This is a genomic window from Streptomyces sp. NBC_00690 (assembly GCF_036226685.1).
GTDB lineage: Bacteria > Actinomycetota > Actinomycetes > Streptomycetales > Streptomycetaceae > Streptomyces.
In genome coordinates this window covers 519,044-634,386 of the sequence record NZ_CP109009.1, presented here as the reverse complement: position 1 = coordinate 634,386, position 115,343 = coordinate 519,044, and the positions used below count along the sequence as shown (strand labels likewise).

Here is a 115,343-nt window from a genome sequence, read left to right as displayed (position 1 = left end):
CGGACCAGGCTGCGCCTGCTGTTCAAGGACAACGACGGCCCCCGCATCCACACCGCCCGGCTGCGCGCCGCTCTCGGCCAGGACGGCCCCGACTTCGACGACCCGCGCATCCACACCGACAGCGACACGCCGATACTCGACCTGTTCACCACCATCACCGTCCACCTCTGTGCGGGGGCCTACGCCTTCGGCCTCGCACGACACGGACACGCACCGCTCGACCGGCTGCTCACCCTCGTACGCGACCGACTCGGCGAAGCAGCGGATCGGCTCGGCACCCGTCCGGGACAACCCGGCGCCCTGCTGCGCACCCACGTCCTCGATGCGGCGCAACTGCCCATCAAGGCCATGGTCACGGCGGGCACCCTGCTCGCCAAGGAAAGATCAGGGGCAACGGACATCAACAAGCACTACGGCACCGGCCCCAACTATCTGGCGCCAAGGAGTGTGCGGCCATGACGAGTACCACACCCGATCGACCCCCGACACCGGCCGGCCCGCCCGACGGCATGCCCACCGCTGACGAGGCCGTGGCCCACACCCTCCTCAACTGCCTCCTCCGGGAGGTGTCAGGACCGGAGCACCAGACCGCCGTCATCGACGGCCACCTGCTCGTGCGGCTGCCCCGGCGCGGGGTGCTGCTCCGGGTGGCCCTGCGCCGCACTTCGCTCCTCGGCGCACACCGCTTCACCGGGCCGGTCCAGGCCCAGTCGGGAGAGGACTGGTCCGTCCTGGACTGGCAACAACTGGCGGAACACACCCACGCCGAACTCTCCCTGCGCACCGGCGCACGCAACGACGAGTTCCTCGGTCAGGTCGCAGCCAGCCACCGGGCGGTCGACGCCGCGCTGACCAGACATGTTCCCCCGCCGCCCACCGCCGATGACGACCCGCTCACCCGATATCTCGCCTCCGAACAGTCCCTCTTGCTCGGCCACCGCTTCCACCCCACCCCGAAGGCCCACGGAGGCGACCAACGGGCCTGGGCCAGCTACGCCCCCGAGGCGGGCGCACGCTTCCCCTTGCGCATGCTCGCCGTCCGCACCCCCTTCATCGCAGAGGAGCGAGCAGAGCCGGGCGCCGCCGACCTCCTAGACCGTCTCCACCCCGTTCCCGAGGGCTACCGCCTGCTGCCGACGCATCCCTGGCAGTACGAACACCTGCGCAATCGACCCGAGGTGCGCGCCGCACTCGACCGCGGCGACATCCTCGACCTGGGTCCCGGCACACGGGCGTTCACCCCCACCGCGTCCGTACGGACCCTCTACGACGGCCACGCCTTCCTCAAATTCAGCCTCAACGTCCGCATCACCAACTGCGTACGGAAGAACTCCCACTACGAACTCTCCGGTGCCGTCGCCCTCACCAGGCTCCTCGCCCCCGCTTTCGACGACCTGGCGGCCCGCTTCCCCCGCGCCGGGATGCTGCGGGAACCCGCGTACCGCAGCATCGCGTTGCCCGGGCCCGACGGCCGACCCGACCTCGCCCTGCTGGAAGGCTTCGGCGTGATCGTGCGCGAGGGGCTCGGATCACGGCTCCTGCCGGGCACCACCCCGCTCCTCGCCGCCGCGGTCGCCGATGAGTACCGCTCAGGTCCGGCCCAGATCTCCCGCCTGGCCGGCAGCGGTCCCATGGCAGCCCTGGACTGGTGGCGGGAGTACCTGGCACTCCTCGTCCCGCCCGTACTGGCCGCCTACTTCGACCACGGACTCGTCCTCGAACCCCACCTCCAGAACGTCATCGTGTGCGTGGACGCCGACGGCAGGCCGGCGCAGGTCCTCTTCCGCGACCTGGAAGGCACCAAGCTCCTCCCCGAACACCACGGCGCTGCCCTCGCCGCGCTGCCCCGCGCGGTCGCCGAGCCGTTGACCTACGACGCCCGCCGCGGCTGGGACCGGGTGGTCTACTGCCTGCTGGTCAACCACATTGCGGAAGTCCTCGCCGCGCTCGCGGACCTTCATCCGCAGACCGAGGCGGCCCTGTGGGCCCAGGTCCGGCAGACCATCGTCCACTACGCCGACGAGCACGGCTGCCCACCGCGACTGAGGGCCCTCCTCGCCGGTGTCCCCCTGCCGGCCAAGGCCAATCTGCTGGCCCGGTGGGAGCGTTCGGCGGACCGGGAGGCCGGCTACGTACGACTGCCGTCCCCCTTGGCGGAGGAGGTCCTCTTCGAGGCGATCCGCGCCAACGCCGATTGGAGTACGCGATGACCACCCCACCCTCCGTACGGACCCGGGTGCGTGCCCTGCCCGCCGATGCCCTGCCCGCATATGTCTACGACCTCGGCGCGCTGCGCGAGCACGCCCGGACCGTACGGTCCGCGCTCCCTTCCGGCGTGGAGATCTACTACGCGGCCAAGGCCAATCCGGAAGCCCCGATCCTGACCGAACTCGCCCGCTGGACCGACGGCTTCGAGGTCTCGTCGGGCGGAGAGCTCGCCCATGTGCGCGACTGCGTGCCCGGGGTTCCCCTAGCCTTCGGCGGACCGGGCAAGACGCCGGCCGAGATCAGTTCGGCCCTGCGACTGGGTACCGAGCGGTTCCATGTGGAGAGCGTCCACGACCTGCGGATGCTGGCCGATCTCGCCCCGCGTATCGTTCCCGGCCAGCGCATCGCCGTTCTGCTCCGGTTCAACCTCTCTGTCGCCCAACACGTATTGGCGAACAGCGCCTTGGCGATGGGAGGGCGCCCCACCCCCTTCGGGATCGACCCGGCGGAGGCGGACGCAGTGGTCCGTACCGTGGTCGAGCAGCACCCGCAGTTGGAACTGCGCGGAGTGCACGCACACCTGGCCAGTGGACTGACGGCTCCCGAACAGTTGGCCGTTGCCGAGGCGGTGGTGGACTGGTCCGCCCGGCTCATGGCCCGGCACGATCTCGTGCTGCACGAGGTCAACGTCGGCGGGGGCATGACTGTCGACTACGCCCGACCACAGGACCGCTTCGACTGGCACGCCTACGGTCGGGGCCTCGCCTCGCTGATCGAGCGTCACCCGGGCCTGGCCGTAAGGATCGAGCCTGGACGGGCCCTGACTGCCTACTGCGGCTGGTACGCCACGGAGGTGCTCGATGTGAAGCACAGTCACGGCGAGGAGTTCGCAGTCCTGCGCGGGGGCACCCACCATTTGCGCACCCCCGCCACCAAGGGACACGACCAGCCCTGTGAGGTGCTGGCCGTCGACGACTGGTCGCATCCCTGGCCGCGGTCGGCCGTCGGTCAGGGGCCCGTCACCCTGGTGGGCCAGTTGTGCACGCCCAAGGACGTCCTCGCGCGGAACGTGGCGGCACCCGGTCTGCGCACCGGGGACCGAGTCGTCTTCGCCATGGCGGGCGCGTACGCCTGGAACATCTCCCACCATGAGTTCCTGATGCACCCTCGCCCGGGGTTCCTCTTCCTTCCCGCCGAGGAAGAGCCCACGGCCCCCGGGGCCGAGCGGGCCTCCGAACAGTCGACGACACGACGGACTGCCATCCGCTAGCGGCCGTTGTCGTAGCCGTGGTTGCGGCGACCAGGAGAGAGGCGGAGGCGGAAACCCGGGCGCGAGCCCAGATCCGGCACGACCCGAACCAGGGGACCCGGCCTGTAGCAGGCAGGGGTCCCCGGCCCGCCACGAAACCCCTCGGTCACTCAGGCCACGGGGAGTCCAGGATGGTGGCGACGAAATCGTCGCGTTTGAAGCCCGGCTCGTAGTGCGCGAGGACATCCGCCTTCACATTTCCGAACGTGGTCTCCGGTTTTGGTCGGATTCCTTCGGTGAAGGCCCCCAGGATCCTTCGTTTGAAGTCCGGGCGAGGATGGAGAGCGACGATAGCTGCACGCTCCGTATCGGCGATCTCGTGATATCCGATACCGAGCACATCGTATTCAACACCCGCAGTGACGAGAGCGACCTCCGGTTCCATGAACTCGGGAATGCCCGGTGTGGTGTGCAGGGCGATGGCGGTCCACACCCGTCGGATGCTGTCCTCGGGCACCTGGTGACTTTGGAGGAATCTGCGGGCCTCATCCGCGCCGTCCACCTCGAAGCGTCTGCCGCTGGCGTGGAATCGCTCGCCCAGGCCGAGATCGTGGAACATGGCCCCGATGTAGAGGAGTTCCGGGTCGAAGGAGAGGCCGCGGTTGCGGCCTTGGAGTCCGCCGAAGAAGTAGACGCGACGCGAATGGTGGTAGATCAGGGAGTCGGTGGTGTCGCGGACCAACTCGGTCGCCTCTCGGGCGAGGCCGGTGTCCGGGACCGGCACGGTCGGGTGGAGGTCTGCCGGCACGGAGGTCACTTCCTTTCCGCGTACGGTCGGTGGCGAGCCGGGGCGTACGGGTCGCTGGGATCGGGGGGAGTACCGGCCTTGCGGCCGGGTACCCGCATCCCAGCTTCCGGGTCCGGGGGCCGGTTTGCGCGGACGACTCACTGATCGACAGCGACTTATCACGCTGTGTTCACCAAAGCGTGGGATGACTGTCGTGATATTCGGGTTGACCGTGTTCCAGGGGGCCCATGAGCAAATGGTGACGGACATCACTCTCTGTTCGGGTGCACGGAATAGCCACTTCGAACGTCTCTATAAGTGCCAGGAATACGTCAACGACCCGCAAGTGTGGGTGTGTTCGCCATATGCATATACGGCTGCTCGGATCGGGGACGTCCGACTGGTAGCCAGGATAGGCAATATGACGGAATGTGATGAGTCAACTACATCGACTCCACGTATTGCTCTCATGAGGCCACGCAGTGGCCACGGAACAGTCCCGTGTGGGCCAGGGAGAAACCATGAAACCGTTCGCGTGGAACTACGCACGTCCGGCAGAACTGGCGCCTGTCATCGACCAGTACTCGTATGACTCCACCCTTCAGCTGAACGTCCTCCCGGACGGTCGCCCCGCCATCATGGACAGGGCGCTGCTGGCGGCGGTCGGCACCACCACGTCCACAGCCGGCTCCGCCACCCACTTCGACGACTGAACCGCGCTGCACGATGACGGTGTTGATCCTGACCTGCGAGCAGGACGTGACGGCGGACATGGTGGTGGCGCAACTCCACAAGCGAGGCGTCCCTCTGGTCCGGTTCGATCCCGTCGACCTGCCGGGTGAAGCCACGCTTTCCGCGGAGTTCGTACGGGGGGAGTTCCGCGGCTATCTGTCGATGGGTGGACGCGTGGTGAGCATGGACGGGCTGCGGTCGATCTGGGTCCGTCGACCCGGTGAACCCGCAGCCCATGCGCCCGACCCGTCGGCTTGGCTGACGGCCGAGAGCGGGCAGGCGCTCTACGGGATGCTGGAGTGCACCCAGGCCCGTTGGATGAACGATCCGTCGGCCGCGGCCAAGGCGCGCCTCAAGCCCTGGCAATTGCGGCTGGCGCATCGCAGTGGGTTCCCCGTGCCCGCCACCGTCATCACCACGTACCCCCGGGTCGCCCGACAGTTCGCCGACCAGTACCGGCACGTCGTGGTGAAGGCGGTGTCGGGGAAGCCACCCAACGATCCGCCCATGGCGCTGCCCACCAGCCTCGTGCCCCAGGACGCGGACTTCTCCGATGTCGCCGCCGCCCCCACCCTGTTCCAGCGGTACATCGCCAAGACCGCCGACATCCGGCTCACCAGCGTCGGTGCCGAGTCCTTCGCCGCGCGGAAGGTCGCCGAGCCGGGGCAGGTGGACGGGCGGTACGGCGACACCGAGCACACCTGGCGACCGATCGAGGTGCCGGGCCGGGTGGCGCGGGCGGTGGCCCGGTACAAGGAACTCGCCGGGCTCGCCTACGGTGCGTTCGACTTCGCCGAGGACTCGGAGGGGACCTGGTGGTTCCTGGAGTGCAACCAGGGTGGCCAGTTCGGCTTCATCGAACTGGAGACCGAGCAACCCGTGGCGGATGCGGTCGCCGCCTGGTTGGGCGCTCCGGGCGAGGAAATCTCCGCGTGATGGTCGGATGCCGTCTCACGGCGTGGTCCAGCCTCCGGTGAGCGCTCCCGCGCCGTCGACGGTCAACGCGGGGGCGCTCAGGGTCGATCCCGCGATGTCCGCGGCCCTGGAGCCCCCGGTGCGACGACGACGATCCGCCAAGTCTCCGTCGGACCGCAGCTTCGCCTACGCGAGCCCCTCACATTCTGCAAAGATTCTTCACTTCGAGTGATCGTGGCTTACTCTGAGCGCCTCGCCGGGCCCGAATGTGGGGGGTGCCCGGCCTGAGTTCACAGGGATGCTCATGCTTCAGACCCGTACCATCGCCGTTGCCGCCGCCGCGGCGTGTCTCGGCGGGCTCGTCCTGCTGCCCTCGACCGCGCAGGCGGCCACGGGATCGGTTCATCTGTACAAGGTCTACTACGACAGCCCGGGTTCCGACACCCGGACCAACTCCAGCCTGAACGGTGAGTGGGTGCAGATCCGCAACACCACCAAGTACGCCGTCAATCTGAAGGGGTGGACGCTCACCGACGCCGCGAACCACAAGTACGTCTTCGGTAGCTACACCCTGGGCAAGGGTAAGACGGTCACGGTCCGGACCGGCAAGGGCACCAACAGCACCACCACCCGCTTCCAGGGGCGTGCGGCCTACGTCTGGAACAACGACAAGGACACGGCCACGCTGAAGAAGGCGTCCGGCGCCAAGGTCGACACCTGCTCGTACAACTCCACCCGGGTCGACTACAAGAACTGCTGACCGCCCGGTCATGGGAAGGGTGCCCGTCCGCTCGATCGGACGGGCACCCGGCCCCGGTTCATCGTTCAGCAGCAACCCGATCCCGGTTCCGCCTCCCGGCGTCGGGCGCGCATCCGTTGGAACTCCCGCCGAGTCGGCGCCGGTACCAGCGGATGCTTCTTGCGGTGGCGGGCGCAGTGCCGCTCGTAGGCCGTCTCCCCGGTCAACTCCTGGAGATACCAGTGCACCCCGCCCAGTGTGCGTTGGGCGGTGTGGAACACGGAGCGCAGCCGGCCCCTCACTCCCGTCCTCCGACCATTTCCACGGCGGGGGCGTCGAGCCGGGATGCGACATAGGGCGTCTCGGTCGTCGGCGGCGGTGTGGGAGAGCGCAGGGTGCGTACGCACACCAGCGTCGCGTTGACGATGACTGTCGTCACCAGCACCACGAAGAGGACGATCAGTACGCCGTCGACGGTGGAGTTGGTCACGATGGTGTGCATGTCGTCCATGCCCTTGGCCGGTGGCAGCACGGTTCCCGCGTCGATCGCATCCGCGTACCGGTCCCGCTGGGCGAAGAACCCGACCCGGGGATCGTCCGAGAAGACCTTCTGCCAACTCGCCGTGAACGTGACCGCCACCGTGAAGGCGAGTGGCACACCCGTCACCCAGGCCCAGCGGAACCGCCCCGACTTGATCAGTACCGTGGTCGCCACGGTCAGGGCTACGGCGGCCAGGAGTTGGTTCGCGATGCCGAACAGCGGGAAGAGCTGGTTGATGCCGCCCAGCGGGTCGGTGGCTCCTGCGTAGAGGAAGTACCCCCAGCCGGCCACGACCACCGCACTCGCGAGCCAGATGCCGGGCTTCCAGTGGACCCGGCCCAGGGGCTTCCAGACGTTGCCCAGCATGTCCTGGAGCATGAACCGGCCGACACGGGTACCGGCGTCGACGGTCGTCAGGATGAACAGGGCCTCGAACATGATGGCGAAGTGGTACCAGAACGCCTTCATGCCCTCACCCCCGATGACATCGGAGAAGATCTGCGACATACCGACCGCGAGGGTGGGTGCCCCGCCGGTCCTCGCGACCAGGGTGCTCTCCTCCACCGCCTTTGCCGCCGCGGCCAGTTCCTCGGGCGAGATGGTGAAGCCCAGATTGGCCACGGCCTGGGAAGCCGACTCGACCGTGGTGCCCAGCACACCCGCCGGGGCGTTCATCGCGTAGTAGAGACCCGGGTCGAGCACCGCCGCGGCGATCAGCGCCATCACGGCCACGAACGACTCCATCAGCATGGCGCCGTAGCCGATCATGCGGACCTGGGACTCCTTCTCGATCAGCTTCGGCGTGGTCCCGGAGGAGACCAGCGAATGGAAGCCGGAGAGGGCACCGCAGGCGATGGTGATGAACAAGAAGGGGAATAGGGAACCCGCGAAGACCGGACCGTCACCCGCCGAGGCGAACGTGCTCACCGGCTCGGCCTTCAGGACCGGAGCAGCGACCACCACACCGACCGCCAGCAGCGCGATCGTCCCGATCTTCATAAAGGTGGAGAGGTAGTCACGCGGCGCCAAGAGCATCCACACCGGAAGGACCGATGCGACGAAGCCGTAGCCGACCAGGCAGAACACCAAAGTGGTCGGGGACAGAGTAAAGGTGTCGGCAAGCGAGGAGTTCTGGATCCAGCCGCCCGCCACGATCGCCAACAGGAGCAGGACGACGCCGATGAGACTGGTCTCCAACACCCGCCCCGGCCGCATGACATGCAGATAGAACCCCATGAACAGGGCGATCGGGATGGTCATGGCCACCGAGAAGGTGCCCCAGGGCGAGTGGGCCAGGGCGTTCACCACGACCAGCGCGAGCACCGCCAGCAGAATGATCATGATGATGAACACGGCGATCAACGCGGCGGCGCCACCCACCTTGCCGATCTCGTCCCGAGCCATCTGGCCGAGGCTCTTGCCGTCGCGCCGCATCGACAGGAACAGCACGACCATGTCCTGCACGGCACCGGCGAAGATCACCCCGAACACGATCCAGATAGTGCCGGGCAGATAGCCCATCTGGATCGCGAGGACCGGACCGACCAGCGGCCCGGCGCCGGCGATGGCGGCGAAGTGGTGCCCCAGCAGCACCCGTCGATCGGTGGGCTGGTAGTCCACTCCGTCTTCCAGCCGCTCAGCCGGCGTCGCCCGGGTGTCATCGGGCCGCAGCACTCGCGTCACGATGAACCGCGAGTAGAAGCGGTAGGCGATGGCGTACGAGCCCAGGGCGGCGCCGACCAGCCAGACGGCCGAGATCTCCTCGCCGCGCGACAGGGCGAGCACGCCCCAGCACAGGGCTCCGACGACGGCGACGGTCGCCCAGATGAGGATCGACTTCGGATTCGCCCGGGACAGGGGCGTGGTTGACCGGGACACAGTGCTCCTTACGGTGGGGGTGGCACATCAGCACGAAGAACCGGGTGGGCCGCGCCGGGGGAAGGGGACGGCGCGGCGCCGGACGGCGGCGTCAGATCATGGATCCGAACGCCGCCGCGTCAGGAGGTGCGCGATGAGCAGCACCAGGGTGCAACCCGGTACCCAGGCGAGCTGGTACCAGTAGAAGAACGGGACTCCGGCCAGGCGAGGCCGGTCCTGTGCGTACCAGGGCACCCACAGGAGGGCGATGACAGGGACGATGAGGCACACGCCTGCCACCGTGCGGCGGACCCTGCCCGGGCCGTCGCGCCGTGGTGGGTGGATGCTTTCCGTCAAGGGTTCCTCCGTCGTTGTCGGCTGTCCGTCCCTGTTTTCCGCCGGTCTGTGGAAGAGTTGCCGGTCCGAGCGGTTTGGTTGACACGGAGTACACACGAACTTGACCGTGGACTTGCTCTCCCTCGGACCGGACGTGCTTCCCGAGCGGCCGGACGACAGCCCAGGCGCATCGCGCGCAGCGAACAGCACGGACGGTGAACGATGACCGAAGGTGCCGTGGCCGCGGCGTTCCTCGCCGTCATCGGCGCGGTGTCGCTGCTGGCGGCGTGGGCCCGACGCTTCCACGTCCGCGACACGCTGCCCTCGCTGGAGGGCTGGGCGCTCGCCGACCGGAGCCTGGGCACCGGATGGACCTGGCTCCTCCTGGGCGGGACCGTCTTCACCGCCTACACCTTCACCGCGGTTCCCGGTCTTGCCTACGGAAACGGCGCGCCCGCCTTCTTCGCTGTCCCCTACACGGTCATCGTCTGCCCGCTCGCCTTCGTCCTGCTTCCCCGGCTCTGGTCCGTCGCCCGGGAGCACGGATACATCACCGTGGCCGACTTCGTCCACGGTCGGTACGGCTCCCGACTGCTGGCCCTCGTCGTCGCCCTCACCGGCATCCTCGCCACCATGCCCTACCTAGCCCTACAACTCCTCGGCATCCGTGCCGTCCTGAACGCCGGTGGCATGGACACCTCGGACGCCTTCGCGGTCGATCTGGCGATGGTCGTCCTCTTCGCCGGACTCGCGGTCGCCACCTATCGGTACGGGCTGCGTGCCCCGACGGTCATCTCCGCCTTCAAGGGCGTTGCCGTCTTCGCCTCCGTACTGGCGATGGTATGGCTGGTGCTCGACGGACTCGGCGGGCCGGGCGCGGTGTTCAGCAGGGCCGCCGACCGGCTCGCCGAGCAGGGCTCGCCCGGAGCCTCCCTGCTCCTCGCCCCGGACCAGCAACCCGCGTTCGCCACCCTCGCACTCGGATCGGCGCTCGCCCTGCTGATGTACCCCCATGTGCTCACCGCGGGGTTCGCCGCAGCAGGGCCCACCACCTTGCGGCGGGTCTGTGTGGCGCTCCCCGCCTGGACCGCGGTCCTCGCCCTCTTCGGGCTCCTGGGCGTCGCCGCCATCGCGGCCGGGGTGCGCACCCCGGCGGGCAATGCGGAATCAGCCGTGCCGATGCTGGTCGGCGGGATGATGCCGGCCCCGTTGGCGGGTCTGGTCTTCGGGGCCATCACGGTGGGAGCCCTCGTTCCGGCCGCGGTGATGTCCGTGGCCGCCGCGACCTCGTTCGTCCGCAATGTGTACGTCGAGTACGTCCACCCGACGGCGACCCCCAAGCGCCAGGTCCGGATAGCCCAGGCGGTCTCGCTCACCGCCAAGGTGGGCGCGATCGCCTTCGTCTTCGGCCTGCGCGATCAGGCAGCCATCAACCTGCAACTCCTCGGAGGCGTATGGATCCTCCAGATCTTCCCGGCCGTGGCCATCGGCCTGTACACGCGCTGGCTCCATGACCGCGCACTGCTCGTGGGCTGGGCGCTGGGCATGGGCTTCGGTACCGTCATGGTCGTACGGGAGGGATTCTCGCCCGTCATACCGCTCGGCCCGAGCGGCCACACCGTCGAAATCTATGCCGGGCTCGCGGCCCTGATCCTCAATCTGGTCGTCGCCGCAGCGGGAACCGCCCTGCTGCGGTGGAGGGGCGTTCCTCAGGGGCCGGATGCCACTTCACTGTCCACAGGGCCATCAGTTCGGCCCCGGCCCGAGACGGGAACGACTTCCCCATGAGACGGACCTTGCGAGCCTCCCGCACGCTCCTGCCACCAGAACCCGCGGTGGCGGTGGATCCGGAGGCTGCTGCGCCCGTGGCCGATCCGATGTCCGCGCCCGACTCGGCCGGGAAGCCCGCACACGACGAACGGGGCGAGCGCGTCCCGGGCCTGTTGCCCGGACAACCGCAGCCCCGGAGCGGGGAGACGGTCGACGCCGCCGATCGAAACCGGGATCCGGGTCCACCAGGTCAGCAGCCGGCCATGGCACCCTCCTCCGCCCGGCTTCCCCGAGCGCTCCCGCGCCACGGCACGGGCGAGCCGGAGCGGGAAGCCGCGCTCGCCCGCCTCTTCGAGTTGCACTACACCTCGATGCTCCGACTCGCGGCGCTCCTCGGCGCGGACGATCCGGAGAACATCGTCGCCGAGGCGTACTACGAGATCTATCGGAAGTGGCGCAAGCTGCGCGATGCCGACCGCGCGGAGTCCTATCTGCGGTCCGTCGTCTGCAATCTGACGCGCATGCGGATACGTCACCTCCAGATCGTTCGCAAGCACGCCGAGACCCCGTTGGCCGAACCGGTGGCCTCGGCCGAGTACACGGCCCTGCTCCACGATGATCAGCAGGCGTTGATCGTGGCCTTGCAGAAGCTGCCGCCGCGGCAGCGGGAGGCACTCGTCCTGCGCCACTGGATGGGGCTCAAGGAGGGCGAGATCGCCAAGGCCATGGGGATCTCAGCGGGTTCGGTCAAGACGCACACTGCGCGCGGCATCGCCGCACTGACTCAGGTGATGGAGAACCGTCGATGAGCGGCCAGGACACCGAGCCGATGAACATCCCCGGCACCGAGAGGCAACTGCGGGAGGCGATGGAGGCCCTCGCGGGACAGGTCCATCCCGCCCCCGACGCATACCGTACGGCGCGGGGCGAGTGGCAGCGCCGCGAGCGTCGCCGACGTCTGGTCCTGACGCTCCTGGTGACCGTGGTCTTCACCCTGGCCACCCTCGCCGGGCTGTGGGTACTCAATTCGGCGCCGCCGGGTTCTCCCGGAATCTTCCACGACGACCGCCCACCGGGTCCGACTTCGCCGGCGACTGTTCCGTTCGCACCGGCCCTGCCGGGTACCACGGGAGGGCCCTGAGGACCCGGTTCCGTACGCCCGATAGCTGCCCGATACGGGTCGGGTCGACCCGGCACGGCCACCGCTCGCCCGTACGGCGCCTCATGCCGAAGGGTCGACTCCCTTGCGCTCCATCGTGGTGCTCTCCAACGCGCTGTGGAGAAAATCGATCGTGAGTCGTGCTCGGCGGGCGATCCACTCGGGCGTCGCGGGGGTCGGGGTGCCGTAGCGACGGGCCCTGATGTCGGCGATGACCTCGGCGGGTGCGTCCCACTCGTCGACGAGTAGATCGATGGCCTCGGCCTTGGTGATCAGTCGTCCGGACTTCAGGGTCTCCGACGCCCGGGCCAGGGCCAACATCCCGAAGTCGACCCAGCCGTCCTGCCGCCACAGTTGAGGCTTGGCCAATGCCTCCCGCCAGGGCCCCTGTATCTCCTCGACGAGGAACGCGGCCAAGGCGTCCTGAGTGATGGGTGGGAGCAATCGGGTCGGTGACGGTCCGTGCAGAACCACCCCGAAGAGATGGAGTTCCCTTCGGGTCACCGGTGTCACCGTTCGGTGGAACAACTCCTGATGGGCCCAGGTCAGATGCTCGATGTGCACATCGGTCAACTCGGTCCGGGGGAGATAGCCGCAGTGCAGCTTCGCCGCGAGCGGGACCTCCTCGACAAGTCTGCGGTGGAGGAGGTCGAGACCGTGTGATTGCTTCGCGGTGCACCGCCCTTCGAGAACGGCGATCAGATCGATGTCGCTGCGGCCCGGCTGGTAGTCGCCCCCGCCGAGGGAGCCGTGGGCCCAGATCGCAACCGGCGACAGGAGGTCGACCACCTCGCGCAGGAATCGGTCGAGCAGGAGTGCGGTGCTCGGGTCGTGGTCTGCCACTGCGGGGAACCTCTCGGTCGGGATGTGCACGGACGCGTCGCAGCCCCACGCTGTACCGAGGGCGGCTGATGTCGTGCCGGCCGGTTCCGTTGCTACCACGGGGTGATCACTACGGTCGAGACACCTCGACCGATTGTCTGTACGGGCTCGACGAGAGAGCGGGCGATCTTCGTGGGTCGGACGCATTCCTGGGCGCTTCAGCGCAGGGGCGCGGCGCTTTCACCCGTGGGTTCCTCGCCGTGGCCCGTGTCGAATCGGGCCAAGGATCGAGACCCTCCATCGTCCTCTCCGTGAAGGAACCGAAGCCGACGCGGAGTTGTGGAATCCAGTGAAACGTGGGTCAGCGGTCGGTTGAGTCCTCGTGCCCCGAGGCTTCTTCGTGACTCATTTCGACATTCACAAGAAAGGCCCGTGGGCAGTTGGGGCGCAGAACCGGTAATAGCTTGGGTGCGCTCCGCCGATTCCCTAGGCTGGGCGGTGTGAAAGGCCAGTTGGGAGAGCTGGAAGACGCGGTGATGACCCGCGTGTGGCGCTGGAACCGCCCCGTTACGGTTCGGGAGGTCCTGGAAGATCTTCAACGGGACCGGTCCATCGCCTACACGACCGTCATGACCGTGATGGACAAGGTGCATCAGAAGGGCTGGCTCCGTAGGGAGCTCGAAGGGCGGGCATTTCGCTACAGCCCGGTCTCGACCAGGGCTGACTACGCAGCCACCCTGATGAGGGAGGCATGGGCGAGGAGCGACAGCCCTCAGGCGGCGGTGGTTTCCTTCGTCGCGATGATGTCGCCCCAGCAGCGGGAAGCTTTTGACAGTGCCCTGCGCACCATCGAAGTGCGGGAGGGTACTCCTGGCGAGAAATAGATGCTGCCCTCTGGGAGGGGGCTTAGATCAAGAGACTGAAACTGTTCGGTCTCGTGGGTTTGCTACCCCTCGGTGTGAGGCTAATGGCTGCCGTGGTTGGCCGCAGTGTGGTGGTTGAGGACAGTGTTGGAGTTTCTTCCCTCGTGAGGGGCTTTCTCTCTGAGGAGCCTTGATGTCGATGGATGAAATCTCGTCTGTTTGACCTTGTGGACAGATTGTCGGGCGCTGGGGAAACGGCGATGAAATGGAGTCTGTTGAGCAGTGTTTTGCATGGAGATTCAGCCAGCACCATATCGATGACGCATATGCCAGAGTATGGAGTCTCCCTTCGGTGTTGCGTCAGATGGTGCCTTCCGTGCCTCTCTCGCCGACGCGCACGACCAGTTTTCCTGCCCTTCGGCCTTGCTCCAGGTCCTGGTGGGCCGTTCTGATGTCATCGAACTCGTACACGTGCACCGGGCCGAGGGAAAGCTCTCCGGACCCGATCCGGTCCAGGCTGCGCTGGAGGACATCGGCGGGCAGGTCGCCCGCCTCGCCCGCATAGGCGGTCAGACGCACGCCGCGCGGCAGATAGTCGATCGGATAGAAGTCCTTCACCGTCCATTTGTTCGAGAGCATGCCGGTGAAGCAGACCGTGCCGTGGACGCGCGTGGCGGCCAAGGTGTCCGGCAGCGTGGGAGTGCCGACGAGCTCCAGCGCGGCATCGACCCCCTGAGGCACCAACGCCCTCACGTGCTCCGCCAGGGCCCCATCGTCGACGAGCGGGTGGTCCACGCCGTGCTCGCTCAGCGCTGTGGTGCGTGCCGGATTGCGTGTGGTGGCGAGCACGGTCGCGCCGATGTCCTTGGCGAGCGCGATCGCCGCCAGCCCCAGGGCGGACGTTCCACCGCGGATCAGCAACGTTTGCCCCCGCTGGAGATCGAGCCCCGTCGTGAGCGAGCCGTAGGCGGTCTGGAGCGTCTCGGGAACCGCCCCGATCACCTCCCAGGGCAGCGCCGAGCGGAAGGGGATGATCTGCGAGCGCGGAACCACGGTGTACTCGGCGTACCCCCCGTCGTAGCTCCTCCCCATCCCGCCCATCATGGTGACGACCTGCTGACCGGCCGCCCACACCCCGTCCGGGTCGTGGTCCACGACTCCCACGGCTTCGATGCCCAGCACTCGGGGGAAGGTGACTCCCTGTGCCAGGCCGAGTCGGGTGTGTAGTTCCGATCGGTTGAGTCCGAAGGCCCGCACCGCGATGCGCACCCAGCCCGGTGGTGGATCGGGCAGCGGCAGCACCCGCAGATGCAACCGGTCCGCAGGCCCGGGCTCGTCGAGGACGACGGCCCGCATGGTCTGTTCCATCACACACTCCCCAGAGGTCACGGCTGGTCACCATCGTCACCTGGTGTGCGCCGATTGCGGGGACCGCACCGTCTCGACACGCCACCGATGGCCGTAGCGGCCATCGGCGCGCGGGCATCACCCGGGGATCGGGAACGGGCGAAACGCTCGCCCACCCCGTGGAAGACCCGTTCCCACGCCCCAGGCACCGGCCCGCTGTGTGCCTTGGGGTGCCCCGAGTCGAACAGAAGGCCCGATCGTTCGAAGAGCCGCAGTCCCTCCGGGGAGGTTGTCTCGATTCCTTCGAGCGCATGTGCTTGACCACTGCGGGGAACCCATCCGTGTCGATCATCCAGCCGGACGGCTTCCTCCGGATCCCTGGGCGCTTTGGCTCGAATTGATCGCTTCCGCGGCCATCGGACGGCCTGTCCGGCATCGCAAGATCTCTTCCGTCGACCCACCGGGTTCGCCGATGGTGACCTGTGCTCCACCCCGGGGCGCACGTCCTCCCGCCCTCCGCCGCCAGCGCATCCACTACTGCTGTGGCCTGCGGCGATGCGCGGACAGTGCGCCATGTGCTCCCATCCGCCACTCCTATGGGGCAGCTGGGGCTCGCCGTCTTCACCCCATCCGTCCCCTCGCACTCACCCGCCCGACGCCCGCTGAGAGGTCGTCTTGCCGACGTACGGTCACCGGACGCATCCTGGAGTGGGGCGACGGTCAGGGGACAGCATGGCCGAAGACAGAACCGGGACAACCGGCACCGACGACAAACGTCAGGACACACGACATCGAGCACATGCCGGCTCCATGACGGAAGCGGACTTTGCGGGCGTGCGAGCCACCGAATACGGCTACCTCGATGAAACGAGCCATGTCTACCTCGACTACACGGGCTCCGGGCTGCCCGCCCGCCGCCAACTGCGCATCCAAGCGGACCGACTCACCCAAGGCGTGTACGGCAACCCGCACTCCGACAGTCCCGCATCCGCCAGCACCACCGCACTCGTCGAGGAGGCGAGACACAGGGTGCTCGACTTCGTCGACGCCGACCCCTCCCAATACACCGCCATCTTCACGGCCAACGCGACCGCAGCCTGTCGACTCGTCGGCGAGGGCTATCCCTTCCACCCCCGCCACGCACGACTCCTCCTCACCCTCGACAACCACAACTCGGTCAACGGACTGAGGGAGTTCGCCCGAACACGCGGCGCCCCCACCACCTACGTCCCCCTCACCGGACCGGAGCTACGCGTCCCGGACGCGGCCATCAGCCGCGCCCTGCGTCCCCGCCGCGGCGGGCGCGGACTGTTCGCCTTTCCCGCCCAGAGCAACTTCAGCGGCGTGCAGCACCCGCTGGAGTGGATACCGTACGCACAGCAACACGGCTGGCACGTGCTGCTCGATGCCGCCGCCTTCGCCCCCACCAACCGGCTGCGGCTCAGTCGCTGGCCCGCCGACTTCACCGTACTGAGCTGGTACAAGGTCTTCGGCTACCCCACCGGGGTGGGCTGCCTCATCGCAAGGAAGTCCGCGCTCGGCCTGCTGCGCCGCCCCTGGTTCTCGGGCGGCACGATCCAGGTGGTGAGCGCCCAGGGACAGTGGCACCGCCTCGCCGAAGGAGAAGCCGCCTTCGAGGACGGCAGCGTCGACTTCCATGCGATACCCGAGATCAGCACCGGCATCGACTGGGTGGAGTCCATCGGCATCGAAGCCGTCCACGACCACGTCGCCCAGCTCACCGCACGCCTCCTGTCGGGGCTGCTCGCGCTGCGCCACGGCGACGGCAGCCCTCTGGTTCGGCTCTACGGGCCGCGCACAGTCCATCGCCGGGGCGGCACCCTGGCCCTCAACGTGCTCGACGCCGACGGCACGGTCGTCGACGAGCGCATCGTCGCCCGGGACAGTGCCCGCGCCGGGATCTCCCTGCGCACCGGCTGCTTCTGCAATCCGGGGGCTGGAGAAGCCGCCTTCGACATCGGTTTCAAAGCACTTCAACGCACCGGCCGGCACCGTGACAACACCACGATCGACGAGTACCTCACCCGTCTGGGGCTGCCATCGGGCGGAGCGATCCGGGTGTCCCTGGGACTGCCGTCGCAGCCGTCTGACGTCGATGCGCTGCTTCGCTTCCTCCTGCACACCTACCGGGACAGCGTGCCCTCCCCGGAGGGCCTCGCACCCCGGCTGACCTGCTGACGGCGGCTCACGATGGGCCGGTGGACGGTGGGGCACCGACGGTTCAGCAACCAACCCGCCACCCAGATGAAGAGGACCGAGAACCCGATCAGGATGAGCCACCTGGTCCACGGCTCATGAGCGAAGCTGTCGCCGTACGAAGCGAGCAGCGGGCGGCCCAGGGGTGAACCCCCCCGAGCCCACAGCCCTTCAAGATCAGCGCCGGAACCCAGCGCCTCGAACGCCCAGCGGTTGGTCATCGCCACACTGATCCACTGACCGGCCGTCGCCATGAGCGGAACCGGTACGAAAGCACCAGAGAACAGCACCTGGGGGAAGCACAACAGCGGGAGCATGAGGGCGGCCTGGGCCGGGTCCGCGACCGAAGCGGAGGTCAGCAGGCCCAGGGCGAGCCCAGCGGCCGACGCCAGGGCGCTGGTCAGGAAGAGCGAACCGTACACATCCATGCCGGCGTCCGGCAGTCGGTCCCCGACCCGGAGGACGAGGAGCAGAAGGGCGTCCGCAAGGGCCAGCACCGGCAACAACAGGGTGACCTTGGACGCCAGATAGGGGCCGAGGCGCAAGGTGGTCAGCCGCTCGCGGCGGACCACGCCCAACTCCCCGCAGATCTGCAGCAGACCGTAGGCGAGACCGAAGAAGAAGGCGCCGAACGCGATCCAGAACAGGACCATCGCCGTCGACGACGGACTCGGTCGGTCGGGATCGAAGACCCCTGGGCGGAACAGCAGCGCGAACATGGCCACGATCATCAGAGGCGAACCCACCATGATTGCCGCGGACAGTCGGTCCCGCACCAGGAGTTCTCCCCCGCGTCGGGTCAACAACCACCACTGCCCGACCGCGCCCGGTCCCGAAGACGGTGACCGCACGAGGGACTCCTCGATCACCGGCGACGGTAGCGCCTCGGGCGGTGGTGGAGTCCCTTGTGTGACGGGTCGGGTGTGCTCGCTGCGGCTGGGATCGCGCTCGCCGTCGGCGGAGCCGGGAGCCGTATCCATGGTTGCGGCGGGCACGGCCCTGACCGATTCCATCGATTCCGCGGCTCCCACCGCCCCGACCGATGTTTGCGGCGCTTGCCGTGCGGTGCCGTCGGCGGCAGAAGTACCGACTGCACCGGAGGGTTCGGCGACCGCCGCGTACACCGCGGTGAAGTCATGTGCGTCGAAGCGCCGCAGCACCTCGTCCGGCGTACCGGACCCGGCGAACTCGCCGTCCGGGGTCAGGAAGACCACCTGGTGGCAGCGGGCGAGGTCGGCGGGGGAGTGGGTGGTCAGCACCACGGTGACCCCGGAGGACGCCAGTGCGGCCAGCGTGTCCATCAACCGTTCCCCGGTCGCCGGGTCGAGGCCGGAGGTCGGTTCGTCCAGGAAGAGGACGCGCGGCCGGGTCAGCAGTTCGACCGCGATGCCTGCGCGCTTCCGTTCCCCTCCGCTGAGCGTTCCCACGCTCTGCTCGGCGCGTTCGGCGAGCCCCAACTCCCGCAACACGCCCTCGACGCTGTCGGCGGCGGCACCACGCAACCGCGCCGCGTACTCCAGGCTGCGCCGTAGGCCCAAGCCGCGGTGCACGATGTCCTCCTGCGGCACAAAACCGGAGGGCACCGCGGCCTGCGCGGGTGTTCGGCCGTCGTGGTGGACCGTACCGGTCGAGGGGAGGCGTAATCCGGCGAGCAGTTCCAGCAGGAGTGATTTGCCTGCGCCACTGCCGCCCGCGATCGCCGTGAGTTGTCCCGGCGTGATGTCGAGACTCACTCCGTGGAGTGCCTCTCTACCGCCCCGCACCCGCAGCCCTGCGTCGGCCATGTGGATGTGCGTTCCGCCCGGTGTTCGTCCGGTCCGTGCCATCAGTCATCTCCAGCCACCCGGTGCGCCGCCACCCCAGGACGCGGGACGGCGCCGTACGACGTCACAGCACTGCCCAGACGGCGTACCGGGCACACCTGGTGCTCCGTTCCCCACTGCCGGTCAGCGCGGTTCGTCATCACGGCGGTGCCGATGGTTCTGGACGGCTGCTCGTCGGCAACTCTCCTCCTCTTGACGGCCGGTGGGCCGCGCTCCCCGCTTGCCCAGGTGCGGCAGCGCTACCGCCACGAACTGCACAGACATGTCGTGGAGATGCCTCATCCTTCGATCCGGTCCGACCCGAAAGAGTGGTTGCGACAGCCACCCGAAACCACGGGCAGTCACTCGCAGGGGGACGTTCGGCCCATTTCCCTGCGGTGATCGACGAGGTGGTGCGCCGGCCCCTGACTCTCACGGGGCAGGCACAGATGCCGAGTTCGGGCCTCGGACGACTCGACTACGGCACAGGTCAGATGCGTGATCCCCAAACCCTCACGAAAATTGGTCCGGACCAATTATGGTGTGCGTGCCCCGGGAACACTCCCGCTCCCGCGGCCCCAGGAGGTTTCGGTGCTCGCTCGTCGTTCCCTGCTGCTGGGGGCCGGAGGCGCGGCCGTTGCGGCTGCCCTGCCCGGCACCGCCCACGCCGCCCCACCCCTGACCGGAAGCCCACTGCCGCTGCCCCGACCCTCGGGCGGACTAGCCGTGGCCACCCGTTCCTTCCCCTTGGTCGACCAGACCCGCACCGACCCGCTGGCCCCCCGCCCCGGTCCTCGCGAGTTGATGGTTCAGCTCTGGTTCCCCAACGCCCCCACCGGAGCCCCCGAAACCGCGTACCTCGACCCGAGGGCCGCCCAGCTGTTGGAGACCGGTTGGGGCGCACCGGCCGGAGCGTTGGCCCGCGTTCGCACCGGAGCGAGCGCCGGGCGCCGGGCACCACGCCTGCCCACCTTGATCCTCCTCAGCCACGGACGCGGTTCCGTCCGCGCCCTGACCACGTCCCTCGCCGTCGAACTCGCCTCGCACGGGCACCTGGTGGCGGCGGTCGACCACACCCACGACGCCGCAGTCGTCGCCTTCCCCGACGGGCGTCTGATCCTCGGCGGGCTCCCCGCCAACCCGGACGACTGGGACGCCCAGGACCGCCTGGAGATCGCCGTGCGAGCCGCGGACCTCCGCTTCGTCGCGGACCGTCTGACCGAACGCCATGTGCTGCCGCCCCGCATCGGACTGCTGGGACACTCCATGGGCGGGCCCGCGGCTGCGGAGGCGATGCGCCAGGACCGACGATTCATCGCCGGCCTCAACCTCGACGGCGGGCTGTTCGGCACCACGGTCCCCGATGTGGGACTGGACCGGCCCTATCTGCTCCTCAGTTCCGCCCCGGACCATGAGAGCTGGGGACGGTGGCGGGCCGCGCACCACGGCTGGGGACGCCATCTCCACCTGGCCGACGGCGGACATCTGACCGCAACCGATCTGCCCTCCTACGCCGAGGCGATCGGCCTGCGCACGGTGTGGCCCGCGGCGGACTGGCAGGGTGCGTTCGGTACCCTCCCGCCCGTCCGGGCTTCCGAGATCACCCGCGCGTACGCGGTCGCGTTCTTCGGCCGCTTCCTCGCCCGTCGTCCTGCTCCGCTCTTGAGCGCGCCTTCACGACGGTTCCCCGAGATCGAGTTTCGGTGGAGCCGCGGCAACTGACCTGACGGAACACTCGGCGCCGGGGCGGGCTCACACCGCCCCGGCCGCAGCAGGCGAGCCCGTACCGCATGGGCCGGGCACGGGAGGACGAGCCGCAGTTCAGATGGGTACTCCGGCGGGCTGCTAGGGTGAATTTCGTACCGCACCTCATGGCGGCCTCCCCAATCCATTCCACGGAGGCTCTGTCATGCCCGCTTCGTTGCACGTGCGTACCTTTCATCGCGAAGATCGCGATCAGCTCACCACCTTGGTCAATGTGCACGCCGCCGCCGTCATCCCGGGCGCCGTCGCCTCGGTGAACACCGTCCTCAGCAGCTTGGAACGCTGCCCCGATGAGATCGTCACCGACCCCTGGGTCACCGAGCGCACCACCCTCGTGGTGGAGGGCGCCGGACGGATCGTGGCCGCCGCCCATCTGCTGCGCTACGGCAGCGATCCGGATGTCGGCGAGGATTACCGGGACACCGGCCACCTCGGCTGGTTCCTGCACCACATCGATGCCGGCGAGCAGTCCATGGCCGAGCAGGCCGCCGATCTCCTGATGGCTGCCTGCCTCGCCCGCTTCAACCGTTGGGGCGTGAGGTCACGGCACGCGGATGGCCTGCTTCCCGTTCCGGGCGTCTACGGTGTGCCGGACCAGTGGCCCCACGTGCGCGCCGCACTGGAGCGGGCGGGCTTCGTGCACAGCGGCCAGACCGAGGTCCTCCTTCTCGCACGGGTCGCTGACCTGCCCGCGCCGGGGCCTGCGCCCCTGGCCGGGCTGACCGTCCGCCGGACACTCGGTGCCTGGGGAACGCGGCTCGGCGCGGTTCTGGACGCCCAGGAGATCGCGTTCATCGAGTTGGACACCACGCTGGACCGCCCGGAACGACACGCCCGCTCCATGGGTATGGCAGATGTCTCCGATCTCGGATTGCCCGATGATCCGCATCCTGATCTTCTGCCCTGGCTCCTGGCCCAGGCAGGCCAGTGGCTGACCCTGTGCGGCGCTGATCGTCTCCTCGCCTATGCCACGCCGGACGAGGAGGGCGAGATCGAGGAGCTGTTGCGGTACGGCTTCGGCGAGCTCACCCGCACCGCACGGGGCTGGGACCACCGACCCGTCTAGGACGTTGCATGCCCGGCCCCTCCCCGAACCGGTGCGAATCGCTGCCGGGGTAGGGGAGGGGCCGGGGCTCACTGCACGTCGGATGCGCTCGCGGACGGCTGTCCCACCGCCCATGCGGGCGGTGGGACAGCGGCTTGCTCAAGGGTTGTGGAACTTCACCTCGGGGTTGGCGTCGGTGGGGCCCTTCAGGAGTGGTTGGGGCCGACCCCGTAGGTGCTGGTCGAAGAAGGCCGCCACATAGGTGCGGGTGAGCTTGACGGTGCGTTTGGCGGGCAGGGCCGTCTGGGGCAGACCAAAGTGTTCAGAGATGAGGGGACTGTCCGAGAACGACATATGGTCCGACCCGGCGAAGGTGAGCCAGCGCTTCCAGCCGTCCAGCTTGGGCCACATCTCCGTCCAGCTACGGTCCCCGCCGTCGGGATCGTGCATCCCGTCGTCCGCGCCGACCATCATGAAGGGCCGACCTCGGAGCCCTTCCGGTGGGAGCGGCTCCCAGAACGCCCCGTCCATGTTGATGCCGGCGTCCACCCTGCTGTCGGCGACCATGGCGGTGGCGGCGCTCGCACCTCCGATGGAATGGCCGACCATGCCGATGTGGTCGCTGTCGATGATCTCGGCGTTGCGCCACACGGGAGCCGGGCCGACCAGCGCGTCGAGGAGGTACGACACGTCCTTGGCCCGGGTCGAGGTGACCACGCTGCCCGACGTACCTCCCTCCAGTGCCGTGCACGCGACACAGGTCAGCATCCGGTTGCCCGGGACGGCGATGCCGTAGGACTCGTACGCGTGGTCGACGGAGGCCGCGACGTAGCCGCGGCTGGCGAGGTCTTCCGCCAGCGCTGTCTGGGTGTACCGGGAGACGGTGAATCCGGGGGAGAGGACCACCAGGGGGAACTGCCCCGGCGCGGGGCGTGCACCGACCCGGCTGTGGGTCCGCATGCCGCTGAGCTTCTCCGGTGGCACGAGTCCGCCGAGTTGGCTGCCCTCCACCAGCAGCCTCGCTTCCTCCGCGGTGGCGTAGCGGGCGTGGCGGCCGTCGCCCGCGCGGGCGGCGGGGTAGTGGAGGGTGACCATCAACTCGCGGCCCTCGGCGCTGGGCACCCAAGGGTCCGGGCGGGACTGGTCCACGAGGTGGAAGGTGGTGCTGGCGACCGCGTACTTCCCGGTCGGGCGGGGAAGTCGCGGGAAGTCCGCGACGGACGCCGGGGCGCTGCGGGCGACGGTGTCCTGGGTGCCCGTCGCGGCGTTCGCGCTGCCGGCGATGGTGAGGGGTGCGGCGAGTGACAGGGCGAGGGTGACGGCCGTGGCCGTCCGGGTGAGTTTGACCATGCCAACGACGCTAGATCGTTCGGGGGTTGAAGGCATCAGACTCTGGTAGCTATTGAGCATTCTCGATCTCCACCCGGGGTCGTGCGCTGGTGAGGTGAGTGTGCGGAATTCCCGGGTCGTCCAGGATGGTGTGCATCCGGTGTGGTTCGGGCGCTTCGATCGGTTGTCGGACGTCCGCACCGGACGTCGTGCGATGACCGTCGGGGCGTTGCGGTGCGCGGGTATGACGAAGGCCCCCGGTGGCGACAAGGTCAGGGATTGCGCCGCCGGGGGCCTTCGGGTTCTACGGGGTCAGGAGCTGGTCACCCGGTCAGCAGGGACCGAGATCCGTCCAGACTCCCCATTCGCCGGTGGTTCCGGGCTCATCGCCCTTCGTCCACCACTTCGACTTCCAGTTCTTCGACTTGTGCGACACGGTCGTGCTGCCCGGGTACTCGGTGCCTGCGCTCCACGGAGGCGCGGTGCAGGTGCCGCCGGTTCCAGCGGTGGTGCCCGTCGTACCCGCGGTGGTCCCGGTCGTGGTGCCACTGGTGGTACCGCTGGTCGTGCCCGTGGTGGTACCGCTCGTCGTGCCTGCAGTGGTACCGCTCGTGGTCTCACCGGTGGTGCCGCTGGTGGTTCCACTGGTCGTGCCGGACGTCGTACCACCGGTGGTGTTGCCACCGGGCTCGACCACGGTGGTGCCACGGGCCAGGTCGCTGGCGATCGCGTACGTCTTGGTGCCGATCTTCACCGTCCAGTTGGACGGGGTGGACACCGGCATGTAGTACACGAAGTCGAGCTGGACCGAGGCGCCCGGGGCGACCGTCTGCCACGCCGGCAGCTTCAGGGAGACCCGGTTGAAGTCACCCTTCAGACCACCGATGTTGTTGCCGGTGTGGTCGCTCTTGACGATGGTGGCACCGAAGCCGGACTGGTCCTTGGCGTTGGCCGGAGCCGAGGTTCCGTAGTCGAACTGGAACTCGGTGCCGCCGGGCAGTGCCGTCTTGGTGTTGTTGGTGATCGTCAGCTTGGGGCTGATCGGATAGTTGCTGTCACCGAGGGCGAACTGACCGAAGTCGACGTCCACGTTGACTGCCTCGGTGGGCAGGGCGGTGTTGGACTTCTTGGCGCCGTAGGGGGCCGCCGCCTTGAACTTCTCGTACATCAGCGTGGTGAGGGTCTCACCGGGCTCGTACTGACCCTTGGTCGCGTTCCAGGCGTAGTCGCCCGCCAGCTCCCAGATCATCGTGCCGCCGATGCCCTTGTTCACCACGTAGTCGGCCTTGGTGGTGATGGACTGCTCGTCCTCGGTGGAGAGGAAGACCTTCTTCTGCGCGTTCCACAGCCACGGCGCGACCAGCGTCGAGTCGTACTTGCGGGCGTAGGTGCCGGTCAGCGTGGTGTTCGCCGGGAAGCCGTACTTGGGGAGGTAGTCGCCGACGACGCCCTTCTCCAGGTTCTTGGCGTGCCACATCGGGTTGGAGCCGGCGGGCGACTCCTTGCCCGCGGTGTCCTTCTCGCTCCACAGGTTGTCGATGCCGACCGCACCGTCACCGCACTTGGTCAGGTTCGACCCGGCGGGACAGGTGGTGGCAGCGGCCTTGCCCCACAGACCGTCCGTACCGCCCTGGACGTTCTTGAAGCCGCGGGTGTAGTACGGGAGTCCCACGTTGATGCGGCCCGCGGGCATCGAGCCGCGGAAGTAGTGGTACGCCCAGTCCGTGTTGAGGTACCCGATTCCGCCGTACTGCGAGGTGCCGTAGACGTTCGCTCCGGCGAGCTCGCTGTCCTTGCCGTCGTCGTAGAGCGCCGCGTTGGGGCCGACGTGCTCGTTCCAGGCACCGTGCAGGTCGTAGGACATGATGTTGACGTAGTCCAGGTACTTCTGCACCTGGAAGGTCTCCATGCCCCGCAGCAGGTATCCCGACGAAGGGGCGGCCACGGTCAGCATGTAGTGCTTGCCGTCCGCCGCGCCGGCGCGGTCCAGCTTCTCGCGCAGGGTCTTCATCAGCACGGAGTAGCTCTTGGCCAGGCCCGCACGACGGCCGTTGGCCAGGGTGTGGTCGGCGGGGTGGCCCGCGTCCTTCATCGACGTCGGGTACTCGTAGTCGACGTCGACGCCGTTGAAGCCGTACTTCTTGATGAAGTCGACGGCCGAGTCGGCGAAGGTGTTGATGCCCGCCGTGTTCACCGAACCGTCGGCGTTCGTGGTCATCGAGTAGAAGCCACCGGAGTTGATCCGGTTGTCACCCTGGAGGATGCCTCCGGTCTCGGCCCAGCCGCCGACCGAAACCAGCGTCTTCACATGCGGGTTGACCTTCTTGTACTTGTTCAGAAGGTTGAAGTGGCCCTTGTAGGCGTAGCCCGGGTCCATCTCGGCACCGGTGACGCCCGGCCAGGTCATCCCGGTCGAGGGGTTGTCCGGCCCGTCCGCGCCGACCGACAGCTTGTTGGTCTGGTCGACGTGCGCGAACGCGTAGTTGATGTGGGTGATCTTCTTCCACGGGATGTCCGAGACGAGGTAGGCGGGTGCGCCGTCCTTGCCCGTACGCCAGTTGGTGAAGTACCCGATGATGCGGCGCTGGTGGTCCGTACCCATCTTCTCGCGCCCGTCGGCGTCGTAGATGGAGCAGTACGGGACATCGACGCCCGGAGTCGAGTAGAGGCCGTCGGGGCGACACGCCTCCTGGGAGGCGGCCTCCGAGACGCCAGGGGAGAGCGAGGTGGCCACCAGCGCGGCGGCGGCAGCGCCGACGGCGAGCAGCGATGCTCTCTTACGGGTGAGGGACAGCACGGTCGGTCCTCCTGGTGGGGGGCCCGCCGCCCGTGTGGGGCGCGGGGGTGAATCGGCCTCGCTCAAAATGCGTGGGGGTCATGCGTGTTGGGTCTGGACGTGCGCACGTCGAGAACCAAATCCGCTGAGGTGAGCAGAGATTAAAAGGACTAGACCAGCCCGTCAATAGGTCTGGACCTTTTAGGTACTTCTGTGTGCTGGCATCCCCCCGGGTGCGCCTGAATCGCACTCCGTGGGCATGCCGATGCGCAGCTGACAACGAGTCTCACCCGGGGGGTGCCCGTGAGGTCGACGAAGGAGAGAGTTCTCATCGTCCCCATCGCGACCAAGGCCCCTCGCCGGTGCGCGAAGATTGGGTGCGGAGACCACGTCCCGCCCTTGCGCATCATGACGGCGCTGGCCTGGGCACCGCGTTCCAGCAGGACGTTTCTCCATGATCCACGATCGAGGAAAAGGAAAGGCCCTTCTCTATGTCCGCCGCTGACATCCCGTCGCCGCAGATGCCCGCCGATCTTCACAGCGTGATTCAGGTTCGAGGAGCACGTGAGAACAATCTACGCAATGTCGACATCGACCTTCCCAAGCGCCGTCTCACCGTCTTCACCGGCGTGTCCGGGTCCGGCAAGTCGAGTCTGGTCTTCGGGACCATCGCCGCCGAGTCCCAGCGGCTGATCAACGAGACCTACACCGCATTCATCCAGTCGTTCATGCCGAGCCTCGGCCGACCGGACGTCGACGGTCTGCACAACCTCAGTGCGGCGATCGTGGTCGACCAGGAGCGGATGGGCGCCAACTCGCGCTCCACCGTGGGCACCGCCACCGACGCCTACACCATGTTGCGCATCGTCTACAGCCGTCTGGGCACCCCCCACATCGGTACGTCAGGAGCCTTCAGCTTCAATCTGCCCGAAGGGATGTGCGCCCGATGTGAGGGCCTCGGCGAGATATCACAGATCGATATCGACCAGCTGGTCGACCGGGCGAAGTCCCTGAACGAGGGCGCGATCACCATCCCCGGCCATGCCGTGGACTCCTGGCCATGGTCCATCACCGCCGGCTCCGGCTTCTTCGACCCCGACAAGAAGCTGCACGAGTTCACCGACCAGGAATGGGCGGACCTCCTCCACAAAGAGCCCGTCAAGGTCAAGGTCGGATCCAACAACTTCACCTACGAAGGGCTCGCCGCCAAGCTCCAGCGCACATGGCTCGTCAAGGACCGCGAGGCGCTCCAGCCCCACATCCGCACCTTCGTCGACCGCGCGGTGGTCTTCACCCGCTGCCCCGAGTGCGAAGGCACGCGCCTCAGCCAGGCAGCCCTCTCCTCGACGATCGACGGTGTGAACATCGCCCAGTGCTCGTCGATGCAGATCAGCGATCTCGCCGACTTCATCCGCACCATCGAGGACCCCTCGGTCGCCCCCCTGCTGGCCGGACTGCGTCACCTCCTGGACTCCCTCACCGAAATCGGCCTCGGCTACCTCAGCCTGGACCGACCCGCCTCCACCCTTTCCGGTGGCGAGGCCCAGCGGGTGAAGATGGTCCGGCACCTGGGCTCCAGCCTCACCGATGTGACCTACGTCTTCGACGAACCCACCATCGGACTGCACCCGCACGACATCCAACGCATGAACGACCTGCTCCTCCTCCTGCGGGACAAGGGCAACACCGTCCTCGTCGTGGAGCACAAGCCCGAGGTCATCGCGATCGCCGACCATGTGGTGGACCTCGGGCCGGGTGCCGGTGAAGGGGGCGGCGAGATCTGCTTCAGCGGGGACGTCGCCGGGCTGCGCGCCTCCGACACACTGACCGGGCGCCATCTGGAACATCGAACCCGGCTCCGCGAGAACGTCCGCACACCGCGCGGACAGATCTCCATCAAGGGGGCGGACCGACACAACCTCCAGGACGTCAGCGTCGACATCCCACTCGCGGTGCTCACCGTCGTCACCGGTGTCGCCGGATCAGGAAAGAGCTCCCTGATCCATGGCTACCTCGCGGACCGGGAGGGGGTCGTCGTCGCCGATCAATCCCCGATCCGGGGCTCGCGGCGCTCGAATCCCGCCACTTACACGGGTCTGCTCAACCCCATCCGCACCGCGTTCGCCAAGGCCAATGGCGTCAAGGCCGCCCTCTTCAGCGCCAACTCCGAAGGGGCCTGCACCCACTGCAACGGCATCGGACTCGTCTACACCGATCTCGCCATGATGGCCGGTGTCGCCTCGGTCTGCGAAAAGTGCGAGGGCAAGCGGTTCACCCCCCAGGTGCTCACCTACCAACTGCGGGGCAAGAACATCAGCGAGGTCCTCGGGCTGTCGATCGCGGAGGCGTACGACTTCTTCCCGTCCGGCCAGGCCCACACCATCCTTGGGCGACTCAATGACGTCGGCCTCGGATACCTCCGACTCGGCCAGCCGCTGAACACCCTCTCCGGAGGCGAGAGGCAACGGATCAAACTGGCGATCCACATGGCGGAGAAGTCCTCCACCTACATCCTCGACGAGCCGACCACCGGCCTTCACATGGCCGACGTGGACAAGCTGCTCGCCCTGCTCGACCGACTGGTCGACGAGGGCAACACGGTCGTGGTGATCGAGCACCACCAGGCGGTCATGGCCCACGCCGACTGGCTGGTGGACCTCGGCCCCGGTGGCGGCCACGACGGTGGGCGCGTGGTGTTCACCGGTACTCCCACCGAACTCGTCACCTCTTGCGACACTCTGACGGCACAACACCTCCGACGGTACGTGGGTCGCTAGGTGCAGTGGCGTGGGCACACCCGGGGGTGTGCCCACGCCGACGGAGAAGCACTCGCGTTCTTGGGAGCGGAGGCCGATCGGTGCCGGCCGACGACCGGACAGGAGGTGGGCACCCGATCGGTCCCTGGTGATCTGGGTGGACTACCCCCTGCCCCGTGGGCCGTCGGTGCGCCAGGATGGTTCCGGTCCGTACGGCCGGCACCCGGTCGCGGTCGCTGGGGGAGCGATGGACGCTGAGTTGGGCGTGGCAGTGGTCGGCACGGTGGGCACCCTCCTGGGGCTCGGTATCGCCTGGAGACAGTTACGCGTCCATGGACGGGCACAGCCGCCCGACCCCTCCCCGTACGTGCCCGAACCGTACGGCTCGTCCGTCCACCCGCCCTCCCTGCCCCCGCGCCCGGTGCGGGGGCGAGACGAACTCCTCGGCACCCTGAGGAAGCGGGTGCGCCGCCCGCGCGGTGGAATCCTGGTCCTCACCGGACCCGGGGGCGTCGGCAAGTCGACCGTGGCCACTGCCCTGGCCGAGTGGGCCCGCAAGGACCGGCACCGCGGGAGGGAACGGGCGGTGTGGTGGGTGTCCGGCCGCGACCCGGACGTGCTCGCGGCCGGTCTGGTCTCCGTCGCCCGTCGGGCAGGTGCCCAGCGGGCCGATCTGGAAGCGCTGACTGCCGGATCGGCAGACGCCGCCGACCGCTTCTGGGATGTGCTCCGCCGAGCCCCGGCCGGCTGGCTGCTGGTCCTGGATGAAGCCGACGACCCCCACGTTCTCACCGGACCCGGCTGGCTCCGCACCGTCGGACGCGGCCTGATCGTGGTGACGACCAGACACGCGGGAGCGGACGCCTGGGGCGGGAACGCCACCCTGCTGCCGGTACCCCTGCTCGATGAGGAGGCCGGCGCCCTGGTGCTCACCGACCTGGCTCCGGGAGCGGGTGGGCCGGGCGCCGCCCGGGATCTCGCCCACCGCCTCGGCGGATTTCCACTGACCCTCACCCTGGCGGGGGCCCACCTCGGCTCCGGTGTCGCCCGCAGGGCGACCTTCACCGCGTTCCGGTCCCTCCTCGACGCTCCGCTGACCCATGGCTGGCCAGGGGATCCGGGACCCGCTGCGGCCCCCCGCGCAACGGTGACACTCACCTGGGAGATCTCCCTGGACGCCCTCGACCGTCAGGGCGCCCCCGAGGCGCGCACCTTGCTGCGGCTGCTGTCGTGCTACCTGCCCGGTGCACCAGTCCCTCGGGAGCTCATCGACACCGGCGTGCCCGCCCTGGCGGCCCTCGCCGGAGCAGAGCCCGCCGTGGAGCGGGCTCTGCGCGGACTGGTCGATGTGGGGCTGCTGGCCGCGGACCAGGAATCCGACGGCGCCGGACTGACCGTCCATCCGGTGGTGGCCGACATCAGCAGGCTTCACCTCGGGCCGCTCCGAAACCCTGGCGACGACCCCGAGGGGGCGGGCAACAGCCGGATACCCGCAGCCGCTGCGGAGTTGCTCGTCGCCGCCATCGGCAGGTTACGGATGGACCAGCCCGCGGACTGGCACCACTACCGGCGGCTCGCTCCCCACCTCGGCGCACTCCACCGGACCGCCGCGGGTCGGCTGGACCCACCACTGTTGGCGGCGCTTGCAGACGCCACCGCCGACGTCGCCCGCGCCACTGACCGGGATGGCGCCCACCGGTCCGCCGCCCGGCTGTGTCTGACGGGCCTGGAGCATTCGACGCCCTTGGGCCCCGACCATCCCGCCGTGCTCGCCCTGCAACACCAGCGTGCCTGGCAGATCTGCTTCCAGGGAGACGGGCCGGAGGCCGAGACCCTCTACCGCCAGGTGTACGCGGCCCGTCGACGGGTGCTGGGAGAGGCGCACCCGGACACCCTGGCCAGTCGTCATGAACTCGCCTGGATCGCGGCCTGTCAGGGGCGTTGGGCGGAGGCCGAAGACGCCTACCGTCAGGTGGTGGCGGCCCGGGAGACGGTGTGCGGCCATGACTCGCCCGACACCCTGACCACCGCCCACGAACTCGCCTGGGCCATGGCCAACCAGGGCCGCTACACCGAGGCGGCCACTGCGCTCGGCCGGATTCACGAGGATCGTCGGCGGGTACTCGGCGTGGACCATCCGCAGACCCTGGCCTCCCGTCATGAACTGGCCTGGGTGCGCGGGATGGACGGCGGTCGCACCGAGGCCGAGGCCCTCTACCGAGAAGTTCTCCGTGCCCGTCGGCAGGTTCTGGGCGAGAGTCACCCGGAGACGCTGACCACGCGGCACGAACTCGCCTGGACACTCGCAGCCCTGGGCAGGATCGCCGAGGCCGAGCGGATCTCCCGGAGTGTGCTCGCGCTGCGCCGACGGGTACTCGGCGAGGAGCATCCCGACACCGTCGCCACCTTGAGAGCCCTCGAAACCTTGCGGCGCGGTGAGCCTTTTGAAGCGCGCCATGTCGTCTGAACCCGTTGTGACGGCGGGATTGAACGAAGGAGTAAGTGTGATGATCACCGCGGAACACCTCGGAAGGGCAGTCGACGAGTTGGGTCTCTCCGGGTTGCCGGTGCTGGTCCACGCCGCCCTGCGGTCGTTCGGGGTGCCGCTCGACGGGGGCGCGGACACCCTGGTCGACGCTCTCGTCGGCAGGGGCTGCACCGTCCTCGTACCAGCCTTCACCGAAACGCACTTCGGGGTGGCCCCACCGCCTTCACCTTCGATGCGCCCGGCCCGCAACGGGGTGGACTACTCCCGGCCGTCGCTCCGCGACTCGCTGCCGGCGCCCGCCGTCTACAGCCCCGACTGTGGACTGGTCAATCCCCGTCTCGGCGCCTTCCCGGCCGTGGTCCTCGCCCGATCCGATGTGCACCGAGGCCGACATCCGTTGAATTCGTTCGCCGCGGTCGGACCTGATGGCGCAGCCCTCGTCCGCGACCAGAGCCCGGACGATGTGTACGCTCCGCTGCGGGCGTTGGCCGAACGGGACGGGCGGAGCCTGCTCATCGGCGTCGGGCTGAACCGGATGACCGTGCTCCACCTGGCCGAGCAGCAGTCCGGACGCCGGCTGTTCCGACGTTGGGCCCGGGCCGAGGACGGCCGTACCACCCTGGTGGAGGTGGGGTCCTGCTCGGAGGGGTTTCCCCGGTTGGCCCCCTGGCTCAGCCCCGGCGCGCGTACGACGACCGTGGGCGCCGCCCGTTGGGACGCCCATCCGGTGCGCGAGACGCTGGCCGCGGTTACCGCCGCGCTGGCCGCCGACCCGGAGCTGACCCGTTGCTCGGCCCATTGCCGATCGTGCCAGGACGCCATAGCGGGCGGACCACTGGACTGACGCCCGATGCCTGAGGGACGACCGGCCCACTCGGCTCTCACAGTGCTCCAACTCAACTCCACGACGTGAGTTCGGCCTCGGAGCCACCGTGACAACACCAATAGTTTGTTTGTGGTGACTTCGATGGAGACGCAGGGCCTCGTGACGATGACCGACGCGGCGCGGGTGCGCTGGATGGCGCTGGGGGATACGAGTCGGCGGCCGGCCGTAGTTCTGCTCCATGGCGGTCCGGGGCTGCCGGACTATCTGGGCGATGTCGCCCCCATGGTTGCGGACCTCGCACCCGTGTACCGGTACGACCAGCGTGGGACCGGCGGATCCCCGTGGCCGGGCCCCCATACCCTCGCCCGGCATGTCGATGACCTCGCCGAGCTCCTCGACGCATGGGAGGTGTCCACGGCCGTGCTGATCGGGCACTCCTACGGCGCTGATCTCGCGAGCCGATTCTGCCTGGCGCATCCCGACCGGGTCGCGGCGACGCTGCTGATGTGTGGACCGTTCGTCGGCGACTGGCGAACCGAGTACCGAGTCGAGCGCAGCCGCCGCATGTCCACGGCGCAGCAGGAGCGGCTGCGCGATCTGGAGGAGCTGCCCCACCGCACGGAGGAACAGGAGGTCGAGCTGCTCACGCTGGCCTGGTTCACCGACCACTCGGATCCTGGGCGCGGGGAGCGCTGGGCAGCCCGGGGCGCTCGGCTGCGTCGCCCGGTCAACTGGACCATGAACGGCGAACTCGGCGCAGAAGAGCGCGCGGATCCGCTCGATGAGCACCTTGCCGAGCTGAGTGCCCGCCTGCCCGCGCGGTCGGAGCTCCTCGGCGGGGCCGACGATCCCCGTCCCCTGTCGGCGCTCCGTTCACTCGCGGTCCGACTCGAACTTCCCCTCGTCAGGATCGAGGGTGCGGGGCACGAGCCCTGGCTTGAGCAGCCCGAAGCCGTGCGGATGCACCTGCGGCGATTCGTACACGGCGCCCTGGAGGCGTAGGACTTCAACGGACTGTTGGCCGCTCTCGTTCCGGTGAACACGGCACCGGTGCCCAGAATCCACGCCAGCAGGAAGACGGGGGAGAGCAGTAGTTCCCTTGCCGTCAGGGCTTGGAGCACGATCGCGATGATCAGCCGGCCGTGGACGGGAGTGAGCAGTTCGGCCGGCCCGGTCGATGCGGGCGCGGAGGATCCGACGGGATGCTCCTGCCGTCCGGGTACGGGAGCCGAGCAGCGCTCACGCAGGGTCGGGCCGTCCCGCGCCGGCCATGAAACGCCACACCAGACCGTGCCCCATCAGCACCAGGAGACTCAGCAAGATCGCCTCTGCCTGGATGGGCCGCAGTCCGAGCGGATCGGCCACTTCGGGTGCCACCCCCACCACCGCGATCAGTAGATAGAGCAGACACGCCACCAGTTGTGGGGCGGCCAGCGAACCGGCGCTCCGATCGCTGGTGCTGCGACCCAACAGCCGTACGGTGGACGCACAGCCGATGACGGCGAGCACCACGAAGCTGGTCCGCCAGATCTCCGGCGTCTCCACCCCACCCACCTGGGCGAACAGTCCCATCAGTGCGGGCAAGAGGAAGGACAGATAGATCCCGCCCACCACCCGGCGCAGGGCATCGGAGCGAAGCCAGTCGGGATGGTTCTGCACGACGTTCCACCAGAGCCCCACCAGCGTGAAACAGGTCGCTGAGAACAGCGCGTAGAACGTACTGACGTCCATCGGGTCTCCCGCCCAGGATCTGCGGCCCGGACCGGGGCCGTGGGGTTGCTCTTCGCCGTGCCGCCCGCCCGTACCCTCGTCGACCAGGTGCGGTCCGTGTCCGTGGCTAGGGGGAGCGGGCGTCCGTCGGGCCGAGGTTCCCAGTCGAGGCCGCCGTCTCGGTGGACCGACACCCCGAATGCGCCCAAAGCGGTCGTCCCTGTGTCTCCAAGCATCGCGGTGGGAGTCGTATCCCGCGGAGCATCGTAAAAATCGAGGCTCACCCCGAGAAGAATGCGCTTTTGTGCCCCAGCGCCAGGCCACAGGATGACAGGGAGTCCGCTTTCGGGGAGGAACCATGTCGTCAGCCATCGAGCCAGAACTGCTGCCCCTCACCGCCGAGGAAGGTCCAGCAGGACTGACCGTAGGCGCCGTCCCGCTCACCGAACTGGCACGCCGCTTCGGCACGCCCCTCTTCGTCTACGACGAGGAACATCTGCGCAGACGCTGCCAAGAAGCCGTCGCGGCCTTCGGCCGCGACAACGTCGCCTATGCCTCCAAGGCATTCCTGTGCACGGCCATGGCCCGACTCGCCCATGAGGAGGGCATGCTCCTCGACGTCGCGTCCGGCGGTGAACTCGCGGTCGCACTCCGCGCGGGTGTCCCCGCCGATCGGATCGTGCTCCACGGCAACAACAAGGACGAGGCGGAACTGCGAAGAGCGATCTCCGCCCGCGTACGACACATCGTCGTCGACAGCTTCGACGAGATGGACCGCATCGAACGACTCCACGCCACCGGAGAACTGCCCCCGGCGCAGATTCAGCTCAGGATCGCCCCCGGTGTCGCAGCCGGAGCCCATGAATCGATCCGGACCGGCGGCAGCGACTCGAAGTTCGGCTTCGGCCTCGCCGACGGATCTGCGACGACGGCCGTGCGCCGTGCCGCGGCCTCCCCGGCGATGGTCCTGGAGGGCGTCCACGCGCACGTGGGGTCCCAGGTGTTGGACGCGACCGAACTCGCCGCCGGAGCAGCGGCCGTCGCCCGGTTCGCCGCTCAGTCGGGAGTGTGCCGGCTCACCGTCGGCGGCGGACTCGGCGTCGTCTACGAGGCGGGTCAGAGCGCCCCCACATTCGCCGAGTGGGCCGTGCGCGTCCGCGACGCCGCCCGCGGTGCCGGCTGGGATGGCGACGTCGCGGTGGAACCGGGCCGTTCCATCGTCGCCCGCGCCGGACTGACCCTCTACCGGGTCGGCACCATCAAGCACATCCACGGCGTACGCACCTACGTCAGCGTCGACGGGGGCATGAGCGACAACCTCCGGCCGGCCCTGTACGCCAGCCGCTACGAGGCGTTCCTGCCCCGCTCCCCGCGCTCCCCGCGTCCCTTGCGGGCCCGGCTCGTCGGCAAGCACTGCGAGAGCGGCGATGTGATCATCGACAACGCCGCCCTGCCCGCAGACCTCCAGGTGTCCGATGTGCTGGCCACCCCGGTGACCGGCGCCTACGGCTATGCGATGGCGTCCAACTACAACAAGCTGCCGCGGCCCGCGGTGGTCTTTGTCCGCGACGGTCACGCCCGGGTCGTGGTGCGACGTGAGACGGAGGACGACCTGCTGCGCCTGGACACCGATGCGGCCCCCGTCGAGATGTCCGTCCGCTCGGGAGCCGGCGAACTGGTGGCGGCCCGCCAGTCGTCGGTCTAGTCGGTCTAGATCGTGTCCGACAGCTAGGGCCCAGCGCCATGGCCCGCCCGGGGCACCGCACAGGTGCCCCGGGTCGCCGGTCGTGGCAGAGCTCGACAGCACCCGCGAGAAAGGCTCTAACCTAGCCCGATGCTCAACAGCGCCCGTCTGCATGTCCTGCTGGAGATCGCCCGCCGGGGCACCATCGTGGCCGCCGCCCAGGCCCTCCATCTGAGTCCATCCGCGATCTCCCACCAGCTCGCCCGCCTGGAGCAGGAACTCGGCGTCGCGCTGGTCGAGCGGGCACCGCAGAGCCTTCGGCTGACACCAGCCGGGCAGCGACTGGCCGAACATGCCCAGGCCATCGCCGATCTGATGGCAGTCGCTCAGGACGACCTCCGCGGGCACTCCGCGGGCGAGGCGGGCCTGCTGCGTCTCGGCTTCTTCGCCTCGTCGGGCCTGGAACTCCTCCCGAGGGCCCTGGCGGTCTTCGCGGTGCAGCGCCCGCAGGTGGAGCTCGAACTCATCCTTGGCCAGCCGCACGAGCTGCTGCCCGATCTGGAAGCGGGTCGGTTGGACGCCGCCGTCGTCTTCGAACACCCGCTGGACCCCTGGTGTCGACAGGCGGCTGTGGACGTGGAGATGTTCTTCGACGAGCCGCAACTCGTCGTCGTTCCGCTGCGGCACCGACTCGGCCAGCGCGCCACCGTACGGCTGGCACAGTTGGAGGGCGAGACCTGGATCGGTACGCGCGGCGGCGACACCGGCGAACCGGTGCTGGAACGCGCATGCGCCGCAGAGGGCTTCCTGCCGCGGGTCCGCTGCCGCAGCGACCACTACCAGGTCACCATCAACCTCGCCCGCGCCGGCATGGGGATCGCGCTGGTTCCCGCCCTCGGGCTCGGTGACACCGCGGGTGTCCACGTCTGCCGGCTCGACCATCCCCAACTGCACCGCAGGGTCGGGGTAGCGACCCGCGCCACCAACCGCAACCCACTGCTCCAGGCGTTCCTCACCGACCTGCGCTCGGCCGCCCAGGAGGTCGGCTCGCTACTGGAGACACAGTGGACATGAGGCTCTGGCACCGCCCCGGCGGCCGAGCGTGATGTGGTGCGGTCACCGTGCGCCTACACAGGCTTCCGGTTGATCGATACTGCCCGGAAGCCGGCCCGGCGCCCACAGGCTGCGGGCCGGCCCCTGTCTTAGCGGACGTCCCCTCCGGCGCAGGCCGCCAGGCTGCGACCCACATCGCGGATCGCGTGCACCGCGGCGCGTTCCGTACTGGATCCGAGCGCCGTGTCCCAGTGCGCCACCACCGCGTACGCCAGCCGCCGCGTTCCGACGATGACGCCCGTATCGGCCCTGACCCCCGGGTCGGTGCCGGTCTTGTTGGCCACCAACAAGTCACCGGCCGGCGGCGGGCCCGGAAACGGCGCATACGGATCGTGCGCGATCAGTGCGGGCACCAACCCATGGTCGGTGTTGGCGCGCATCCACCCCAACAGCCGGGCCGACGCCTGCGGGGAGACCATCTCCCCCCGCACCGCACCGGCCAGCAGATGGGCCAGGTCCCACGCCGTACCGGTCGCGAAGACGGGCGGCGCATCCGGTCCGCGGACATCCCGCACCACGTCGTGCAGCGCGAGGTCACCGAGACCTACTGCATCCGCCAATCGCGCCGTCGACTCCAGGCCCACCGTCCGCAGCAGTGCGTTGGTGGCCGTGTTGTCACTGACCGAGGCGGTGAGCCAGGCCAGGTCCTCGACCGTCCAGTCACGTCGACTGAGCCGGGCCAGCAGGCCCGTACCGCCCACGGCATCCGCCTCGTGGATCGCCACCGGTTCATCCGGGCGCAACTCACCCGAGTCGAGCCGTCGGGACACCTCGGCCAGCAACAGGACCTTCGAGGCGGAGGCGACCGGAAGGACGACCCGTTCATCGAGGCCCACCGTTTGGCCGCCGTCCACATCGACGGCGGCCACGGCCAGGACCAACGGCAGTGCCGCCGAGCGACGCGCAGTGGCAACCACCCTGGCCAGACTCATCGCACCCTCACCACTTCTCCCGCCCGCGTACCGGTCGGACGACCGTCGCGCACCGCCGTCCGTCCCGCCACCACCACCGTGCTCACGCCCCGTGGCGCCAGCAACGGCTGCTCGAAGGTCGCCCCGTCCTGCACCGTGTCCGGATCGAACACCACCAGATCAGCCAGGGCGCCGTCCCGGACGACACCGCGCCCGGTCAGTCCGAACCGCTGGGCTGGCAGCCCCGTCATTTTGTGCACCGCGGTCTCCAGCGACAGTAGCCCCTGGTCGCGGCCGTAGTGGCCGAGGACCCTGGCGAAGCTGCCCGCCCAGCGCGGATGCGGACGACCGGGTTTGGGCACCCCGTCCGAGCCGATCATGGACAGCGGGCTGGCCAGGACCCGTCGCACGTCGTCCTCGTGCATCGAATGGCTGATGATGGTCACCTCGCCGCGTTCGGCGAGTAGGAGTTCACAGACGTACTCGATGGCATCGATCCCCGCTTCGGCGGCCAGATCGGCGATGCGCCGCCCTTCCACGCCGGGCCGCGAGGCAGCCGCAGCGACCGCGATCAGATCCCAACCGCCGTTCCCGACGGTGTTCTCCCAACCGGGCACCCCGTGGACGATGTCCCACCGGATGCGGTCGCGCTCCTCCGGCCGCCGCAGCCGCTCCAGCATCACACCGACACCGCCCTCGCTGGTCCAAGGCGGCAGCATGGCGTGCAGCACGGTACTGCCGGCGGTGTACGGATACACATCGCACAGGACGTCCACTCCCGCTGCGCGCGCCCGATCCAGCCGCGGTAGCGTCCGCAGCGTGGCGCCCCAACCATGGCGGCCCGCCGTCTTGTGGTGTGACACCTGCAGGGACGCACCCGACCGCACCGCGATCTCCAGCGCCTCTTCCAGCGCACTCTCGACCTGCGACATCTCATCGCGTAGATGGGTCACGTACGGCTTGCCGTGCCGGGCGGCCACCTTCGCCAGGGCGATGATCTCCTCGGTGCCGGCATAGGTCCCCGGCGGGTAGATCAGCCCCGTGGACAGGCCCGCCGCCCCCTGCTCCAACGCCCGGTCGAGCAGTGCACACATCGTATCGAGCTCATGTGCGGTGGGTGGGCGGGCATCGAATCCCATCACACCGGCGCGCAGGGTTCCGTGTCCCACCAGTGAGGCGATGTGCGTGTGGCGCAGTGCCGGGTCCTGGCCCGCCGCGAACGCATCGAAGTCCACGGCGGGGGGAACGGTCCCAAGGCCGAAGGACACCCGTACGTGCTCGGCCAGTTCTGGCAGCAGTTCCGGCAGCGAGGGAAAGAGGCTGATGCCACAGTTCCCACTGATCTCGGTGGTCACTCCTTGGAGGAGCGGCGCCAACCGCAGCCGCTCGATCGCGCCCTCGCCGTCGTCGGCCGCATGAGGCGCGGCGAGGGCGTCGGAGTGGGTGTGCACATCGATGAAGCCGGGAGCAACGACCTGCCCGCTGACATCCACCTCTTCGGTCGCGCTCGTTCCCGCTCCCGGGGACAGGACCTTCATACGCCCCCCGAGCACGGCGACATCGGCCCTGGTGGCGGGGGCGCCGGTCCCGTCGACGACGGTGCCCCCGCGCAGGACGAGGTCGTAGTCGCCCATCACAGGACCGTCGACAGGAAGGCCCGGGTGCGCTCGTGGCGCGGATCGGTGAACAACTCGTCGGGGCGGCCCGCCTCGACGACGGCTCCCTCGTCCATGAAGACGACGCGGTCCGCCACCTCGCGGGCGAAGCCCATCTCATGGGTGACCACGATCATGGTCATCCCGCTGCGCGCCAGATCGCGCATGACCCCGAGGACCTCGCCCACCAACTCGGGGTCGAGGGCCGATGTGGGCTCGTCGAAGAGCATCAGCGTCGGCTCCATCGCCAAGGCCCGGGCTATGGCGACGCGCTGCTGCTGACCACCGGAGAGTTGTGCCGGATAGTGATCGGCCCGGTCCGCGAGCCCGACCCGGTCGAGGAGTTCGACCGCCTGCCGTTCGGCACGGGCCCGGGGGAGGCGCTTGACCGTGATCGGTCCCTCCATCACGTTCTGCAACGCCGTGCGATGCGGAAAGAGGTGGAACCGTTGGAAGACCATGCCGATCCGCTCGCGCTGTCTGCGGACATCGCGCGGACGGCGTTCCCTCAGCACTCCTCGCGTCGGACCGTGCTGCTCGTAGCCGACGAGTTCGCCGTCCACCCAGATGCGACCGGCCTCGATGCGCTCCAGGTGGTTGAAACACCTCAGCAAGGTGGACTTGCCCGACCCCGAGGGGCCGATGACACACAACACCTCACCCGTACGCACTTCGAGGTCGATGCCTCGCAGTACCTCGATGTCGCCGAACCTCTTGCGGACCCCGCGGGCTCGCAGGACGATGTCGTTCACGCTGCCCCCTTGGCTGAGCGTCCGGGCTTGAGGTTGGCAAGCACCCGTCGGCGCACCGGTGTCGCGCCGGGGTTGTACCGGCGTTCGATGAAGTGCTGGGCGATGCTGGCGACCGTGGTGAGTACCAGGTACCAGATCGACGCCACCATCAGCAGGGCGATGACCTCGAAGTTGGCCAGGTACAGGTGTTGGGAGACGGTCATCAGATCCGAGCCTGCGATGACCGAGACGAGGGACGTCGTCTTCAGCATGGAGATGAACTGGTTGCCGAACGGCGGAATGATGACCCGCATGGCCTGGGGCAGGATGACCCGGGTGAGGATCTTCCGGTTCGACATGCCGATGGACTCGCCGGCCTCGCGCTGACCGGGGTCCACGCTCTGGATGCCGGCCCGCACGATCTCCGCCATGTAGGCGCCCTCGTTGATCGAGAGGCCGAGCAGCGCCGCGACGAATCCTGTGATGACCGCGTTCGTCTGCCACTCGACGAGCTTGGGCCCGTCGAACGGTATGCCGATGCTGATCACCGGGAACAGGAGGGCGAGGTTGAACCAGAAGATGAGCTGGACGAGCAGCGGCGTGCCCCGGAAGAACCAGGTATAGGCGCTCGCCGTGATCCGAAGGACCGGGCTCTGCGAGAGCTGCATCACCGCGATGAGGACACCGATCACGATGCCCACGACCATGGAGATCAGGGTGAGCTGGATCGTCACCCACAGACCTTTGAGGATCACACCGTCGAACTGGTACTCCGCGATGACGTCCCAGTGCAGATTGGGATTGATGATCACGGTGTAGGCGAGCCACACCGTGAACAGGGCGGCGGCGGCCACGGCGACCCACCGCCCGGGCCGGGGGCGGCGCGTCACCCGCAACGAGAGATCGTCCGGATCTTCGCCGATGACGCCCCCGCCGGTCTTCTTGACGTCGGATGTGTCGGTGTTCACCGGAACTCACTGCCCGTCGTTGATGGTGGCCTTGGGCACGGCACTGCCCGCGACACCGTAGGAGTCGAGGATCTTCTTGTAGCCGCCGTCGTCGATCAGGTCCTGGAGGGCCTTCTGTACGGCGTCACGCAGCCCGCTCTGGTCCTTGGCGACGGCGATGCCCCAGGGAGCCGCTCCGTACTGCGTGGGGATGACCTCGTACGCCTTGTTCTTCTCGGCGAACATCTGGGCGACGGGGTAGTCGACGATGGTGGCGACCGCCCGCCCGCTCTCCAACTGGAGCAGACCGGTGGGTGCGTCCTCGCTCTGGGAGATCCGCATTTTCTCGCTGCACTTCGTGTTCTGTTGCTGACCGATGTCCAGGTTCGAGCTGCCCTTGGCGAGGACGACCGACTTGCCGCACAGGTCCCCAAGGGTCTTGATGCCCTCCGGGTTGCCGCTCTTGGTCATGATCACGCCACCCGTGCGGAAGTAGTCGACGAAGTCGACGGCCTGTCGGCGTTGGGCGCTGTCCGTCATGGACGACATCACCAGGTCGAACCGCCCGGACTTCAGCCCGGGGATGAGCCCGTCGAACGAGGCGTTGGTGAGCTGGAGCTTGAGTCCGAGTCGATCCGCGACGGCCTTGGCTAGGTCCGGGTCGACCCCGGTGAGCTCGGTCGTCCCCGGCTTGTACATCTCCATGGGTGGGTAGCCGACGGCGGTCGCCACCCGCAGTGTGCCGTTCTTCTTGAAGTCGGCGGGGAGCAGGTCGGACGCCGACTTGCCCGCTGCGGCCGACTTGTCCCCCGATGGGGCGCTGCCCGCATCGGAGCGCCCGCAGGCGGTGGTCGCGAGCGCGACCGCCAACAGTGCGGACACACAGCTCAGACGTCTGAGACTTCTCATCGGATTCTCCCTCACGCGGTGACGTGCGCCGATGCTGGCAGTCGGGTGCCGATGAATGGAAGATGATGAAGCTATTCCTGTCTGAGCATCGAAAAAGGTACTGCTGCTGCGGAAGGCTCACCGCCGCTCCGAACACTCAAGGCGTTGGGTGCAGACGCGGCGCCGCGCGACCGGCGGCTGTTACCGCAGGCCGCTGCAGCGAAGGCTGCGAACCGGCTCGGGGAGTGAGGTGGCAGCCGTTGGCCAGCCGGCCCGGAACGAGGGCCTCCGATGGGTGCGAGCTGCAACAGAACCGCCCCGCAGGAAAAGGGAGCGGCGGAGCTCAGCACCTGGACACGGCACCACCGGGAACGAGGCGGCGGGCGGCCCGAAGGAGCCGCCCGGCCACAGCACCGTACGTCAGGGGAACCGGGCGGTGTGCCCGGTTCAATCGTTGGATGCGACCGGCCTCACTGCCGAGGCGGCTGCGGCCACATCTGCTGCGGCAGCCCACCGGACAGTGGTGTCGCCATACGCATCACCTGCTCCAGCTCCCGCAGCACTCGCTCGGCCTCTCGGCGGACCTGGGTAGGCACATCACCGAGCTCCCCTATGAGCCGGTCGTAGATCGGCGCCTCCTGCCACACGGCCAACCAGTCCTCTCCGCACACGAGTCCAGCTCCCGTGGCCGGGAGCAGCTGCCGAGTCTACGGTGTGGGCGCCCGCTTCGGTCGCGGGTCCGGCAGACGGACGCCACTCTTCTTCCCGTTGGCACCCTGGGTGGCGGGTTGGGTCGGTGGGCGTTGCCCCCTGTCCGCCTTTGTTCGCAGAAGCAAATTCTGTCCGGTTGGCAAGGATGCTTGCCGGACAGCGGCCACCCCGGCCGACCCGTGGCACACTGCTCCCCAAAGGGGCCATGAACAGGGGAGGTTGTGGGAGTGAGCGAGCCGAGGTCCGCTCCCACGGTCCTGCAGATGGTGCTCGGCAGACGGCTCCAAAAGCTCCGCAGAGCCGCCGGGATGACCGCACAGCAGGCCGGGCGGCACCTACGCCAGGCGCACACCACCGTCACACGGATCGAGCGGGCCGAGGTCGCACTGAAGTACGTGACCGTCGCCGCCATGCTCGACCTCTACGGCGTCACCGAGAAGGAGAAGCGAGAGTTCCTCGATCTCAGTGAGAAGGCCAACGTCTCCGGATGGTGGCAGAAGTACCGCGATGTGCTTCCCGACGTCTTCAGCCTCTACGTCAGTCTGGAGGCGTCCGCCGCCCAGATCAGGACCTACGAACCGCACTTCGTTCCCGGCCTCGTGCAGACCGAGGACTACGCCCGTGCAGTTCTGCGCCTGGGCTTCCCCCGAGTGGACCAACGTGAGTTGGACCGACGTATCGCGCTGCGCCAGGAGCGCCAGTTGGTGCTGGAGCGCACGGACGCCCCCAAGCTGTGGGTGGTGATGGATGAAACGGTCCTTCGGCGACCCGTCGGTGACGCTGCCATTATGAAGGGGCAGATCGATCGTCTCCTGGACACCTGCGACATGCCCCATGTCGCGCTGCAACTGGCCGAGTTCCGGGCCGGAGCCCACCCCGGCGCCTACGGACCGTTCGCACTCTTCCGCTTCGACGGATTCGACTTTCCCGACGTCATCTACTGCGAGAGCCTGACCCGCTCCTCCTACATAGAGGAGATGGCCGAGGTGTCCGTCTACCGCGAGGTCCTGGACCAGATGGTCATCAGGGCCACCCCGCCCAGGCGCACCAAGGACGCCCTGTACGGCATACGCAAGGACTGGTCGTAGCCGCGGCATCCACCGGCTGCGTGCCGAACAGTCCACCGGCGCAGGGGCAGTGTCCGAGCCGGCGCCTCTCTGACCTGCGCGAACCATGGGAAGGGCCAGGGTCCCAGGCCGGCTAAGAACGTCGATGTCAGTGCCGCCCCATAATGTCGTCAGCAGTGGGAACCGGCGGACCAGGCCGTCGGTTCCACCCAGGGGAGGAGTCTGCTGTGTCTCGTACCACGACGTATCTGGAGCTGTCGCAGGACGGCGAAGGAGCGCACAAGTTCTACGAGGTGACCGTGGACGACACGGTCGTTTCAGTGCGCTACGGACGCATCGGTGCGCAGGGGCAGTCCCAGGTCTCCACGTTCCCCACGGTGGACAAGGCCCGGGCCGCAGCGGCCAAGAAGGTGGGGGAGAAGGTCCGCAAGGGGTACGCCCCCGCGGTCCAGGGCCAGCGGGCGGCCCGCGCGGTCACCCGCCGCCAGGTCACCTCGGCCCCCTCCACCGCGCGCTCGGTCGCCCCCGTGCTGTGGCGCTTTCGCACGGGATCCGCTGCCTTCGGCATCCACATCGACGAGGATCGCTGCTGGGTGGGCAACCAGGCGGGCGATGTGTACACGGTCAGCCACAGCGGTGAGGTGCTCGCCAAGTACTCCCTGCCGGACGGCGTCAAGTGCCTGGTCGCCGATGACTTCTGGATCTACGCCGGCTGTGACAACGGCACGGTGTACGACCTGTCGTCCAAGCTTCCGTTCGCCGCGTACGACATCGCCGCCGACGTCGACATCTTCTGGCTGGACATCCGTGAGGGAGTGCTCAACGTCTCGGATGCCCGAGGCGGGTTGAACGTGATCGACCACGAGGACGAGTACCAGTGGTCACGCACCTCCGCAGGTCCCTACGGCTGGATGGTCCGAGCCGACGACCGCGGCGTCTACCACGGTCACGGCAAGGGCGTCACGGCCTACGCGCCCCACGGCAACGGCGAACTGTGGCACACCCCCACCACCGGCTCCGTCCTGTTCGGCTGGCAGGAGCAGAACTCGGTGTACGCAGGCACCAGCCGTCATGTGGTCCAGCGCCTCTCCAAGACGAACGGCACGATCGAGGCGACCTACCGCTGCGACGCCTCGGTGTACTCCTGCGCCACGGCGCCTGACGGCGCCTATGTCTTCGCCGGTGACTCCTCCTCGTCGGTGTACTGCTTCGACGCGGCAGGCAATCGACTGTGGAAGCTGGGGACGGGAGGCGGCTCGGCGCTGTCCATGCAGTACCTCGACGGACGCCTCTACATGGTCACCACCGATGGCTCCCTCGTCTGTGTCGACGCCAGTGACGCGGCGATCGCGGCGGCGCAACAGGGCACGGTCCCCGTGGCCCGGGACATCAAGTCCGCTGCCGCGCTGCCCACCTACACTCCGGCGGCCTCACCGACGGCGGTGGCCACGGTGACGGTGGCACCGGCGGGTGGAGTGGTGGTGGAGTGCATCCAGGAGTCGGGCCGGATGCGTGTGCACGTGGTCTCCGAGGGGTTCGAGCCCTCGTGGAACGTACAGTTCCCCCGCGGCATCAGGGAGGCGGGTGCCCGCTATGTGGTTGACGCCCTGCACCCCGCGTCGGGCGGTTTCTACCGGGTGCGCGGCGAGATACGCCGGCTGGTGTGAGTCAGGACCCCGCCTCGGGGCGCCGGGCGTTGGTGTCTTGCCCACGCGCCTGGACCGATCCCCGGCTTGGGAGGACCACGGCCACGGCAAGCGATTGACTGATAAACAGAGTCATGGAATCGACACCGGTGACCGCTGCCGACGCCAGCCGTGTCTGGCCCGCTCTCCTCGATGCCCACAGGGCCTACCAGGCCGCGGTCTCACCCGCCTACGACGAGGTCCTGTGGGAGGTGGCGCAGCGGGCAGAGGATTCCGGAAGCCTCGGAAAGGTCGACATCGGGGCACTGGTCGCCTGGAAGCGCCTCTCCGCCCGCACCCCGTGGATGGCCGAACTGATGGCGCTGCCGGACGCCCAGATACGTTCCATCACCCGGACGGCCATGGAAGCGGTCCGTGACTCGACACTCTCCCGCGCGGAAGCGGCCCGCAAGGGGCGAAGCGTCGTGTGGGAGCTGCCGGGGTGCAGAAGCGGCGACGCCCTGGCCTCCACGCTGCTCACCGCGGCAGCACCCCACCGCATGGCGGTCTACGACCGGCGCGCCCACCACGCCTTGACCGCACTGGGACTGAACTTGACCAACACCCCTGGGCGGTACGGTCGTTATCTCCACCTCCTTGACCAACTCCTCGCCCAGCGCGATCCACTGGCGGTGGACTGGACCGCACGCGAAATCGACATTGCGCTCTACTGGCTCGGCAACTCGCCCACCGGCTGAAGCCTCCGTATCCTCGCCAACTGACCCGCCGACGAATCAATGCTGCGGTAACCCGAACCGACGGCTCTCCACGGCACGACCTCGCCCTCGGACTGCCCGAGGAGCATCAGACCCCAACTGATGCCTGACTCCGGCCCCGGAGCCCCACTCCACCCCTGAGCGTGATCCACGGCCCGGGGGACACTCCCCACCAAGGCTCACCCCATGGACAGGGCCAGGGGCAAGCAGAGCTGGTTGCGGCACTGGGGGGCACATCCGGCTCCACCCCGGAACCTGATTCCTGCTCGGTCCCGAGCTTGAGCCACGACCCGGGGGACACTCCCCACCAAGGCGCACCCCATGGACAGGGCCAGGGGCAAGCAGAGCTGGTTGCGGCACTGGGGGGCACATCCGGCTCCACCCCGGAACCTGATTCCTGCTCGGTCCCGAGCTTGAGCCACGACCCGGGGGGACATCCCACCCTGAGCTCAACCCTTGGACAGGGCCAGGTATGCCTGGTTGCGGTATTGGGGGCGCGCAGGGGGTGTCCCCGGAAGCGTCGGCGGCTTCAGAGCCGCCATGGACGGATCAGCCGCTGGCCGCCGGCGCTGAGGAGTCACGCCCGAAAGCACCCCCACCACCCGCACCCCACCCAAACCCCAGCCGGACCACCCAAGGCCCCGCCCCCCAAGGCCAAGCCCACAACACAAGCGCCACCCGCCCCACCCCAGCCCGTCCGGCGCTTGAGGACGGAACCCCGCCACCCCCCCAGGGCGGAAACCCAGGCACGGGTCTCACCCGGACAAGCCAAACCCCGCAGCCTCGGACCACCTCAGCCCGTCCGGCGTTCGAGGACTGCCCCCCGCCCCCAGGGCTGAACTCACAGCAAGACCTCACCCGGAACCTACCGAGCCCCACCACCCCGCACCCCCTACCCTGGACCCCACCACCAGCCCCCCACCCACCACCCAAGAAACGAATACCTCATGCGAATCTTCGTCGCGGGCGCCACCGGAGCAGTCGGCCGGCTCCTCCTCCCGATGCTTCTGGACGCCGGGCACGAGGTCACCGGCATCTCAAGGACCTCGGCCGGGGTCGAACGGATCCGACGACAGGGAGCGGCAGCCGTAGCCGTCGACGCTCTGGACAGCCCAGGGCTCCGCCGGGCCCTCGTGGCAGCCCAACCCGACGTGGTCATGCATCAGTTGACCGATCTCTCAGGTGTCGATGGCGCTGCCAACAGTCGACTGCGTGTCCTCGGCACCCGTCATCTCGTGGATGCAGCGCGCGCCGCTGGCGTACAGCGCATCGTCGCCCAGTCCATCGCCTGGGCTTACGCCCCCGGAGAGGCCCCCGCGGATGAGTCCGTGCCCCTCGACCACAGCGCCGAGCAGCCCCGCGGGGGCATGGTGGCCGGCGTCAGGGCTCTTGAGGAGACGGTGGCAGAACTCGGTACGGCGGTTGTGCTGCGCTACGGAATCCTCTACGGCCCTGGCACGTGGTACGCGCCCGACGGCCCCGTAGCCGCCGCCTTGTCCGGTGACCCGACCGCCCGTTTTCTGGGCAGCGTTGAAGCCGACCGCTCCATCAGTTCGTTCCTCCATGTCGCCGATGCGGCCCGTGCGGCGGTGGCCGCCGTCGACTGGCCTGGCGGACCGGTCAACATCGTGGACGATGAACCGGCCGAGGCCCGCGAGTGGCTCCCGCTGCTGGCCGCCTCCCTCGGAGTGCCCGCGCCAACCCCCGTGCCCGGACGGCAGCCATGGGCCCGAGGTGCCACGCACCACCTGGCCCGCTCCCGTGGCTGGCGCCCCGAACACCCCACGTGGCGCACGGGATTCGCCGGCAAGTAGCCACCCAACGTTGGGCATTTCTGTCCTGCTCCGGTGCGACGCGACCCAGGCCCAACCCAACCCAACCCGCCCTGCCCCGGCCTCCGGCGCGGACCCAGAGCTGCCCCTGTCCGCCCAGAGTCGACCCCTTGCCCCTACGCGGGGGCCGCGGAGCGAGCCCCCACCCCGCCGCCCGGTCACGAGGGAGGAGCCCCATAGCCCAAGGACGCAGGAGAGGGATGGCAATTACCCTTCTCGTGTGCGAAGGCACGCCGTCGGACCATACGATCAACTCTTGTGCGTCAACGATCACTTATGAAACCTGCCCTGATGGTGGCCGCCTGCCCTCCCTCCGGCCCCCATGCCGGAGCCCCAGGGCGGTTCCCCATGAAGGGATCGCGTTCGAACGGGCCACACCAGACCATCACTACAGTGGGACCTGTCCGGAAAACGGCAGTGGCGGTGGTCAGGGAGAGGGAGGATGAAGCATGACCAAGCGCAACCACGGTCGCGCCCACCCTCTTTCGGCCGTTCCGTCGGTAGAGGCCGCACCCAAAGCGCCCAGTAGTCCCGTACCCGAGGGGTTCGACTACTACGAAGGTGCCACCGAGGTAGCCCGGGTGCTGGAGGACACGGGGCTGACCCCGTCGCGTGCGGAGCGGAAGGGCCTTTTTCGGGGCGGGTTCTGTGCGGTCGAGGCCACCCACCCCGAGACATGGCCGGCCGGGGTCGAGCTCTGTGTGGAGGTCACGTACTACCCCCCTGCCGAGCTCCGCAGGTCGTCGGGGAGTAAACCGGACCCTCCCGGTGCCGCGGAACATCGTCGGGAACGGCTGAACCTGATAGCCCGGACCCTCGGGGAACTCGGTTTCGACGTCGACCTCATCGAGCGGGACGGATGGCCGGGGCGTCAGCAACTTCTGCGGGTCCACCGTGCGAGGCCATCAGCGGACGAGTAGTGGCAACCGCTCGCCACGCGCTCCTGCTGCCCGGTCCCGTGATACCTCGTGGTCGTGGTCCTGGCCTGGTCGACGGCTTTGACCAGGCCGAGTCCTGGTAGGCAGTGGGTGCCGACAGCTCTGTGCCCAAGCTTGGCGACTTCGCCCTGTTCAGGACCGTGCTTGGTCACCGTGCCCGGGCGACCGGTCGAGGAGGATGTGTCCCGGCAAGGTACGTGCCCGTTAGCAGCCGCTCGGCGATCCAGCTGCCGCAGGAGATGAATTTCGGCCGCAGATGGGGGGTGCGTTCCACCGAGTGCCCGCCCGAAGGCGTTCGCTGGATCCGCCGAGGCTGCTCGCGCCCTAGTCGCACCAACATCCTCCTGCCCGGAACGCCGGGTTCCCTCCCAGGCCACCACCGACGCGAAGTGGCGTCCCGGCCGGCTCACCCTTGGTAGACCTGCGCGGTGTGCCACCGGACATGGGCGGGAGCGACCACGGCCGTGTGGTCGCCCGGGCCGTTGAGCGACCGCCCCGCGAGGTCGAGGACCTGGGTACGGGCGGCCTCGCTGTGTCCCGCGAAGCGTTGGGAGACGATGATGCGAAGCTCCGCGGAGAGGCCGAGTACCCCCTTGTCGAAGAGCCGATGGTGCAGCGTGCACAGACACAGTCCGTTGGACACGTCGTTCGGTCCGTCGAACGCCCACCAGCGCACATGGGCGGCCTCCAGGCCAACCGGCCGCTCACCGATCCGACCGTCGAACCCGCAGAACGCGCATCGCCCGCCGTAGGCGTCCAGGACGCGTGTACGCATGGCGCCGGCCCCGTGGCGCAGTTGCCGCATCCCGAGGGTGTACGCCACACCGAACGCATCGTCCCCGTGCACCAGCGGCCCTGCGGGCTCCCACCCGGTGGCAGCCACGATGTCCTCGTACAACGACGGAGCGAAATGCCGCTCAAGCAGGACGCCCACCAAACGGTGCACCAGTTCGGGGTCGGCCGCCAGTGCCGCCCTGAGTTCGGGTGCCAGTCGACCTGCGGCCCCGCTCTCCCTCAGAGCCCGCTCCCCGGTACCGGGGCTACCTTCACCGCTGTCGGTGCGCACCACCCATAGTCCGTCGCTCTGGAGATGGTGGAACGGATACGCGGGGGTGGTGCGTCGTGCCGGACCGAACTCGGCCAGCAACCGGCGCAGATCCGATTCCACCTCCGAGTACCGCAGCGACTCCGCAGCGCCGCGCTGGAATCGGGCCAACGCGTACAGCAACAACAGGGGTTTATGCGGAGCTCGCTCGCCGCCCCTGGCCCATTGGCGCAACGAGCTGAAGCTATTGACCCACTGTGTCGACGACGCATCCACCTCCGCAGGGTACCGATACGGGACACGACGCTCGCCTCCCATCCGGGCCCCGTTGTGTTGCCCGTCTCCTCTCCGCGGTCGCCCCTCGCTGCCGCCGCACGGACGCGACAACGACCGCACAGACGCGACAACGAACGCAGGGACGGGCGGACCCCCTCCCACCGGACCGCTCGGACGACGCAGTACCCCGCGCCCGGGGCACACCGTGCCGGGAAACCCTTTCCCAGCAGCCCATTTCTGCCGGGGGAGGTCCCTGAACCCGCCCGCTGGCGTACGCTGATGTTCCTCAAGGACGTCTGTCCCGGCAGCCCCCGCATCATGCCGGGTGCACGCCTGGTCATGGGGGTTTGCATGACGCGACGTGTTGGCGCGGTGAGGCGCCGACTCTTCGAGCGCGAAGCGGAGTTGGCCGCCGCCGACGAGGCGCTGGACGAACTCATAGGCATCCCCCCTGACGGTGGCACCGGACACCCGCGCGGGGCCCTGCTCGCCTTCGCCGGACACGCGGGTCTCGGCAAGACGACGCTGCTCACCGAGGTCCGCCGCCGCGCCACCGCCCAAGGGTGCACCGTACTGTCCGCCCGCGGTGGGGAGCAGGAGCAACAGGTCGCGTTCCACGTCGCTCGCCAGCTGATACAACCGCAGCTCGCAGGTGCGTCCGAGGCCGCGCTGCGCATGCGCCTGGGCAGTTGGTACGGCATCGTCGGCCCGGCCCTCGGACTCTGCACCGCAGAGGCGGGCTCGCCACCGGACCCCCAAGGACTGCGTGACGGCCTCGACTGGGTCCTCACCCATCTGGCGCTCCAGAAGGCACCGCTCGTCCTCGTCCTCGACGACGCCCACTGGGCCGACCCCGAGTCCCTGAGCTGGCTTGCCTCCTTCGCCCCTCGGGCCGAGGACCTTCCCATGCTCCTCGTGGTCGCCTACCGCCCGGAAGAACTGCCCGACCACGCAGACCAGTTCCGCCATCTACCGGGACGAGCCGGACAGAGACCGATAGACCTGGAGCCCCTGACGGTCTCCGCCGTGGCCCGGTTGGTACGCGAATGGCTCGGCACCCACGCCGATGAGACCTTCTGCCGCGAATGCTGGGCGGTGACCGCGGGCAACCCCTTCGAAGCCATCGAACTCATCGCCAAGGTACGCGACCGCGGCATCACACCCACTGCATCCGGAGCCCGCCTCCTCCGTGATCTCGCAGCCGCAGTCAAGGGCAGCGGACTCATCGCCCGGCTGGAACGCCTCGGCCCCTCCACGGTTCGCTTCGCCTGGGCCGGTGCCGTGCTTGGCACGGAGATCCCACCCGCCCTCGCCGCCGCCGTGGCCGGTCTCGGCACCGAAGCAGCCGCAGACGCCGCCGACCGGCTCCGAGACGCCAGGGTCCTGACCGGCACCGAGACCCTGGAATTCGTCCATCCGCTGATCGCCACCGCCGTCTACCGAGCCATCCCCGACGGGGTACGCGTCGCCCTCCACGGCCAGGCCGCCTGGTGCGTGGTCGATGCCGGCCTCGGATCTGCGGCTGCCGCCCGCCACCTCCTGGAAACCCACCCCGAAGGCGACCCGTGGGTGGTCCAGCAACTGCGGGAGGCCGCCCGCGAGACCCTCCGGGCCGGAGCCCCCGAGGCGGCCCGACGGCAACTGGCCCGAGCCCTCCGGGAACCCCCGCCCCCTCAGGAACGGGCCGCCGTCCTTTACGAACTTGGCTGCTCCTCGCTCCTCACCGAACCCGCGACCACGGTGAACCATCTGCGGGCAGCTCTCGACGAACCGATCGCGGACCCGGCACTGCGCCAGGGGATCGTCTACCGGCTCTCGCAGGTGCTCGCGCACTCCGACCGGATCGGTGAAGCGTCCGAGATCCTCGCCCGAGAAGCCCGGCTCACCAGCGACCCGCGCACCCGGCTGCGCATGCGGGCCGAGAAGTTCATGTGGGACGCGTTCCGGGCCGAGGAGCCCGAATCCCCCGCCCGTTCGCGCCGGCTGGCGAAGCTCGCAGATCGGCTCACCGGACGCGATCTCACCGAGCGCTACATCATCGGACTGAGGGCCTGGGACGCCACCCTGCGGGGCGAACCCGCCCCCGTGGCCCTCCACCACGCCGAACGCGCACTCAAGGGCGGTCTGGGCTGGGCGGTGGAGGACCGGGGGTTCGAAGTGCCCGCGCTGGTGGCCCTCACCTTCCTCTTCGCCGACCTCCCGGGGCGCGCCGAGGAACTGTTCGCGGCGGGCACCGCCGAATTCGAACGTCAAGGATGGCGCGGGGCACACCTCTCCTTCGCGTACACCCTCCTCGCCTACATTCGCTTCCGCAGGGGGCGTCTCGCGGAAGCCGAGGACTTCAGCCGGGCCGGGCTGCGCCTGGCGGAACGGGTGGGGCCGCGCACCCCGGCGGAGTGGTACGCGGTGGGAACACTCGTCGAGGTGCTCCTTGCACGCGGTTGCATCGAGGAAGCCGCCAAGGTCGCCCACGACCACCACTTCGGCGATCCCTTCCCGGCCGCTGTGACGTTCCCGGACTCACAAACCGTGTACGGCGAACTCCTCCTCGCTCAGGGACGCACCAAGGAAGCCGCCGCGGAGCTGGCCGCCGTGGGTCGCCGCCTCGACGCCCGGGGCATGCGCAACCCCGCCTGGTGCCCCTGGCAACTCCACCTCGCGCTCGCAGAAGCACACCACGCACCGGAACGCGCCAGGTTGACCGCCCTCGACGCGGTCGAACGAGCCCGACGCTACGGCGCCCCATCCGGTGTCGGCATGGCGCTCCGCGTGGCCGCCGAGGTGACGGGCGGTAGTGAACGCCTCGCATTCCTGGAGGAGTCCGTCCTCCAACTGGAGGGCTCCCCGGCAGCGTACGAACTCGCCAGGGCGCTGATCGCCCTCGGCTCCCAACAGCGCAGATCGGTCCGCCACCAGACCGTAGCCACCCACCTCCAACGGGGCCTGGAGATCGCCGGCCACTGCGGCGCCGATGCGCTCGCGGCGACAGCCCGTACCGAACTGGCCGTCGCCGGATTACGTCCCCGCTCCTTGCACGCCATCGAGAGCGACGCACTCACCGCACGGGAGCGCACGGCCGCCACCCTCATCGCCCAGGGGCACGACAGGGCAGCCGTGGCCGCTGCGCTCCACACCGACGAGGAAGCAGTACGCAGACTGCTCTCGGCCGTCTACCGCAAGATGGGCACCTCCGAAGCGGGTCTCGCACACTCTCTCGCCGCACCCCCGAGCACCCCTGGGGAGAACACGCCCGACATACGGATACTGAACGACGACTGACCCGCCTTCCAGCGGGCTCAGGCACGCTGTGGCGGTGGTCCCACCAGGAGGTCGTACAGCACACTCGACCGGGATGGCCGATCGGCACCACGGGCCCGCCGCTCGGGGTCCTCTCGGCCTCTTCGGCCACGTACCATGGCGCTATGTCCTTCCTCCGCCGCCGCAGCGCCGCCACACCCGCGGGCCCGGACTTCGATGTCCTGGCCATGGACCCGGGGGACTGGCCCGGCAATCTCGGTGCGGGCCTCCTTCCCGCACCGGACGGCACCTGCCAGGGTGTCTTTCTGCGATACGACCTCTTCGGCGGACGCGGTCCCGCGATGATCATCGGCAACCTCCCGCAGGGCTCACCGGCCCGGGAGCTGGAGGAGGGCCAGGTTCCGTTCGAGGTGGCCCAGCTGCTGCTCGCCCTGGAGAACGACGAGCCCGTGGTCGTGGTGGACACCGAGGACGTTCCGGTGATGCAGGGCGACAACCTGCTGATCGTGCGCAAGATCAAGCTCTCCGAGAGCCGGATCTCCTGTGTGCAGTTCGACCGCAGTGATCAGGTGCTCGTCACCATCGCCAGTTGGGACCGGCCGATCACCGACGACCTCTATGCCCTGCTCAAGCCCCTGCCCGCCGAACTCTTCCAGCAGGGTTGAAGCCCGCCCGGCGCGAAGAGCGCCGGACGGGAGCGCGCCGTGGATCGGACTCCACGGCGCGGTGGTGGGTCAGCGGGCGAGGAGGGTGGCGACGCGCGCCGCTGTTGTGCCCAGACCCGTCGGCGCACCGAGCAGTGTGGTGCCCGCCCCGGAGTGGACGTCACCTTCCTCGTAGCGCCGGATGGAACGGTGCCAGTTGAGGATCCCCGCGAGCCAGTCCTCGATCTCCCGGACATAGGTGTCGAGCGCAGCCCGCCCGGCCGTGTCCAGGTCGAAGTCGTCACACAACAGGGGGAGTGCGTGCTCCTTCATGTGCAGGAACTGGCGCATCCGCCCCTTCATGAGGTCGTCCACGATCGTGACGGCCGAGGGGTAGTCGCAACCGAAGAAGGTCTGCACCACCAACACCGCGTTGTGCACTTCCCCTTCGACCTCGATCTCCTTCTGGTAGGAGAACAGGTCGTTGATCAGACAGGCGTAGTCTTGGGCCGCGTACTCCAGACTGCGTAGCGTTCCGCTGGTCAGCAGTTCCGCCGGGAGTTGGCCTTCGTGGCGCAGTTTGGACAGCAGCATCGTCAGGTCCGAACCGAAGGTGATGCGCCGCATCTCCAGATAGTCCACGGGGTCGGGCACCCGGTGCTGGGCCTGGTTGTGCAGCTCCCACAACCAGCTCTCCAACATCGTCTCGATGGATCGGCGCAGTTGGTGTCGTGCGTCGATGCTCATCGGCTCGGCCGTACGCCGCCACAGGTCTGCAAGGGACCGCTCCATCGGACTCACCGCCAGGGCGGTGGCCGCGGCGGGATCGTCCACCGGCATACAGGTCAGCAGCCTGTCGTGATTCAACTTCGCGCCGATGAGATTGCGGGGACGGCCGAAGATCATCGGGTAGTAGTCGTCGCCGTAGGTGCCCCAGGTCAGCCACTCGGCGCTGAGTTCCAACTCCTCCGCGGTGGCATCCGGGTCCAAGCCGGCCGAGCACAGGGCGAAGTCGTACCCGCGCAGCATCGGCCCGTCCCAGATCTCGCCCAGCAGGCCCATCCGATCGGCCCAGGCCACCGACTTGTCGAGCGCGTCCTGATGGTGCGGGCTCAGTGTGAGCGGGAACGGCAGATCGAACTCCGGGAGCAGCGAGGCTCCGACGCGTCGGTGCGGGACGTGCGTGAGCGACCTCAGCCGGGCGGTCGCAGGCCGCCCGAACAGCGTGGTGATGTCCAGGGCCGAAGTCCCCAGTACGCCGGAGAACATCGACCTGGGCCCGACGGCTCCCTCGTTCATATAGCGGCTGGAGCGCATGTGCCACTCCTGACCGCCTGACTGCCAGTCCTGAAGCCCCTTGACGTAGGCGGCGATGGCCGCGCACTCCAGGGGGTCGAGCCTCTTCTCCAGGCAGAGTCCCGGCACTTCGGTGATTGCGGTGTTCTCGAACTGGTGGAGCCGTGAGGTGAGGAGGTCGTTGACGGCCTCCGCCGCCTCCTGGGTGGTGCAATCGAGGAAGGTCTCCAGTACGAGGACCCCATTGCTGAGCTCGCCTTCGTCCTCCACCTCGCGCTGGTAGGAGAACAGGTCATTGCGCAGGTGCACCGCGTCGGCGAACGTGTCGGTCAGTACCCGCAGTTGGCGCGAGTGCGCCACCGCATCGGGGACCTCCGCGCCCGCCGCGTACTCCACCAGCCCCGCCGACCAGGGTGCGCCGCCCACCTTGCGGCGCATCTCGATGTACTCGACGGGGTTGGAGATCCGTCCCTCATTGATGTTGGACAGTTCCCACATCGACTCGTTCAGCAGGTTCTTGGTGGACTCGGTGAACCGGGCACGCCATGCGGGCGACATTCCGGGGACCGTGCGCCGCCAGAGATCGGCCAAGCCGGCCTCTACGGGGTTGGTCGGCTCGGGCACCGGCTCGGACGGGTCCATGGGCATGAAGGCGGGCAGGCGATCGAGGTACGCCTTGCCGCCCTCGCGGTCCTGACTCCGCTTGAAGATCTCCAGGAAGTGGTCGTCGAAGAAGAAGACCCACACGTACCAGTCGGTCACGAGCGACAGTGCGTCGGCGTCGCAGTCGGGATGGGTGTAGGCGCACAGCAGCGCGTAGTCATGTGCTTCGAGGTCGCTCTCCTCCCACACTCCCGAGCCCTCCAGCATCCCCATGCCCCGCGCCCAGTCCCGGGTGTGCGCTCGCGCAGCCTCGACATGGGGATTGAGACGGGCCGGATACGGCATGTAGAAGTCAGGCAGGACGAAGGGCTGGGCCATGCGTGCTGGGCCTTTCGGTTGGTGCGAAAGCTACGGCCCAGCCCTACCCGTAGCCCGAACGGCCCACGCACACCAACTAATAGTCACATTAATGATCGATCCCACTTCGAACATGGGTCCCTGGCTCTTGGCTTGTGGACAGTGCCGTGCAGGCGCGTCAGGAATGCATGGACCCAAACAGGCAGCGGCCTTCGAAGAGTTCCAGGACCGACAGCCCCCGGTCGGCGAGTAGCAACCCACGGAAGCCGGTGCGCCCCGGCGACGAGCCCGGCCGTTCGCTGCGCATCGGGGTGACGCAGAGAGGGGGAGCGGGACGGGATCGGTGTTCTGCGGAAGGTATGGAGCCCGGCTGGTGTGTGGGGGTGAGAGACAGGCGAGGCGATGACCGAGGTGAGTGGAGCCGTGGTGAAGGCACTCAAGACCGCTGTCGAAGAGCTGGTCGGTGCCAAGCCGGACGACGGTGGCAACGGATCTCCCTCGTCCGTGATGCCATTGACCGAACAGCCTGTTGCCACGGACATGAGCCTGGACCCCGGCGGCCTGAACAGTGTCGCGGGCAAAGTGCGGGACAGCTACCAGAAGACCTGCATGTGGATCCTGAGCGTCTTCGCCGCCTTCGGCCTGCTGATCTTCGGCTCACTGCCCTTCACCAACATCGGACAGGTGGACGGATCCGATAGGTGGTGGCTCTGGGCGGGCCTGGTACTGGCCTCCGCGGGCATCGCGATCGCGGTCGTCGCGGCCACCGCCGTGTTCGGACCGGTTGTCACGAGCCTGGGCATCCTGGCCGAGAAACTGTCGGCGATCAGGCCCATCGAGAACCCCCAAGACCCGCCCCAACCGGAATGGTGCACGCGGGTGTTCAAGCCCAGGAAGAGCGCCTGTTGGGTGCTGCGGAACATGCTGGAGGGGAACGAGGCCGCGGCCCACCTCGGCCCGAACGTCCCCACGGTCAAGAAGCTGATCGAAAAGCTGGGTGTATTCGACGAACGGCAGCTCACCAGTGCAAGGGCCGAAGCGGGCAATCGGGCGCGGCTGGCCGCACTTGACAAGGCCGTCGAAGCCCACGTCACGACGGTGAGGGCGCTGGAGGAACGCCTGAATGCGATCGGCCATCCCAAGTCCGACAAGGCCGGGAAGGCCCTGCGGGCCGCCGTCCTGGCTGCTCTTGACCATGAAGTCCAGGCCGCTTCCGTAACGGCCCGCAGACGTGCCATCGCTGCCAGGGAGATGCCCGCGGCAGCCGCGGAACTCGCCCAGCGCAACACCGATATGCAGGAGTACCTCGGACACCGGCAACTGGTGCTCACCGAGGCCAACGTGCTCCTCATGCGAGGCAACTTCAGGCTGGCTCGCAAACTGATCGTGCTCGGCGCCGCCTGCACCCTGGTCGGCGCCGCGCTCTACGCATCCGTGCTGCCCGCCGACGAGGACGACAAGAAGGACGAGAAGCCGTCGAGCACCGCGTCCTGGAAGCGATACGTCAACGCGACCGTCCAAGTCCGAGCCGGCACGGCCGCTGCACGCCAGCTTCCCGCCGGGTGCGCGGACCGGACGCTGGAGGCACTCAGAGTCGCCGAGGGCTCGGTGCCGGAAGCGGCCGGGCCCTACACGGTCGTGATCACCACGGAGGGCTGCCGGGGCACCGTCACGGTCCCGGTTGATCAGGGCACCATCGACTCCCCGGCGCTCCCTTGATCAGCATGGCCTGGGCTCTTGGCCCGAGTGCAGCAGACGCTGCCCGCTCGTCACCCGGGGGTGCGCACATGCAGCCCCTTGGACCATAACCTCGGGGCGCCTACGCGGCGGGGGTTAGCTTCCGCAAAGGAGTGCGGAGTTCGTGCTCGTAGAAGTCGAGGAAGCCGTCCGGGACGGTTCAGTCGTTGTGTGGATCGTCGGCGGTCTTCTTGGAGAGTCCGGCCGGACCAGAGCGCTGCCAGTCTCGGCAGATCCTCGGCGGCTATGTGCGCCGGCCGGCCCGTCGATTGAGGTCAGCCAGCGGCGTTGTCGACCCGTAGCCGAACCTGTTCCTCCAGCCGCTTGAGGCTGCTGTCGAGGGCGGCTTCAACGGCCCGCTCGCCCGGGTCGTGGCTGTCATCGAAGAACGCCAGATGGACGGTCACCTCGCTGGCACCGCCGTCGTGTTCCGAGACCCGCAGCCAGCCGGTGTAGCCGCCTTGCTCGCGGGTTCCCCATTCGAGCCGCAGCCGCTCCTTCTGGACACGCAGGACCGCTGCCGTGTCCTCGTCGGTACGGTCCTCGTGCACGGTGACGGCGGGCAGGTCCCCCGCGGTCACGTGCAGATCCCGCGGCAGCCAGGCACCCAGCCTGTCGACATCAGCCGCCTGGTCAAAAACATGCTCCGGGAGTGCGGGCATCGTGCGTGAACGTTCGTACTCGGTCATCGCGCTATCGTTCCTCGGCTCGGGGACCTGCCATCACACGCATGCCCGGCTTGCGGAAGCCGAAGCCGCAGCATCGCAATTCCACCCATTCGCCGGCCGGCCAGGTCGACGTAATCCGACTTCCCCAGGATCAACTGCACACCGGCAAGCGTTGCCGGCAGTGAGACAGCTACGCGCTGACTCGTCGGTTCGCGAGGTCAGGGCCAGAGAGTGTGTTGCGCAACGGTCGCGCTGGACGCTAATGAGGCCGTAGTGGCGCGGGGGTCCCTCGCTTGTGCGCCACTTGCTCCGGGGGCTCTCCGTGGGAGAAGGCGCGGAGCCCTCATCGCCCGTTTCGGCCGCGGCTCAGAGCATGAGGATGATGGCGTAGGCCAGGAAGAACGCAGCGAAGCAAGCCGCGATGGCCAGGATGATCAGAAGAGGGCCCTTGGCCCAGCCGCGACTTGTTTCCTGGCGGGGGCCGGTGCCCGAGCCCGTACTCGATTCGGCGGGCGGAGTCTGCCCGGGAGGCACTCCGCCGCCGGGCTCCCCCGGATCCGGTTTGGGATCAGTGTTGTCGAAGCTCACAACGATCCCCTACCCCGCACGGAACACAACGAACGGTCGCGCTCGCGGAAATGCTGCAAACGGGCCGATACGGTGGGCCAAAAGAGTCGCGATGTCGTCGGGGCCGACACCGCGGTGGACGATCTCACGTCCTACGGCACCGGAGGAGTTACCGGTACTGCATGACACGCTGAGTGCCACCATCGGTTACGGGCCGGCCTGGGAGCTCGGCTCCTGACCGGGGTCGCCACCGCGGTCTCGGCGGGCGAGTACGCGCTGGGTACGGGTGAGGACACCGCCGGGAGCCCGTTTGCGGAGCGCCGCGCGGGCGGCGTTGGCTCCGGGTGCGCCGTGGACACCGCCGCCCGGGTGGGCGCCGGCGGAAGCGAGGTAGAGGCCCCTGATGGGGGTTTCGGGTCGACCCGTGCCGGGGACTGGGCGGAAGAGAAGCTGCTGGTGGAGCGCTGTGGTGCCGCCGTTGATCGCGCCGTTGTGCAGGTTGGCGTTCATCGATTCCAGGGTGGGTGGCGCGAGGATTCGACGGGCGGCGATGTGCGACCTGAAGCCCGGTGCGTACCGCTCGATCTGTGCTTCGATCCGATCCGCCATGATCTCCTGCTCGTCCTCCTTCCACACTCCGGTGAGATTCCTGTTCCCGGCATCGCCCTTGGTGCGGTGCGGGACGTGGGTGTAGGCCCAGGCGGACTCCGTACCAGCGGGGGAACGAGTCGGGTCGGCCGTGGTCATCTGGCCCAGCAGGGCGAACGGGCGATCGGGGATCTGTCCCATCGCGAGTTGCGCCGCGAAGCGCGTCAGGTCGTCCATGCCGTCGGCGATGTGTACGGTGCCAGCCGTCCGGGCTGCTTCGGCGGTCCACGGAACGGGACCGTTCAACGCCCAGTCGACCTTGAAGGTGGCGAAGTCCCATTGGAACCGATGGAGATCCGCCAGGAGTTGGCTCGGCAGGTGGTGTTCGGCGACCAGATCGCCATAGAGCGCCGGTACGGACACGTCCGCGAGCACTGCCCTGCCAGCGGGTACCGTTTCCCCGCCCGCGGTGCGTACCGCCCGGGCACGGCCGTCGTGCACCACGATCTCGACCACCCGTTCCGAGCAGCGCACTGCGCCGCCACGGTCCTCCAGGCGTCGTACCAGGGCCGCGGTCAGGGCCCCGGCGCCGCCGACGGGCACGGGGAAGCCGTAGGTCTGGCCGAGCATGGACATCAGCCAGCCGAAGCCACCGCTGCCCGCCGCCTCAGGGGCGAGATCGGCATGGAGGGCGTTGCCCGCGAGGAGCAGTCGGCCCGCCTCACCGTTGAACTCCTCCTCTCCCAACCGGCGTACCGGCAGCAGCATGGTGCGGGCGAGACGAAGTCCGCCGGCTCCACGCAGCCGGGCGGCCAGACGGACAGCGGGGCGCAACGGAGGGAAGGGAGTGAATAGGGAGCCGAGGATGTCGGGTCCGATTCGTCGCCAGACCGCGCACAGCTCCTGCCAGGCGGCACCGTCGCCGTTGGCGAATGAGTCCAGGCCCGCTGCCGTGTCGCCGGTTTTACGTTCCAGGACCGCACAACGGCCGTCGGCCAGAGGGTGGGCCAGCACCCGGGGAGCATGGGCCCACCGCAGGCCGTAGGTGTGGAGATTTAGCCCCGCGAGGACGGGCGAGGCGGCAGCCAGGGGATAGAACGCACTGAACACATCGCTCACGAAGTCCGGGTGGACGCCCCTGTCGCTGCGCACCGCCCCGCCGGGCTCCGGCTGCGCTTCCAGAACTTCCACACTCCATCCGGCGTCCGCCAACAGGTTGGCAGCGACGAGCCCGTTGGGCCCCGCACCGATCACCACCGCATCCGGCATCGTCGTCTCCTCTCCTTCGTGCGTCCCTGCTCGCCGTGGGTCCGACCGGTCAGCGGTGCTCGGCCGGAGGACGGGAGGTCTGCTCGACGACGTCGGCGAGGCGGCTGAGCATCCTTCGATTGCGCAACTGGAGCAGGAAGTCGAAGGCCGGATTGTGGAGCTGACCACCCAGCCCACGCAACGGATGCTCGTCCACGATGACCAGGGAGTTCTCGCCCCATGGACGCACCTCGATGGAGATGCGCGCGGTGCCGAGCCGCCCGCTTTCGGCCTCCAGTTCGATCCGGTGCGGTGGGTTCATGTCCCGGACGACCGTCCTTCCGCTCCCGGCCCAGGGCCCGAGTCGGACGGTGTACTCAAGGCTGGCACCGATCTGTGGCCAGTCTCCTTCTGCCGGACGCGAGGAGTCCGGACCGACCACCCACTCGCCGTAACGGGAACCGTTGGCGAGCACTGCCCACACCGCCGCAGGCGGCCTACGGATCAGCCGGTGTCGTACTGTCATAAGACTCTCCAGCAACTCGGCGGAACACATCGTGCACCCCGGCGTCTGCCCAGCCTAGAGCGGACCACCCCCGTCGGCCTCCCGTCCCGAAGTGCGCCGGACGGACACCTCGCGGGTTGTCAGCCGTCGAGGAGTTCGCGGTGCGTACGGCTGTCGACATCGGTAGGGGCAGGTCGGTTAGGGGAGTGGGGTGCCGCCGGTGGCGTTGACGATCTCGCCGGTGATGTAGCTGGCTTGTGGGGAGGCGAGGAAGACGTAGGCCGGTGCCATCTCGGCTGGTTGTGCCGGGCGGCCGAGGGGGGACTGTTTTCCGAATTCGGTGGTGTCGGGCATGGTGGCGGGGATGAGGGGTGTCCAGACCGGGCCGGGGGCGACGGCGTTGACGCGGATGCCGTCCTTGGCGAGCATCTGCGCCAGGCCCTGGGTGAAAGTGGTGATGGCTCCCTTGGTCATGGCGTAGTCCAGCAGGTGGGGGCTGGGTTTGTAGCCCTGTACGGAGGTGGTGTTGATGATGCTGCCGCCTGCCGGCATGTGGGGGATTGCCAGTTTGGAGAGCCAGAACATGCCGTACAGGTTGGTGCGCACGACCCGGTCGAACTGTTCGGTGGTGATGTGGGCGATGCCGTCGGGTTGGGACATCTGGTAGGCGGCGTTGTTGACGAGGATGTCGATCCGGCCGAACTCCGAGACGGCCCCTCCGATGAGGTTCTGGCATTGCTCTTCGTACCGGATATCGCATTCGACCGAGACCGCGGTCTGCCCGGCGTCCTGGACGAGGCGTTCGGTCTCGCGTGCTTCGTCGGCCTCCTCCGCCAGATAGGTGAAGAGGACGTCGGCGCCTTCGCGTGCGTAGGCGAGGGCGACCGCGCGGCCGATACCGGAGTCACCTCCGGTGATCAGCGCCTTGCGGCCCTTCAGCACGCCAGAGCCCCGATAGGTGTCCTCGCCGTGGTCCGGCGGCGGGTCCATCGGCCCCGTCCACCCCGGATGTGACTGCTCCTGCTGCGCGAACTCGGGCCGCGGGTGCTTGTCCACCGGATTGACGGGCGTTGTGTTCTCGGGCATGAGGTGTCTTCCTTCCGTCTGCGGCCACATCGCCGACGCTGCTGTCCGCTGGATGTGAGTACGGTCCGGGGCACCAGCGGGGTCCGCCCAGGCACCGGTCACCATGAGCAGGTTCCCCGAAGGGAGCGAGAGATATCGCCTTGTCCATCGGGAGGTCCTGGTCCATCCGGAGTCCTGGCCTATCGGGAGGTCCTGCGGGCACAGGCTGTGACCATGCCCTGCAGGCTGCCGGTACGGGCGAGCAAGTCGCGTTGTGCCCGGGCGCCGCTGCCGGTCCGCAGCAGCGTGGCCAGTCCTTCCTGCGCCGGCAGGATGTCGTGGCTGTCCTCCAGCGCTTCGCGGACGTGGTCGAACAAGGCGTGCACCGCTGTGGTGGCCGGGGCCGGGCGCATGGTCAGGGGATGGAGCAGCTGGTCCTCCAGACCGGAGCGGGCGGCGCGCCAGGCGGCCAGCCGCAGTAGCTCCACCCGGTGCCGAAGGGGAGGCTCGCCCGCTCTCCACTGGCGCGCGGCTGTTTCTACCAGGGCGCGGGCCAGGGTTGCCACGAGCACGGTGGTGGAGGCATCGAGGCAGACATCGGCGATCCGGAGTTCGACCGTGGGGTACGAGGCGGAGAGGCGCGCGTCGAAGTAGACCATCCCCTCGTCACGAAGTGTCCCCGTGGCGATCATGTCGCGTACCTGGGAGTGGTACCGGTCGGCGGATTCGAAGAGGTCGGCCGGCCCCGCCGATGGCCAGCGTCCCCAGACCCGGCTCCGGTAGCTGCTGTACCCGCTGTCCTTGCCCTGCCAGAACGGGGAGTTCGCGCTGATCGCGAGCAGTACGGACAACCAGGGCCGGATTCGGTCGAGGACCCCGATGCCCTCCTCGTCGGACTCGACCGACACATGCACATGGCAGCCGCAGGTGAGCTGCTCCTGCGTGGTCAACCCGAAGTGCTCCTCCAACCACCGGTGCCGTTCGCCGAAGCCCAAAGAGGGGCTGACCGGCAGTGGTGATGTTCCCAGCGCGGCAACCGCGGCTCCGAGACCCTCTGCATGGCGAGCTGCCTCGGCCCGGCAGTGGTCGATCTCCCGCGCCAGCTCGCCCATATCGGTCTGCGGGCGGGTGGCGAACTCCAACTGCTGCCGGTGCAGCTCAGCCTCGAAGACCTCTTCCTCGGCCCCGTCCGCTTCGCGTGACGCAGCCGCCAGCACGGCGGTGGCCAATGCACGTGGCTCCCCGCTGGACGTGTCCACCAGGAGGAGTTCCTCCTCGACACCCACACTCCGCACCATCACTGCCTTCCCGCCCCAGCCATTCGTACCGAAACTGACATCGGACGGGGCATGAGCCCTTGTCGTCCGGACGCATCCCGGATGCCCCCTCCGAGGGTCTTCACGCAGCGGGCGGGGCGAGAGGGTGGTCAGGGCCCCACGGACGGCTGCCGCCGGGGGCCCACCCCGGGTGAATCTGCTCAATCGCGCAGGTGTGGGCGCTGCGGTGGCGGGCAGCCGCAGTTGTCAGAGACCGTGGTGGTGCGGCCCGTGGGCAGCCCATCCGGGTCGCGGTTCGACCGTATCGATGGTCGGCTGCTCAGCAGCGCTGATGAGTCGGCACTTGGGAGTGATCATGCCTCTGACAGCAATTGATGGTGCCTCGACCATCGGGACGGGCCTCGCCGCGGACACGCAGGGTGTCGCCTGGCTCGGTCCGTTCCTGATCGGGGTTGCGGTCGTCGGACTTCTGATCGGAATGGTGTTCTGGCGGGGCAGGCACGGTCGGCGCCGCCCCCCGCGCCCGGACGAGCAGCCCTCGCGAGGCCCACGGAATGCCTCCGCCCAGGGGACGCCCCGGGCGCACGATGACTTTGGGGCAGAAGGAGAGAGGCTCTCCCCTCATGAGATGGGTGGCTCCGCACATCAGAGCCGACAGCGGGACGAAAACGAGCCTCCGGAGGGCCCGGGGACGCGGCCGGGTGCTTGACCGAGCGATTTCGGGTTGTCCGCCCGGCATCCCTGCGGGTGCCTTCCTGGTGAACGCCTCACCCCCCTGCGCCTCGGCCACCTGCACACCGGGGCCAAGGCCGGCAGAGCCATCCCCGACGCCGATCCAGCCGGCCGGCGGTGGGCTTCAGCCCACCGCCGGCCGGCACTAACGGGTCACACCGAATCGTCTGAAGGGGCTATTCCTGCCCACCCATCGCGAACGTAGCGGCGGCCCGGGGACCACACCTCAGACGTAGGTGTAGAACGGGGTGTGGTCCAGCATGCTCTGCGGGGTCGTGTTGGCCCAGGGCGGCATGGTCTCGTTCAGATCGATCACATCGGGCGTGCCTCCGGCCGGGAGGTAGTGGGCACTGCTCGGGTGCAGCGCCTGCCATTCGGCCCAGAGCTTGTCGACGAACGAGTGGTGCAGCCAGAACACCGGGTCGTTCGGGGAGACGCTCGACTCCATTTGGCCCCAGACCCAGGTGTGCACTCGGTTGTGCATGCTCATATAGCCCGCCGAGCCTTCGAGCGTGGAGCGGAAGCCCGCCGAGCCGTCACGGAAGGGCGCTGAGTCATAGGTGGGCATGGCAAGTGCGGCGTCGACCTCGGCCCGGGTCGGGAGGGTGGGGACCCGGTAGGCGAGATTGCGGGCGAGGAAGGGGCGGGTGTCGACCTGGATGGTGATGGGCCACTTGCCGGCGGAGTACGCGAAGGGGCCGTCCATCACCTGGTCGTCCAGGGCGCGTCCGGTACCGCCGAGGAAGTTCGGTGCCCAGAGCGAGGAGCCGACCGTGTTGTCGGCGGTCCAGTCCCAGTAGGGGATCGACACCGATGCGTCGACCTTCTGGAGTTCCGACTCGAAGTCGATGAGGAACTTCCGGTGCCAGGGAAAGAACGAGGGGCCGAAGTGGCCCACGTAGATACCGGTGTTCATATCCAATGCGAACCGGAGACGGTGGGCGGCGACGAACTCGTCGTACACACCGAGGCGCTTGACCTCCAGTACGGCGTCGACAAATGCCTTCTTCTCGGCGGTCGTGAGGTTCGCCTGGTTCTTGCGTACGGTCATGGCAGCGCTCTCCGGCTCAGACGGTGGGGTCGAAGGGGACGACGGCCGCACCCTTGAGTGCGGTGACCGCGGTGCGAGCGGCCTCGCGCGGGGAGGAGAACCTCTCGTAGTGGTTGATCGGGCTGCTCCAGCCGCTCTTTCCGTGCTGCATCACATGGAGTTCGCGGCCGTCGATCAGAACGCGGTAGCCGGCGCTGTGCCCGGCGTGGGCGTGGGCATGGGCATCGGTCTCAGTGGGCAGGCCCTGGATGCGGCGGCCTCGAAAGACCTCGTCGAAGGGCGCGGGCCCCGCGCCGGCAGCGGGTGGGGCGGCCTTGCCCTTTGCCGGTGCGGTGTTCGCCGAAGCGGTCGCCACGCCGATCAGGGCAACGCCCGCGGCAGCGCTGGTGACGGCCCCGAGGGCCTGACGGCGAGTGAGTCTGGACATGGTGAACGAACCCCCAATAGCACGATTGAGGCGGCCCCCAGGTCGTTTGGGGCCGCCTCGACCATGCCTACACGGAAGTGATCATTCTTAGAAGCAGAGCGATTTTGGTTGGCTGTCATATGGACACGTCTTCGCAGGTCATACGGATGTTGCTGATGTCCGTGCCACCCCGTGCCCACGCTCCGTAGATCGCGGGAGCGAAGATTTCATGGGAGATCCAACCCGAATGCGAAGATCCTTCGGACCTCGTCCAGCCGTCCCACCTCGGGACGACACGTAATGAGCATGGCCTGAAATCGGGGCGTCCCCTCCGCGCGGCGGACTCCATTCGCCGCACTCGGGCTGACGAATGCCAACGTCGGGTGCGGGTATCGTCCGGGGCCGATGCGGCCGGACGGCTGGTCGGTGAGTCATGCCCCACTGGCCCGGGCCAGTCCGCCACCAGCACACGAGGTCTGTACCGGGAATCAATCGTGAGCCCGGGGGAACCCGCAACTCCATGAATAACACGTACACAACCGCTCCTAGCTCGCCGAGGCCCACGGCAGTGTGGTCGCACTGCCCGGGTGCACGGGTGCTGAAAGGGGCCTCGTCACGGTGACGACTGAGCCGCTTCTGATGTCAGGACCGGTCACACCACGGGTATCCCGGCGAAAGCCCTGATACGGCTATCACCTCTCGGAGTCAGGATCGATCAACGATGGGAGAGCAGACATGAGTGACGAGGGCGAACCGATGGGGGAGATGCGGCGAGGTACGGTCCAGCTCTCCCAACTGCGCGAGCGTTGGGCGGACATAGCATGGACCGCCCTGTGTGTCGTGCTCGTACTCTGGGTCGCTCTGAACCTGCTGGGCGTCGCCAGAGGCTGGGAGAACGCTTGGAACTACTGCGCAGTCGGAGTCACACTCCTCGGGATGGCATGGTGGATGCGTATTCTGAGCATCCGCAGCAGGGCGCGCAGGCGAGTCTGACCAGCGACAACGCCCCGACTTGGACAGTAGTGGGGAACTCTCGCGGCATCTTTCGGTGCGAAGTCCCCCGCTGTCGCCACGACCGTCACCACGATCACGACCACGATGGACCAATGCGTCCGGTTCGCCGGGCTGCGTCCAACAGGTCGGTGTGGTGCAGCCGTGCTCAGGCCGAGGGGCTGCGGACGCCCGGAGTTTCGGTCCCGAGGGCTCGCGACCATAGAGCCGGTACGTCCGCATGGGTGGCGGGTTGTGCCTGATGGAACAGAATGGCCGCCACATCGTGCAGAACCCACCACGCACTGAGGATGTCGCTGTTGTACCAGCCGGAGAACTCCACTTCCGCGGTGATCGCTTCGGAGGTGTCGAGCATGGGGCTGTCGAGCACGGACTTTCCCTTGGCGTAGATGCGGTCCACCAGAGCGATCACGATGTCGGCGCCGTGCTCGCCGAGGTTCTCCTCGGAGACTTCGGTGTACCCCCACTCGGACTCGCCGGACTGCACCTCGGGACGGTCCAGACCCAGACGGGTCAGCAGCGCTCCGCATTGAGTGCTGTTGTCGTAGGCGTAGAAGACGGTCGGATACTCCTGGAGGATGGACACGGTCCGCCCCGAGTAGCCGGCACCTTTGATCCGTGCAGCAAGCGTTGCGGTCGCCGTACCGATGCGATTGACGGTCTTCCTGGCCTCGGTCGTGCGCCTGGTCATCGTGCCCATCATCGCTAGCTGCTCCTTGATCTCGGTCCCGTCCTCGATGAGGACGACAGGGGCGATCGCCTTCAGGTGTTTGAGCAGGGCGCGGTGTTCGGGGTGGTCAATGCCGACGATCAGGGACGGTGTGGCGCTGACGACCAGTTCCAGCTTGTGCGCCTCGACGATCTTCACGCCCGCATCAGCAGCTATCCCTTCGCGGGCTTCCTGTCCCTGGTGGGTCCTGGCGGCATGTTCGGGTACGACGCCGACAGCCAGGAGGTTCAGCGCCGTGTACACATCCAGCGCCCAGATGTGTTGATCGGTCACGGGCACGGTGATCCGACCGTTCGCGGCCTTTACTGTCGTTGTGTTGGCCGCTGCGGGCGGGTTCTCACCGGTTGCAGAGCCGCAGCCGCTCAAGATCAGGCCCGTGGCGATGAGTACGGCCCACAGCCCTGCCGTGCGGGTCCGGTGTCGTCGGCTTGTTCGGCGTGGCATCGCTGTCTCCTTTGATGCGGCTCATGGTTGAGTGGTGAGTGCCGGAGCGAGCGCATCGCTGGTCTCCGGAAGCGGAAGCCCACAGGGACGGACGGACCATGAGCCCTGCCTATGGGGTGACCCTTCGTGAAGGCGAACCCGCAGGAGGCGCCCCCGACTGAGAACCTCGTTCCAAGGGCTGGCTCCGCACCCCGCACAGCGGCCGGCCTGGTGGTCCTTGGTGGCGATTCGCAGCGGACGTGTTCGCGAGGGGCTTTCCCCGTGCGCGCGCCTCATCCGTGGTCGGCGATCCGCCAGTGTCGCGCTCGCTCGTTCTGCCGGCTGAGGCGGGCGAATGCCCCGTCCGTGCGCAGCAGCTCCGCCGGCGTGCCGGTCTCGACGACTCGGCTGCCGTCGAGCGAGACCACATGGTCCGCAGCGGCCAGAGTGGCGGGATGATGGGCGATCACGATCACCGTGCGGTCGGGGTCGTCACCGAGGTTGGCGATCGCCTCGGTGATCGCGGCTTCGTTCTCCGGGTCGAGAGCGGAACTTGCCTCGTCGACGAGCACGATGCGGGCTCGCTTGAGGATCGCCCGGGCGATCGCGACACGTTGACGTTCGCCGCCCGACAGTTGGGCCCCCGCCTCGCCCACACATGTGTTCCAGCCGTTGGGCAGTCGCTCGATCACCTCATCGAGTCGCGCTGCCGCCGCGGCCTCCGTGAGCTCTTCCCACGTCGCCTCCGGCCGAGCTAGGCGCAGGTTGTTCTCGATGGTGTCGTCGAACAGGTAGACGTCCTGGAACACGATGGCGATCTCGTCGAGCAAGGCGCTCGGATCGAGTTCACGAACATCGACGCCGCCCACCCGCACCTGCCCTGTGTCCACATCGAAGAATCGCGCGATGAGCCGGGTCACCGTCGTCTTGCCGGAGCCCGACGGCCCGATCAGCGCAGTGGTGGTGCCCGGTCGGCAGTGCAGGGACACCTCGCTCAGGGCGGGGGTGTCACTGCCCGGATAGGCGAAGCTGACGTGTGAGAACTCAACGTCGGTCGTCTCCAGATCGGATATCGGGTCGGCCGGCACCGGCAGCGTGGGCGCAGCCAGCAGGTCCTCGATGCGCGCGATCTGGTTCCTCATCGCGCGCAGGGCCCCGATGAGGTCGATGAGATTGCCGAGTGGCTCCAGGAATCGGGCCGCCAGGACGAGCAGTGCGATGGCCTCGGGAACCGCAATACGGTTGCTGAGCATCAGTTCGGCGGTCAGTGCGAGCACCGCGACGAACCCACCCATGATCACGCCGGTGTAGACGAAGAACGGTTGTCGAGCGCGCCCCATGCCATCCCGGTAGGTGTCGCGGTGGTCCTCAAGCGAGGCCCGCATCCGAGGCGTGCCGTCGGCATGGCCGGCAGCCCGCAGCACCGACTGCGCCTGACCCAGTTCGATCGCCCTGCCGGCGACCTCGGTCGATGCCCGCTCCAACTCGATTTCCGCGATCTCGGCGATGCGTGCGGCGCGGCGCAGCGCCAGGAAGGCGACCAGCGCGATCGCGCACAACAGCAACGCCATCCGCCAGTCCACCGCGAAGGTCACGGCCACGACCGTCGCCGGCAACAGCGTCGAGGTGATCACGGGCCCACCGATCGTCACGGCCAGGTGCGCAGCGTTGCCCACGTCCGCGGTCACCCCCCGTGCAAGCCGCGCCTTGTGGTCGGCGGTGAACCATCCCAACGACAGTGTGCTCACATGGCGCATCAACCGTCGGCGCAGTTGCGCCGCCAGTACGCCGGCCGCCGCGAAGCCCACCGGAGTGGCGATGACAGAGAGCACCGCGTACGTGGCAGCGCCGATGGCTCCGAGCACGAGCCACGGCGTGGCCTCGGCGATGTCGGGTTCGGGCCGTGCGATGGCGTTCAGAACGGGGACGAGGAGGCCGAGCAGCAGTCCCTGGAGGACGGCCTGCGCCGCCGTGAGCAGCCAGAGGCGGGCCAACAGTTGCGGCTCGGGCCAGAGTCGGTACAACCTGCGGATCATGCGGGCACCCCTTCCTGCGCGGCCCACATCCGCGCGTACAAGCCGTCTCGTGCGAGCAAGTCGTCGTGGCCGCCCCGTTCGGCCAGCCGTCCTTTGTCGAGTACGAGGATGTGGGCGGCACCGGCGATCGTGTGCAGCCGGTGGGCGATCACGATCACGGTCTTGCCGACGGCCAGATTGGCCAGGGCGTTCTGAACCGCCTCCTCACTGTCGGCGTCCAGCGCTGCCGTCGCTTCGTCCAGGACGACGATCGGCGCCCCGGAGAGGATCGCCCGAGCTATCGTCAGCCGTTGGCGCTCACCACCGGACAGGCTGCCCCCACCGGCGTCGAGCAGCGTGTCGTACCCGTTGGGCAGTCGCTCGATCACCTCGTGGACATGGGCAGCGGCTGCCGCCTCGCGGACCTCCGCGTCGCTGGCACCGGGGCGACCGATGCGAATGTTCTCCGCCACGCTGTCCCGCAGCAGCGCCACTTCCTGGAACACCAGTGACATCGAAGCCAACAGCTCCGTCGATGGCATCGAGCGCACATCCACACCGCCGATCCGGATCGCTCCGTCCGTGACGTCGTAGAAGCGCGGCAACAGGCTTGCGAGGGTCGACTTACCAGCGCCCGACGGGCCCACGATCGCGGTGACTCGGCCGGAGGGACAGATGGCGCTGACATCCTCGACCGCATGGTTGACTCCGTCGTAGGAGAACGAGACACGGTCGAACTCCACGTCGTGACCGTCTGGCGTGAGCGGTCGCTCGGTCTCGGGCAATGGTGAACGGGACAGCAGACGCTCGATGTTGGCCGCGCCCATGCGCCCCTTGCGTACCCCCTGGGAGGCGGTGACGGCTGGGAGGATCGAGTTCGGCAGACCCACTGCGACGACCAGGAACGCCACGAGATCCGCGACCGCCAGCGACCCATGGTCGACGAAGGCCAGCCCCGAGGCCGTCACAACGGCGAGGACGGCCATCTCCGAGCCGAGCAGCCGTGCTGCCGCCGAGCTGTAGCGCACCTCGGCGACCCATGCTGCGAACGCGTCGGTGTGTTCGTCCACGGCGTCGTCGAAGCGACGTAGGACCCGGCCTCCGGTGCCGAACGACTTGACCACCTGGATCCCATCGGCGTACTCGACGCTGGCCGCGCTGATCCGCGCATCGGCAGCGGTCAACCGACTCATATGGGTCGTCATGGACCGCATCGAGATGCGGTAGCAGACCCCCATCAGGCCCAGTACGCCGAGCACGATCAGGGCCATCGTCACATCGACGGAGAGCAGATAGCCCGCCCCGACGACCATCACCGTGCCCGCTCCGGTCAGTTGCCCCAAGGCGTGGGCGATGACCTCGTGCATCTCCTCCAGGTCGCCTGTCAGCGCCCTCTTGACCTTGCCCGAGCCCGAAGCGCGGAACCAGCCCAACGGCAACGCGCCGAGATGGCGCACGATCCGCGTACGCAGCTCGTGCAGGATCTTCGCGTCCGCGTAGTGCCCCACACGGGAGGACTGCACGAGCAACAGCAGCCAGAGCCCGGCGCCCGCGGCACCGATGCCGACCCAGGTCCAGATGGACTCATGCGCCACTGTCGCGCCGTCGAGCATGAGTTGAGCGATTTCGGCGACGGCGATGTACGGCACGATCCCCGCCGCCGCACCCAGGGCCGAGAGGGTCGCGCAGACCACCAGATGGGTTCGGATCGGAGCGAGCAACCGTGCCAGGGACCCGGGGTTCGCCAGTGCGGCCGACCGGTCGCCGCCCACATCGGCCCCCGAAGCGGGGGCCGCGCGTCCTTCTGTTGTTGTGCTCACGTTCCTGTTCCTCCTGAGGAGTGTCATCGCCTTCGTCGAGGTGCTCTCGCCCCCGACCGTGTCGATGCCGTTTGAACGACCACCATCGGGAGTGGCTAGGTATGCCTAACCTCACTTCAATCTTGAGACTTCAAGGTGACTTGATGTCAAATAGGTGCATGGACACTCCACAAGGCGTCTCGATCGGTCAAGCGGCAGCCCTCTTCGGCCTTGCTCCGTCGACCCTGCGGTGGTGGGAGTCCCAACGGGTGCTTCCGGAACCGCCGAGGATCAATGGACGCCGGGTCTACACCGAGACCGAGCTCCGTCGCATCGGTCTCGCCTACCTGTGCTGTGTCGTTGGGGCGATGCCTCTTGAGCAGACATCGGTTGTCACCTCAGGGAGCCGGAATCGGCACTGGCAGAGCACGGTGCAGCGGCAGACGGGGCTGATCCAGGAGAAGATCGAGCAGTTGCAGAGCGCGCATGAGTACCTGTTGCACCTGCTGCAGTGCCCCGACGACGACATCGTCAGACAATGCCCCGACCTGGATGATGAATTGATGAGCCACACACCGCGTCGGCGCATCGCGATAGAGGGGCTCGTCGCCGCGGCCCAGTCGATCTCCCAAGGCGTGCAGGATCAGCCCCCGCGTGATGAAATTGATTCAACGCGTGACGAAAATGTTCTGGCCTCGGGACACTGTGTCGTCTGTACGGAGCCGTTCGCCCAACAAGCACGCGGCCGACGCCGCACATATTGCTCGCGTGCGTGCCAACAACGACAGTATCGGCGCAATGCCCATCGGTAGCCGGCACGCTTGCCGCGCATTCCGAAGCGCGACGTTGAACTCCATGTCCGAATTCCGCCAGACAGCCCGTGGCGCGGCTACCGAAACTGGTCCCATGACCGCCTACACAGCTCTTGCCATCCCTCCCGCCGCGCTACAAGAACTTCGGATCGTCGATGACGGCGGGCGGCCGATGCGGCCGTACACCGCGAGTGAGGACGGCGTGCCCCTGGACTGTGTGGGGGGTCCGCTGCGCTGTTGCCTGCGGACCATCGAAGCGGGTGAGCGGGTCGCCCTCGTCTCCTATGCGCCGCTCCGCCGCTGGGCGACGACCACCGGAGCTGATCCCGGCGCCTATGACGAAATCGGACCGGTGTTCATCCACGCGGACGAGTGCAAGGGGCCGCGGGAATCAGGGAAGTATCCGTCCACGCGATCCGGGGCACTGCGCACCGTCCGGTGCTACAACGCGAAGGGGCACATCGTCAGGGGCCGCTTCTTCGAGGTCCCGGAGAGCGCGGACGCCGGGTACGACCGGGTCCTTCGGGAGGCGTTCGCCGAGCCCGGAGTCGCGCTGGTGCACATACGGGCCCTGGAACATGGCTGCTTCCTCTTCGAGGTCCGGCGGCCGTAGGGCACCGGACACCGGATACGGCCGGTGCTTGCCTTCTCTCCGCTAGCCGGCCGGACAACGACAACGACCCGACCGACGGCGTCGAGCGAATTGTGGACGCCAGAGGAGCCGAGCGGCCCTCTGGGACGGCCGACTGGACCTCGTAGCCGATGTGACTGCGCCCCGCCGCGGTGGCGGGGCGCTTGGCGTGGGGGAGCGCTGGTGCCGGAAGCCGGTGGCCGGGTCCGGGAGCGGACCCAGACCGGGTCGGGGGAGCCCCAACAGTACCCACTTGGAACCATGGTCAGTCCTAGGTCATCAGTGTCGTGATGGTGGATAGTTCCCAAATGGGAAGCGCTACGGCATTTCAGATGAGATCCGGTGATGGTCGGACCTTCATGCGGGTGCTCCCGGTCAGGGCCGCACCCCCGGCCGCCTCGTGAGGGCCATCAGCGAAGCCAAGGAGACGAGCGATGAGCACGGACGCACTCAAGGAGTTGTACGAGCAGGCCAGGGCGGAGGGCGGTGGGCTGGTGGTCTATGCCGGTGGTGACGCGCCGGAGCAGGCGGGGATGTACACGGCCGGGTTCCGCGAGGCGTTCCCGGAGATCGATATCGAGGTGACCGTCGATCTGAGCAAGTTCCACAACGCGCGGATCGACGCCCAGCACATCCGCGGGGACAACCGGGTGGATGTGGTGCATGTCCAGACGGTGAACGACTTCCCGTACTGGAAGGAGCAGGGCCTCCTCCAGGCTTTTCGGCCGGAGGGCCTGGACCAGGTCGACCCGGACTTCGTGGACCCCGACGGCGCCTACTACGCGCTCTTCGTGTTCGCCTTCTCCAATGTCGTCGACACCAACGTCATTCCCGAGGACCAGGCGCCGAGGGAGGCACTCGACTATCTGCGTCCTGATCTCAAGGACCGGATCGTACTGACGTATCCCCATGACGATGACGCCGTTCTGTACCAGTTCGAGCGGATCATCGCGAAGCACGGATACGGCTGGCTGGAGAAGCTGCTGAAGCAGAACCCGCTGTGGGTACGGGGTACCGCGACCCCGCTGGCGGTGATCGGTTCGGGTGAGCGGGCGGCGACGTTCACCTCGTTCTACTACCTGAACCCGCCCGAGGGTGACTCGATGCGGTTCATCCTGCCGAAGGAGGACTTCTTCCAGTCGTGGTACCAGACCGGAGCGATTCTCAAGGACGCTCCGCATCCCGCTGCCGCGAAGCTCTATATGGCTTACCGGCTCTCGCGGCAGGCCCAGCAGGCGTCGGCGCAGTGGCCCGCGCGCCGTGATGTGGAGATTCCCGGTTGGAAGTCCATCGACCAGTACCCCAACACTGACCCGGGCGGGTTCCGCGAGTTCATGCTCGACCGGGCGCGAGTGGAGCGGTTGCGGGGGATCATGGAGGACTTCATCGGCCCCGTCCAGGGCGACAACCCCACCGGAGTCGACCGCGCCTGGCACTGATCGGCGCAAGGACCTGCCGCCGTGCCTTCCATCCCACAACAGGGGAAGACGGGAGGCACGGTTCTCCCGTAACACTCCGGTACGCGAACTGATCACGGCTGGCCGGTGTGGCTGACCCCACCCGCCACGGGGAGGCCCCGGAATCAGCGAGGTGCGGTCGAGCCACCCATGGCTCCGGAGATCTGCTCGGCGGCGGCGAGCAGTTCGTCGCGGAACGGGTGGGCACCCTCGAACGGCAGCGTACGGGTGGTGCCCACGATCGCGATCGTCGCGCAGATGCCGTACTCGTCGAACACCCCGGTTGCCAACGCGGTGATGCCGGAATCGACGAGGTGGTCGGTGGCGATGCCGGTGCGTCGCACCTCGTCGAGTTCGGATCGCAACTCGTCCTGTTCGCTCTCCGGCAGGGTGAGGAGCAGCCTGTCGACGCGTAGCTGGTCGGGGAGGAAGGCGAGGAACACCTTCGCCTGAGCGGAGCGCAGCCCGAGCTGGGTGCCCACCCGCACGGTGACCAACACCGAGCGGGTGCCGTCCTCCTCGGAGCGTGAGACCACCGGGCCCGATGAGCCCCACAGGCTGAGGACAGTGGTCAGATGTGTGGCATGCGAGACCCGTCGCATGTACGGCGGCGCCACGTCCAGCACCCGTCGTCTGCCCAGGGCTGCCGCACCCAGTTGGAGCAGCAGGCTCCCCGGTGAGAAGCGCGACGGCTCGGCGGTCCGTTCCAACAGATCCGCGGCGACGAGGGAGGTGAAGTACCGATGGGTGGTGCTCCGGTTCAACCCCAACTGCTCGGCTGCCTCTGCCACCGTGGTGGTGGGATTGGCCCCGGAGAACAGGCCCAGGATCTGTCCGACCCGGCTCACCGCCTGGATGTCGCCCGAGGACGCCGCTCCGTCGACGCCATGCGCCATTGAGAACTCCCTTGTCGCTGCGATGCCTGTTCAGGTCACCGTATCCGTCGTCTGAGGTCCCATGTCCACATCCTTGGTCTCCGGACCGGCCAGTGCACCGACACTGATGAGGGCTCCGGCGAGGACCACCAGAACCACGGGGGCGTAGTAGTCGGGCATGAAGCCGGCGAGCCCGTCGAGATAGAACGCGTAGAAAGCGGGGATGATCAGCGCGAGGCTGTGGCCGACGCCGTATCCGCTGGCCCGGATGCTCGCGGGGAAGCGCTCGGTCAGATAGGCGGCGATCGGTGCGAAGGTCCCGATGGTGAACACGGTGACCACGCTGCAGATCACCATCGTCATGCCGAGGCCGTTGTCCCTGTTCATGGCGAGTGCGTAGGCGGGCGCGCCGACCACCACCGCGATGCCGTAGCCGATGTAGAAGGGGCGGCGGCCGATGCGCTGGGACAGGATCCCGAACAGGGGATAGGTCACGGCGGTTACGGCGGTCGCCACCATCATGGTGACCGTCACCTCGGTGTTCGTGAGTCCGACGTGTGAGGAGAGCAGTCCGGGCAGGACCGCCAGTCCGGCGTTGCAGGCCAGCCAGGTGCCCGTCATCAGCACGAAGATCTGGATCATGCTGCGCCGATGCTCGCCCTTGACCAGTTGGGCCAGGGGTGAACCGCCCTGAGTGGTGCGCTCGGTGTTGGGCTCCTCGACCTCACGGCGGTAGGCGAGGAAGAGCACAACGGCCAGCAGGGCTCCGATCGCGAAGGGAATGCGCCAACCCCACTGTACGTACGCGGAGTCCACATCGGCCGACGGCATCACGGAGAGCAGGACGAGTGTGATGGCGGCCACCACCGCGTAGGCGGCCGGCGAGGTGCAGGTGATGCTTCCCGAAACCAGCCCGCGGCGGTTGCGGGGACTCCATTCCATCGCGAGGGGCACGGCGGTGGTGTATTCGCCGCCGAGGAAGATGCCGTCCACGAACCGCAGGGCGATGAGTAGGACGACCGAGGCGATGCCGATCGTCTCGTAGCCGGGGAGCACCGCGATGAGGGCGGTGGTGACACCGAACCCTGCGACCGCGACCAGGGTGCTCTTGTGGCGACTGCGGGTGTCGGCGAAGTGCCCGAAGATCATCGCGCCGATCGGACGGGCGATCAGGGTCGACGCGAAGACGAATGCGTTGAGCAGAGCCGCCGCGCTGGTGCTGATGTCTGTGGACTGGAAGTAGGCGCTCGCGGGGGCCAGGGCGATGATCGGTAGGTAGATGTCGAACTGGTCGACGAAGTAGGCCAGCACCCCCGCGCGGACCGCCGCCTTGGCCTTGGGGTGGTACTCGGAATCCGGCACCGCAGGTCTGCGGGCGGTGTGGGTTTGGTTCATCGGTGCTCCTTGCCACGAGAGTCAGATGCGGTCGCTCTGTTCACATGGTGAAGTTACATCGCTCTATGTGGACACGTAAATGGTTCATCAGCCTTGATTGATCGCATGTTGGTAAAGATCGATACTTGACGTTCGCGATGTGAACAAGCATTCTGATTTTACGAACATCGAAGGGGATGCATGATGACAGCGATATCCGACCCTGTTGCCAAGGTGCTGCGGGGCAGCGTCGACCTCCACTGCCACTCCGGGCCCAGCCCGTTCCCCCGGCGGATGGACCATGTGGAGGCCGCCCAGGACGCACAGGAGCGGCTCGACATGCGGGCCATCGTGGTCAAGTCCCACCACCACAACACGGTGATGGACGTACTTGCCATGGCCCCGCGTCTGCGCCAGCTGCGAACCCAGGTCTTCGGTGGGATCGCCCTCAACAGCTTCACCGGCGGATTGAATCCCCACGCGGTCCGGATGTCGCTGCGGATGGGCGGCAAGGTGGTGTGGTTCCCGACCATGTCCTCGGGCCGGCACATCGAATGCCATCGCGAGGGCGACGGATTCCCCACCGAGACCGTGCCGCTGACCTGCGACCGCATCGACATCCTCGACGCCGCGGGTGAGCTGCGGCCCGAGGTGGACGAGATCCTCGATGTCGTCGCTGAGAGCGGCGCACTGCTCTCCGGCGGGCATATGTACCCGGATCTGATCCGTCGGCTCTTCGAGGCGGCCCGCGCCAAAGGCATCCGCCGACTGATCGTCAACCACCCGAACTTCGTCATCGGCGCCGAACCCGAGCAGTGCCTGGAGTACGTACGTCTCGGTGCGCACATCGAACACGAAGTGGGGATGTACGACCCGGAAGGGCACATGAAGTGGGACCCGAAGCTGCTCCTCGACTGGATCGAGCGCATCGGCCCCGAACACACCGTCATCTCTTCCGACCTCGGCCAGGCCGGCAACCCGAAACCGGTCGACGCCTATCTGCGGGTCTGCGGCGCACTGCTCGACCTCGGCCTCCCCGAGCGGGAACTCCAGCGGATGACCAGGGACAACCCGGCTGCCCTGCTGGGACTCGACTGAGACAAGGGGACAGGACATGTACACCAAAGACGACCCTCGGGCCGCCCTCAGTGGGTTTGCCTCGGCGACGGACACCGGCATTGCCGCGCCCGAGTACCACGACTACACACGATTTGCGCCGGACGAACCCGGCACCTGGGTCAGTCGGGCGCAGAACATGGTCATCGCCTACACCCGTCCGACACTCGGTTGCCGTCTCGGAGCCTTCGACCTCACCCATGAACATGTCCTGCTCCTGGTGCAGGACTCGTCCGCAGTCCAGGTCACCAGCGGGGACGACACGGTCACCTTGCACGGACAGGGGCTGATCGTGATCCCACCCGGTCCTGGTGCGATCACCGCCCTCGGCGAGGGCGACGTCGTACGGCTGGTGCAGGCTGATGAGCCGGGCTGGGCCGAGCGGGCGCGCAACGCCGCTTCCTACGACACACCCCACCCGCGGGTCGCCCCACTCATTCCATGGCCCGAACCCGTCGATGGTGACCGGCTACGGGTCCATCCGCTGGCGGACATCCCCGAAGACCCGAAGCGGTTCGGGCGCATCTTCCGCACACGTGCCTTCATGGTCAACTTCCTTCCGCCGACCATCGGCCCGCGTGATCCGTCGCAGTTGTCCCCCCACCATCACGATGACTTCGAACAGGTGTCGCTGGCCGTCGCCGGTGAATTCGTCCACCACATCCGCACCCCGTGGACGGCGGACTCGCACACTTGGCGGGACGATGACCACCAGTCGGTCGCCAGTCCTTCCACGACCGTGATCCCCCCACCGACCGTGCACACATCCGCCGCCACCGGCCGCGGTCTCAACCAGCTCATCGACATCTTCTCGCCACCCCGCGAGGACTTCTCCGACCAGCCCGGATGGGTCCTCAACGCCGAGCAGTACCCACGCCCGTGACCCCCACACCGACCCCACTGCTCCACCGCTCCCGTACGCCTGTGGGCACCTGGTTGAAGATGGCCGCTCCAGAGCCGGTGGAGATCATGGCCCACGCCGGGTTCGACTTCGTCGTCATCGACCTGGAACACGCGCCACTGACCCTGGAGACCGCCTACCGGCTCGTCAACAGTGCGGCGGCACTTGGCATGACACCTCTCGTACGGGTCCCGGACCACACCCCGTCGACCATTCAGCGGGTTCTCGACGCAGGGGCGGGGGGCGTCCTGGTGCCCCGGGTGGACACTGTCGAGCAGGCCCTGGCCGTGAGCCGGGCGACCCGTTTCCCACCGCAGGGCAGCCGTGGTGCGGGCGGCACCAGCCGCGCAGGTCGCTGGGGCCTGCGCCCCGGAGCCGAGTACCTGGCCGAGGGCAACGACTCCGTGCTCTGCATACCGCAACTGGAAAGCGAAGAGGCGATCTCGGCGGCCCCGGAGATCCTCGCCCTCCCCGAGGTCGACGCGGTGTTCGTGGGCGCCGTCGACCTCGCTCTCTCCATGGGACTCCCCGCCGCTGCCTCTGCCGTGCAGGCACTGGTCAACAGGGTATTGAGCGCGGCGGCGGATGCCGGAAAGCCCTGCGGACTCGCCTTCGGCGCCACGCCCGAGCAGGCCGCCCGGGCCGGTGCCGGGTTCGTCGTCCTCGGCAACGACACGTCGATGCTGGCGGTGGCCGCACACGGCGCGGTCGACGGGTTCCGTGCCGCATCCAGAGCCGCCCGCTGACATCACCATTCGGAGCCCGACCGTCGGGCCGGGACGACCTTCATGAGGACATGTGACAGACAGGAATCCGCGATGGACAAAGTGATTGCATCCGCCGCCCAAGCAGTCGTCGGTGTTCCCGATGGCGCATCCCTCGCAGCGGGAGGGTTCGGCCTCTGCGGGGTGCCCTCGGTGTTGATCCACGCACTGCACCAGCAGGGCGCAGACGGCTTGAAGGTGGTGTCCAACAACTGCGGAGTGGACGACTGGGCGTTGGGAGTCCTGCTGGCCGCGGGCCGTATCGCCCGCGTCACCGGCTCCTACGTGGGGGAGAACAAGGAGTTCGCCCGCCAGTACCTCAACGGGGAGATCGAGGTGGAACTCGTCCCCCAGGGCACCCTTGCCGAGCGTCTGCGGGCGGGCGGGTGCGGAATCCCGGCCTTCTACACCCCAGCGGGCGTCGGCACCCAGATCGCGGCGGGTGGACTGCCCTGGCGGTACGGCGCCGACGGAGACCCTGCCGTCGTGTCGCCGCCCAAGGACGTACGCACCTTCGACGGCAAGGAGTATCTGTTGGAGGAGTCGATCACCACCGACTACGCCTTCGTCCGCGCGGCGAAGGGCGATCGGTACGGCAACCTGGTGTTCAACAGGTCCGCGCGCAACTTCAACCCGCTGGCCGCGATGGCCGGCCGGGTGACGCTCGCCGAAGTCGAGGAACTGGTCGAGCCCGGTGAACTGGACCCCGACGCAATCCACCTGCCCGGTGTCTTCGTCCAGGGCGTCATCCCCTTGACCGCGTACGAGGCGGCGGACAAACGCATCGAACGCAGAATCGTGTCCGCACCCCGAGTACCGAGGACGGTGCAGGTCTGATGCCCTGGTCCAGAGAACAGATGGCGGCCCGCGCCGCGCAGGAACTGGTCCCCGACTCCTATGTGAACCTGGGCATCGGCCTGCCGACCCTGGTTCCCAGCCACGTACCACCCGGCGTACACGTGGTGCTCCAGTCGGAGAACGGCATCCTCGGCGTCGGCGGCTATCCGTCCGAGGACTCGGTGGACCCCGACCTGATCAATGCGGGCAAGGAGACCATTGCCACTCGGCCGGGTGCGTCCTTTTTCGACTCGTCACTCTCCTTCGGCATGATCCGCGGCGGGCACATCGACACCGCGATCCTCGGCGGCATGCAGGTGTCGCAGAACGGCGATCTGGCGAACTGGTCCGTACCCGGAAAGATGATCAAGGGCATGGGTGGCGCGATGGACCTCGTCCACGGGGCCGGCTTGGTGATCGTACTGATGGAGCACACCGCGAAGGACGGCACACCCAAGATCCTCTCCGAGTGCACTCTGCCGCTGACCGGCAGGGCCTGTGTCCATCGGATCATCACCGACCTCGGCGTCATCGATGTGGCCGACAGCACCCTCCGGCTCGTTGAGACGGCCCCCGGCATCTCACCCGAAGAGGTCCGCAGCAGAACAGGAGCCGCGCTCGCCCTCTGATCGGGCGCCCGGTGCGTCGGGGTGCGCCGCCGAGGATAAAGCGAGCACGGCTGCGAGGGAGACCGGTGCACCCGCGCGCTGACGGCCACTGGCCTACCGCCCACTGGGAGCCGCAGGCGCAGCAGATCAGCGAGGCGGTTGGCCTGCTCGTGGACAGCGGCGGGCCGAAGAGCAGCCCCAACTCCGCCAGCACTTCGTCGAAGAGCGCTGGCCGTCGGGCTCCTCGTTCTGGAGGAGGCCCGCCAGCATGGCGTGGAAGGGGCTCTCAACCCCGGTAGTCAGCCCGTCCATCCCCGCCTGTGTGACCTAGGTCGGCCCACGCTCGCCCGGGCCATCTGAACCGGGATCGGCGGTGGGCCCGGTGCGTTCGCACGCCGATCACCGCCGCGTACGCTCAAACGCCGCGTAGCGGTCCGTCAGACAGTGCGGATGGCGGCGAACGCCTCGTCGATCGCCGTGCAGGTCTCGTCAACGTCGGATTCAGTGAGGGCGGCGGAGACGAACCAGCAGGCCAGTCCGAAGCCGTTGGCGTGGATGCCACGCTGGAGGAGGGCGTGGCGGAATGCGTCATAGCGGTGCTGGTCGAGGCGGAAAGTGTCGCGGTACTGCCGCGTCGGTGCACCGTCGGCGGAGAACACGACCTGGAACATGGATCCGACGCCCTGTACCGCGCAGGGAACGCGGTGATCCACGGAGGCTTTGCGAATGGCCTCCATGACACGTCGGCCGCTCTCGTCGATCCGCGCCGTGACGGCCGGGTCGGCCAGTTCGGTGAGAGTGACCAGAGCGGCGGCGGCGCACAACGGAGAGCCGTTGTAGGTGCCGCCATGCTTGACCTGGCCGGTGGCGAGGCTGTCCATGACGTCGTGACGGCCGGCGAAGGCGGCGATGGGCAGCCCCCCACCCAGGGCCTTGGAGTAGACCGCGAGGTCCGGGACCACTCCGAAGAGCGACTGGGCCCCTCCGGGGCCGGTGCGGAAGCCGGTGCAGACCTCGTCGAAGATCAGCAGGATGCCGCGCGCTGTGCATTCCTCGCGCAGCGTCTGGAGGTAGCCGGGGAGCGGCATCGTGCAGGCGTTGTTGGCGACGATCGGTTCGCAGATCACGGCTGCGATCTCGCCCCGGTGTGCGTCGAGCGCCGTGCGCAGGAGGTCCACGTCGTTCCACGGGCAGACCACCACGTCGTCCACGACACCTTGCGGGATTCCCGGGGAGTGGGGATGGGCTGCGGGGGATTCATAGGGACCGGCCTGAGCGGCGGTGGGGCGGTTCGAGATCGCCAGGGTGTCGGTCCACCCGTGGTAGTGACCTTCGAATTTGAGGATCGTGGAACGGCCGGTGAATCCGCGCGCCGTACGTACCGCGCCGAGTACTGCCTCGGAGCCAGAGTTCGAGAAGCGCACCAGATCAGCGCAGGGGACCAACGAACAGATCAACTCGGCGAGTTCGACCTCCGGCACGTTGCAGGTGCCGAACATCGTGCCGCTCGCCAGCACCGAGGACAACGCGGAGGTGATGGCCGGAGCGGCGTGTCCGAGGATCACACTGCCGTAGGAGATGAGGTAGTCGAGGTACTCGTTTCCATCGACATCGACGATTCGTGCCCCCGAGCCGCTGCTGATGTAGAGCGGGTACGGGCGGGTACCCGTAGAGGTGAGACGTGACGAGGAGGCGATCCCGCCGGCCAGTGAGAGTTTCGCTCGTTCGAACAGGGCTTGGCTCGTTTTGGTATTCCCGATTTCAGGAACACCGCGAACGGTAGGGGTGGTGAAATTTTCGAGACTCATTCTTGCTCCTGTAAGGGGAACTGCTCGTGGCCGAAAAGGTCCATAAGGTCTCTGTCATTACCGGCGCCGGCAGCGGCATTGGCCGCGCCTGCGCCCTGGCGCTCGTCGCGGACGGGTGGTCGGTCGTGTTGGTCGGGCGGAGAAAGGACACTTTGGAGGAGACGGCGGAACTCGCCCGCGCAGGTGCCGGACAAGGGCGCGGCCGGGGCCAGGCCGTGCCGGTCGTCGCGGACATCACCGACGCCGACGCCGTCACGCGCTTGTTCGTCGAGGTGGGTGAGCGGTTCGGGCGCGTGGACGTACTGTTCAACAACGCGGCCGACACGATGCCGTACACGCCGACCGAGGACGTGGATGTCGACGACTGGCGGCGGGTGCTCGACTCGATCGCCACCGGCACCTTCCTGTGCTCACGGGCCGCCTACCGGATGATGAAGGACCAGCTACCGCGTGGCGGTCGCATCATCAACAACGGCGCTCCCTCGGCCCATGTGCCGCGCCCGGACTCGATCGCCTTCACCGCGGCCAAGCACGCGGTCGCCGGGATCACCCGGTCCCTGTCGCTCGACGGACGCCGGTACGACATCTCCTGCGGCCAGATAGACATCGGCAACGTCACACCGGTGGGCCGTGAACAACCGGCGGTCCGGCAGGCCGACGGATCGCTCCGGGTCGAGCCGACCATGGACGTCTCCCATGTCGTGAACATGGTCGTGACGATGGCGAACCTACCCGTCGGCGTGAACATCCAGTCCGTCACGGTGATGCCCACCGCCATGCCGTACGTCGGCCGCGGCTAGCGGTCCGGCTGCCAGCCCGGATCCGGCGGCGGGCCCGCCAGCCACGTACGCCTGGATCCGGGTGCCGGGAGTGAGCCGGCCGTGGAGCTCCCAGGAGACCATGCGGTGCAGGCCGTCCAGGTGGGTGAGCCTGTCCCTGACTTCCAGACCGTCGTAGTCGATGCCCGGCGCCGGTCCGACGCTGAGGAAGATCGTGGCGAAGGCGCTGGTCGACTGGTGCGCGATCTTGCGGCCGCAGACCGGGTTCGAGCGTGCGTACGCCGTGCCCGACGCGCGCAGCAGCGCCACCGTACGGGCGACCGTCAGCCCGGTCTTGGGAATGAGCTCCCGCTCCCCGCCCTCACCGAGATGCCACGGCAGGACGATGCCGCCCAGGTCACTCCTGTCGAGCAGGACCTTGCTCCATCCCCCGATGGTGCGGTCCGCGGCATGGAGGTGCCCCTCTGCCTCGTCGTTGGTGTTCTCCTCGTGCTCCCGGTCCAGCGGGTGCTCCTGGTGGAAGCGGTGAAGGACCTCGTCGAACGAGACGGGCGCGACGGTCAGCATGCTGGTGTGCCTCTCAGGAGCGTCAGCTTGGGTCGGCGTACTCGGTGAAGTGCTGGTCGGAGAAGAGCTCCGGCCACTGACCGTGGTCCAGGCCCAGGTCCCTTGCCCGGCTGAGCATCTGACGCCAGTACGGCTTCACCGGCTGCCAGCGCACCCCCGTCCGACAGTACGAACCATCGACCAGATAGCGAGGCCGGTTCGCCTCGCCCCCCGTGACGCGGGGCGGGCGCCGGGTGTGGAACAGTGCCGAGTGGATCAGCACGGTCGAGCCGCGCGGCAGGTCGTTGACCAGGACCTCGCCCAGCAGCTCGGCACAGCCTAACCGGGCCCGGGCGGCTTTCTCCGCATGTTCTCGGTGCGAGCCCGGGAGGAGCGCGAGGCCGCCTTGTGAAGCGTCGAGGCCGCCGAGGTAGTGCAGGGCATGCACCATCAGATGACTGCGGCCCAGCCCCGCGGGCTGCTCATAGTCGTGGTGCCAGCTTTTTCCAGGGGCGTCCGGGGCCAGTCGGACGCTGTGGAGGTGATGGAAGACGAAGTCTCCTCCCATGAGCTGGTCCAGCAGCCACATCAGGGGAGGGTGTGCGACAAGCTCGCCGTGGGCCGGGAGTTCGATCTCCATGACCGGCGGCGGTTGTAACGACTCGGAGTCACGGCAGGCTGCGATCGAGTCCGCCCGCAGCCCACTGTCCACCCAGTGGTCGACCTCGGGCTCCAGTCGCGCCACCAGCGCGGGCGGTAGGAAGGCGGGGAGTACGAGATAGCCGAGTTTATCGAATTGGGCTATCTGCTCGGTGTCGAGTATTGGTGCGGCCTGTTGGCTCACGCTGCCGTTCCCTCCCCGTGCCGCACATACGAATTCCTCGTGGAGTGCGGCTCAACCTGGCATGAATTCGACCCGAACGAGGTCGAACAAAGCCAGAGGCTATCCAGGTCATGATCGGTCTATGCGGAGGGCGACAAGGATGTCCAAATCCGTATGGGCAGGGCTGAAGCCGCTGCCTACGGATCAAGCCAATTCCGGAGACTGCTGCGGCGTCCCGTACAACTGGGGGCAACGCCCTCGTGCGATGTGGCTGCGCTCCTTCAGGACGTCGCCGCGGCGAACTCCTCGGTGAACGCGCCGGTGAAGTCCTTGAGGTCATCCGGCCTACGGCTGGTGATCAGGGTGTTCGGGCCGTTGCGACAGATCCGCACCGGTTCGTCGACCCAGGTACCGCCGGCGTTGCGGACGTCGGTGCGCAGACTCGGCCAGGAGGTCAGGGTCCGTCGGCCGACGACGTCCGCCTCCACGAGCAGCCAGGGTGCGTGACAGATGGCCGCCACGGGCTTGCCCGCGTCGAAGAACGACCGTGCGAAGGCCACAGCACGTTCGTCCATCCGCAGAGCGTCCGGGTTCGCTACGCCACCGGGCAGTACGAGAGCGTCGTACGCCGTCACGTCGGCTTCTGCCACGACCTGGTCGACCGGGAAGGTGTCCCCGCGGTCGAGGTGGTTGAACGCCTGCACGCGGCCCGCTTCGGTGGAGATCAGCGAGGGGGTGTCACCCGCGTCGACGACGGCCTGCCAGGGCTCGGTCAGTTCGATCTGTTCGATTCCTTCAGGAGCCACCAGGAAGGCGATCCTCATCCGTGCTCACTCCCTCTCCTCACCCGGAAACCACTGCCGGGTTGGGCAGTGGCCGGGTGTGTGATCGGCTGGGGACGCGGAGCAGCTTTCCGAAGCGGCCCCGCGTACCGGCTTTCGATGCCCGGCTACCCGTCTGCCGCTGGAAGAATCACACCGCACGGCGACAAAATGCACTTTTCTTCCGGTCCCGGATCTCTTGCCACGGCCCGCCCAGTCACAGCGGGCATCCCTCCGATGGTGCGACACACCGATGCAGGCCGCACTTCGAGCCGACCGGCCCGGTTGGAGGACTTGTCCTGGTGCCGAGCTCCCACGAGGGCGCGGTCCGCCTCCGGGATCGGTTTTGCGCGGAGAGTGTCGGGGCACTCGGGGAGCGGTCTGGGGAAGTAGGCGGAACCCTGGAGGAGGGCGCGACCCTGGTAGGAGGACGCGCCTCGATGAGCCGCGAAGTGGACCGAGCAAGGAGCGCTGACATGGAGATGGATCAACTGGCCGAACTCGGGCAGCAGTTGAGGGTCGACGCGGTGCGTGCGGCGGACGCGGCGGGGTCGGGTCATCCCACGTCGTCGATGTCGGCTGCCGATCTCGGTGCCGTACTGCTGGCGCACCATCTGCGGTACGACTTCGACCGACCCCATCACCCGGGCAACGACCGACTGGTCCTGTCCAAGGGGCATGCGTCCCCACTGCTCTACGCGCTCTACCGGGCCGCCGGGGTGGTCGACGAAGCCGAACTGCTCACCTTCCGGCAGGACGGCAGCCTCCTGGAGGGCCACCCGACCCCACGTCTGCCCTGGGTGGACGTGGCCACCGGCTCCCTCGGTCAGGGGCTGCCCGTCGGTGCCGGGATGGCGCTCGCCGGGAAGCGGCTCGACCGGCTTCCGTACCGGATCTGGGTGTTGTGCGGGGACAGCGAGATGGCCGAGGGTTCCATCTGGGAGGCCGCCGAACATGCCGCGTACGAACGGCTCGACAACCTGACGCTGATCGTCGACGTCAATCGGCTCGGTCAGCGCGGCCCCACCCGCGAGGGATGGGACCTCGATGCCTACGGACGGCGGTTCAGGGCCTTCGGCTGGCACACGGTCGAGATCGACGGCCATGACGTCACCGCGATCGACGCCGCCTATCAGGAGGCCGCGGCCACCCAGGGCCGGCCGACGGCGGTGATCGCCCGTACCCACAAGGGCCGCGGTGTTGCCGAGGTGGAGGACCAGGAGGGCTTCCATGGCAAACCGCTGCCCCACGCGGCGCAGGCGATCGAGGAACTGGGTGGCATCCGCTCCGCTCGGGTCGAGGTCGCGTCGCCGCCCGACGGCTCGGTTGCCACGGCTTCGCCGTCGTCCGAAGAAGCTGCGACGCCGCGCTACCAGGTCGGCGACAAGGTCGCCACCCGGGACGCCTTCGGCGCCGCGCTCGCCGCGTTGGGGTCCGAGCGCGGCGATGTCGTCGCGTTGGACGGTGAGGTCGGCGACTCCACCCGGGCGGACGCGTTTGCCAAGGCCCATCCGGACCGGTACTTCGAGTTGTACATCGCCGAACAACAACTGGTCGCGACCGCGGTCGGGATGCGGGCGCGCGGCTACCTCCCGTACGCGACGACCTTCGCGGCCTTCCTCACCCGGGCCCACGACTTCATTCGGATGGCCGCCGTCAGTGGTACCGGCATCCAGCTCTGCGGCTCCCATGCGGGGGTCGCCATCGGCCAGGACGGGCCCTCCCAGATGGGGCTCGAAGACCTCGCCATGATGCGTGCCATCCATGGCTCAACCGTCCTCTACCCCTGTGACGCCAACCAGACGGCCCGTCTCGTTCCCCATATGTCCCGGCTACCGGGCATCGGATATCTGCGCACCAGCCGTGGAGCGACGCCTGTGCTCTATGGCCCGGACGAGGACTTTCCGGTCGGGGGTTCCCGGGTGCTGCGGTCCAGCCCGGACGACCGGCTCACCGTTGTCGGCGCCGGTGTCACCGTGCATGAGGCACTGCGCGCCGCCGATCTGTTGGCAGCCGACGGCATTGCCGTGCGGGTGGTCGACCTGTATTCGATCAAGCCCGTCGATGCGGAGACCCTCCAGCGCGCGGCGGAGGAAACGGGGTGTCTGATGACGGTCGAGGACCACCGGCCCGCGGGCGGTATCGGGGACGCGGTCGCGGCGGCCTTCGCCGACGGTCGTCCGGGGCCTCGACTGGTTCGCCTCGCGGTCTCGAACATGCCCGGCTCCGCCACCCCCGAAGAACAACTCCACCACTCCGGCATCGATGCCGAGTCGATCGCCGCCAGCGTCAAACTGCTGGTGGAAGAGGTCATCGTCTCCTGATCCTTCCTGGCTGATCGCGAGATGGCCCACCGGTGGGGGAGCGGACCCCTGTTGTGCACCGTGGCTGCTCGCTGCTGCTCGGGCGGGGTGACGTTGCACGGCTCACCCCGCCCGGATCATGACGTGGCGCCCAGGGCGCGGTGTGCCGGTTCGCTCCTCGGACGGGCTCGTGCCCGGTCGGCTGACACCTCCATCTGACGAAGCATTGGTTTGCCGACGCGGGGGGCCCAATTGAGCTTCGCGGAGAGCCGGTACGTATGGCGGGCGGTGAGTGGGGAAGGCGCGCGGTGAGGACGGGAGCGGTTCCGTCCGGAGGAGCGGCGCCCCCGCCGCGGCCTCTTCGCATTCCGAGGGAAAGGATTCCGTACCGTGCAGGAAAACGCTTGGGACTACCCGTCCGCAGCCGGATACACCGGGTCCGATCTGACCGGATTCCAGGTGGAGGCCCTGGATGGCGACATCGGCAAGGTCGACAAACACACCGACGAGGTCGGCTCCGCCTGTCTCGTGGTGGACACCGGTCCGTGGATCTTCGGCAGGGAAGTACTCATCCCCGCCGGGTCCGTCACTCAGGTCGACACGGACCACAAGAAGGTGTTCCTGGGCCTGACCAAGGACCAGGTCAAGGGCGCCCCCGAGTTCCACCGGGAGACCCACCACGACAGTGCCGACTACCGCCGGCAGTTGACGGCCTTCTACTGGCCACCGCGGATCTAGCCCTCTACCGGTGCCCCCGCCACGAATGGCGGGGGCACCGGACCGTCGTCCCGTGGGTTGAGTCCCGGGCGGCAGCGCGGAACACATGGTCCGGCGCGGTGTCGGGCGCTCGTCACTCGGCTGATCGACCCATGACTTCGGGATGGAACGGGGTGCAAGGCATGAACGACGGCAGGCGGTTACCAGCCGACACCATGACGACGAAGGTGCCTGCTCGGCTCGATCGTCTGCCCTGGTCGCGTTGGCACTGGATGATTGTCATCGGCCTCGGGACGGTGTGGATCCTCGACGGTCTGGAAGTCACCGTGGTGGGTGCCATCGCCGGGCGGATCTCGGAGGACGGCAGCGGGCTCGACATCAGCAGTGCCCAGGTCACCGGGGTCGCCGCGGCGCTGTATGTGGCGGGTGCTTGCTCCGGGGCCCTGTTCTTCGGCCGACTCACCGACCGTTACGGCCGCAAGCGGCTCTTCCTGGTCACCCTGGCCCTGTATCTGGCTGCCACGGCACTGACCGCGGTTTCCTTCTCCGTCTGGTGGTTCTTCCTCTTCCGGTTCCTGACCGGCTTCGGCATCGGTGGGGAGTACGCGGCGATCAACTCCGCCATTGATGAGTTGATCCCCAGCAAGTACCGGGGCCGGGTCGATCTGATCATCAACGGCAGCTACTGGCTCGGAGCCATGGGCGGCGCGCTGCTGTCGGTCGTCGCGCTCAACACCGATCTGTTCCCCAAGGACATCGGCTGGCGGCTCACCTTCGCCCTCAGTGTTGTGTTGGGTCTGGTGATCCTGCTGGTTCGACGGCATGTGCCGGAAAGCCCGCGCTGGATGCTGATTCACGGCCGGGCCAAGGACGCTGAGCGGCTCGTCGACGAAGTGGAACACGAGGTTGAACAGGACAGCGGGCGACCCCTGCCCGACGCCGGCAATGAAATGACGGTGCGTCAGCGTGGCACGATCGGTTTCGGGGAGATCGCCCGGACGGTCTTCCGCGTCTACCCGCGACGCGCCACGCTCGGCTTCGCACTCTTCGTGGGGCAGGCGTTCCTGTACAACGCCATCACCTTCGGCTTCGGCTCGATCCTGGTCACGTTCTTCGACGTCCCCACCGGCTCGACCGGCTACTTCTTCGCGGCCATCGCTTTCGGCAACTTCCTCGGCCCGCTCCTGCTCGGGCGTCTGTTCGACACCTGGGGGCGGCGGCCCATGATCGCCGGTACCTACATCCTGTCCGGACTGCTCCTGTTCGCCACCGCCGCACTCTTCGGCGCCGGAGTGCTCACCGCAACGACGATGACCCTCTGCTGGTGCGTCGTCCTCTTCTTCGCATCGGCCGGAGCAAGCTCCGCCTATCTGACCGTCAGCGAGATCTTCCCCATGGAGACCCGGGCGATGTCCATCGCCTTCTTCTACGCCATCGGCACCGCAGCAGGCGGCATCTCCGGCCCACTCGTCTTCGCCGGCCTGACCGAGAGCGGAGCCGTCTCCGACGCGGTTCTCGCGTTCTGCATCGGGGCCACGCTCATGGTCCTTGCGGGTGTGGTCGCCTTCTTCTTCGCCGTCGCAGCCGAGGGCCGCTCACTGGAGGACATCGCCACCCCCCTCTCCGCACAATCGTCCGACGCCCAGGATCGAACGACCCAAGATGCCCCGGTGCCTCGTCAGTCGGATGGCCGAGCGACCGGGCACCGCACCTGAATGGTTCCGCCTCGGATGCCCGCGTCCCCCGTCCCTACCTGTGCTTCGGCCCACCGCCTAGGTGCTTGACCTTGACGCGACGGCAGGGTTTCTACTGAGGCCATGCGGATCGGAGAGATCGCCGCGCTCGTCGGGCTCACGACCCGGGCGATCCGGCACTACCACCATGTCGGGCTGCTTCCCGAACCGGAGCGGCGCCCCAACGGATACCGGGTCTACAGCGTCCGGGACGCCGTCCTCCTGGCACGTGTACGCCGGCTGACCGAACTCGGGCTCAGCCTCGACGAAGTGCGGGACGTCCTCATGGACGATGCGGGCCGCGATCTGGCCGACGTACTGGAGGAACTGGACGCCGACCTCGCCCGACAGGCCGCCGAGATCGAGGAGCGTCGGCGGAGGCTCGCGATCCTGCTGGCCGCCGAGCCGGGCGAGACCGAAGCCTCGTCGCCCGAGCTCACCGCGCTCTTCGCCCAGGCGCCGCGCACTGCGTCGCCCGCCGCGGCGAAGGACCGCGAACATCTGACACTCCTCGACGCCTTGGGTGTCGGCGGCCAGCAGGTGTATGCCGCATTGGGCCCGTTGGCAGCCGATCCGACACTGCTCGCGCTGTACGAACGCCTCGACGCACTCGCCGACGCCCCGACCGACGATCCCCGGATCCCGGTGTTGGCAGCCGATCTGGTGGCTGCCGTCCCCGATGAGGTGTTCGCAGCGATCCCCACCGAGGGGCGGGTTGTGCCCGGATTCCGGGAGGCCCTGCTCGCGGAGTACGCGCCCGCGCAGGCCGAAGTCGTACGCCGGGTGATGGAAGCTTTCATGCGGAGGAGTCGGGGATGAGTGGAGCTGGAGTTGTCGTCGGGGTGCGAGTGGCACGGATCGCGGCCCTTGTTGTCATACCGGGGGAGCTGACCCTGGTGGTGTGCCAACTGGCCGGGGTAGGCATACCGATGTGGGTGACCGCGTCCGCCGGGGTCATGGTGCTGGCGGTGCTCGCCGCAGAGGCATGGGTGCTCCGCTCGTTGTACGCACACGGGCGCGACCGGGGTCTTGGGCCGTCACACGCCCTGGTGGCCGCTGGGCGCGCTGTCGTGCCCGTACGCCTACGCCGCCTCCTGTTGCACGAAGTGCGTGCCATGGTCTCGCTCGGGTTGTGGGTCGCCCGTAGAAAGCACGGCGTTCGCCCCGGGGACCAGATCGCCGGGTACACCGGACCGCAGACGGCACTCATGTACGGACTGATCTTCGTCTCGGTGGTCGAGACGGTCGCGCTGGCCTTCCTGATCCCCTGGCCGGTGGTCCATGCGGTGCTGCTCGTCGTCGATGTGTACGGGGTCCTGCTCCTGCTGGGCATGCACGCCGCCTGCGTCACCCGACCCCACGTGGTGCGATCCGACGGCTCCCTGAGGATTCGCTACGGTGCACTGTTTGATCTCGCAGTCCCCGCGGACGCGGTCGGCTCCGTGCGGATCGATCGCCGCTATCCGTCCGGCAGGCTCGTGACCCTGTCGGACGATGGAGTGCTCGATCTCATCGTGGCCGGTCAGACCACGGTGACCCTTGAACTGACGCGTCCACTCGTCTGCACCCGACCGCTCGGCGGGACAGCGGAAGCGCGGACCATCCGCTTCCACGCGGACGACCCACGTGCACTGGTCGATGCCCTGCGTCGCCCGCGTGCATCTGCGCCACCTTTGATCCCACCCATGACCGGAACCGATGCATCGACAGTGTGACGACACCCCAGGGCTGCACACCTGCCGCCTTCGCTCTTCTGCTCCTCACAGTGGCCCGTCCGTCGGCCTGGCATCCCGTAGCCGATCCAGACGCTGAATGATCGGAGTGGCGCTGGCACCGTGCAGGAGGACGGACAGAGCGACGGTGACGCCGGTGAGCGCCCAGAGCTGACTGGCCAGTCCGTCGAATCCGTTGTGACCCAGGGCGTACGCAAGGTAGAAGAGCGAGCCGATCCCGCGCAGCCCGAATGCCGCAGTCACGATGCGTTCGCGGGGGCCGGTGACGAACCCCCACTGCGCGATCCACCCCAGAGCCGGGCGGACGAAGACGATGAGCAGGAGGGCGAGTAGGACCGCCTGCCAGGTCAGCTCCGCGAAGCCACTGGTCACGAGGTACCCGCCGAGGAGGAAGAGGAGGGCGGCGGTCAGCAGCCGTTCGATCTGATCGGTGAACTCGTGGAGCACCCGGTGGTAGCCGTGGTCGCGTTCGGCAGCCCGGATGGCACAGGCGGTGACGAAGACGGCGAGGAAACCGTAGCCGTGGGCGAGTTCGGCGATCCCGTAGGAGAGGAAGGTCGCGGCGAGGGCCACGAATCCCTCCATATGGTCGGACAGCCGCAGCGCGGAGGCGCCGGCCCTGAAGAACATCCACCCCAGCAGGCGCCCGAGGGCCAAGCCGACCGTGACGCCGATGGCGACCTTCGCCACGACGTCCACGGCGAACCAGCGCCCCCAGTCGGCCTGGCTCCACACGCCCTGGGCGGCGGCGAGCGTGGTGGCGGCGAGAACGAAGGGGAAGGCGAGGCCGTCGTTGAGCCCGGCCTCTGCGGTGAGTGTGAAGCGGACCTCGTCCTCATCGTCCTTGTCGGCCGTGGGCTCACCTACGCGCACTTCGGCTGCGAGCACCGGATCGGTCGGCGCGAGCAGGGCTCCCACCAGCAGCGCGGCGGCGATCGGCCAACCGAGGAGCGCCCAGGCGAGGGCGGCGGTCGCTGCGACGGTCAGGGGCAGTGTGATGCCGATGAGCCGCCACGGTCCGGCCCAGGCGCGCAGCCCGAAGGGACGGTTGAGCGCGAGACCCGCGCCCATCAGCGAGACGATCACACAGACCTCGGCGATGTGCTCCACCCAGACCCGGTCCTGCACGGGGTCGACCTGCGGTAGGGGCAACGGCAGGAGCGCGACCACGGCACCGGCGGCAAGGAAGACCATGGGTGTCGACAGCGGGCGTCGTCGAACGAGACGCGGAACGACCGCTGCGGCGAGCGCCCCCAAGCCCAGGGCGGTGTACACGATGTCGGCAGGGGTCAACCTTCTGCGTCCTCTCGGCCGAGACGTACGGGCCCAGAACCCGACTGCCCGTTCACAGACGGTTCATGGCCCGCGGCGGACGGCAGTCCGGGCGGCGGCGCCCTCGGAGCGTGCCGGTACGACCGAGGACGGCCCTATGCACCGAACCGGAACGCGGTCCCCGGGGTGCCCGGACCGGGGCTGGACCCTCGCGCCCCGCGGGCCGCCTGGAGGCACGAAAGGCAGACGGGGAAGGGGATCTCGCGATCGGTGTGTGGGGCGGCAGTGAGCGACGCCGTCCCGTACTGTTGAAGTACGGACTACATCGGTTCTCCGGCGGGAAAACCCCTCGTCGCACAGCTGTTCCGTGCGAGGGGCTTCGCTCCGGTGCCAAGACGCGCACATCGGAAAAGAGGGCGTGATGGTCGCCACCGACCAGGACGACAAGAGCGGCAAGGGCGAGTTCAAGCGGTCCGCCAGCCACTTCGCGGACCGGATCACCGCGGACGCCCGGGACGGCTGGCCCGTCGAAGCCGGGCGCTACCGGCTGGTGATCAACCGTGCCTGCCCCTGGGCCAACCGCACCTTGATCTCCCGTCGACTCCTCGGTCTCGAAGACGCGATCTCGCTCGCCGTCACCGACCCCATCCAGGACGAGCGCAGCTGGCGGTTCACCCTGGACCCCGGTGGCGTGGATCCCGTGCTCGGCATCGCCTTCCTCAGTGAGGCGTACGACGCCCGCGAGCGGAACTACCCCGGCGGGGTCAGCGTCCCGGCCATCGTGGATGTCCCCAGCGGCAAGTTGGTCACCAACGACTTCCAGCAGATCACCCTGGACTTCGCCACCGAGTGGACCGATCTGCACCGCGACGGCGCCCCCGATCTTTACCCTGAGGCGCTTCGCGAGGAGATCGACGATGTCGCCGAGTCGATCTACCGAGATGTCAACAACGGTGTGTACAAAGCCGGGTTCGCCACTCACCAGGAGACCTACGACACCACCGTGCGACAGCTCTTCGCACGACTCGATCAGGTGTCGCAGCGGCTCGCCACACGCCGCTATCTGGTCGGTGACACCATCACCGAGGCCGACATCCGGCTGTTCACCACCCTGGTGCGCTTCGACACCGTGTACCACGGTCACTTCAAGTGCAACCGCAACAAACTCAGCGAGGACGCGGTGTTGTGGGCCTATGCCCGCGACCTGTTCCAGACGCCGGGCTTCGGCGACACCATCGACTTCGACCACATCGCCCGGCACTACCACCAGGTCCATACGAACATCAACCCCACCGCCATCGTGCCCATCGGCCCGGACCTCTCCTCCTGGCTGACACCGCACCACCGCGAGCAGTTGGGCGGCACCCCCTTCGGCGACGCCGAAGCCCCGGGGCCCGTACCCGCCGCCGAGGCAGTACCGCCCACCGGTCGGGCGGCCTGACGGACACAGGGGGCGGGTTCAGCGAGGAACCCTGCCGAATGGCCCGGCAGGGCACCGGTCCTAGGCGAGCGGCTCTGCACCGCTCAGCTATGCGTCTCTCTTGTCGATACGGGTGCCGGCGGCCCTCAGGCTCCGGCACCGGCCCGGCAGCCGCGGGGACACTCCGAGGCTGGGGGAGTCTGGCCGCACGCGCCGCAGGTGGGGCAGACAGCCTGCTCCGTATGGAGCACGGACCAGCAGGGGACCGCCAACAGTGCCCCTCCCAGGCGGCGATCGAGTTCGGATTCGACGGTGCCGGAGGCGGCGTGTCCATGGGGATGGAGCAAGGGGAACGTGTCGTCGCAGGAGGTGCAGCGACGCAGTTCCCATCGCGTCTGGCAGGAGGAGCAGACGGCGGCGAAGAGGTCCCCCGTGCGCGGCTTGAAGGAAGTCGGTCGGTGAGGATCGGTCTTGGCGCACACCGGACACACCGCGAGCAACGCCGTGGCCCGACCCGCGTCCTCCAGCTCCGTACACAGGGCATGGATCCGCCGTTTCTCGCTCTCGGCGGCTCGGCGTCCGCCCTGGCGAGGATGGGGCGGGGTGAGCAGCACGGGCAGCCGGTCCAATTCCTGGGGCAGGGGCGGTCGTACGACCGCGACCCCATGGGCACGTGGCTCGACCCAGTCGCAGTCCGCCAACGCTGATCGCTCACCCGCGGACATGGGCACCAGATGCGGATAGCCCCTCGCATCGGCACCCAACGTGGCCCAGTGCATCGCCCGCACCAGACGGCTCACGCTGAAGATCTCCAGCGGTGACAGCGGCGCGACGTCCACCGCCCTCGAACCTTCCGGACCGCCCACCGTGCCGTGTCCGACGGCATACGCGGCGGCAGCCACCTCGGGCGTGGCCTTCTGGCGCGACGGCAGCGAGCCGGGATAGACGACCAGGTCCCGCACCCCATCGGCGAACGGTCGGGCTTCCCCGACCGCACTGATCGCAGCGGCGAAGGAGGCGATGTCCGGTGCGGTGCACAGATCGGTCAGGACGGGCAGAAGCCGCAGCACGGGACTGCCCCTCCAACGGAGGACGAAGTCGCCAGCGGCAGTCCACTCGACTGCCAGCTCAGCGCCCCGCAACCGGAACCATGACGTCGTGCCCGGAGTGGGAGCAGGCTGGCCGGCGACCGGTGTCGCCCCCAGCAGTCGGCAGGCCAGGAGTAGGAGGAGGGCGCTGAAGCGCCGAAAGGCGAGGTCCGTTTCCTGACGGCGTTCGGCCCCCGGTTCCGCGGGCGCCCCCACGTTCGCCGTACACGCCTCCCACAGCCTGGCGACCCTGCGGTAACCGGGATCGGCGGTGAGCAGATTCGTGGCGTGCAGATCGCCTGGTGGCGGCCCGCGGTGGCCGATCGCCCGGGCCAGCGGCGAGCCGAGCATGGTCTCCACATCGACGAGAGCGGCTTCCAGTTCGCCCAGCCGGGCTTCGGCCGCGGCCCGGTGCCGATCCGAATCGTCGATGTTCCGCAGCAGTCCTGCGAGGTCGCGACGGGCCCTCCAAGCGCTCTTCTCCGAAGGCATCCGCAGTTGTTGCACATCACTGACCATCTGGTTCAGCGCGCTCACCTTGGCGATGCGCTGTTGGAGGTGCGATCGCATCAGATGCAGGACCCCGACGGCGATCCGGTTCTCGTAGATGTCCGGATCCTCCTCGCTGCGCCGGGCCAACAGACGGTGTGGCCGGACCCCGGCCAGGGTGTGCGAGGCCCAGTCCTCCGGGTGCGCCGCCAGCCGTGTCGCCGCTCCGGGCGCGATCGAACGCACTCGCGACGCGGGCATGGGTTCCTCGATCGTCCGCAGACGCGTGTAGGGACGGTTGCACACGGCCCGCAGCGCGCCCGACTCCCGTTCGAAGACCTCCTCCAGTGGGAGGGCGATGGTCTCCTCACCGGTGTCGAGGGTGATCGGTGGCATGGCGAGCCAGTCGTCGAGAGTGGTGGTCAGCCCGGCGAGCCGCGCCGACAGGGTCATCAGATGACGGACCTGCGGAGAATCAGCGTCGGGTTCGCTCGCCTCCCTGCCGCTCATCGGCGGCCACGCGACCGGATCGCGCTGTTCAACAGTCGGTCGGTCGCCACGGGGTCATGGGCTCCGTCGAACTCCCGCAGACTCTCCACGAGGTCGGCGCGCAGTCCGTCCAACGTGTCCGCGTGGATGTCGTACCGGCCACCGACGGATCGTAGGACGCGAGTGGCCAGCACATGGTCGACCGCTTCCCCCAGGCTGCCACCGGCGGCGATCACGACCGGGGCGAAATCCTTGATCTGCTGTTCGAGCCGATTGCCCCAACCGATCCCGAGGTCTTCGGCGAACCGGCCGCGCCATCCGATGTCCAGGAAGTCGATGACGGCTGTGGCCTGCTGCGCGTACCGGCTGCGGGCTTCGTCGAACGCCCCCATGAGGGCTCGGTGGCCCAGGGGATCAGGCAGTCCGGTCGTGTCATCGGACAACTCGGGGTGCTGCCAGGGAAGCTCCAGGACGAAGGCCCGGTCGTAGGTCTTGTCGGCGAAGCCCACGGTCGTCTCGTCGTGATTGGCCGTTCCGATGAACCACACATTGTCCGGTACGGAGATATGGGTGCCGTCGATGAGCAGGTGTGGAGGGTTGCGCACCGGTGCTGTGGTCAATGCCAGCCGCGGGCCTTCCTTGATCGCGAGGGCCGAGAGAACACCGCTGAAGTACTGCTCAGGATGGGAGAGGTTCATTTCGTCGAGCACGATGAAGAACGGACGGTCCCTGAACTGCGGGCACTGGGCCCGGTACAGGGCCTTGGTGAACTCGGACTCGTAGAACATCCGATCGAAGCTGTTGTAGTACCCCATGAGGTCCTGCGGATCGCGCCAACCCGCTTGTACGGGGACGACAGCGACACTGCCGGCGCTACCGAAAGCCGTGGCCAAAGCCCGGCCGAGTCCTGTCTTGCCGATGCCGCTGATGCCCTGGAAGAGATGCAGCCGGCTCATGGCCATGCCTGCCAGCACCAGACGCAGATCGGAGCGGCGGTAGGCGAGCCGACCGTGCTGAAGGATCACCGCCTGCATCTGGTCGACGAGGTCACCCAGTTGCGGCGGGTGCGTGACGGACGGTTGCGGGGTGCCGAAGTCCAGGTCCATCCGCGAGCAGGCGGGGAAGGCGAGTCCCTTCTTTCCGGCCTCGGCGGTGGCGTTGAGCTTCGCGGCCTCCTCGTCGAGCGTCTGCCGGATCTGGCTGTTCGCAGCTTGGAGGTAGTTGTTCAGGTCCAGATAGTTCTGCCGCTCGTTGACGGCGATGCGATCGCGCTGGAGGGAGGATTCCAGCTCCCCCCGCTCCCTGACCAACTCCTCGTTGTCGACGGACAACTGTCGGACCTGCTCCTGGAGCCGGACGAGCATCTGGGCATCGACCCGCGGCGAAGTCGCCATCTCCTCGGTCAGCCGCGCGTTCTCGGCCTGGAGCCGGGCGATGCGCTCGGCGATGCGGTCCGGGGTCTGACCACCGAGCACGGCCAACGAGCCCTCCTGCTCGGACAGTCGGGCGTTCAGTCGCTCATTGGCCTCGGTGAGGACCTGCACACGGCGCCTGTCCTCTTCCGCCGACTGGGCCAGCTGGGTCGTTCTGGCGTCGATTTGACGCTCGAACCGCTCCTCACGGGAGGTCTGCTGCTCCTTGAGGACTTTGCGCAGATGGGCCATGTCCTCCTCGTCCATCTTCAGTCGCGACTGCTGCGACCGCAGATCCCTCTCGCGCTGGGCGAAGTCGCTCTCGCGCTGGTCCATCGCCCCCTGGGCGTCGGACAGCCGCTGTTGGGTCTCGGCCCAGCGCGTGCGCCAGGCGTCGTGCTCCGCCTCCAGGGCCTCGACCGCCTTGCGGCGGTGGTCGGCCACCCACACCTCCAGCTCCCTGGCCACTTCCAGCCGACGTTCGGTGGAGCGCAGCTCGGCTTTCTGCTGCCGGGCCTCCAACTCGGCCTCTCTACGGTCCAGCAGGGTGGCGCGTGCATCGAGGAGATCGTGTTCCTCCCGGAGGGCGGCTGCTTCATCCGCTCGCTCGGTTGCGTCCGCCCGTAGCGCTGACCGTTCGGCACGTATCCGTTCCTCGTGCGCGGTGAGGGCGTCCACCGCTTCGGCCTGGCGCCGGGCCAGTGCGCGGAAGACCGCCCAGACGCGCTCCAACTCGGTCGTGTCGCTGTTCGGCTCGTCCCTTGTGGTCAGGAGCGATTCCGATTCGCTCGCCAACTGCCGGATCTCGTCGAACAACGCCTGTGCGTCGTCGTCCTCGTGCAGACGCGGCGCCGCGTTGGTCGGTGCAGGAGCCGGTGCACTGGGCGCGGTCGGACCGGACGCGGGGGGTGTGGCCTGCCCCTGCCCCACCGGCCCTCTCGACCTGGCGCGATTGGTCCGTCGGCCGCGGCCGGTGTTCTTTCCCATGGTTCAATTCGCTTTCTCGTGGCCGGTCAGACGGCACTCGATCCCGAGCAGGTGGGCGGCTGCTTCATAGGCGAGCGTCCGGATGTTCTCCAACTCGTCGGACGCAGGCGGCCCGACGGACGCGTGGGTCGCGTTGTTGCGCAGAATGCGCGAGCGCTCCAGGTCTTCGAGCAGTGCGGGGCGATGCCTGATGAACATCGCGAACGGGTGGTCGGGGTTGCCCCGGGCCGCCCAGACGGCCTTGATGACGTCCCCGGCCAAGCCGCCGCGCGGCCCGCTCCCCGAGTGGTGCCGCATCTCGGGCGGCACCGAGAGGGCACCGAGCCGTTGGGCCGTGAGGACGAACTCCCGTTGTCGCACCTCTGACACGTTCGACGGCGGCAGCGAAGCCGGGTACTTCTCGTTGAGCCCGGGGAGAATGCACTCGAAGACACGGATGGCGTTGCGCACGAGGTTCTCGCGCTCCCGCGGGGTGTCCTTGACCCGGGCCAACTCGATGTCGGCCAGGTGCGCCAGGACCTCCGGGTGCTCCCGGATCTGCTCGCCGAGCGTCGCCACCACGTCGGCCCGGGCGTCCTCCGCCAGCTCCCGATCGGCTCGGCGGGCGGCGAAGACACGGTCCCGACGGTCGGGGCCGGCGAGGGTCTCGATCAGACGGGCCAGATCGGGTTCCCGTTCGACCCGGGCGGCGAGAACGTCGGCGAAGACCCGTCCGTCACCCACGGCGAACGGGTCGAGCACGGTCCACATCCGTCCCGAGCCGTCGTCGTCCGCAATGAGGTAGCACACGAGGTAGGCCGGGGTACGAGAACCGTGGAACCCGATCCGCTGGGAGGTTCCAGCCGTCGGGCGGGTGTTGCGGGCGCTGCCACGGATGCCGCGTGCGGCCATGTCGTGCCCCCGGCACGCCTCCAGCACATCCCGTTCGGAAGGCCGCATTGGGTCCGCGTCGCCGTCGAGCGCCAGCGTATTGAGTTCCCTTGAGGCTCCGGCGGTACCGAACTGGATGGTCACCTGGCGACCGCGGTACCCGCGCACATCGGCACGTACGGGATCGGCCATCAACATGCGCGGTAGCAGGGCTCCGGTGCCCGGGTCCTGGAAGACACGGATCAGCCGTGGCTCGGTCTCCGCGACCTCACCGAGCCTGACCGTGTCCCGCCCCGCCTCGGTGAGCTTCAGCCCCGATCCCATCAACCCGCGTTCCATGAGCCGGGCGACGACCGTGCGGCACAGCGAGCCGTCGAGGCCGATCAGCCCCGAGAGCTCTCCGATGTCACGCACCCCCGCGGCGCACAGCCGGAGCACCACCATCTGGAACGTGTCCAAGGTCCGGGAGAAGCCCGTGGGAGCCATCGCCTGGTAGACCCACACGGGCAGCAGCACCGGCCGGTAGTGGCCCTGCGGCGGGGCGCTGAGCTGGAACACGGACGCCCTACGGTCGAAGGACACGGCCGTCCCGTTCCTTTCTGCACAGCGCGAGGAACTCGGTCAGCGGTTCGACCGCCTCCGGAGCTCCCGGCCCGAACATGGCGTCGTCGCCGACCACGACCAGCAGCCGCTGCTGACGACTCATCGCCACGCAGAGCCGGTTCTTCACGGTCAGGTGCCCGTAGTTCCTTCTGGCGTCCGTACGGGCCTCCGGCGCGCAGCTGCGTACGGTCGAGAGGTAGGTGACGGAGAACTCCATTCCCTGGAAGGCGTCCACGGTGCCCACCCGCAGTCGGTCCAGCGGGGTGCCGTTCTCGTCCCGGCAGAGCCTGGGGATCGGCCGCCACCCCTCGGCTTCGGTGAACTCCGCGATACCGGCCTTCTTCAGTTCGGTCCAGACCTCCGTGACCTGTGCGGCGTAGAAGGCGATGACCCCGAAGGTCAGCCCCGGGTACCGGTCGATCAACTGGACGATCTCGGTGGCGATGGCGGCAGCCTCGGCGCGCCGGGCCCGGCTGGTGCCCCGTTTCGTCTCGCCACCCGAGGACAGCGGGACCCGGAGCCACACCGCGGGCAACTCCCCATACCGATCGATGCCGTGCGCGAACTCGGACGCGTCGCGACCGTTGCGCAGGGTTCCCTCGTAGAAGTTGTCGCTGACGAAGGTGCCCAGCACCGGATGCATTCGAAACTGTGTGTCGAGACGGGCGAACCGGGGGTGGGAGTCGGACGAACCGTGCTTCCACTGCCGCGCCAGCCGCTGGAACAAACTCTCCTGAAGCCGGTCGCGCATCTGGTCTCCCAGGGAACCCAGTTCGCGCTCCACATCGGGCTCCAGCATGTGCGGAAGCTGCATGTGGTCACCCACCAGCACGATGCGGCGACGTGCCTGGGCCAGCGGGATGAGGAGATCGAGCGGATTGGCCCGTGCCGCCTCGTCCACGATGACCGATTCGAAGACCCCGTCCGGCCGTCCGACATCGGCCATCGCCTTGGACACGGCCTGCTGACAGGTGGAGGCCAGCGAGACGGTGTACGCGCGCAGGGTCGCGTCGACCCCCTCCGGATCGTTGCGCAGATCGTCCCGGTAGTCGAGCAGTGCCGCGGCCACGGCGTCGGGCGACCGTGTCACGGCCTCGGAGAGTTGAGCGGCGACCCGGTCGAGGAGGTCCACCACCAAGGGATCTGCGACGGTGACCTCGGGCAGCCGTATCCGTGCCGTGAAACGGTCGAGTAACGCGTCGCGCAACTCGGCCAGAGAGTGCAGGAGGTCCGGAGTCGGAACCGCTTCACGGCAGGCGGCCAGCAGGGGTTCCCGAAAGGCGACGCCCTCCAGCAGCGGGCTGTCCGCCAGTTCCAGCCGGGTGAGCAGCGCACGCGCACACGAAGGCCCGTCATCCAGGAACCCCGTCTCGGTACAGCGCAACGACCGCACGTAGGGCAGGAGTTCCGCACGAGTCTCGGAGTCCGCGACCGCGACGGCACGATGCCGCTGCTCCCGCGCCGCCTCGCGCCGGGCGCGCAGCTCATGGACCAGTGAGGGTTCCGCGATGTCGGAGAGTTCCGACAGGACCTGGTCCAGGAACTGCGTCAGATACTCAGGAGGGACGGGGGCTGCGCGATAGGCGGCGGCCAGGTCGGCAGCCGCACGCCGCGCGGCCAGATGCCGACCCGTAGGGCGTTCGCGTAACCGCAGGTCGACCGAGCGGGCCGCCTCGATCCGCCAGGTGTCCAGGGCGACGCTGCTGCCCCGGCCACGCGAGTCCACCTTCAGCGGCGGAAGCCCGAAGACCCAGCCCCGGGTCACCAGATGGTCCACCGCCGCGTGCTGGAAGCTGGTGAGCAGGGTGCTGCCCGAGACATCGCCCCCCTGTGCGAGGTCGCCCAACTGATTGACCAGCGCGGCGATCACCTGGGTCTTGCCGGTGCCCGGAGGCCCTTGGATGACGGCCAGATCGGGTGTGTTGAGCGCGGTCAGCACGGCGTTGAGCTGGGCAGGCGTCGGTCCGTGCGGCAAGAAGCAGTCGAGCGCGGCACGGGAGAGCCGGGTGATCCGCCGCTGGGCCGGCTGTGGCCAGGCACCGCCCTCCAACAGGGTCGGCAGCGCGGGGATGTGCGTCCCGTCGGTGCGCAGCTTCTGCATCGCCTTCTCGCGCCGGTCGAGCCGGCGCTGGTCGCCGCGGTGCGCCAGATAGAGCCATCCCTTGGGAGCGGGGTCCCGCTGGTCGTGGAGGGTTCCGGCCAGCCGCAGGGTCTCGGTCACCTCGTCGTAGCCGAGTGGTTCCCCGACCCAGGCACCGCTGCGCTGGGCGCGCGAGGCCACCAGCCACTCGCGGTCGGTCACGGCGGTGTTGGTCACCGAGTCCGGGACGTCCGCCGCGGCCTCTATCTCCATCCGTTCGACCGTCGTCGCGTTCTCCAACACGGCACGGGTGCGCGGCAGCGCCCCGCCCAGATGGACGGTGAAGGCACAGCGGCCGTCGGGCTCGACCCGGACGCGGCTGTAGCGGATCGCTCCGAAGTCGGTGATCCGCCGGCGGATGTGGTGGGCTTCCAGCTCCTGGTACCTGTCCCACATGGCCAGATAGCTGTCCTGGCCCGCCACGAGGTCGAGTCCGCGCTGGATCAGCACCCGGTCGCGTTGCCGCGCCGTCATGTCGCGCAGCTCGATAGCGCCGACCGCCAGCGCCTTGGGCGCCGAGTCTCCGGACCTGTCGTGGACCGCGCTGATGAGACGCGTGAGCCGGTAGCCGTCGCCGTGCTTCTCGACGTCGGCCATCAACTGGGGCCCGTGCAGTCGGAATCCTGCCGCGAGGTTGCCCGCCGGACCCGCCGACACCACCATGCGTCGGGCCTCGGCCGGTGCCCCGTGCCGCGGGGCCAGGAGCAGTTCGCGAGCGAGGAACGCGATGGTCGATGCGGCGTCGGCGGTGTCGGCCCGGTCGGTGTACCTGCGGGCGTCCTCGACCACGGCGTCGGTGACATCGAGATGGAGGCCCGTGGTGAGCGGTAGGGCGAGTCCTGTGGCGGGTGCGTAGACATGGGCCCGGACGGTGAACGGCTCATCGGTCTCCGGGGCTCTCCCCGGCCGGGACTGTCGTGGCAGGCGCGCCACCGGTGGGCGCGGTGTGACCCTGTGCGCGGTCACTACGACGGAGCTGGAGCCTGCCGCGCGCAGCTGCTCCAGCTTTCGTCCGTCTTCGGGCCCGGCCGGTCGGACGCCGTAGGTGGCGTCCTCGGTGGTCAGGTCGAGTTGGCCGGTGGGACGGTGGTGGAAGCGGACCTCGGTGCCGTCGGCGAGGGGCGTTCCGATGAACTCGGTGGGTATTCGCTGCCACATCAGTGACAGTAGGACCGAAGCGCCGGGCATGCGTTCCGGCATTGCGGGTGACTTCTGTCGTGGAGTCAACGGGGCACCGCCAGCCGCATCAGCCGGACCCAACGGTGGATGGAATCGCGCGCTCCGAAGTGGAGGGTCCAGGTTCGGCCGAGATCGCCCACCGGGACGACGGCCTGGCCGCCCTGTCTGATCTCCCGCCAGGGGCGGCCGTCGTCGTGATCGAGCCAGAGGCTTTCGCGGGCGAGGCTCAGCACGGTCGCGTCCCGCCCGTCGAACCGCAACCGTGCGACGGGGACGTCGGGCCGGTCAGGCGCCGGGGCGGCGTGGCGCGCGGTCAGTGTGGTGTCGGCGGCGGGCTGGAGAACAGTGAAGTCGGGCAAGGGCACCTCCGCCGATCTGTTGCAGGGCGGACCGTCATCGTTGCCCGGCTCCGGTTCCACGCCCACCGGACAGGTGATGCCATGACGCAGTACCCAGGAGGGATCGGTCGGCCGCCCGCAGAGGAGACAGGAGGGTGCGATCGCCCGGTACACCCAATCGCACTCCGGACAGGTCACGGTCTGACCCGCCGCGGAGTGCAGCGCCGCGGCCCACAGGGCGGCGGACGGGCGGACCCTCGGATCCTCCACCGCGGCACCGAAGCACCGGCCGGCCAGGTCCCACAGCTTGGCGGACATCAACTCCTCGCGCGGTGTGATGCCGTTGGTGCACTCGTTGGAGCGGTCGGTGGGGTGGTCGATCCAGGGAAGCCGGAAGCGGTCGGCGTACTCCTGCTGGTAGTCGGGGTCGGCGTCCAGGACCGCATCGCCCCGGAACGGATGACTGCCGGTCAGGGTCTCGAAGACCAGTACGCCGAGCGCGTGGGCATCCGTGAGGGTGGTGGGCCCGCTGCGACCTCGGACGATCTCCGGGGCGCCGTAGCCCGGTGTGTAGACGGCCCCGGACCCGATCGCCGAGACGAGCCCGAGGTTGTCAACGTCGATCAGTCGGATCTCTTCCTGCTCGCGGGAGGCCGAGACGAGGACGTTCGACGGCGAGAGGTCCTGATAGACGATGGCCCGCGCGTGCAACCTGGCGATGGCGTCCGCGAGCTTCGCCAGCAGCCGCAGCCGGCGGTCGAGGCCCCCGGTGCGCAGGTACCAGGCCGCCAGATCGTCCTCATCGGGAAAGCACAGTGCGTCCAGCGGGACCATCTCATCGATGAGTTCCATGACGTATCCGAGCTTCGGCGGTGCGAGGAGCGCCTGCACAATTGCCAGGGGCAGTCCGTCGAGCGGGAGTCGCTGGATGCGCCGCAGTCGCGCGTGCACCGCTTCCGCGGCCTCTTCCGTCGGGGCGCTAATGATCTTGATGGCCGTGCGTCCGCCCCTGGCCAGCCACACTTCGCCCTGGCCGCCGACTCCGATGGAATGCGACAACGGCCATAACTGATGGTATTCGTCCTCCACGGGCCGCAGCAGACCGCCGAGGTCCCACCGTGATGCCACCGATCGGTTCCCTTCGAGAGTGGGATCAGTCGGCTCAGGCGCCGAAGCCCGACAGGTCCTCGGGGCTGAGCACCGGTGACACGCCCGGGCGGGTGCTCCTGGCCTGCTGGGTGACGGTGACGGTGACCCAGCGGAAGTACTGCTGGATCCGCCCGACCTCCTGTGCCTCGAACACACCGGTGGACTCGTCGCTCACGAACCTGCGCAACACCGCCTTCGCCGGCTCGGTCATGTCCGAGCCACCGATGGCGACCGCGAGTCGATTGGCCTTGGCCCCTCGGGGCGAGGCGAGCAGCAGGTCCAACCCTTCCTCCCAGTCGTCGTTGGGCATCCCGTCGGAGACCAGTACGACGGTGGGAGAGAACGCGCGGGCGGGGATCACCGCCTCGTCGGCGAGGACGTCCCGGGTGAGGCGGAGCGCGGCGCCGAGCGGGGTGCCTCCGAAGGCTTCCATATCGGTCCAGATCGCCTCGGTGGCGGGTACCAACCGCTGGTGTTCCGTCGCGCCCCCTCCGCCGAAGGCGATCACGCCGACATGGATCGCACCCCGCCCGACATCGGCGGAGGCGAAGTCATCGAGCATGCGGCGGATGCACTCGTTGAGCACATCGATCTTCTCCTCGGGCTCCTTCATGCTCCCGCTGATGTCCGCCAGCACGAGGACCGGTAACGGACGTGCCTTCGCGGCCATGAAGCGCGGCGCGACGCTCACGATTTCCCTCCAACGCCCGGGGCGACCGGTGCGCCGCCCTCCGGGCCGTCAAGTACCTTTGATTTAAGGCTTGTTTAAGCCTGGACCAGGTTACGCACGCTACTACGAATCACCCCGTTCCGTGGCGCTTCGCCGTCGATCCCCGGCCGGATCGAGCGTTGTGGTGCGCGATGGGGCAGCGACGGCGTTGCGGCGCTGCTGGGCGCCAGCGGATCTCGCGTGTGAGCAGGAGGCGCAGCCCGCGAGTTGGACCGTCCAACGGACTCGAAGTGTCGCGAGGTCGGGCAGATGGAGTAGACGGGAATCGATTTTGCGGGTGGTTCTCCGTGAGGCGTCGGACGGACGGACCACGCCGCCGCAGGCGTGCGTTAGACATCGGGCATGGATGACCCTTTTGCGTTCAGTCCTCTAGGAGCGTCGGGAGAGCCCATCAGGGTCATTCCCGAGCCCAGGAGCTTGGCAGGACGTCTGAATGTGCCCTGCACCTGGCTTATCAACTGTCGGGTGCCCGCCCGTTCCCATGAGTGTGATGACGCCGATGCCCCCGGGGGAGTCGTCAACCAGCAGTCCCCGTCCGGTGGTCGGCTCAGCGGTCTGGACTCGTTCGGGTGACCGCGCGAGCCCGATGGAGGACTGTGGCCGCCTGGGTCTGACGGCGAAAGGGGCGCAGGGACTCGCGTAGATGCCTGAGGGCCTGCTCCGCGGGCGCCAGTCTGAGATTCGGGTAGTGGTCGAGGAAGACGTGCCAGTGCAGGCAGGACTCTTCGAGACGGCCCAGCGGCAGCAGCGTCGCTGCGAGCCGCGCATGGGTCAGGGCGTTGGATCGATGCCGGTCGTCCGAGCGGGCCGCTGCCGACGACGCCAGGGCCTCGGCCGCCCGGGTCGCGTCCCCCAGCGCCAGGAGCATCTGACCGCGCTGATATTCCAACCCCGCCCTGGGGTAGGAACTGAACGGCCCCGGGGGACTGGTGGCACGATCGTGCTGGACCTCGGCAGCCGCGAGGTCGTCGACGGCCTTGCGGCGCTGCTGGGAGTAGGCGTGGGTGACGGCGCGTTGGCTCAGGAGGAAGGAGAGGGTGGCCGGATCGGCCGATGGCCCCGCGGTGTCGACGGCGGCGTCGGCGAGTTGCCAAGCCCTCTTCTGGAACCCCAGCCGGAGTGCCTGGAGGCTCATGGCCCGCAGGGTGATCGCGTAGACCCGTCGGTCCTCGGCCTGGCGGGCGAGGTGCAGGGCTGCCGTGAAGTAGCGCTGGGCCAGACTCGGATACCCGGCGTCCATGGTCATCCGGGCCAGTAGATGGGTGAGTTGCGACGCGCCGGTGAAGAGTTGCCGACGAAGTGACGGCGTGGCGGGTGCGAGGAGAAGACGGCTGGTGTCGTCGGTGAGGTAGGTCGCGAGCGCCGACCGGGCGTGTGCACCGCCATGGCGTTCCATGAGGTTCGCGAAGACGCGGGACATCTCCTGGAGGGTCTCAACCTCCTGTGGTGTGACCCGGTTGCCCGAACGGCGTGGTGCCGCGACGGTGGGGTGCTCGGACGTCCAGTTCGGTGTCGAAGGTGGGGCGATGTTGTAGGCAGGACGGATGAGGGGCGCGCGGCGCGCGGGGTCGGCATCGGCGCGGCTGAGGATGGTCAGTTCGTTCACCACGTCGTCGGTCCCCTCCGGGCCCTCTGGCAAGGAGTCGTCGCTCTGGCGTCCGGGGTGTGCAAGGCCCGTTTCCTCCGTGGTGACGAGACGGTCGCTGCGGCGGCTGAACGCCGAGGCGACCAGGTCGGGTATGGGCGGTCGGGGTCGGGACCCGGTCAGCCAGTGGGCCACCGATGTGCGGTCGTACCGCAGGGCCAGTCCCTGTGCCTGGCCCAGGCTGTTGACGGCGCGGGCCAGTTCGGCCGGGTTCCAGTCGGCCTCGTCGAGCAGGGTGGCGAGTCGGCGGTTGGGTTGGTGGCGTGCCATGGCGCAGGTCTCCCTCGGGAGTGGGTTCTTCTCGCCAGGCCCTCGGAGCAGCTGGGGCATTCCATGCGTACGCGCCGATCCCGGCGGACCACGTTCAGGGGGCAGGACCGTGCGGCCCGTCTGATGCGTGACCACATCATCCCGTGACCGAATTCATCCGGACAGTAGTCGGCTCGAAGATCTTTGGATTCCTGTTGCCGGCGGGATCGACACCCGGTCCGCCTTCGGGACCGCCTCGGGCGTACGCGGGGGTGCGAGGGGCGCTTCCCTCAGGGCCGTCGATGGTCGTCAATGGTCGTCGATGGGCTGACGGCGACCGGGTCCGCGGGAGTGGTGCGGCAGCGCCGGGGGTGAAGCGTACGGATGGCCGTGTGACGTCCGGACCACAAATGTTGTTACGTATTGACGTCACATGTCGCGAGAATGTTAAGCTCGCTGTTGTGGAACCCGCCCCCCGAATTCGCGTTTCGGGGGGCGGTTGCCCTGCTGGAGGGCCTGCAACGGTCCACGAGGCATCAACCGCAACGGCCTGGACGGTTCCCTATCCGGGCAGTTTCGGAACAAGGAGCTGACGCATGTCGGACCTGAATCACATCGTGTCCGTGCGGTCGGCGGAAGGCGTCCAGATCTGGACGATGAACGCGCCACCGGTCAACGCGATCGACCCCGCCTTCATCGATGCGCTCAATGCGCGCTACGACGCTGCCGTCACCGATCCGGCGGTCGCCGCAGTCGTCCTCACCAGCGGGTTGTCCGTCTTCTCTGCCGGGGCCGACGCTTCCTGGATGGCCACGACGGTCGCCGAACACGGATTGGAACACCTCCTCGCGGAGTTCAACCGGACCATGGATCGCTTTCGTGAACTCTGTCTACGTCTGCGCCGCGGCCCACTGCTCACCGTCGCCGCGATCGGGGGCCATGCCCTGGCCGGCGGACTGGAGCTCGCCGCAGCCTGCGATCTGCGCTTTGTCGCGGACCGTGACGGACTCAAGCTCGGTGCACCCGAGATGAAGCTGTTCGGGGTACTGCCGAGCGGTGGCGGAGGCGCCCAGTATCTGAGCCGGCTGATGGGACCCTCCCGCGCCCTCCACTTCATGCTGCACGCCGAGCCCGTCGATCCCCGCAAGGGGGCGGAGTTGGGGCTCGTCGATGTGCTGTGCGAACCGGACGGGCTCCTCACGACCACCGAGGAGTTCGCCGTCACCGCCGCGCGACGCGCGGGGCGCGTGGGCCTCTCGGCCGCCCGGCGCGCCGTGTTCACCGGTCGTGAACTGCCGCTGGCCGAGGCCCTTGAACTCGACCACTCCCTGCACTGGGACGCGATGAGGCGCGGGAACTTCCTGCCCGGCGTCGAGTCCTTCACCAAGCGATTCGGATAGGAGGCCATGGGTGTCTCGGCGACCAACGGCACGGGAGACGTCACGGTGACCACCGCCCCGGGGAGCGCCCCGGCGATCATCGGCACTGGAATGACCCCCTTCGGAAAGCACCTGGACCGCTCCCTGAAGTCCCTGGGCGCCCAGGCCGTGACCGCGGCACTGAGGGACGCGGGGCTGGAGCCCGCTGACCTGGACATGGCGTTCGTGGCCAATGCGATGGCCTCCGTGATCACCGGTCAGGTCAGCGTCGTCGGTCAGACGATCCTCCGTGACATGGGGATGACCGGCCTCCCGGTCTTCAACATCGACAACGCCTGCGCCGGGTCCTCGTCCGCGCTCGCCCTGGCCTGTCAGGCGATCCGCTCCGGCGATGCGGACACCGTGCTCGTGCTCGGTGTGGAGAAGCTGTTCAGCGAGGACCGTACGGCCACCTACCGAGCGCTGAACGGTGCCGCCGACATCGATGTCGTCCGGGCGTCCGGCATCGACGTCGGTCGGGAGAGCGTCTTCGTCACAACGGTGTACCCGCCGCGACTCGCGGCGTACGCGGCACGGCAACCGCTGACCGCCGAGACGCTGGCCCGCATCAGTGTCAAGAACCGCTGTCATGCTGCCGACAACCCACTGGCCCAGTACCGCGCCCCGCTGACCGTGGAGCAGGTGCTCGCCTCCCGGCCCGTCGCGGAACCGATCCGCGCACTCATGTGCGCACCCATCGGCGACGGTGCCACCGCGGTGGTCGTGACCGCGGAACGCAATGTCACCCCCAGCCAATCACCGGTGTGGGTACGCGCCTGTGCGATCGGTATGGGCGGAGTGGTGGACGGACGGTCCGCACTGAGCCGGGTCGCTGAACGGGCCTACCGGCGGGCGGGCGTCACTCCCGACTCCATCGACGTGGCCGAAGTGCACGATTCGATCTCGTTCAATGAACTGCTCGCCTATGAGGAACTCGGATTCTGCGGCCCCGGCGAGGGCTCCGACCTGGTGGCCGAGTCGGCAACCGCCCTCGGTGGGCGGCTGCCCGTGAACACCAGTGGCGGTCTGGAGTCACGCGGCCATCCGGTCGCCGCCACCGGACTGGCCCAGATCAGTGAGCTGGTAGGTCAGCTACGCGGCCGTGCGACCACCCGCCAGGTGCCGGGCGCGCGCTGGGCGCTCGCCGAGAACGCGGGCGGCCTGGCGCTCGACGACACCGCTGCACTGGCCGTGACGATTCTGGAAGGGGGCGGAAGGTGAACGCTCGCTACGAAGTGGCCGTCATCGGCTTCGGGCCGGTCGGCATGGCGATGGCGGGTCTGCTCGGTCGGCGTGGTGTCCGGGTCCTCGTGGTGGAGAAGTCCACCGATGTCTATCCCCTGCCCCGGGCCGCCCACATCGATCACACCGGTCTACGGACCCTCCAGGAACTCGGCTGCCTGGACGAGTTGCTGCCACGGATGCTGCCCAACCGCGGCCTCGCCCTCATGGACGCCTCGCTCCGCAGGCTCATCCAGGTGCCGGGGGACCAGGGAAGCGTTTCGGGGCTGCCCGCGAGCATGTACTTCTACCAGCCCGATTTCGATCGCGTCCTGGAACGTGTCGTCACGGCGATGGAGAGCGTGGAGGTACGGCGCGGCTTGGAGATGACCGCACTGGACAGCGGACCCGACGGTGTCACCGTCGAGTGCCTCGACCACACGAGCGGTGATACGGAACGGATCGAGGCGGACTGGCTCATCGGATGCGACGGGGCAGCCAGCCCGGTTCGCCAGATGATGGGCGTCGCCCTCGACAGCCTGGGCTTCGACGAGGAATGGCTCGTCCTGGACCTGGTCGATCGACTGGGCCGCGAAGACCTCCTCACCGAGGCGATACAGGTCTGTGATCCACGCCGCCCGTACGTGGCCAACCCCATACCCGGCGGTCGCTACCGGGCGGAATTCATGTTGCTGCCCGGGGACGAGCCCGCCGCCCTCATGGCGCGGCCCTCCCTGGAACGGCTGCTGTCACCCGTCTTCCCCGATCTGCGGTTCGACGTCGAACGCAGCGCCGTCTACACCTTCCACGGGCTGAGCGCCCGCTCCTGGCGGAAGGGACGCATCCTGCTCGCGGGCGACGCGGCGCACCAGATGCCGCCCTTCCTCGGACAAGGCATGTGCTCAGGGCTCCGGGACGCGGCCAACCTCGCCTGGAAACTCGCCCGGGTCCTCCGCGGCAGGATGTCGGCCGAACTGCTGGACACCTATGAAGGGGAACGCGCGCCCCATGTGCGCAGCGTGGTGCAGTCCGCCGTCGAGTTCGGCCGCTTCGTCGGTACCCGTGACATCGAAGAGGCCGCGGAGCGGGACCGGCGGCTGCTCTCCGGTGAGAACTCCCGTCCGCTCGGATTCCAACTGCCTGCGCTGACGCCCGGCCCTCTCGTCCACGAGGGTGGCGGCAGCCTCTTTCCCCAGCCGACCCTGACCGGCGGCACCCGACTGGACGATGAGGTCGGCGATCGCTTCCTCGTCGTCGCCAGGACCCGGGCGCTGCTTGAGGGAACGGCGGGCTGGTGGAACTCCTTCGACGACTCGGTGTCGGTCACCCTCGATGAGCTGGGCCCCACCGGTGAGCCCGTGTCTCGGTGGATGGACCGCCGCGGCGCTGACATCGTCGTCGTACGCCCCGACCGGTGCGTTCTGGCGGCGGGGGCCGATCTGACCGCGGCCACGGTCGGGATGAGCAAGGCGTTCGCGACACGCGCGCTCACCCCGTGGCCCCACTGACCGCTCCCCACCGAAGGACCGCCTGAGCCGTTGGACCAGGCCCTGCACCAGGGGGCCATGGGAGACGGCCCGCGCCAGGAACCACGAAGGATTGGAGGGAAGCACCCCATGGGAGACGTCTACCCGGTGGGCACGAGCATCCCGGATCACTACCTCGTCCCGCCCGAGCTACAGCCGATGTACACCGAGGTCCTCGGGGCGCCCGTCCCGGAGCAGGTCAACGTCGGGGTGGAACTGTCCGACCGTCAGGTGGCCGCCGGGCTTGGCGCCGCCACCGCGCTGATCCACCACGAGAGCGGACGGCGGTGGACCTACACCGATCTGTCCCGCGAGAGCGACCGGTTCGCAGGCGCCCTACTGGGCCGGGGCCTGCGGCTCGGCGACCGGGTGGCGATCCGGTCGCCCAACCGCCCTGAAGCCGTGGTCGCCGCGATCGCGATCTGGAAGGCGGGCGGTGTCGTCGTCCCCACCCCCGTCCAGGCCAAGGGCGCCGAACTGCGCTACTTCCTGGACGATGTCGAGGCGCGCTTCGTCATTGCGTACGCCGACGACCCCGAGCCCGAACACCTCGCGGCGGCCGTCGACGGCGGAACGGTCGAGCAGGTCATCGTCTTCGGACCGGGGGAGGAGTCCTCCCCGTACACCAGTTGGGCGAGGCTGGTGGAGCCGGTGTCGGGCCGGCTCGCCGTACCGCCAAGGTCCGGCGACCACGTCGCCCTCGTCTGGCACACCGGCGGCACCACGGGCCAACCGAAAGCCTGCTACCACACCCACCGGCGGTTTCTGCTCGCCGGCCATGCGACCGGGCTGGCCACCGGTGTGCGGTCGGGCGAGGTCTGGGCCGCGGCGGCCCCGATCGGCCACGCGCTCGGCTTCATCTACCACACCAACTTCACCCTGCTGCACGGTGCCACCGCCGTGCTCATCGAGCGCTACGCGGACCCGGAGAGCGTCGCCCGAGCCATCGGGCGCCACCGGGTGGGCACCTTCACGGCCGTGGCCATCGCCTGGTCCGGACTGGCCTCCGCGCTCGAACGGGACCCCTCCCTCGATGTGTCGTCGCTCCACCGCGCCTTCGCCATGTGGCAGACCTCCGGGCCCTCGCCCGTACGCGAACAGTGGCGCAGCCGTGGCCTCGAACTGATGAACAACTTCGGCAGCACCGCGTTCGCGGGCTGGGCGCTGGCCCCCAGGGCCGGGGAGGGGTTCGAGCCCGCCTCACTGGGTCGGGCGTCCCCGGGATACACCGCACTCGCCGTGGAGTCGGACACCGCGTCAGGAGTCCAGGAAGTCGCCGACGGAACGGTCGGCAGGCTCGCCGTGCGCGGCCCGAGCGGACTCACCTACTGGCGGCGCCCCGAGCTCCAGCGCCGCGACGTGGTGGAGGGCTGGACGCTCGCGGACGATCTGATCCGCTATGAACCCTCGGGCAACGCCACCTATCTCGGTCGTACCGACTTCATGATCAGCACCGCCGGCTACAAGGTGGTGCCGGCCGAGGTGGAGGCTGCCCTCGGCAGCCATCCCGGAGTTCGGGACGTGTGCGTCGTGGGGGCGCCCGATCCGGAGCGGCAGGAGGTCGTCACCGCCTATGTCGTCCCGGCACCCGGCTATCCGCCCTCCTCGCTTCTGGTGAGCCAGTTGCAGGCCCATGTGAAGGGGGCGATCTCGCCCTACAAGTACCCCCGGCGCATCGAGTTCGTGGCGGCACTGCCACGCGATCAGGTGGGCAAGCTCCAGACCCGCGCGGTGCAGGAGTGGGCAAGAACAGGAAGGGGACTCACCTCATGACCGGACGGTACGAAGAGGAGCTGCGCCGGCGCGTGCGGTTCACCTCGCGGCGCGGATTGGACTACCAGCGCCGGGGCGAGGGACCGGTGGTGCTGTTCGTGCACGGCTGGTGCCTGGACCGGCGGATGTGGATGTATCAGGAAGCTGCGCTCGCGGACTCCTTCACCGTGGTCACCGTGGACCTCGCCGGTTTCGGCGAATCCACCGAGTTGGCCGGCCCCTACTCCCTGGACCGGCATGCCGCCGACCTCGCGGATCTACTGGCAGAACTGGCAGAACCGCCGGACCTGCCGGACCTGCCGGACCTGCCGGAAACAGCGGTCACGGTGGTCGGATTCGCCTATGGAGCCGCGGTGGCGATGGAACTCGCGACCACCCACCCCGGATCGGTCGGAAGACTGGTGCTGATCGGGGTGCCCAGTGCGGCGACAGCCCCGTACGAGAAGATGCCGCGGTCCATGCTGCGGGACTGGCCCGGCTTTGCGGCTCG

At 68.4% G+C, this 115,343-nt stretch carries 93 protein-coding genes and 1 pseudogene (2 of these 94 running past the window's edge); 50 read left to right on the top strand and 44 right to left on the bottom strand.

Features of this window, described 5'->3' with window-relative positions:
* The 3 genes in view from OID54_RS02735 to OID54_RS02725 are tightly spaced (each overlapping or abutting the next) and all read left to right on the top strand, a layout consistent with a single transcriptional unit that may run on beyond the window.
* Window positions 1–459, top strand: the end of a protein-coding gene (locus OID54_RS02735) for an IucA/IucC family siderophore biosynthesis protein (RefSeq protein WP_329027225.1). It extends 1,266 nt beyond the left edge of the window; only the last 459 of its 1,725 coding nucleotides appear in the window; the start codon falls outside the window, past its left edge; it ends in the stop codon at window positions 457–459.
* Entirely contained in the window at window positions 456–2,210 is a 1,755-nt protein-coding gene (locus OID54_RS02730) for an IucA/IucC family protein (RefSeq protein WP_329013367.1), read from the top strand. The genes OID54_RS02735 and OID54_RS02730 overlap by 4 nt, the downstream gene beginning before the upstream one ends.
* Window positions 2,207–3,478 carry a type III PLP-dependent enzyme gene (locus OID54_RS02725; RefSeq protein ID WP_329013365.1) on the top strand — a complete coding sequence of 424 codons (1,272 nt, stop codon included), beginning with the start codon at window positions 2,207–2,209 and terminating at the stop codon, window positions 3,476–3,478. Before OID54_RS02730 ends, OID54_RS02725 begins: the two co-directional genes overlap by 4 nt.
* A 145-nt stretch (window positions 3,479–3,623) precedes the next feature.
* On the opposite strand, the gene OID54_RS02720 is transcribed toward OID54_RS02725, so the two are convergent.
* Window positions 3,624–4,265, bottom strand: a complete 642-nt coding sequence (locus tag OID54_RS02720; RefSeq protein WP_329013362.1) for an HD domain-containing protein — start codon at window positions 4,263–4,265, stop codon at window positions 3,624–3,626.
* A gap of 500 nt (window positions 4,266–4,765) precedes the next feature.
* On the opposite strand from OID54_RS02720, the gene tgmA reads away from it, so the two are divergent.
* Together tgmA and tgmB are read left to right on the top strand one after the other, a co-directional pair.
* Entirely contained in the window at window positions 4,766–4,957 is a 192-nt protein-coding gene (gene tgmA / locus OID54_RS02715) for a putative ATP-grasp-modified RiPP (RefSeq protein WP_329013359.1), read from the top strand.
* 13 nt (window positions 4,958–4,970) lie between these two features.
* On the top strand, window positions 4,971–5,912 hold the full coding sequence (tgmB, locus tag OID54_RS02710; RefSeq protein ID WP_329013357.1) for an ATP-grasp ribosomal peptide maturase: 942 nt from the start codon (window positions 4,971–4,973) through the stop codon (window positions 5,910–5,912).
* A gap of 15 nt (window positions 5,913–5,927) precedes the next feature.
* Here the strand turns inward: tgmB and OID54_RS02705 are convergent, their stop codons facing one another.
* Window positions 5,928–6,053, bottom strand: a complete 126-nt coding sequence (locus OID54_RS02705; RefSeq protein ID WP_329013354.1) for a hypothetical protein — start codon at window positions 6,051–6,053, stop codon at window positions 5,928–5,930.
* A 142-nt stretch (window positions 6,054–6,195) separates the two neighbouring features.
* Here OID54_RS02705 and OID54_RS02700 point away from each other — a divergent pair, with 142 nt between their 5' ends.
* Entirely contained in the window at window positions 6,196–6,651 is a 456-nt protein-coding gene (locus tag OID54_RS02700; RefSeq protein ID WP_329013351.1) for a lamin tail domain-containing protein, read from the top strand.
* Window positions 6,652–6,716: 65 nt separating this feature from the next.
* Here OID54_RS02700 and OID54_RS02695 read toward each other — a convergent pair whose 3' ends face one another.
* The 3 genes from OID54_RS02695 to OID54_RS02685 form a co-directional block, all read right to left on the bottom strand.
* Complete coding sequence (locus OID54_RS02695; RefSeq protein WP_329013349.1) at window positions 6,717–6,932, bottom strand: YbdD/YjiX family protein; 216 nt, start codon at window positions 6,930–6,932, stop codon at window positions 6,717–6,719.
* Window positions 6,929–9,049: a carbon starvation CstA family protein gene (locus OID54_RS02690; RefSeq protein ID WP_329013347.1), complete on the bottom strand. Its 2,121-nt coding sequence runs from the start codon at window positions 9,047–9,049 to the stop codon at window positions 6,929–6,931. Before OID54_RS02690 ends, OID54_RS02695 begins: the two co-directional genes overlap by 4 nt.
* Before the next feature lie 96 nt (window positions 9,050–9,145).
* Window positions 9,146–9,385 carry a DUF3311 domain-containing protein gene (locus OID54_RS02685; RefSeq protein ID WP_383537669.1) on the bottom strand — a complete coding sequence of 80 codons (240 nt, stop codon included), beginning with the start codon at window positions 9,383–9,385 and terminating at the stop codon, window positions 9,146–9,148.
* 201 nt (window positions 9,386–9,586) lie between these two features.
* Here OID54_RS02685 and OID54_RS02680 point away from each other — a divergent pair, with 201 nt between their 5' ends.
* From OID54_RS02680 to OID54_RS02670, 3 genes are all read left to right on the top strand, one after another.
* Window positions 9,587–11,152, top strand: a complete 1,566-nt coding sequence (locus OID54_RS02680; protein WP_329013344.1) for a sodium:solute symporter family protein — start codon at window positions 9,587–9,589, stop codon at window positions 11,150–11,152.
* 245 nt (window positions 11,153–11,397) lie between these two features.
* Window positions 11,398–11,943, top strand: coding sequence for a sigma-70 family RNA polymerase sigma factor (locus tag OID54_RS02675; protein WP_329027223.1), 546 nt, complete (start codon window positions 11,398–11,400; stop codon window positions 11,941–11,943).
* On the top strand, window positions 11,940–12,275 hold the full coding sequence (locus OID54_RS02670) for a hypothetical protein (protein ID WP_329013339.1): 336 nt from the start codon (window positions 11,940–11,942) through the stop codon (window positions 12,273–12,275). The genes OID54_RS02675 and OID54_RS02670 overlap by 4 nt, the downstream gene beginning before the upstream one ends.
* Window positions 12,276–12,356: 81 nt before the next feature.
* Here OID54_RS02670 and OID54_RS02665 read toward each other — a convergent pair whose 3' ends face one another.
* The gene (locus OID54_RS02665; protein ID WP_329013334.1) at window positions 12,357–13,136 is read right to left on the bottom strand and encodes a nucleotidyltransferase domain-containing protein; all 780 of its coding nucleotides are present in this window, start codon (window positions 13,134–13,136) and stop codon (window positions 12,357–12,359) included.
* A 479-nt stretch (window positions 13,137–13,615) separates the two neighbouring features.
* Between OID54_RS02665 and OID54_RS02660 the strand changes: the two genes are divergently transcribed.
* A complete protein-coding gene (locus OID54_RS02660; protein ID WP_329013331.1) occupies window positions 13,616–13,999 on the top strand; it encodes a BlaI/MecI/CopY family transcriptional regulator in 384 nt (127 codons plus the stop codon).
* 339 nt (window positions 14,000–14,338) lie between these two features.
* Here OID54_RS02660 and OID54_RS02655 read toward each other — a convergent pair whose 3' ends face one another.
* On the bottom strand, window positions 14,339–15,346 hold the full coding sequence (locus tag OID54_RS02655; RefSeq protein WP_329013329.1) for a zinc-binding dehydrogenase: 1,008 nt from the start codon (window positions 15,344–15,346) through the stop codon (window positions 14,339–14,341).
* Window positions 15,347–16,135: 789 nt separating this feature from the next.
* Here OID54_RS02655 and OID54_RS02650 point away from each other — a divergent pair.
* Window positions 16,136–17,524: an aminotransferase class V-fold PLP-dependent enzyme gene (locus OID54_RS02650; RefSeq protein WP_329013326.1), complete on the top strand. Its 1,389-nt coding sequence runs from the start codon at window positions 16,136–16,138 to the stop codon at window positions 17,522–17,524.
* Here the strand turns inward: OID54_RS02650 and OID54_RS02645 are convergent.
* Window positions 17,470–19,368, bottom strand: coding sequence for an ATP-binding cassette domain-containing protein (locus tag OID54_RS02645; RefSeq protein WP_329013323.1), 1,899 nt, complete (start codon window positions 19,366–19,368; stop codon window positions 17,470–17,472). The two genes, OID54_RS02650 and OID54_RS02645, sit on opposite strands and share 55 nt — an antisense overlap.
* A gap of 567 nt (window positions 19,369–19,935) precedes the next feature.
* Here OID54_RS02645 and OID54_RS02640 point away from each other — a divergent pair.
* Entirely contained in the window at window positions 19,936–21,066 is a 1,131-nt protein-coding gene (locus OID54_RS02640; protein WP_329013320.1) for an alpha/beta hydrolase, read from the top strand.
* A gap of 187 nt (window positions 21,067–21,253) precedes the next feature.
* Window positions 21,254–22,174, top strand: coding sequence for an N-acetyltransferase (locus tag OID54_RS02635; protein ID WP_329013317.1), 921 nt, complete (start codon window positions 21,254–21,256; stop codon window positions 22,172–22,174).
* A 138-nt stretch (window positions 22,175–22,312) separates the two neighbouring features.
* Here the strand turns inward: OID54_RS02635 and OID54_RS02630 are convergent, their stop codons facing one another.
* Together OID54_RS02630 and OID54_RS02625 are read right to left on the bottom strand one after the other, a co-directional pair.
* On the bottom strand, window positions 22,313–23,503 hold the full coding sequence (locus OID54_RS02630; protein ID WP_329013314.1) for an alpha/beta hydrolase family protein: 1,191 nt from the start codon (window positions 23,501–23,503) through the stop codon (window positions 22,313–22,315).
* A 310-nt stretch (window positions 23,504–23,813) separates the two neighbouring features.
* Complete coding sequence (locus tag OID54_RS02625) at window positions 23,814–26,279, bottom strand: chitinase C-terminal domain-containing protein (RefSeq protein ID WP_329013312.1); 2,466 nt, start codon at window positions 26,277–26,279, stop codon at window positions 23,814–23,816.
* A gap of 470 nt (window positions 26,280–26,749) precedes the next feature.
* Between OID54_RS02625 and OID54_RS02620 the strand changes: the two genes are divergently transcribed.
* The 4 genes from OID54_RS02620 (at window position 26,750) to OID54_RS02605 (ending at window position 33,330) form a co-directional block, all read left to right on the top strand.
* Window positions 26,750–29,035 carry an excinuclease ABC subunit UvrA gene (locus OID54_RS02620; RefSeq protein ID WP_329013309.1) on the top strand — a complete coding sequence of 762 codons (2,286 nt, stop codon included), beginning with the start codon at window positions 26,750–26,752 and terminating at the stop codon, window positions 29,033–29,035.
* Between the two features lie 226 nt (window positions 29,036–29,261).
* Window positions 29,262–31,481 carry a tetratricopeptide repeat protein gene (locus tag OID54_RS02615; RefSeq protein WP_329013304.1) on the top strand — a complete coding sequence of 740 codons (2,220 nt, stop codon included), beginning with the start codon at window positions 29,262–29,264 and terminating at the stop codon, window positions 31,479–31,481.
* A gap of 40 nt (window positions 31,482–31,521) precedes the next feature.
* The gene (locus tag OID54_RS02610) at window positions 31,522–32,346 is read left to right on the top strand and encodes an AAC(3) family N-acetyltransferase (protein ID WP_329013302.1); all 825 of its coding nucleotides are present in this window, start codon (window positions 31,522–31,524) and stop codon (window positions 32,344–32,346) included.
* 123 nt (window positions 32,347–32,469) lie between these two features.
* A complete protein-coding gene (locus OID54_RS02605; protein WP_329013300.1) occupies window positions 32,470–33,330 on the top strand; it encodes an alpha/beta fold hydrolase in 861 nt (286 codons plus the stop codon).
* A 237-nt stretch (window positions 33,331–33,567) separates the two neighbouring features.
* On the opposite strand, the gene OID54_RS02600 is transcribed toward OID54_RS02605, so the two are convergent.
* Window positions 33,568–34,059 carry a hypothetical protein gene (locus OID54_RS02600; protein ID WP_329013297.1) on the bottom strand — a complete coding sequence of 164 codons (492 nt, stop codon included), beginning with the start codon at window positions 34,057–34,059 and terminating at the stop codon, window positions 33,568–33,570.
* Between the two features lie 337 nt (window positions 34,060–34,396).
* Between OID54_RS02600 and lysA the strand changes: the two genes are divergently transcribed.
* Together lysA and OID54_RS02590 are read left to right on the top strand one after the other, a co-directional pair.
* Complete coding sequence (lysA, locus tag OID54_RS02595; RefSeq protein WP_329013294.1) at window positions 34,397–35,743, top strand: diaminopimelate decarboxylase; 1,347 nt, start codon at window positions 34,397–34,399, stop codon at window positions 35,741–35,743.
* A 129-nt stretch (window positions 35,744–35,872) separates the two neighbouring features.
* The gene (locus OID54_RS02590; protein WP_329013291.1) at window positions 35,873–36,796 is read left to right on the top strand and encodes a LysR family transcriptional regulator; all 924 of its coding nucleotides are present in this window, start codon (window positions 35,873–35,875) and stop codon (window positions 36,794–36,796) included.
* Between the two features lie 128 nt (window positions 36,797–36,924).
* On the opposite strand, the gene OID54_RS02585 is transcribed toward OID54_RS02590, so the two are convergent.
* The 6 genes from OID54_RS02585 to OID54_RS02560 form a co-directional block, all read right to left on the bottom strand.
* On the bottom strand, window positions 36,925–37,767 hold the full coding sequence (locus OID54_RS02585; protein ID WP_329013288.1) for a serine hydrolase: 843 nt from the start codon (window positions 37,765–37,767) through the stop codon (window positions 36,925–36,927).
* Window positions 37,764–39,380 (bottom strand): N-acyl-D-amino-acid deacylase family protein, encoded by a 1,617-nt coding sequence (locus tag OID54_RS02580; RefSeq protein ID WP_329013285.1) that lies wholly within the window; start codon window positions 39,378–39,380, stop codon window positions 37,764–37,766. The genes OID54_RS02585 and OID54_RS02580 overlap by 4 nt, the downstream gene beginning before the upstream one ends.
* Window positions 39,380–40,153 carry an amino acid ABC transporter ATP-binding protein gene (locus OID54_RS02575; RefSeq protein ID WP_329013283.1) on the bottom strand — a complete coding sequence of 258 codons (774 nt, stop codon included), beginning with the start codon at window positions 40,151–40,153 and terminating at the stop codon, window positions 39,380–39,382. Before OID54_RS02575 ends, OID54_RS02580 begins: the two co-directional genes overlap by 1 nt.
* Entirely contained in the window at window positions 40,150–41,100 is a 951-nt protein-coding gene (locus OID54_RS02570) for an amino acid ABC transporter permease (RefSeq protein ID WP_329013280.1), read from the bottom strand. The genes OID54_RS02575 and OID54_RS02570 overlap by 4 nt, the downstream gene beginning before the upstream one ends.
* A 6-nt stretch (window positions 41,101–41,106) precedes the next feature.
* Window positions 41,107–41,988, bottom strand: coding sequence for an ABC transporter substrate-binding protein (locus OID54_RS02565; RefSeq protein ID WP_329013278.1), 882 nt, complete (start codon window positions 41,986–41,988; stop codon window positions 41,107–41,109).
* 449 nt (window positions 41,989–42,437) lie between these two features.
* Window positions 42,438–42,638: a hypothetical protein gene (locus OID54_RS02560; protein ID WP_329028025.1), complete on the bottom strand. Its 201-nt coding sequence runs from the start codon at window positions 42,636–42,638 to the stop codon at window positions 42,438–42,440.
* Window positions 42,639–42,905: 267 nt separating this feature from the next.
* Between OID54_RS02560 and OID54_RS02555 the strand changes: the two genes are divergently transcribed.
* From OID54_RS02555 to OID54_RS02535, 5 genes are all read left to right on the top strand, one after another.
* Window positions 42,906–43,766, top strand: coding sequence for a helix-turn-helix domain-containing protein (locus OID54_RS02555; protein WP_329013275.1), 861 nt, complete (start codon window positions 42,906–42,908; stop codon window positions 43,764–43,766).
* Between the two features lie 206 nt (window positions 43,767–43,972).
* Entirely contained in the window at window positions 43,973–45,412 is a 1,440-nt protein-coding gene (locus OID54_RS02550; protein ID WP_329013272.1) for a WGR domain-containing protein, read from the top strand.
* A gap of 113 nt (window positions 45,413–45,525) precedes the next feature.
* Window positions 45,526–46,128 carry a hypothetical protein gene (locus OID54_RS02545; RefSeq protein WP_329013269.1) on the top strand — a complete coding sequence of 201 codons (603 nt, stop codon included), beginning with the start codon at window positions 45,526–45,528 and terminating at the stop codon, window positions 46,126–46,128.
* A gap of 965 nt (window positions 46,129–47,093) precedes the next feature.
* Window positions 47,094–47,960, top strand: a complete 867-nt coding sequence (locus OID54_RS02540; protein ID WP_329013266.1) for an NAD-dependent epimerase/dehydratase family protein — start codon at window positions 47,094–47,096, stop codon at window positions 47,958–47,960.
* A gap of 467 nt (window positions 47,961–48,427) precedes the next feature.
* Complete coding sequence (locus tag OID54_RS02535; RefSeq protein WP_329013263.1) at window positions 48,428–48,898, top strand: hypothetical protein; 471 nt, start codon at window positions 48,428–48,430, stop codon at window positions 48,896–48,898.
* A 424-nt stretch (window positions 48,899–49,322) separates the two neighbouring features.
* Here OID54_RS02535 and OID54_RS02530 read toward each other — a convergent pair whose 3' ends face one another.
* The gene (locus tag OID54_RS02530) at window positions 49,323–50,237 is read right to left on the bottom strand and encodes a phosphorothioated DNA-binding restriction endonuclease (RefSeq protein ID WP_329013260.1); all 915 of its coding nucleotides are present in this window, start codon (window positions 50,235–50,237) and stop codon (window positions 49,323–49,325) included.
* 351 nt (window positions 50,238–50,588) lie between these two features.
* Here OID54_RS02530 and OID54_RS02525 point away from each other — a divergent pair, with 351 nt between their 5' ends.
* Entirely contained in the window at window positions 50,589–53,516 is a 2,928-nt protein-coding gene (locus OID54_RS02525) for an ATP-binding protein (protein ID WP_329013257.1), read from the top strand.
* 143 nt (window positions 53,517–53,659) lie between these two features.
* Window positions 53,660–54,160: a hypothetical protein gene (locus OID54_RS02520; protein ID WP_329013254.1), complete on the top strand. Its 501-nt coding sequence runs from the start codon at window positions 53,660–53,662 to the stop codon at window positions 54,158–54,160.
* Window positions 54,161–54,229: 69 nt separating this feature from the next.
* On the opposite strand, the gene OID54_RS02515 is transcribed toward OID54_RS02520, so the two are convergent.
* Window positions 54,230–56,416, bottom strand: coding sequence for a terpene synthase family protein (locus OID54_RS02515; protein ID WP_329013251.1), 2,187 nt, complete (start codon window positions 56,414–56,416; stop codon window positions 54,230–54,232).
* 381 nt (window positions 56,417–56,797) lie between these two features.
* Between OID54_RS02515 and OID54_RS02510 the strand changes: the two genes are divergently transcribed.
* Window positions 56,798–58,114 (top strand): hypothetical protein, encoded by a 1,317-nt coding sequence (locus OID54_RS02510; protein WP_329013249.1) that lies wholly within the window; start codon window positions 56,798–56,800, stop codon window positions 58,112–58,114.
* A gap of 293 nt (window positions 58,115–58,407) precedes the next feature.
* Here OID54_RS02510 and OID54_RS02505 read toward each other — a convergent pair whose 3' ends face one another.
* From OID54_RS02505 to OID54_RS02480, 6 genes are all read right to left on the bottom strand, one after another.
* The gene (locus OID54_RS02505) at window positions 58,408–58,821 is read right to left on the bottom strand and encodes an SRPBCC family protein (protein WP_329013246.1); all 414 of its coding nucleotides are present in this window, start codon (window positions 58,819–58,821) and stop codon (window positions 58,408–58,410) included.
* Window positions 58,822–59,166: 345 nt separating this feature from the next.
* On the bottom strand, window positions 59,167–59,388 hold the full coding sequence (locus tag OID54_RS02500; protein ID WP_329013243.1) for a DUF6480 family protein: 222 nt from the start codon (window positions 59,386–59,388) through the stop codon (window positions 59,167–59,169).
* 186 nt (window positions 59,389–59,574) lie between these two features.
* Entirely contained in the window at window positions 59,575–61,224 is a 1,650-nt protein-coding gene (locus OID54_RS02495; RefSeq protein ID WP_329013240.1) for a phytoene desaturase family protein, read from the bottom strand.
* A 49-nt stretch (window positions 61,225–61,273) separates the two neighbouring features.
* Window positions 61,274–61,729, bottom strand: coding sequence for an SRPBCC family protein (locus OID54_RS02490; RefSeq protein ID WP_329013237.1), 456 nt, complete (start codon window positions 61,727–61,729; stop codon window positions 61,274–61,276).
* 177 nt (window positions 61,730–61,906) lie between these two features.
* Window positions 61,907–62,794, bottom strand: a complete 888-nt coding sequence (locus OID54_RS02485) for an SDR family oxidoreductase (protein WP_329013234.1) — start codon at window positions 62,792–62,794, stop codon at window positions 61,907–61,909.
* A 179-nt stretch (window positions 62,795–62,973) separates the two neighbouring features.
* Window positions 62,974–64,068: a glutamate--cysteine ligase 2 gene (locus OID54_RS02480; RefSeq protein ID WP_329027221.1), complete on the bottom strand. Its 1,095-nt coding sequence runs from the start codon at window positions 64,066–64,068 to the stop codon at window positions 62,974–62,976.
* A 289-nt stretch (window positions 64,069–64,357) separates the two neighbouring features.
* Here OID54_RS02480 and OID54_RS02475 point away from each other — a divergent pair, with 289 nt between their 5' ends.
* The gene (locus OID54_RS02475) at window positions 64,358–64,759 is read left to right on the top strand and encodes a DUF6479 family protein (RefSeq protein WP_329013231.1); all 402 of its coding nucleotides are present in this window, start codon (window positions 64,358–64,360) and stop codon (window positions 64,757–64,759) included.
* Window positions 64,760–65,008: 249 nt separating this feature from the next.
* Here the strand turns inward: OID54_RS02475 and OID54_RS02470 are convergent, their stop codons facing one another.
* Together OID54_RS02470 and melC1 are read right to left on the bottom strand one after the other, a co-directional pair.
* Entirely contained in the window at window positions 65,009–65,833 is an 825-nt protein-coding gene (locus tag OID54_RS02470) for a tyrosinase family protein (protein ID WP_329013228.1), read from the bottom strand.
* A 16-nt stretch (window positions 65,834–65,849) separates the two neighbouring features.
* Window positions 65,850–66,260 (bottom strand): apotyrosinase chaperone MelC1, encoded by a 411-nt coding sequence (gene melC1, locus OID54_RS02465; RefSeq protein ID WP_329013225.1) that lies wholly within the window; start codon window positions 66,258–66,260, stop codon window positions 65,850–65,852.
* Window positions 66,261–66,974: 714 nt separating this feature from the next.
* Between melC1 and OID54_RS02460 the strand changes: the two genes are divergently transcribed.
* Window positions 66,975–67,232 carry a hypothetical protein gene (locus OID54_RS02460; protein ID WP_329013222.1) on the top strand — a complete coding sequence of 86 codons (258 nt, stop codon included), beginning with the start codon at window positions 66,975–66,977 and terminating at the stop codon, window positions 67,230–67,232.
* A gap of 166 nt (window positions 67,233–67,398) precedes the next feature.
* Here the strand turns inward: OID54_RS02460 and OID54_RS02455 are convergent, their stop codons facing one another.
* The 3 genes from OID54_RS02455 to OID54_RS02445 form a co-directional block, all read right to left on the bottom strand.
* Window positions 67,399–68,424 carry an ABC transporter substrate-binding protein gene (locus OID54_RS02455; protein ID WP_329013220.1) on the bottom strand — a complete coding sequence of 342 codons (1,026 nt, stop codon included), beginning with the start codon at window positions 68,422–68,424 and terminating at the stop codon, window positions 67,399–67,401.
* A gap of 272 nt (window positions 68,425–68,696) precedes the next feature.
* Complete coding sequence (locus OID54_RS02450) at window positions 68,697–70,439, bottom strand: ABC transporter ATP-binding protein (RefSeq protein ID WP_329013217.1); 1,743 nt, start codon at window positions 70,437–70,439, stop codon at window positions 68,697–68,699.
* Window positions 70,436–72,238, bottom strand: coding sequence for an ABC transporter ATP-binding protein (locus OID54_RS02445; RefSeq protein WP_329013214.1), 1,803 nt, complete (start codon window positions 72,236–72,238; stop codon window positions 70,436–70,438). The genes OID54_RS02450 and OID54_RS02445 overlap by 4 nt, the downstream gene beginning before the upstream one ends.
* 101 nt (window positions 72,239–72,339) lie before the next feature.
* Between OID54_RS02445 and OID54_RS02440 the strand changes: the two are divergent.
* The 4 genes and pseudogenes from OID54_RS02440 to OID54_RS02425 all read left to right on the top strand — a co-directional run.
* Window positions 72,340–72,543 (top strand): annotated as a pseudogene (locus tag OID54_RS02440) (MerR family DNA-binding transcriptional regulator); the annotation flags it as partial.
* A 42-nt stretch (window positions 72,544–72,585) separates the two neighbouring features.
* The gene (locus tag OID54_RS02435; RefSeq protein WP_329028023.1) at window positions 72,586–73,029 is read left to right on the top strand and encodes a hypothetical protein; all 444 of its coding nucleotides are present in this window, start codon (window positions 72,586–72,588) and stop codon (window positions 73,027–73,029) included.
* Window positions 73,030–73,123: 94 nt separating this feature from the next.
* Window positions 73,124–73,642: a DUF1203 domain-containing protein gene (locus OID54_RS02430; protein WP_329013211.1), complete on the top strand. Its 519-nt coding sequence runs from the start codon at window positions 73,124–73,126 to the stop codon at window positions 73,640–73,642.
* Between the two features lie 452 nt (window positions 73,643–74,094).
* On the top strand, window positions 74,095–75,099 hold the full coding sequence (locus OID54_RS02425; RefSeq protein ID WP_329013208.1) for an ABC transporter substrate-binding protein: 1,005 nt from the start codon (window positions 74,095–74,097) through the stop codon (window positions 75,097–75,099).
* Between the two features lie 143 nt (window positions 75,100–75,242).
* On the opposite strand, the gene OID54_RS02420 is transcribed toward OID54_RS02425, so the two are convergent.
* Complete coding sequence (locus tag OID54_RS02420; RefSeq protein ID WP_329013206.1) at window positions 75,243–76,013, bottom strand: IclR family transcriptional regulator; 771 nt, start codon at window positions 76,011–76,013, stop codon at window positions 75,243–75,245.
* A 30-nt stretch (window positions 76,014–76,043) separates the two neighbouring features.
* Window positions 76,044–77,387, bottom strand: coding sequence for an MFS transporter (locus tag OID54_RS02415; protein ID WP_329013203.1), 1,344 nt, complete (start codon window positions 77,385–77,387; stop codon window positions 76,044–76,046).
* A gap of 183 nt (window positions 77,388–77,570) precedes the next feature.
* On the opposite strand from OID54_RS02415, the gene OID54_RS02410 reads away from it, so the two are divergent.
* The 5 genes from OID54_RS02410 (at window position 77,571) to OID54_RS02390 (ending at window position 81,613) form a co-directional block, all read left to right on the top strand.
* Entirely contained in the window at window positions 77,571–78,464 is an 894-nt protein-coding gene (locus OID54_RS02410; protein ID WP_329013201.1) for a DUF6282 family protein, read from the top strand.
* A gap of 16 nt (window positions 78,465–78,480) precedes the next feature.
* Window positions 78,481–79,365: a hypothetical protein gene (locus tag OID54_RS02405; protein WP_329013197.1), complete on the top strand. Its 885-nt coding sequence runs from the start codon at window positions 78,481–78,483 to the stop codon at window positions 79,363–79,365.
* The gene (locus tag OID54_RS02400) at window positions 79,362–80,129 is read left to right on the top strand and encodes an HpcH/HpaI aldolase family protein (protein WP_329013194.1); all 768 of its coding nucleotides are present in this window, start codon (window positions 79,362–79,364) and stop codon (window positions 80,127–80,129) included. The genes OID54_RS02405 and OID54_RS02400 overlap by 4 nt, the downstream gene beginning before the upstream one ends.
* 72 nt (window positions 80,130–80,201) lie before the next feature.
* Complete coding sequence (locus tag OID54_RS02395) at window positions 80,202–80,984, top strand: CoA transferase subunit A (protein ID WP_329013191.1); 783 nt, start codon at window positions 80,202–80,204, stop codon at window positions 80,982–80,984.
* Entirely contained in the window at window positions 80,984–81,613 is a 630-nt protein-coding gene (locus OID54_RS02390) for a CoA transferase subunit B (protein WP_329013188.1), read from the top strand. Before OID54_RS02395 ends, OID54_RS02390 begins: the two co-directional genes overlap by 1 nt.
* A 416-nt stretch (window positions 81,614–82,029) precedes the next feature.
* Here the strand turns inward: OID54_RS02390 and OID54_RS02385 are convergent, their stop codons facing one another.
* Window positions 82,030–83,400, bottom strand: coding sequence for an aspartate aminotransferase family protein (locus OID54_RS02385; RefSeq protein ID WP_329013186.1), 1,371 nt, complete (start codon window positions 83,398–83,400; stop codon window positions 82,030–82,032).
* Window positions 83,401–83,426: 26 nt separating this feature from the next.
* On the opposite strand from OID54_RS02385, the gene OID54_RS02380 reads away from it, so the two are divergent.
* Window positions 83,427–84,200: an SDR family oxidoreductase gene (locus tag OID54_RS02380; protein ID WP_329013183.1), complete on the top strand. Its 774-nt coding sequence runs from the start codon at window positions 83,427–83,429 to the stop codon at window positions 84,198–84,200.
* Here the strand turns inward: OID54_RS02380 and OID54_RS02375 are convergent.
* From OID54_RS02375 to OID54_RS02365, 3 genes are all read right to left on the bottom strand, one after another.
* Complete coding sequence (locus tag OID54_RS02375; protein ID WP_329013180.1) at window positions 84,129–84,746, bottom strand: DUF6309 family protein; 618 nt, start codon at window positions 84,744–84,746, stop codon at window positions 84,129–84,131. The two genes, OID54_RS02380 and OID54_RS02375, sit on opposite strands and share 72 nt — an antisense overlap.
* Before the next feature lie 22 nt (window positions 84,747–84,768).
* The gene (locus tag OID54_RS02370) at window positions 84,769–85,569 is read right to left on the bottom strand and encodes a phytanoyl-CoA dioxygenase family protein (protein ID WP_329013177.1); all 801 of its coding nucleotides are present in this window, start codon (window positions 85,567–85,569) and stop codon (window positions 84,769–84,771) included.
* A gap of 260 nt (window positions 85,570–85,829) precedes the next feature.
* Complete coding sequence (locus OID54_RS02365) at window positions 85,830–86,372, bottom strand: type 1 glutamine amidotransferase domain-containing protein (RefSeq protein ID WP_329013174.1); 543 nt, start codon at window positions 86,370–86,372, stop codon at window positions 85,830–85,832.
* 473 nt (window positions 86,373–86,845) lie between these two features.
* Here OID54_RS02365 and OID54_RS02360 point away from each other — a divergent pair, with 473 nt between their 5' ends.
* The 5 genes from OID54_RS02360 (at window position 86,846) to OID54_RS02340 (ending at window position 92,837) form a co-directional block, all read left to right on the top strand.
* Window positions 86,846–88,693, top strand: a complete 1,848-nt coding sequence (locus OID54_RS02360; protein WP_443055510.1) for a transketolase — start codon at window positions 86,846–86,848, stop codon at window positions 88,691–88,693.
* Between the two features lie 369 nt (window positions 88,694–89,062).
* Window positions 89,063–89,410 carry a PRC-barrel domain-containing protein gene (locus tag OID54_RS02355; protein ID WP_329013169.1) on the top strand — a complete coding sequence of 116 codons (348 nt, stop codon included), beginning with the start codon at window positions 89,063–89,065 and terminating at the stop codon, window positions 89,408–89,410.
* A 161-nt stretch (window positions 89,411–89,571) separates the two neighbouring features.
* On the top strand, window positions 89,572–91,104 hold the full coding sequence (locus tag OID54_RS02350) for an MFS transporter (RefSeq protein WP_329013166.1): 1,533 nt from the start codon (window positions 89,572–89,574) through the stop codon (window positions 91,102–91,104).
* A 102-nt stretch (window positions 91,105–91,206) separates the two neighbouring features.
* Window positions 91,207–91,941 (top strand): MerR family transcriptional regulator, encoded by a 735-nt coding sequence (locus tag OID54_RS02345; RefSeq protein WP_329013164.1) that lies wholly within the window; start codon window positions 91,207–91,209, stop codon window positions 91,939–91,941.
* Window positions 91,938–92,837 (top strand): hypothetical protein, encoded by a 900-nt coding sequence (locus tag OID54_RS02340; protein WP_329013161.1) that lies wholly within the window; start codon window positions 91,938–91,940, stop codon window positions 92,835–92,837. The genes OID54_RS02345 and OID54_RS02340 overlap by 4 nt, the downstream gene beginning before the upstream one ends.
* 45 nt (window positions 92,838–92,882) lie before the next feature.
* Here OID54_RS02340 and OID54_RS02335 read toward each other — a convergent pair whose 3' ends face one another.
* The gene (locus OID54_RS02335) at window positions 92,883–94,148 is read right to left on the bottom strand and encodes a cation:proton antiporter (RefSeq protein ID WP_329013159.1); all 1,266 of its coding nucleotides are present in this window, start codon (window positions 94,146–94,148) and stop codon (window positions 92,883–92,885) included.
* A gap of 400 nt (window positions 94,149–94,548) precedes the next feature.
* Here OID54_RS02335 and OID54_RS02330 point away from each other — a divergent pair, with 400 nt between their 5' ends.
* Window positions 94,549–95,568: a glutathione S-transferase family protein gene (locus OID54_RS02330; protein WP_329013156.1), complete on the top strand. Its 1,020-nt coding sequence runs from the start codon at window positions 94,549–94,551 to the stop codon at window positions 95,566–95,568.
* A 125-nt stretch (window positions 95,569–95,693) separates the two neighbouring features.
* On the opposite strand, the gene OID54_RS02325 is transcribed toward OID54_RS02330, so the two are convergent.
* From OID54_RS02325 to OID54_RS02295, 7 genes are all read right to left on the bottom strand, one after another.
* Window positions 95,694–97,634, bottom strand: a complete 1,941-nt coding sequence (locus OID54_RS02325) for a DUF2357 domain-containing protein (RefSeq protein WP_329013153.1) — start codon at window positions 97,632–97,634, stop codon at window positions 95,694–95,696.
* Window positions 97,631–100,012 carry a hypothetical protein gene (locus OID54_RS02320; protein ID WP_329013150.1) on the bottom strand — a complete coding sequence of 794 codons (2,382 nt, stop codon included), beginning with the start codon at window positions 100,010–100,012 and terminating at the stop codon, window positions 97,631–97,633. The genes OID54_RS02325 and OID54_RS02320 overlap by 4 nt, the downstream gene beginning before the upstream one ends.
* A gap of 3 nt (window positions 100,013–100,015) precedes the next feature.
* A complete protein-coding gene (locus OID54_RS02315) occupies window positions 100,016–101,464 on the bottom strand; it encodes a hypothetical protein (RefSeq protein ID WP_329013147.1) in 1,449 nt (482 codons plus the stop codon).
* Window positions 101,448–104,825 (bottom strand): DEAD/DEAH box helicase, encoded by a 3,378-nt coding sequence (locus OID54_RS02310; RefSeq protein ID WP_329013144.1) that lies wholly within the window; start codon window positions 104,823–104,825, stop codon window positions 101,448–101,450. Before OID54_RS02310 ends, OID54_RS02315 begins: the two co-directional genes overlap by 17 nt.
* Window positions 104,826–104,848: 23 nt before the next feature.
* Window positions 104,849–106,270: a protein kinase domain-containing protein gene (locus OID54_RS02305; RefSeq protein ID WP_329013141.1), complete on the bottom strand. Its 1,422-nt coding sequence runs from the start codon at window positions 106,268–106,270 to the stop codon at window positions 104,849–104,851.
* Window positions 106,271–106,304: 34 nt separating this feature from the next.
* Window positions 106,305–106,982 carry a vWA domain-containing protein gene (locus OID54_RS02300; protein ID WP_329013138.1) on the bottom strand — a complete coding sequence of 226 codons (678 nt, stop codon included), beginning with the start codon at window positions 106,980–106,982 and terminating at the stop codon, window positions 106,305–106,307.
* A gap of 586 nt (window positions 106,983–107,568) precedes the next feature.
* Complete coding sequence (locus tag OID54_RS02295) at window positions 107,569–108,936, bottom strand: hypothetical protein (protein ID WP_329013136.1); 1,368 nt, start codon at window positions 108,934–108,936, stop codon at window positions 107,569–107,571.
* A 575-nt stretch (window positions 108,937–109,511) separates the two neighbouring features.
* Between OID54_RS02295 and OID54_RS02290 the strand changes: the two genes are divergently transcribed.
* From OID54_RS02290 to OID54_RS02270, 5 genes are all read left to right on the top strand, one after another.
* Window positions 109,512–110,315 carry an enoyl-CoA hydratase/isomerase family protein gene (locus OID54_RS02290; RefSeq protein ID WP_329013134.1) on the top strand — a complete coding sequence of 268 codons (804 nt, stop codon included), beginning with the start codon at window positions 109,512–109,514 and terminating at the stop codon, window positions 110,313–110,315.
* 6 nt (window positions 110,316–110,321) lie between these two features.
* Window positions 110,322–111,554: a thiolase family protein gene (locus OID54_RS02285; RefSeq protein WP_329013131.1), complete on the top strand. Its 1,233-nt coding sequence runs from the start codon at window positions 110,322–110,324 to the stop codon at window positions 111,552–111,554.
* A complete protein-coding gene (locus OID54_RS02280) occupies window positions 111,551–113,062 on the top strand; it encodes a bifunctional 3-(3-hydroxy-phenyl)propionate/3-hydroxycinnamic acid hydroxylase (RefSeq protein ID WP_329013127.1) in 1,512 nt (503 codons plus the stop codon). The genes OID54_RS02285 and OID54_RS02280 overlap by 4 nt, the downstream gene beginning before the upstream one ends.
* Window positions 113,063–113,170: 108 nt before the next feature.
* Window positions 113,171–114,853 (top strand): acyl-CoA synthetase, encoded by a 1,683-nt coding sequence (locus OID54_RS02275; RefSeq protein ID WP_329013124.1) that lies wholly within the window; start codon window positions 113,171–113,173, stop codon window positions 114,851–114,853.
* Window positions 114,850–115,343 carry the 5' portion of an alpha/beta fold hydrolase gene (locus OID54_RS02270; protein ID WP_329013122.1) on the top strand. The gene runs 376 nt beyond the window's last position, so 494 of the gene's 870 nt are visible here — the first part of the coding sequence; it begins with the start codon at window positions 114,850–114,852; its stop codon lies beyond the right edge, outside the window. Before OID54_RS02275 ends, OID54_RS02270 begins: the two co-directional genes overlap by 4 nt.

Excerpts from the sequence above, each read along its gene's own strand:
- OID54_RS02730 (WP_329013367.1), top strand. The coding sequence starts at position 456 with ATGACGAGTACCACACCCGATCGACCCCCGACACCGGCCGGCCCGCCC.
- OID54_RS02725 (WP_329013365.1), top strand. The coding sequence starts at position 2,207 with ATGACCACCCCACCCTCCGTACGGACCCGGGTGCGTGCCCTGCCCGCC.
- tgmA (WP_329013359.1), top strand. The coding sequence starts at position 4,766 with ATGAAACCGTTCGCGTGGAACTACGCACGTCCGGCAGAACTGGCGCCT.
- tgmB (WP_329013357.1), top strand. The coding sequence starts at position 4,971 with ATGACGGTGTTGATCCTGACCTGCGAGCAGGACGTGACGGCGGACATG.
- OID54_RS02700 (WP_329013351.1), top strand. The coding sequence starts at position 6,196 with ATGCTTCAGACCCGTACCATCGCCGTTGCCGCCGCCGCGGCGTGTCTC.
- OID54_RS02680 (WP_329013344.1), top strand. The coding sequence starts at position 9,587 with ATGACCGAAGGTGCCGTGGCCGCGGCGTTCCTCGCCGTCATCGGCGCG.
- OID54_RS02675 (WP_329027223.1), top strand. The coding sequence starts at position 11,398 with ATGGCACCCTCCTCCGCCCGGCTTCCCCGAGCGCTCCCGCGCCACGGC.
- OID54_RS02670 (WP_329013339.1), top strand. The coding sequence starts at position 11,940 with ATGAGCGGCCAGGACACCGAGCCGATGAACATCCCCGGCACCGAGAGG.
- OID54_RS02655 (WP_329013329.1), bottom strand. The coding sequence starts at position 15,346 with ATGGAACAGACCATGCGGGCCGTCGTCCTCGACGAGCCCGGGCCTGCG.
- OID54_RS02650 (WP_329013326.1), top strand. The coding sequence starts at position 16,136 with ATGACGGAAGCGGACTTTGCGGGCGTGCGAGCCACCGAATACGGCTAC.
- OID54_RS02645 (WP_329013323.1), bottom strand. The coding sequence starts at position 19,368 with ATGGCACGGACCGGACGAACACCGGGCGGAACGCACATCCACATGGCC.
- OID54_RS02635 (WP_329013317.1), top strand. The coding sequence starts at position 21,254 with ATGCCCGCTTCGTTGCACGTGCGTACCTTTCATCGCGAAGATCGCGAT.
- OID54_RS02630 (WP_329013314.1), bottom strand. The coding sequence starts at position 23,503 with ATGGTCAAACTCACCCGGACGGCCACGGCCGTCACCCTCGCCCTGTCA.
- OID54_RS02620 (WP_329013309.1), top strand. The coding sequence starts at position 26,750 with ATGTCCGCCGCTGACATCCCGTCGCCGCAGATGCCCGCCGATCTTCAC.
- OID54_RS02615 (WP_329013304.1), top strand. The coding sequence starts at position 29,262 with ATGGACGCTGAGTTGGGCGTGGCAGTGGTCGGCACGGTGGGCACCCTC.
- OID54_RS02610 (WP_329013302.1), top strand. The coding sequence starts at position 31,522 with ATGATCACCGCGGAACACCTCGGAAGGGCAGTCGACGAGTTGGGTCTC.
- OID54_RS02605 (WP_329013300.1), top strand. The coding sequence starts at position 32,470 with ATGGAGACGCAGGGCCTCGTGACGATGACCGACGCGGCGCGGGTGCGC.
- OID54_RS02600 (WP_329013297.1), bottom strand. The coding sequence starts at position 34,059 with ATGGACGTCAGTACGTTCTACGCGCTGTTCTCAGCGACCTGTTTCACG.
- lysA (WP_329013294.1), top strand. The coding sequence starts at position 34,397 with ATGTCGTCAGCCATCGAGCCAGAACTGCTGCCCCTCACCGCCGAGGAA.
- OID54_RS02590 (WP_329013291.1), top strand. The coding sequence starts at position 35,873 with ATGCTCAACAGCGCCCGTCTGCATGTCCTGCTGGAGATCGCCCGCCGG.
- OID54_RS02585 (WP_329013288.1), bottom strand. The coding sequence starts at position 37,767 with ATGAGTCTGGCCAGGGTGGTTGCCACTGCGCGTCGCTCGGCGGCACTG.
- OID54_RS02580 (WP_329013285.1), bottom strand. The coding sequence starts at position 39,380 with ATGGGCGACTACGACCTCGTCCTGCGCGGGGGCACCGTCGTCGACGGG.
- OID54_RS02565 (WP_329013278.1), bottom strand. The coding sequence starts at position 41,988 with ATGAGAAGTCTCAGACGTCTGAGCTGTGTGTCCGCACTGTTGGCGGTC.
- OID54_RS02545 (WP_329013269.1), top strand. The coding sequence starts at position 45,526 with ATGGAATCGACACCGGTGACCGCTGCCGACGCCAGCCGTGTCTGGCCC.
- OID54_RS02540 (WP_329013266.1), top strand. The coding sequence starts at position 47,094 with ATGCGAATCTTCGTCGCGGGCGCCACCGGAGCAGTCGGCCGGCTCCTC.
- OID54_RS02535 (WP_329013263.1), top strand. The coding sequence starts at position 48,428 with ATGACCAAGCGCAACCACGGTCGCGCCCACCCTCTTTCGGCCGTTCCG.
- OID54_RS02525 (WP_329013257.1), top strand. The coding sequence starts at position 50,589 with ATGACGCGACGTGTTGGCGCGGTGAGGCGCCGACTCTTCGAGCGCGAA.
- OID54_RS02520 (WP_329013254.1), top strand. The coding sequence starts at position 53,660 with ATGTCCTTCCTCCGCCGCCGCAGCGCCGCCACACCCGCGGGCCCGGAC.
- OID54_RS02515 (WP_329013251.1), bottom strand. The coding sequence starts at position 56,416 with ATGGCCCAGCCCTTCGTCCTGCCTGACTTCTACATGCCGTATCCGGCC.
- OID54_RS02510 (WP_329013249.1), top strand. The coding sequence starts at position 56,798 with ATGACCGAGGTGAGTGGAGCCGTGGTGAAGGCACTCAAGACCGCTGTC.
- OID54_RS02505 (WP_329013246.1), bottom strand. The coding sequence starts at position 58,821 with ATGACCGAGTACGAACGTTCACGCACGATGCCCGCACTCCCGGAGCAT.
- OID54_RS02495 (WP_329013240.1), bottom strand. The coding sequence starts at position 61,224 with ATGCCGGATGCGGTGGTGATCGGTGCGGGGCCCAACGGGCTCGTCGCT.
- OID54_RS02490 (WP_329013237.1), bottom strand. The coding sequence starts at position 61,729 with ATGACAGTACGACACCGGCTGATCCGTAGGCCGCCTGCGGCGGTGTGG.
- OID54_RS02485 (WP_329013234.1), bottom strand. The coding sequence starts at position 62,794 with ATGCCCGAGAACACAACGCCCGTCAATCCGGTGGACAAGCACCCGCGG.
- OID54_RS02475 (WP_329013231.1), top strand. The coding sequence starts at position 64,358 with ATGGTCGGCTGCTCAGCAGCGCTGATGAGTCGGCACTTGGGAGTGATC.
- OID54_RS02470 (WP_329013228.1), bottom strand. The coding sequence starts at position 65,833 with ATGACCGTACGCAAGAACCAGGCGAACCTCACGACCGCCGAGAAGAAG.
- melC1 (WP_329013225.1), bottom strand. The coding sequence starts at position 66,260 with ATGTCCAGACTCACTCGCCGTCAGGCCCTCGGGGCCGTCACCAGCGCT.
- OID54_RS02460 (WP_329013222.1), top strand. The coding sequence starts at position 66,975 with ATGAGTGACGAGGGCGAACCGATGGGGGAGATGCGGCGAGGTACGGTC.
- OID54_RS02455 (WP_329013220.1), bottom strand. The coding sequence starts at position 68,424 with ATGCCACGCCGAACAAGCCGACGACACCGGACCCGCACGGCAGGGCTG.
- OID54_RS02450 (WP_329013217.1), bottom strand. The coding sequence starts at position 70,439 with ATGATCCGCAGGTTGTACCGACTCTGGCCCGAGCCGCAACTGTTGGCC.
- OID54_RS02435 (WP_329028023.1), top strand. The coding sequence starts at position 72,586 with ATGCCTCTTGAGCAGACATCGGTTGTCACCTCAGGGAGCCGGAATCGG.
- OID54_RS02430 (WP_329013211.1), top strand. The coding sequence starts at position 73,124 with ATGACCGCCTACACAGCTCTTGCCATCCCTCCCGCCGCGCTACAAGAA.
- OID54_RS02425 (WP_329013208.1), top strand. The coding sequence starts at position 74,095 with ATGAGCACGGACGCACTCAAGGAGTTGTACGAGCAGGCCAGGGCGGAG.
- OID54_RS02420 (WP_329013206.1), bottom strand. The coding sequence starts at position 76,013 with ATGGCGCATGGCGTCGACGGAGCGGCGTCCTCGGGCGACATCCAGGCG.
- OID54_RS02415 (WP_329013203.1), bottom strand. The coding sequence starts at position 77,387 with ATGAACCAAACCCACACCGCCCGCAGACCTGCGGTGCCGGATTCCGAG.
- OID54_RS02410 (WP_329013201.1), top strand. The coding sequence starts at position 77,571 with ATGACAGCGATATCCGACCCTGTTGCCAAGGTGCTGCGGGGCAGCGTC.
- OID54_RS02405 (WP_329013197.1), top strand. The coding sequence starts at position 78,481 with ATGTACACCAAAGACGACCCTCGGGCCGCCCTCAGTGGGTTTGCCTCG.
- OID54_RS02395 (WP_329013191.1), top strand. The coding sequence starts at position 80,202 with ATGGACAAAGTGATTGCATCCGCCGCCCAAGCAGTCGTCGGTGTTCCC.
- OID54_RS02390 (WP_329013188.1), top strand. The coding sequence starts at position 80,984 with ATGCCCTGGTCCAGAGAACAGATGGCGGCCCGCGCCGCGCAGGAACTG.
- OID54_RS02385 (WP_329013186.1), bottom strand. The coding sequence starts at position 83,400 with ATGAGTCTCGAAAATTTCACCACCCCTACCGTTCGCGGTGTTCCTGAA.
- OID54_RS02375 (WP_329013180.1), bottom strand. The coding sequence starts at position 84,746 with ATGCTGACCGTCGCGCCCGTCTCGTTCGACGAGGTCCTTCACCGCTTC.
- OID54_RS02365 (WP_329013174.1), bottom strand. The coding sequence starts at position 86,372 with ATGAGGATCGCCTTCCTGGTGGCTCCTGAAGGAATCGAACAGATCGAA.
- OID54_RS02360 (WP_443055510.1), top strand. The coding sequence starts at position 86,846 with ATGGAGATGGATCAACTGGCCGAACTCGGGCAGCAGTTGAGGGTCGAC.
- OID54_RS02350 (WP_329013166.1), top strand. The coding sequence starts at position 89,572 with ATGAACGACGGCAGGCGGTTACCAGCCGACACCATGACGACGAAGGTG.
- OID54_RS02345 (WP_329013164.1), top strand. The coding sequence starts at position 91,207 with ATGCGGATCGGAGAGATCGCCGCGCTCGTCGGGCTCACGACCCGGGCG.
- OID54_RS02340 (WP_329013161.1), top strand. The coding sequence starts at position 91,938 with ATGAGTGGAGCTGGAGTTGTCGTCGGGGTGCGAGTGGCACGGATCGCG.
- OID54_RS02330 (WP_329013156.1), top strand. The coding sequence starts at position 94,549 with ATGGTCGCCACCGACCAGGACGACAAGAGCGGCAAGGGCGAGTTCAAG.
- OID54_RS02325 (WP_329013153.1), bottom strand. The coding sequence starts at position 97,634 with ATGAGCGGCAGGGAGGCGAGCGAACCCGACGCTGATTCTCCGCAGGTC.
- OID54_RS02320 (WP_329013150.1), bottom strand. The coding sequence starts at position 100,012 with ATGGGAAAGAACACCGGCCGCGGCCGACGGACCAATCGCGCCAGGTCG.
- OID54_RS02310 (WP_329013144.1), bottom strand. The coding sequence starts at position 104,825 with ATGCCGGAACGCATGCCCGGCGCTTCGGTCCTACTGTCACTGATGTGG.
- OID54_RS02295 (WP_329013136.1), bottom strand. The coding sequence starts at position 108,936 with ATGGCACGCCACCAACCCAACCGCCGACTCGCCACCCTGCTCGACGAG.
- OID54_RS02290 (WP_329013134.1), top strand. The coding sequence starts at position 109,512 with ATGTCGGACCTGAATCACATCGTGTCCGTGCGGTCGGCGGAAGGCGTC.
- OID54_RS02285 (WP_329013131.1), top strand. The coding sequence starts at position 110,322 with ATGGGTGTCTCGGCGACCAACGGCACGGGAGACGTCACGGTGACCACC.
- OID54_RS02275 (WP_329013124.1), top strand. The coding sequence starts at position 113,171 with ATGGGAGACGTCTACCCGGTGGGCACGAGCATCCCGGATCACTACCTC.